Raw genomic sequence first — 86,980 nt, forward strand, 5'->3', positions numbered from 1 at the left:
ACCCAGCCTTCAAGGATGAAAAGGGCAAGGTGCGAAAGTTTTCTCTTGTCCTCGCCAATTTCCCATTCTCCGATGAGTTCTGGTGGCTGAAGCCCGAGCAACAAACGGACGATAAGAAAAAAAAGGACAAGTTGAAGAAAGAGGTGTTTGGCAAAGAAGGCTATAAGGACCCTTTTGCCCGTTTCGGTCGTGGAACCGCGTACAAGGCACCGCCTGCGGGTTATGGCGACTATGCATTCATCTTACACATCCTCGCATCGCTCACAGACGATGGTCGCACTGGCATAGTCTGCCCACAAGGAGTGCTATTCCGAGGCCAGGCAGAAGTTGAAGAAGAAACTGGTGAGTTCGACGATGACGGCAATCCAAAATTTAAACGCCGCAAAGCCGATGATGAGCACCTGATACGCAAAGCGTTGCTCGAGTCGCGAATGATAGATGCTGTAATTTCCCTGCCGCTCAACGTATTTTACGGCGCCAGCGTGCCCGCATGCCTAGTCATATTGAAAAAACAGCGACCACCGGAGCGACACGACAAGCTGTTGTTGGTTTATGCCACCCGTCATTACCGGGAACTCTCCAACCAAAACGAACTGCGGCCTCAGGACGTGATGAGGATCTTAGTGCATACACAGGCCTATGGCGACGCGACCAAGGTACCTAGCTTGGTCGCGCGTCATAGCCAACGAATCCGCGAACAGATAAACGCGCGCGAACATGACCAATGTGATCGCCTGGAGGTGGAATATGCCGATCACGCGCAACGCCTTGCCATGCTCAACGCCCAAGTCGCAGAAGCTCAGGCTGAAATATCTAAATTCACAACCAAAACGGCCAAAAGCAAGGCTGAAGCGGCGCTGAGCAAACTCGAAGGGCAGCGCGATAAGGTCGCAGCTAAGATCGGAGAGCGCGATGGAAAAATCGCTGAGGCTCGCCGACGTGCTGACGCTGACCGACTCGACGTACAGCAGGCTGGCGTCGAGCTTGGCGCACTTTACGGCGATGTAGACGAACTGCTCAAGCACGCTCGCGTAGTTGGCATGGACGAAGTTGAGGAGAACGAATTCAACCTTAACATCCCGCGCTATGTGGACACCTTCGAACCTGAGCCACGAGTCAAGGTGAATGATGCGTTGAAGTCGCTGCGTGATGCGGAAAGCGCACTTGCATCGTCAGAAATCAATCTGGTGAACATTTTGCGTGGAATCGGTTATGAAACCCACTGACGCCCTCCCACATCCGGCTGAATGGAAAACTACGACGGTAGGTGACGCTGTAGAGCTTAAGCGAGGAATTTCCTGGTCAAAAGAACAGGAGCATCTAGCTCCAACGGCTGGAGCAGTGCCGGTCATTCGAATAGGCAATGTGCAGGATCGCCTTGAACTAGATGACCTCGTATATATTTCAGGCCTTAAAACAAAGTCAATTGAGATGAAACGCGTGGCCGTTGACTGGTCGATTATGGTTGGGTCCAACGGTAACCGACAGCGGATAGGAAATGCGGCACGCGTCGTTGTCGATGCCGACTTCCTTTTTGCGTCTTTCCTGATGGCGGCGAAGCCAAAGCCCGACAGCGGCGTTACGCCAGAGTACTTTTACCGCTGGCTTCGCAGTGAGCAGGTTCAGGCTTACCTCAGCGCGTCTGCGGAAGGTTCGACAGGACTTAGCAATCTCAGTCAGAGCTTCTTCCGCGCTATGACAATTCCGTATCCTGGACCGGAAGAGCAAAGAGCAATTGCTCGAGTTCTCGACACGGTGGACACCGCGATTGAACGCGCGCGAGTCGCGCTGGTGAATGCCAAAGCTCTCGATCACTCCCTACTGCATGAGCTCCTTGAGCGTGGCGCCGGGAACGTACAAGGCGTGAAGCGGCCCGCACATTGGCAACTGAAGAGGGTTGATGAAGTCGCAGATGTCAGGGCTGGTGTTACCTTGGGCAAAGATGTTACGGGGTTCAATCATATCGAACTGCCGTATCTGCGAGTGGCAAACGTTCAGGACGGCTACCTAAATTTAAACACGATCAAAACGGTTAAGGTACGGTTAGAGGAGGTGGAACGCTACCGTCTTGAGCCCGGTGATGTGCTGATGACGGAAGGCGGCGACCTCGACAAACTTGGAAGAGGGACATTGTGGGATGGGCAAATCCCTAACTGCCTGCACCAGAACCATATTTTTAGCGTTCGAGCCAACAGAGCTTTGCTGGATCCTCGTTACTTTGCCTGCATCATTGAGTCCGATATCGCAAAGAGCTATTTCACTCGCGTAGCAAAGCGAACTACCAACTTAGCCTCTACTAACAAAACCCAGGTTAGAGCATTTCGTTTTCCGTTGCCGCCGACGCTGGAGGAGCAGGAGCAGATTGCCGAAATCATGAAAGCGTCAAAAGCGAAGCTCAGAACTATCGAACAGAAGGAGAAAATTCTAAGACAGCTTAAGGCCTCGCTGACACACGACCTTCTCACAGGCGCCATGCGCGTCGATCCAGATCTGATCAAGGAAGAATAATAATCATGAGCGAAGCTGGCTACGTCGAACTCCCCATCATTAAATGGCTATCTGGCTACGGCAGTACCTCACCCGGAGATAATGGGCTTGGGTGGACTTTTCGTGGCGACGCAGAGATGGCAGCCTTCGAGCGCCCGCTAGAAGACCCTTTGGTAGAGAAGCTTCTGATCGAAGCCGTGCTACGCATCAACGATAATGTAAATACTCCAACGCAGGCCTTGCTAGCAGTAAGTGCCCTGCGCAACTCAATGGCAAAGCCAGAGAGGCTGTTAGCTAACCGAGAAACATTGGATCGCTTACGCGACGGGGTGAAGGTAGTGCTCGCTCCAGGGGAGGACGCCAAAACCATCTACTTCATCGAATTCGACCCAACCAAGCAACATCTCAACGACTTTACAGCCACCAACCAGTACCGCGTTCAGGGTGTAAAACAGTGCCGGGACGACACGGTGTTGCTAGTCAACGGTATTCCGCTGGTCATTGCCGAGTACAAAAGCTACATCACCAGCAGCAAAGACTGGACTGAAGCGGTGCACCAGTTACACCGTTATCAACGACAAGCTCCGATGATGCTGACGTCCAACGTATTTTGCGTGGCCGCCGATGAAGATGCTTTCCGGTATGGCACGTTGCTATTCCACGATGCAAAAAAAGAGGAAGTCGAAAGACATCTCGACACTTGGGGGCCTTGGCTGTCGCAGTATCCTGAAAAAAAGGGTTGGTGGAACGAACCAGAAGCGGACAATCCCGATGACCCATTGGAAGTCCCAGTGAAAGGACTGCTGCGCCTGAAGCCTAGCCATGTACTCGATTTCCTAGAGCACTTCATAGTCTTCGAGACAAAAAAGGGCAAAACGATCAAGAAGGTAGCGCGCTATCAACAGTTCGAGGCGGTAAATGACATCGTGGACCGTACTTTGTCGCTGATTGGTAACCCGGCCAGCGCTCAAGATAGAACTGGACTGGTATGGCACACTCAAGGTTCAGGCAAGTCGCTGACAATGGTGTTCGCGGCTTACAAGCTGCGTCGGCAAGCCGAGTTGAAAAACCCGACGGTGATAATTGTTGTCGATCGGAGAGACCTTAAGACGCAGATCTCGGATGACTTCGACGCCTGCGACTATCCCAATGTCGATCGGGCAATGGGTGTTGCCGACCTCAAAGATAAATTAAAGGCCGTTTGGCGTGGCACGCTGGTCACAACGATTCAATCATTTCAGAAAATGGGTGATCTCAAACCACTACAAGAAGATAACATCATAACTTTAGTGGATGAATGCCACCGTTCTCAAAAAGGTAATAACGCCGAAAGTTATGCGATGACAATGCGTGTGAAGCTTCCAAATGCTTTTCGCTTTGGTCTTACCGGCACTCCCATTGACAGGACATTGAACAGCACTCACCGCGATTTTAGCCCCATGATCGACGGGGAGCAGGAACGATATCTAAGTTATTACGGTATTAAGCGAGCCATCAAGGATGGGGCGACGCTAGAAGTGCATTATATGCGCGACAAAGTGCCATTCATCGTTGACGAGAAAAAGCTAAATGTCGGCTTCGAGAAGATGTGTGAAGAGATGGAACTTGAGGACGAAGAGGCGAAGGACCTAATCCAGCGACAGCGCTCGCAGTGGAAGGAGTTGGCACGACACCCCGACCGCGTTGAAATTGTCGTCGACAAGATGCTGAAGCACTTCCTTGCTTATCCCGATCCTAGCGGTTTCAAAGCCCAATTAGTGGCCGTGGATCGCATGGCGTGTGTCCGATTCAAAGATGTGCTTGATAACAAACTCAAAGCGCTGGGTCTGCCGCCGGAATGGACAGACGTAATCGTATCTGAGGGGCAGAACGATGACGAGGAACTCGCGCGGTTTCATTATGGAAAGCAGAAGCAAGATGATCTCATCGACTATTTCAAGCTCACGCCAGAGCAGTGGAAGCAGTGGAACCATGAGGCGTTTGGTAGAGATCAAACCAAGTGGCGCCCTCCTCTAAAAATTCTGATTGTGTGTGATCGACTGCTCACAGGCTTCGATGCGCCCGTCGAACAAGTGATGTATCTCGACAAGCCGCTACGCGACCACAATCTGCTGCAAGCCATCGCACGCACTAACCGTCCTTTACCTACGATGAACAAACGTACCGGCGTAGTAGTCGATTACTTCGGTGTCTTTACTAATTTGTCCAAGGCACTCAACTTCGACGAGAATATCCGAGAGGAAGCCTTGATCGACTGGGATGCTCTGAAAGCTACCGTCACCAGCGAAGTAGCGCGCTGCATGGATAGCTTTAAAGGAATCAAGATCGCAGACACTCGGGAATGCTTACTGGCTGCACTTCGAGCACTCAAGGATCCAGACGCGGCAAAAATTTTCGAACATAACTTCAAGAGTCTCGAGCGGCTGTGGGAGGCGGTTTCGCCAGATCCTTGCCTTTACGAACATCGGTATAACTACAAATGGCTGTGCAGTATCTACATTGCTCATCGTCGCCGGCAAAGTAACGCGAGCAATCGAGGCACATTTGGCGAACTGTCCGCCAAAACCCGAGAGCTGATTGAGGAAAACACTAGTTTCATGGACACGGCGCTGTCATTACCCGTGTTCAAAATTGACAAAGACTACATCGCCAAACTCGATGAACTGCCTAGCGCTGCGGATAAAGCAGCGGCGCTGGAAGCGATTCTAACGGCGGAGCTTGCAGAAAATGAAGCTAGCTTCGTTTACCGGCAACTGGGCGACCGTCTCGCACACCTCAAAGCCAGGAAGGATGCTACTGACGAGGCTGCTGAGCAACGGCTGAAGGCCTTGCAGGAAATCGCCGATGAAAAAGCCAATACGGATGACGAGCCCATTCAACTTGGATTGATTCAGCCAGGGGAGTACGAGCTGTTCACCGTCTTACGGGAATTCACCACCAACATGGACGAGGCATATGTAGTTGAATGCGCACGGCAGATGGTAGCTCACTTGCGAGATAACCTATTACTGTTTCCCGGCTGGAGCTACTCAAGGGGCGGTCGGATGCGAGTTGAACAGTCTCTGCTCGCTGAGTCTTGGAATCCGGCTTATGCCGAGCTTGGCTTCAACGTGGATGATGCAAACCCTCCTTTCTTGCAGCCCGGGGTAGTCGAGCTAGTAAATGTTGATCTCACAACCTGAAGTAGTTCGCGTAAGCAGCCTGCAACGTCTCCTGCTGGATGGGCAAGAGGTGGAGTGTCGGCTTACTTATTCGAAATCAGCTAAGAAGTTGAGAATAAAGGTGAGACCCGATGAGGTGGAGGTCGTAATACCAAAAGTGAGAGAAAAACACGAAGCTCTTGCCTTTGTAACCGAGAACAAAACCTGGGTTCTCGAGCAAATAGGGCGTGCTCAGAAGCTTCGATCTTTAAGGCGCCCAGAAAAACGAATGCAAGGATGCATTCTATTTCGGGGCGATCTCCTTCAGCTCAAAGTGATTCGGGTCAAGTCGTGGCATGCGCCCAACAAAGTGGTGTTAGCAAAGGATGAGATTTGCATAACATGCGCGTACGAAACCATGACTCCGACGTCACGATCGCTGGAAAACTGGCTGCGTAAACAGGCCAGGGAAAGTATCGAGAAGCATGTGGAAGACGCACGTAAGCGATTGAATCGTTCACCGCATCGCATCTATGTTATGGAGCAGCGTACTAAGTGGGGTAATTGCTCTGCGCTAGGAAATCTTTCCTTCAACTGGCGCCTGATAATGGCACCCGACTATGTACTACATTACATAGTTATGCATGAGATGGTGCACCTGGCTATTCCGGACCATTCGCAGAAATTCTGGCTTGCAGTGCAGAGCCACTGTTCTAACATGGATCGGGCGCGGCAGTGGCTAGTTGCTAACGGGCACCGGCTTAAAGTTGACCTATCAGAACTTCTTACGACAAACGTTTTAGCATGAGCCGTTTTTTGGCTCATATCTATTAAGCTCACTCATAAATTCAGCAGTACTCATTTCGAAAGCGCAGACAAGCCCCCAAAATGTTGTAAATCGTACATTTTTTGGACGTTTCGAGCATTCCAGTATCGGTTCCGGGCACGCCATTACGCGCCGCTAGGTCTTCCTGGGAAAAATTGAGTTGAAGGTGCCTTCGCCTGATAATGGCGGCGAAATCAGCGACGGGGGATGGGCCGGCGCTTTGAATTGAACGTTTCCTGATTGTCCAACAAGGAGCGCCGGAGACAGTCATAGATAGATCTACCGCCAACTGTCACAGCTTCAGAGGCCCGGAGTGGATTGGCTCCATTAATATGGTTATTGGCCCGGCCTTGATCCTGAAGCGCGATGATCCTCTCCTTCGTGATTTTGTATTCTTTAACCACATACTTGGCAATGTCACCAGCCTTGCTCGGTGATTCGAGTCTCACCGCCTCGTTTGTACCGTGCTGTTTATAGTCCGGGGCCAAGGCTTTTGTTAGCGCGATTGAGGCGATCTTTGCCATTTCTGAAGGGATGCGCAGCGCCCCGTGAATATGGAGCTTGTGCAGCGTTCTAGCCTGTTTCGGAGCAAACTCGAGGGCAAAAGCGATGTGATTAAGCGGAATTGCTACAGATTCAAGAGCGCGCTTGATTTTATTAGCCAGCCAGTCCGCGGGACCGCGAGGCGCTGCTAACGCTTTCTCGCCGATGCGAGCGTCAAGCCGAATAGTGACGAACTGAGTTCCGGGTTGGCTGAGCAAGTACGAGAGCTTAAAGAAATGCTTCACATCGGCAGGCAGATCATCCCACTCAGGAAGATCAACGACTCGGGACGGATTTAGGATAATTGCCCTCCCCCAATATTTTGATCTCAGCCATGACCTAGCAAGCTGTCGTTGGTATTGACTTAAGGGATAGTAGCTAATAGCTCCAAACCCAATACTCAAAAACCCGGCGATAGCCGCTAGAGTCCAAGCATTCTGCGGGCTGTGGAGCTTCGCGATTCTTTTTCGAGCCGTGCCAAATTTGTAGGATTCCGTGGAACTCGACGAATAGGAGGCTGGGGTACCGCGCTTTTTTTCAAGTGGCGAATGCTCGGTATCGATTGATTTGACCGTGGCGAGCAGACCGATCTCTTCCGGTAGAATTCCTGAATCCAGAGAAAGCTCTGATTTGGCGTATCGTCCATCGCGATAACCTGCCATGGATTCTGGACAACGGTCTTCATTGCGCAAACTCGGAAGTACAGGCACCTCAGTACGTGAACATCGGCAACGTCGAATGATCGACAAGCGCCGTTCCCGTCAGGTGCCTATCGCACCCGAAGGCGTACTGGCCGACTACGTGCCCTTCTATTTCACGCCCTTCTCGGTGATGATGCAGAACATTCACTCGGGCTGGAGTGTTCAGCAACGCAGTAACGATGAGATCGTGATTCTGGTCTCAAGCCTCTATCGCGTTGAAGAGCTCGGCCTACCATTTGTGTTCACAAACGCACATGCCTACCCGAGTTGGACAAACTACTACAGCGATCTGGCGAATCTCGACCAGATCGATTGGTCTATCCTTCAACGGCGCGACTTCAAGCGCGATCCTGACGACCCTCGCAAGATGGAGCGTTATCAGGCTGAGGCGCTGATCCACCATCACTTACCGATTACGGGACTACTGGGCATCATGTGCCACACCGATGCAATGAAAGTACGCATAGAAGCAGACGTCGCCGCCAGAGGCCTGACGTTGCCGGTTCATGCGCGCCCCACATGGTATTTCCAATGATCAGATTTACCCAAGGCAACCTGCTGGAAGCCAAAACCGAAGCCCTCGTCAACACGGTGAATACCGTTGGCGTGATGGGTAAGGGCATCGCGCTGATGTTCAAAGAGCGCTTTGCGCAGAATTACCGCGTGTATGCAGCGGCATGTAAGGCCGGGGAAGTAGAAACCGGCAAGATGCATGTGACGGCCACCAACGAACTCGATGGCCCCCGCTGGATCGTGAATTTCCCGACCAAGCGCCATTGGCGTTCTCCGTCGCAAATGGCGTGGATAACCGAAGGTTTGCATGACCTGCGACGGTTCCTGCTTGAAAACGATGTGAAATCCGTTGCTGTTCCTCCGCTGGGCGCTGGTAACGGTGGTTTGAAGTGGCCTGAAGTGCGCGAGCAGATTGTAGAAGTGCTGGGTGACCTGGATGTCGATGTATTAGTGTTCGAACCCTCCAATCAGTATCTGAATGTCGCTAAGCGCGATGGCGTCGAGCAACTCACTCCGGCGCGAGCACTGATTGCTGAATTGGTCCGGCGTTATTGGGTTCTGGGCATGGAATGCAGCCTGCTCGAAATTCAGAAACTGGCTTGGTTTCTTGAACGTGCAATCGAGAAAATCCCAGGTACGGAGAATCCGCTAAACCTCAAATTTGTCGCTCATAAATTCGGCCCGTATGCCAATCGATTGGAGCATCTGCTCAACAATCTGGATGGCAGCTATCTACATTGCGACAAGCGCATCAGTGATGCAGGAATCACCGATGTCATTTGGTTTGATCAAGATCGCAAAGCCTTTTTGCAAACCTACCTCAAGACTGAAGCCAAGGAATACTCCCAAGCTTTAGAGCGAACGGCTGAATTGATCGACGGTTTTGAGTCACCTTTCGGCATGGAGTTGCTGGCGACCGTTGATTGGTTGCTGATTCGGGAAAGGATTGCTCCAACCGTTCCTGCGGTACGTAAAGCACTGATGAACTGGGACGGTGGGTCCGGAGCTGCGGTGCGTAAAAACAAATTATTCGATGATCAGGCACTAGGAATTGCGATCACGCGTCTGACATCCACCAGCTTCAGCCCGGAAATGGCGGCCTGACATCGTTATGAAATGGGGCAAGAAATACTTGCCCCATTACCATGCCCTGACTGAAACGGGCATCGCAATAAGCCATTAGCACATCCGCCCTAATTGCCCCGCGCCCAACCTCACCACTAAATTTCCATTCTGTTTTTGTGCATTACAAAAGCGCCAAGGAATGGAGCAACACCATGTCGTCGTTTTTCAAACTCAATCAATCCGTTGTTCTGCTGACCGCACTCATGACCGCTACCTCTTCAGCCTTGGCAGAGGAGCAGAAGCTCGTTGGTGACTGGTGGATCATTTACGGCAACGGCGTTCCCCACAAGAACATCATGTATGTGGCCGACAGCACTTCAGTCGTGCCGTCGAAACACACCAAGGGGGCCAAGTTGGTCGCCGTGACGCTGGTGTATGAGGAACCCGGCAAACCGATGATCGATGCCTACAACCTCGAAGTTCAGTGTTCGACGAACAAGGTCCGAATGCTCAATGGCCAGTCGGTTGATCGCATCGCCTACATGATGCGCAACCTGAAAGTTAATGACCAATGGCAGCAGCCGAAAGAGTTCTGGGTGCAGCGCACCAGCGAGTTCGTTTGCTCACCTGCCAAAAAGGACATGATCGCGCTGGGCAAGATGGAGTACTTGCAGATGATTCAGGGCCTGCAACAGATGTTTTTCAAACTGGCGCCGATTCAGGAGAAAGGCCAGATGATGGATAACCTCGACTCGATCCTGGGCAACAAGTAAGCGGCGGGAATAACGATGAACCTATGGACTAAAACGTTATTGGCGCTGCTGATAACGCCCGCCGTTTTGCTGATCAATGGCTGCCACTTGATTGCGCAGTCGCGCTGGGAAGGACGCGATGTTCAGGAAGCGCTCGATCTGTTTGGCAAACCCGACTCGATGAAAAAACAGACCGGGGCCAACGGCGAGAATCTGGCTGTGCTCACCTGGTACAAATCGTCCAGTTGGACCACCACGGAAGCGGCCGGTACTTCAATGAATCACACCGGTAACGGCATGGTTTACACCGAGTACTACGAGACGGTCGGTCACAGTTCCGATTGCAAACTCGAAGCCACCGTCAACAAGGCGAAAAAGATCGTGCTGTTCAGGATCGAGGACGGAAAGATCATTCACGGCAAGTGCATCAACGTGCCGTTCGTGCCTGGTTACATTCCGCCCGGTTTCTAGTGCAACCCTGAGCAGGCTGCTGCTCAGGGATAGCTGAACGATTTCACCAACGTCAGTTCACCCACCGCCCGCATCGGCACCACAAACGTCTCCATCTTCTCGCTCGGCGTGCCTTCCTCGGTAATCACCGTCACCTGCGCCGTGGTCAGCGGCTGCACCGCCTCCTCCCCGCCTTCATCATCCCCCCGATAACCTCCGCCGAAGTAGTTCACATACACCAGATACTGGCCCTTGATCGGTGCCGGCATGGCGAAGATTTCCGGGCCGTAGCCGGTGGTGACGTCGACGTCGAGTGCGGCGCCATTGGGTGCGACGCGGTCGCCGTACCAGATGTGCGCGCCGTCGGGGGTGATCAGGTGCAGATCGAGGTCGGTGCCGTCGCTGTCCCAGGAGAGCAGCACGCGCAGTTTGGCCGGGGTGGCGCCGCCGCTGGCGTTGAGGAATTGGGTGCGGTGGCGTTGCTGGCCGTCGGGGCTGCGCACTTCGACGCTGTTGCTGCCGTTGGGGAAGGAGAACGGGCGGTCGAAGCGGCCACTGTCGTCGATTTTCAGCGGCATGCTGACACCGTTGACGATCAGCCGGCCCGGTTCCTTGTTCTTGGGGGTGGCTTTGATTTCGCCGCTGATGCGCGCGGTGTTGGCCTGGCCGACCGGGGTGTTGACCGAGGAGGCCGGGTAGTTGACGGTCTGGCGGAAGTTCTCGCCTTCGCCCTCGGGCGCGCCGGTGCGCCAGCCGCCGACCGGGGTATCGAGTTTGACGCTGTCAGCGGCCATTGCCATCGGCCATGCATTGAACGCGCAGAGCAACAGCAAGACCTGTGGATAACGGAGTGTCATGGTCTATTCCAGCAAGAGGTGACGGGCGAGCCCTTCGATGTAGGTTTCATACTGACCATTGGGATGTGCTTCAAAGGCCAGGTGCAGGTATTCGTGAGTCAGGTCGAGGCGATCCTGCAGCGTGAGCACGCCGCGCACGTAAATGCGCTGGCGTTCGCGATCGACAAACGGGCGGCCGAACGCCAGTTTGCACACGGCGAACGTACTGACTTCGTTGTAGCCGGTTTCGCTTTCCAGTGTCGGACGCCAGCCGCGACGCTGCTTTTGCAGCCAGTCTTGGGCGGCGGGCAGTGCTTCACAGGAGGCCACCGGGTTGTCCCAACGGCTGAGGCTCGCGCGCGGATAGGCGTGCAGCAGAATCGCGTCGTAGCGCTGGCCGGCATTGGCCTGCTCGACGGCCTGTTGCCAGGCGAGTTTGTCCGGGCCGGGCTGGTCGGAGTGATAGGTGACGGTGCTGCCGGCCAGCACCAGATCCGCGGTCCATGCGGCGATGTTGCGCGACTCGGCGGAGGCCGGACGCGGAGCGACGCGCTGACGGTTGCTGCTGTCGTCGATGCTCAGGCAATCGCCGTTGCGCGTGGCGTTTTGCAACAGATAGGTGCGGATCGCCACGGCCAGCGCTTTGGCAGCTTCGGCGGGTTCAGGTTTGGCTTCGCGCTCAAGGACGCGGGCGACGTATTCTTCGCGATCAAGTCTGGCGACCAGTTTGTCGTCGAGCAGAAACAGCTCACCGGCGCTGTGGATATCCAGCGCGTTGCCGTTGGCGAATTCGACGCGGTAATCGCCCTGCAATGGGCCCGAAGTCACCACCCGATCACCGGCCAGAACCCGGGAAACGGGATAACGCGAAAACAGACCGACCTCAACGCAACGCCCTGCTTCCGCCGGCCACGAAGAAGGCAGCACCGTCGCCAACGCCTGCCCGTAATGACGCAAAACCATCTGACTGGTGCCACGCCCACCGGCCCAGATCGGCGAACCATCCGCCGTCCAACCGGCGAAACCGCCTTGGCGCGATTGCGGATCCTGATCGCCGAGCCAGCTCCAGGTTTTCACCCGCAGGCGACCACCGAGTTCGCCGACGACATTGCCGTCCGCCGCATTCAGCACGACGTCGAGCAACACGCGGCGCATCTGCTCCTGCGCTGGCAGCACCGACAACACCTTCAGCAAATCAGTCACGGAAACCCGGGTAGCCGGTTGCACGCCTGGCAAATCCAGCAACCACGACGGCGCCTGCCGCGCCTGCCAATAGGTGCGCCAATCGGCAGCAGCAATGCCCAATCTCGCCGGCTCAAAGTACAACCCGCAGGATTTGACCAACGCCTGATCACGCTCGATCTTGCCGCCCGCCGAGCAGCAATAAACCTCCTCCTGCGATTGCCCGTGACATTCATACGCAGGCTCACGCGCACCGGTATCGGCCAGCCACGCATAGACGAACAATTTCCACAGACTGCCCAGCGGCGTATCCAGCGTCGACGGCAACGGCTCGCGAGCGATCAGCTGTGTGTGATTCAACGACAGCAACTCGCCCTTGTACGCCAGCCGCAGCGGCTCATCCTGCGCCGTCGCCAGCGCAGGCATCACACACATCAGCAGCCACAGCAGCGGCCGGTTCATGTCAGTTGACCGTGACCTGACCGAGGGCGGCTTTCGCTTCCTGGGCCTGATGCTGCGGCGCATAGACCTGAGTGAAACGCACCGGCGGCAGGTTGAACTGACCCTTCTGCGAGAAGCGCACCAGATGGCGCAGACGCAATTCGCCACTCAGCGCATCCACCGGCACCGCATAAGCCAATTGCCCCGGTTCGAAGCGTGCCTTTTCCAGCGCGGTCGGCTCGGTGCCGTCCTTGCCCTGCAACTTGATGCCCCATGTGGTGCGCTCGACATCGGCGCCCGGTGGCAGCGGCACCTCGAGCATGCCGTAGCGCAGCGGTTTCGGCGCCTTGCTGGTGAGGATCACTTCGTCCAGATACAGGCTGTCGCTGGACAGCGGTTTGCTGCCGACCGGCTCCAGCTTGAAGGTGAACGCTTCGTCGCCCGGCACCAGTCGCGACAGGCGCCGGGTGATGGTCACGGCCATTGGATCGACCGCCGGTTGCTGGGTCTGGAAGCTCAGTGCCGCCCGCAGCGGTCGCTCCTGAGTACCGGACACCGACAACACGCTCGGCACCGGCGTCGCACCCTGCCAGGTCCAGAACATCTCACCGGTTGCGCCGTAGTTTTTCTTCCAGCCTTCGCCCGGCAGCAGCGCGATGGTCGGCGAGGCCTGAGCGATGCTGCGTTGCAACCAGCTCAGCGCCAGGGCGCGTTCGAGGGTCGATTGCTGTGGCAACAGACGTTGCAACAGCGCCGTCGCCCGCGCCTGATCAAACGGTTGCAAAGACAGGTTCAGCGCTTCGACAAACGGCTGCGAACTGACCGCCAGACGCTGTTGCGCGGCGCCGACCTGACGATTGAATGCGTCGGGCAACGCGACTTTCGACTGGGTCGCCAGCGACGCGGTCAACACCCGCGCCGCCGCCAGACCGAGCGCCGAATCCGGGTCGCTCATCACCAGGCTGTCTTCACCATCGTCCATCAGGTTTTCGGCATTACCCTCACCGGCCTTGGCCAGATCGTCCATCAAACCGCTGAGCAGGGTATTCACCGGCAGGTGCATCTGCTTGGCGAACGACAGAATCAGTGCCCGCTGCAGCAGCGGCGTGTTCGGCGCTTGCTTGGCGTAGACCTCCAGCACGCGCTGCCAGTGCTCCGGTGGCAAGGTCAGTTCCAGCACCTGACTGGCGTTCCAGTCGGCGTAGTAGGCGTAAGCGGTAAGGAACGCGTCCGGCTCACCGTCGAAGCCCCACCAGGTGAAGCTCGCCGACTGTCCGGCCATCTGCACCAGACGCAGGCGGCTGTTCTGCATGATCAGGCGCAGGCGATCGCGGATCTGCGGGTTCGACGCCAGCGACGGATAGGCGATGCTCAGCGGCAGCAAACGGCTGGCCGTCTGCTCGACGCCGCCGTACGGGTAGCTCAGCAGATCATCGAGGGCGGAACGGAACAGTGCTTGCGGGCTGTCATCCAGACGCAGACGAATGTCCGTGGCGTCCGCCGGAAGGCTCAACGGGGTGTCGCCGCTGGCCACGTCGAGGCTCTGGGTTTGTGTGACTTGCCAGCCGTCACCGGTCGCGCTCAGGCGCACGGCGAGGGCGTCCGCGGTTTTGCCATCCTGCACCAGCTCGGCGGTCCACTCACCCGAGGCCAGGGCGAACGCTGGCAGCGGCACGTAGTTGATGCCGTTGTTCAGGGTTACCGGCAGGTGTTGTTCGGCGCCAGCGTAATGGGTGACCAGCTCAGCCTTGACCGGTTTTTCGGCCTGGCTGAAGGCAAACACACCGAGTTGCGGCTGATCGCCCTTGCGGAATTTGCTCGGCCCGCTCCACTTCAGGTACAGCGGTTTTTCCGAACGGACGAACTGCTTCTTCTGCCCGACCTGGCCGTCGTCGGCGATAGCCCGGGCGGTGATGCGCCAGCGGGTCAGCGAGTCCGGCATCTTGAAGGTGAAACGGGTTTTGCCGTCGGCACCGGTGAGCAATTCTGGCTGCCACGCAGCGGTATCGACATCTTCACGACGCGGGCGCTCCAGCACTTTCACCCCACGCTCGCTGCGGTTGGCCTTGCCCGGCGCGCCGGGGCTGCCCGGCAACGCCACGTCGTAACTGATGAACGACAGGCTGGCGCTGGTGCGCACATTATTGCGACGCGGGTGGTAGAAGAACTGGTCAATGGTCGGCGCGACTTCCGGTTGCAGCGCGTAGACCATTTCATCGACAACACTCACCGTCAGATGCGCCGGAACTGCTTTACCGGCGAACTGCGTAGTCAGGTCGACGGTCACCGTGTCGCCCGGCAGATACACCTGTTTGTCGGTGCTGATCGCCACGTCGATTTGCGGGGCAATCACTTTGATCCCGGCGTTCTGGAAGCTGTACTGATCACCCTTGGTGTACAGCACGGAGAAGGTCAGGTTTGGCGCAAAATTGTCCTTCACCGGAATGCGCGCACGGTATTGGGTGTCGCTGAGTTTTTCCAGTTTCAGCCAGTCGCCGCCCTTGGCCAGAAGCGCGGTGGCTTCGACCTTGTCGCGCTCCAGCGACAGCAGTGCATCGCTGACCGGCTCAGGGAAGGTGATCAGTGCCAGCGCTTCATCGCCGGCCTTGTACTCGGGCTTGTCGAGGACGATCTCCACGGTGCCCGGCACCGCTTTGACACCGTCGCCGGTGACCGAATGGCCGGTGGCGCCGAGGACGCGACCGTGTTGATCTTTCAGCGTCAGGTTGTAAGTACCCGGACGTTCAAAGGCCAGACTAAAGCCTTTGTCAGTCGCCGCGAGTTTGCCTTCGCCAGTGCTCTGGTCTTCCAGACGCACCCAGCTGTAGCTGCTTGGGGTCACGGCTTTGCTCTGCTCGCTGCCGCCCTCGTTGGCGTAGCTGAACGCGACTTTGTCGTTGACTGCGCTGAAACGTTGCGGCGCGCTCAGGCGGAAGCTCGCCGCGCCACGGTCGATGAGGATTTCCTTGGTGGTCTTGACCCGATACGCCGCGCCGTCGCTGGCGAACACGGTGAGCATGTAACGGCTCGGTTTGTCGGCGGCCGGCAGGTCGAGGGTCGCGTTGCCCTTGCTGTCAGTGGTCAGTTCGGTGCTGGTCAACTCCACCGGGAATTGCCCGAGGTATTGCAGCTCGTTGTCGACCATCGACAGTTGCTGGGCACGCAGGCTCAGGCTCAGTTTGGCGTTGGCCACCGGTTTGCCGTCCGGGTACAGCAGCACCAGACTGCCCTTCACCGGCTCGCCGGTACGGTAATCCTGCTTGGCCAGATTCAGCGAAATCTCGAAGTGCGGCTTGATGTACTCGGCCACACGGAAGGCGCTGCTGTAGGCCTGATCCTTGTAGTTGAAACGGATCTCGTAACCACCGGCCACGGCGTTGTCCGGCAACTGGAAACGCCCCTGAGTGCCAGCCTTGGAATCGAGTTTCAGGTCGAGGCGTTGCAGCTCGGTGCCGGTGGCATCAAGCACACTGACGTTGACGTCAGCAGCGCCCGGCAGCACCGAATCCCGCGCATTCTTGAACTCGCGACCGACGATTTTCAGCGACACCCAATCCCCCGGGCGATACAGCGGTCGATCAGTAAACGCGTAGAGTTTGGTGTCGTAGATTTCACTGTCGTAATAGAAGTTTTCCGAGACGAACACCCCGCCCTCTTCGTCCTCGCCAATGACGAACGAGCGCTCGGGGCTGACGTGTTTCAGGCGCAGCAAACCATCGGCATCAGTCGCACCGCTGCTCATCACGCCGAGGCCGTCGGTCCACAGCAAATTGACCTTCGGCACCGAGCTGCCTTCGTGTTTGCGTGCGGCCCAGACCAGCAATTCATCGCCGGCAATCTTGCTCACTGCCACGGTGTTGGAAACGAAGACCATGGTGGTCGCGCGGTACTTGCCGATCAGCGCTTCGACCAGATACAGGCCCGGTTTCAGGTTGCCCAACGGGATGTACACGTTACCCGGCGCAACGCTGACGAACTCGCTGGAAGACCCGGCCAGGTTGACCCCGGCCGGCGGCTGGATCGGCTTGGCCTGCCACAGCGGATAACGGAACTGACTGACCACCGGCAGACCCGGAATCAGCGCGAATTGCGGCTGCGCGTCGTACGGCGTCGGCGCGGCGATGGCGTTGCCCATCTTCAGCTCCGGCACTTCCTCGGTGACCTGCTTGCGCGACTCGTAGGAGAACGCGCGCTGCATCACCCGCCGCGATTTGCGGTACCAGTTGTCCCACAGGTACGCGAGGGTGTTGGACAGGCCTTCGCCCTTGAACTGACCGTCGCTGACCACGCGGTGCAGGTTCTTCTGGCGCTTGAGGAAATCCAGCGGCTTGTCGATGCGGTACATGCGAATGTCGGCGCCGCCGTAAGGCTCCATGCGGAAACGACGATAGTCCCGGCCCGGCGCTTCGAGTCGGACCATTGCCTGCTCGTCGGCGGCGAAACTGCTGTCGGCCAGCAGGAAGAAGCTTTCACCAGAGACCGGCGTGTAGCCGCTCGGCTCCACCGAATCTTCAGCATTGACGGTCGCCAATGGCAGCAACAGCGCCAGCAGCAGAGGAATTCGAGCGCAGAGTCGCAGCATGCGGGCACCGGTCATTGGGAGAGAAAGTTCAGTCGATAGACGCCGATGAAGTTGGGGTTGGCTGCGTCGGGTATCCATCGGGTGTCCTTCCATGTCATGAGTTGCTGCAGGCTTGCCGAACGCATGCCGTTGTCAGTGGGGGTGGTGGTGCCGGTGTGATAGGCGATGTAGCGGCCCATCCAGATCATCAGGTGCTGGTCGTCGCCCTGATCAAAAAACATCAGGTCGCCGGGGCGTGCCTGGGACACGTCGCGGCTGACCAGATGGCTGTTGAACTGAATCAGTTTGATCGCGTTGACGTACGGCCCGACCTTGCCGCCGCCCTGCTGCCATTGCTGGGCGAGCTTGCGCTGCTCATCGCTGAGCGTCAGCTCCGGCGGCAGGTAGCGATTGGACAGGCCATTGCTGCGCAGCCACTTGTCGTCGTGGACTTTCAGCGCTTCGTTGGCGGCGAAACGCACAAGGCCTGCGCAGTCCTGCTGATACCAGCGCGGGCTCGGGCCCTGGCTCAGTTGTTCCTGAGCGATGCGCACGAACCAGGCGCGAAACACTTGGGACTGCGCCGGATCGAGTGCCGGTGCTTCGACGGCTCGGGCGCCCGCGCTGAGCAGCAGCGCGAGCAGGCCGAGGCTGCGGATCAGTGTCGTCACAGCGCTTTCCATTCCAGCGGCAGCCATTGCCAGTGGCCGTCAGGCTCGCTGCCTTCGGGCAAGGTCAGCGCGTATTTGCCGTAGCCGCCGAGGGTGCGCAGTTTCGGGATCAGGTAGGTTTGCGCGGCGTTGTAGAACACTGGCTCCATGTCCTGCGGCAGGCTGTCGAGGGTTTCCTGCTGCATCAGTTGCGCCATCGAATCCGGGCCGAAGTAGATCGGCATCAGCACATCTTTCGGCAGCACGTCGGCCATCGGCGGGAAGCGTTTGTCGAGGGTACCGAGGGCTTTGTCCACCAGTTTGTCGTCGAGGGAAAACAGCAGCGTCGAACCGTGACGCGCGAGGCTGACTTTCATGTAAGCGCGGCCGCTGATCGCGTCCGGATTCTCGGCAGTCTTGGCGGCGTACGGGCCGAAGTTCGAGCTGACCTGACGCTGCCAGACATGGCTCTGGCCTTCCTGTTTCTCGACCACCGGGAATGCGTGTTCATCGACATTCGTCTCGTAGGCGCCCACCATCGAACCGAACAACGTGCCCAGGTCGCCATCGAGCTTGCCGCTGTCTTCGTCCTTCAGGCTGGCGACCAGCAACGGCGTGTACAACCGCGAATCGGCGTACCAGCACAGGCCCGCCGCGCCGGCCACGTGTTCGGTGAGTTTCTGCGCCACCGCCTCGTCGGCGCCGAGTTTCACCAGCAGCGGTTTCTGCGGCTCGGCCGCCACCGGCAGAGTCACACAGGCACTGGCGCCCAGCGGCATGGCTTGCCACACCGGTTTGAAATCGAAGTCCGGCTGATTATCCAGTTCATCCATGGCCAGGTAGCTGTGCCAGCCCTTGTCGTCCATGTCGAAACGCAGCCCGGCGAAGTTCGGGATGAAGCGCTGATAGCCCATCGCAAGGACGCTGGAATTGACCGACAGGCGCTGTTTGATCTCCGGTGCCTTGGCCGGCAGACCGAAGGCCTCGGGGAACAGTTTGTCGCCGTTGAGCAGCGCTGCCAGCGCTTGCGGCGAGACGTGCCCCGACTCTTCCGATTCGCCACTGGCCGGGTCGTAATACTTGTTCGGGTTGGACAGCACCACCAGTTTGTCGCCGCGCGACGCGAACAACAGCGATTTGCTGGCGTTGTAGCTGAGTTGGTACAGCGGCACTTCGTCGCTGCCGACCTTGAGGCTGCCGAAGACACTAAACTGCGAATCGTCCAGCGCCACTTTCGCCAGCGGTTCGAGCAGTTTCGCCAGCCCGCCGCGGTCCATCACCAGCAGAAAATCCTTGAGCCGGCCATCCGCACCGCGCCACAACGCCACATCTGCCGGTTGATCGAAAAGCTGTTCGATCAGGCTGTCCTGCAGCTTCAGGTCGTGTTCGTAGATGATCCGCCGCAGGCTGCCGATCAGCCCCAGGCGATCGGCGTGGGTTTCGTAATAGAAGACGAAATCCTCGGTGAGCGTGGCCTTGAGGAACGGCACCGTTAGCAGGTCCTTGGGCAACTGGCTCAAGGAGCGGGTTTCCAGCAACGCATCCGGACGGCTCAGGCCGAGCTTGTCACTGGCCAGCGCCGCCGCCGGCACCTTGGGTTTGTGCAGCAGCCAGCCGAGACCACCGGCCACCCCGGCCACCAGGACCAGCCCGATCAGCAGCGCCGGCCAGCGCCGGGAAGGTTGGCCGGCAGGTGTCGGGACGGCCGGAGAAGCAGCGTTATCACTCATGTTCACAAAACCCGAAGTTCATCCGTGGTGCGGGATGCTTAATAGTTGAAAGTCTTGACCAGCAGCAGATCACCGATCGCCCGCAGGGGCACGATGAACGTTTCACGTCTTTCGTCGACCGTGTTTTCGTTGAGCACCAGCGTGATTTGCGAGGTGATGACCTCGTTCTGATTGCTGGCCTCCTCGAAGTTATAGCCGCCGTCGCCGAAGTTGCCCCAATAGTTGACGTAAACCAGATAGGTGCCATGCAGCGGCGCGGTCATGGTGAACATTTCCGGGCCGGGGCCATCGACACCATCCGGGTCGAGGCCGCCACCGTTGGTCAACGCCGTATGGGCGAAAAACGCGTGCTGGCCGTCCGGGGTGATGATGTGCAGGTCGAGCTCGGCCTTGGGATCGTCCCAGCCGAGCACCACACGGATCTTCGCCGGGGTGCGCAGGTTGTTCGCTTCATAGAACTGCACGCGCTTGAGCGACTGGCCCTCGGCACTGCGCACTTCGACACTGTTGGAACCCGCGCCGAACGCATACGGGCGGGCGAATCGCCCGTCATCGTCGGTGTACAGATTCAATGGATTGCCGTTGACCGCCAGCGTGTGCGGCCCGCGCTGATTGCCAATGGCCTTGAGCTGGCCCTGGATCATCGTGCGATTGCGCTGGATGCCGCGATCGATCGGCGGCGTGGGATAGGCGACTTGCGGGTTTTCACTGCGATCAAGCAGACCGTTGTAACGCCAGCCACCGGATGGCTCTGACAGCTCGGCAGTCGGCGCCGCCCACAGCGCAGGCGCGCAGGCCAAACCGATCAGCAGCCAAAGAAATGAACGCATGTAATGCCTCCTGCCATGCCTGAACGAAACCTTGCACCCGATCCTCGGTACTTCACAGCGGTGGAAACTGCGTTTCGTCTGAAAGACCCCGTGACTGTGGGGTCGTAGAAGGCGCGAAGATTAGCGATTCGGCAGTTTTTTAACAATCGGATACATGTGGATTTGCGGTGGGAATCACGCAGGTTTGTTGGGCGTGAGCCGAATAGCGCAGTTATTCGGCTCACAAAATGAGCCGAATAATGTCTTCACTTCAGAATTCAACGCAGATCTGTGGTGAGGGGATTTATCCCCGATCGGCTGCGCAGCAGTCGCAAACCGGTGAATGCGGTTTTCCTGAAAGACCCGGTTGCTTATTGGGGCTGCTTCGCAGCCCATCGGGGCGGTGCGACGTTTCGCTGAATCCCCTCGCCACAGTGAAGTGGGGTCATCCGGGGCACCTCATTTGCCCATAAACCCCCTATCTGCTAGTGTCGCGCCGGTTTAACGTCAACCGGAAATCGCCGCCATGGCCCGCAAAAAAGCTGTACTGGATTTCGAACAGTCCCTCGCCGACCTGCAAACACTGGTCGAGCGTCTGGAGAACGGTGAATTGTCGCTGGAAGACTCGCTGACCGCTTTCGAGCAGGGCATCGGTCTGACCCGTGACTGCCAGGCAGCGCTGGCCCAGGCCGAGCAGAAGGTACAAGTGCTGCTGGAGCGCGATGGCGAATTCACCGAGGAACCCTTCGACGCGGAACAGCCAGAATGATTGCAGCGTATTCGGCGACCAGCCAGGCGCGGGTCAATGCGGCACTGGAAATCCTCTTCAAGGCACCGCTGCCGGAGCTGTCGCGCCTGTATGAGGCAATGCACTACAGCGTGATGATCGGCGGTAAACGCGTGCGCCCGCTGCTGGCCTACGCCGCGTGCGAAGCGCTGGGTGGCAAGGCTGAACAAGCCAACGGCGCGGCCTGCGCGGTTGAGCTGATCCACGCTTATTCGCTGGTGCACGACGATTTGCCGGCGATGGACGACGACGATCTGCGTCGCGGCCAGCCCACCACCCACAAGAAATTCGACGAAGCCTGCGCGATTCTCGCCGGTGACGGCTTGCAGAGCCTGGCGTTCAGCGCCCTGCTCGACCCGCGCCTGAGCGATCTGGGCGCTGACATCCGTCTGCAACAGGTCACGGCGCTGGCGCACGCGGCCGGTCCGGCAGGCATGGTCGGCGGTCAGGCCATCGACCTCGGCTCGGTCGGCCTGAAGCTGGATCAGCAAGCGCTGGAGCGGATGCACCGACACAAGACCGGCGCGCTGATCGAAGTCAGCGTCAAGCTTGGCGCCCTGGCCAGCAGCCGTGCCGAAAAAGACCAACTCAAGGCTTTGCAGACTTATGCACAGGCCATCGGTCTGGCCTTTCAGGTGCAGGACGACATTCTTGACGTCGAAAGCGATACCGAAACCCTCGGTAAACGCCAGGGCGCCGACATCGCTCGCGACAAACCGACCTACCCGGCCCTGCTGGGGCTGGACGCGGCCAAGGTCTACGCCCTGGAACTGCGCGATCAGGCGCTGCACGCGCTGCGACCGTTTGACGCGGCAGCCGAGCCTTTGCGCGACCTGGCCCGGTATATCGTCGAGCGGCGCAACTGATCGCCAACCTGCCAAAAAAGACCAACGCGTGGGCAGGGGGCGATGCATCAGGTAAACTGCCGCATCTTTTATACCTATAACGATTCGCCTGATGCCCACGACGTTTCATGAGATTCCCCGCAAGCGCCCGACCACGCCCCTGCTCGACCGCGCGAACACGCCGGACGGCCTGCGCCGGTTAGGCGAAGCCGAGCTGGAAACCCTGGCCGATGAGTTGCGCCTGGAATTGCTCTACACGGTCGGCCAGACCGGTGGGCATTTCGGTGCCGGCCTGGGCGTCATCGAGCTGACCATCGCGTTGCATTACGTCTTCGACACCCCGGATGACCGGTTGGTGTGGGACGTCGGTCATCAGGCGTATCCGCACAAGATCCTCACCGGTCGTCGCCAGCGCATGGAAACCCTGCGCCAGAAGGACGGCATCGCCGCCTTCCCGCGTCGCGCCGAGAGCGAGTACGACACCTTTGGCGTCGGCCACTCCAGCACCTCGATCAGCGCAGCGCTGGGCATGGCGATTGCCGCCCGCCTGCAAAACAGCGATCGCAAGGCGATTGCGGTGATTGGAGACGGCGCGCTGACCGCCGGCATGGCTTTCGAGGCGCTGAACCACGCGCCGGAAGTCAACGCCAACATGCTGGTGATCCTCAACGACAACGACATGTCGATCTCGCGCAACGTCGGTGGCCTGTCCAATTATCTGGCGAAGATTCTTTCCAGCCGCACCTACGCGAGCATGCGCGAGGGCAGCAAGAAAGTCCTGTCGCGCCTGCCCGGCGCTTGGGAAATCGCCCGTCGCACCGAAGAATACGCCAAAGGCATGCTGGTTCCCGGCACCCTGTTCGAAGAGCTGGGCTGGAACTACATCGGCCCGATCGATGGCCACGACCTGCCGACCCTGATCGCCACCCTGCGCAACATGCGCGATCTGAAAGGCCCGCAGTTCCTGCACATCGTCACCAAGAAAGGCAAAGGCTTCGCCCCGGCGGAAGTCGACCCGATCGGTTACCACGCGATCACCAAGCTCGAGCCGGTCGACGCCCCGGCCGCTGCGCCGAAAAAGGCCGGCGGGCCGAAGTATTCGGCGGTGTTCGGCGAATGGCTGTGCGACATGGCCGCAGCTGACCCGCGCTTGGTGGGGATCACCCCGGCGATGAAGGAAGGCTCGGACCTGGTGGCGTTCAGCGAACGTTTCCCGCTGCGCTACTTCGACGTGGCGATTGCCGAACAGCACGCCGTGACGTTCGCCGCCGGCATGGCCTGCGAAGGCGCCAAACCGGTGGTGGCGATCTACTCGACGTTCCTGCAACGCGGTTACGACCAGTTGGTACATGACGTCGCGGTGCAGAACCTCGACGTGCTGTTCGCCATCGACCGCGCCGGCCTGGTGGGTGAAGACGGCCCGACTCACGCCGGCAGCTTCGATCTGTCTTACCTGCGCTGCATTCCGGGCATGGTCATCATGACCCCGAGCGATGAAAACGAACTGCGCAAGATGCTCACCACCGGCCACCTGTACAGCGGACCGGCGGCAGTGCGTTATCCGCGCGGCACCGGCCCGAATGCGACCATCGACAAGGATCTGGAGCCGATCGAAATCGGCAAAGGCATCATCCGTCGTCAGGGCAGCAAAGTCGCCCTGCTGGTGTTCGGCGTACAACTGACCGAAGCCCTGAAAGTCGCCGAGAAGCTGGACGCGACCGTAGTCGACATGCGTTTCGTCAAGCCGCTGGATGAAGCGTTGGTACGCGAGATTGCCGGCAGCCACGAGTTGCTGGTGACCATCGAGGAGAACGCGATCATGGGCGGCGCCGGTGGCGCGGTCAGCGAATTCCTGGCGCGGGAGAACATCCTCAAGTCGATGCTGCACCTGGGCTTGCCGGACATCTACGTCGAGCACGCCAAACCGGCGCAGATGCTGGCCGAGTGCGGGCTGGATGAAGCGGGAATCGAAGCGTCGATTCGCGAGCGTCTGGAACTGCTCAACCGCTAACACCGGCCCGTGCAGGAGCTGCCGAAGGCTGCGATCTTTTGATCCTCGCCTCGGCGGCTTCAGCCTTTCTCAAAAGCAAAATCAAAAGATCGCAGCCTTCGGCAGCTCCTACAGGGTTTTGCATAAACCATGGATTGCCATGAACCTCTCGCGCCTCGCCCTGCCCCTCCTCCTGCTGCCAGCCGCCAGCGCCCTCGCCGACACCTTCGAACGCGACGAAGCGTTAAAGCTGCCCGACACGCTGATCAGCGCCAACCGCCAGGTCGAAGCGCGCAACGACAGCAGCGCCGCCAACACCGTATTCACCCGCGAAGACATAGACCGCCTGCAACCGGGCAGCGTCACCGACCTGCTGCAACGGGTGCCGGGCGTGCAGGTGGCGCAGGCTGGCGGACGCGGCAGTCTGCCGGGGATCTACATTCGCGGCACGCAATCGGCGCAGAGTCTGGTGCTGGTCGACGGTCAGCGCATCGGCAGCTCGACCTCTGGCGACAGCAACCTGCAGCACCTGAACATCGACCAGATCGAGCGCGTGGAAGTGTTGCGCGGTTCGCGCTCGGTGATTTACGGCAGCGATGCGATTGGCGGGGTGATTCAGATTTTCACCCGGCGCGGCACCGAGCAAGGCCTGCAGCCGCGCTTGCACGTCGGCTTCGGCAGCAACCAGACCTGGGAACGCAGCCTCGGCCTGTCCGGTGGCGACGAGAAGACCCGCTTCAATCTTGGCGCCAGCCTCGATGACACCGCTGGCCTCGACCGCACTCACGCGTCGTACCCGAGCGACAGCGATCACGATGCCTACCGCAATAAATCCATCAGCCTGAGCCTCAGCCATGCGCTGACCGACGACATCGAAGTCGGCGCCAACCTGCTGGATAACCGTGGCAAGAGCGAGTTCGATAACCCGTTCGGCCGCTTTGATACGACCACTTTCGAATCGGTGCAACAGCAGCCTTACAGCGACTTCAACGTCAGCAATATCAGCAGCTACATCGATGCGCGGGTCAACGAAATCTGGAAGACCCGCGTCGAATTCGGCCACAGCGAGAATCGCGAGAAAACCTTCGACAAGCTCAGCGACGAGCGCACGGTGTTCAATACCTATCGCGACTCGGTGAACTGGCAGAACGACCTGACCCTGGATGCGCGCAACAGCCTGATCCTCGGCGGTGACTGGTACGAAGATCGGGTCAACAGCAGCACCGCATTCAACGAGGACAGCCGCTGGAACCGCGCCGCGTTCATCCAGCATCGTTATCAGGCCGACAGCTTCTCCACCGAACTGGGCCTGCGTCACGACGACAACCAGCAGTTCGGCAGCCAGAACACCTGGAGCGGCACCTTTACCCTGCCGCTGAACCCGGACAACGACCTGCTGCTGAGCTACAGCGAAGGCTTCCGCGCGCCGACCTTCAACGACCTGTACTACCCGGATTTCAGCAACCCGAATCTGAAACCGGAAACCTCGAAAAGCTACGAACTGCAATGGCGCAGTCAGTTGAGCGATAGCAGTCGGCTGGAAGCGTCGATTTACCGCACGGACCTGCAAGACGCGATCATCTTCGGTAGCAACTCACGCCCGGAGAACGTGGCTTCGGCACGGATCAATGGCTTTGAAGCGGCGCTGAAGCAGGAACTGTTCGGTTGGCAGAGCAATCTCGGCGTGGCGATTATCGACCCGCGTGATCGCGATACCGGGCACACCCTGGCGCGTCGCGCGCGGCGCACAGCCAGTTGGGATCTGGATCGCCAGTTCGACCGGTTGGGCGTGGGCGCGAGCTGGCAGTTGGTCAGCGGCAGTTACGACGATCTGGACAACACCCAGCCGTTGGGTGGCTACGGCACGCTTGGACTGCGCAGCAGCTGGGCACTGAATCGCGAGATCAAACTGGATCTGAAGGTCGATAACCTGCTGGACAAGGGTTACAGCCGCGCGTTGTACAGCTATGACGGCAGCCAGTTTGGCTATCGCGAGGAAGGTCGGGTTTGGGTAGTTGGCATCACCTGGACTCCGGGACTTAACTGAACTCCCTGTAGGAGCTGCCGAAGGCTGCGATCTTTTGATCTTGCTTGTGGCTGACTAGGAGTCGCCGAAGATCAAGATCAAAAGATCGCAGCCTTCGGCAGCTCCTGCAGGGGTCAGCGGTGTGGCTGGATGAGTTGGCAGAGTTTGGCGGTTGCTTCGATCATCTGGCCGCTCGGGCGCTCCAGGCCTTTGTCGCTGACCAGCAGCAACTGATCATGTGCCACCGCACTCACCTGCGGCCAGGCCTTCCACGCATCCAGCTGGGTCTGATCACTGGCCAGAATCACCTCGGGATTGCGCTGTAACACAGCCTCGATACTCACCTGCGGCGCCGGCAAACTCAGGTCGGCAAACACATTGCGCGCGCCACAGACTTCGAGCGCATCGCTGATGATTTGTCCGCCACCGACGGTGTACAGCGGCTTGTCCCAGACTTGATAGAACACTGTCAGCGGCGTGGCCCGGCGATAGCGCTGACGCAGTCCGTCGAGTTTCTGGCGCAGGTCCGCCGCCAGTTTCGTCCCACGCTCAGGCCGGCCGAGTTGTGCGGCAATAGCTTCAATCTGTGCAGAAAGTTGTTCGAGATTGTGCGGTTCGGCGACGTAGGTCGGAATGTTCAGGTGTTTGAGCTGATCGCGTTGTGCCGGGCCGACACTGCCGGGCCACAACAGCAGCAAATCGGGCTTCAAACTGAGCAGGCGCTCCATGTCCAGTTGACCATAGCGCCCCACTGACGGGACATCCTTGAGCGCAGCCGGACGCTCACCGGCATCCAGCACGCCAACCAGCAGATCGGCCGAGCCCAGCTCAACAATGATTTCAGACAGAGAAGGCGCGAGACTGACCACTCGCAGACTCGCCAGCACCGGGCCGGCGCAGGCCAGCAGCAGAACCGCCAGCCACAGGCGGCGCATCAGCCGAGTTGACGCGGGATGCGGTAGAGATAGAACAGCACGGCCGTGGACAGCGCCAGCAGCATCAGCGGTACGGCTTCGAGGCCGACGAACACCGCCAGCGCGCCGATCCATGCCGGCAATGATGCGGCGAGGAACGCAATCCGACGATGGGCCGCGAGCGCGATCCAGGCCGCCGGTTCGGCAGGCGTATCGAGGGCTTTCTGGGTGGCGATCAGGGCGTGTTTGTAGCCACCGAAAAACTTCAGGCTGACAAACATCGACGCAACACCGGCGATGAACAATGGCATCGTCAGGACCGGAAGAATTCCCTCGCCCTGACCGAACAGCAGGTTCAGAACGAACAACGGCAGCAGCGCCAACGCCAGGTATTTCCACCAGTCGACCGCCAGACGGCGGCGCACCTGACCGCGAGTCACGCGCGGTCGACCTCGCCCTGATGCTCATTACCCATCATGTGGTCGAGTTTGCTGGCCTTGGTCGCGAGGTACAGTTTGTTGTGTGGGTTGTGGCCGGTGTGCAGCGGCACGCGCTCGGCGACGACTATGCCCATGTCTGTCAGGGCTTTTACCTTGCGCGGGTTGTTGGTCATCAGACGCAGGGATTTCACGCCCAGATGCTCGAGCATCGGCAGGCACATGGCGTAGTCGCGCTGATCGGCGGCAAAGCCCAGACGCTCGTTGGCTTCAACGGTGTCGGCGCCGCCGTCCTGCAACTCGTAGGCGCGGATCTTGTTCAGCAGACCGATGCCGCGACCTTCCTGACGCAGGTACAGCAGCACGCCACGGCCTTCACGGGCGATGGCCTTGAGCGCCGCTTCGAGTTGCGAGCCGCAGTCGCAGCGCTGGCTGAACAGCGCATCACCGGTCAGGCACTCGGAGTGCAACCGGCCGAGAACCGGGGCACCGTCGGCGAAATCACCCAGGCTCAGCACCACGTGCTCGCGGCCGGTAGCCTCATCGAGAAAACCGTGCATGGTGAATTGCGCAAAAGGCGTTGGCAGCTTGGAAGCGGCGACAAAAACGACAGGCACCGGTGTGCTCCTGATCTAAAAATTCTGAAAATTCGCAGGCCGGCATTGTAACAGCAGGTTCCGGCAGACGCTTAGGCTGAATTATCGGGCATAACAATCAAAAAGTTTGATAGCTCCTCGGACATCAGGGATTTCTGTAGGAGCTGTCGAGTGAAACGAGGCTGCGATCTGTTGATCCGTTTTTTTCAAGATCAAGATCAAAAGATCGCAGCGTGCCGCAGCTCCTGCAGAAATCCGCATCAGTTCGTCTCGAACGGATACGGCTGCTTCCACTGCTCGAAAATCGGTTTCAGCTCGCCACTCTTTACCAACTGCTCCATGCGCCTGTCGAACAGCGCCATCAGCGTGCGCGCTTGTGGCGTATCGGCGAAGCACAGGTACAGCGGCAATTCGGCGATATGGGTCTTGCGAAACTGCGTCGGATCCTTGGCCCGGCCGAGCACGTAATCGATTTCGGTCTGCGCATCGATGTAATAGTCGGCGCGATTGTGGGTGAGCATCGACAGGATCCCGGTACGTCGCACAACCTCGTTGAAGTTGTGCACGCCGGGCAGATAATTCTGATAGTCGTAACCGCGCACCCAGGCCAGCCGATATTGGCCGAGGGTTTCCGGGGTCGGTGCCGGATTACTCGCCAGGCCCAAGGCGTAGATGTGGTCGGTGTCGAAATTCCAGCGCGGATAGAGCAGGTCGCTGAATTCTTCATGATAAGAACCCACACAAGCATCGACCTCGCCACGCTGGGTCAGTCCAACTGAACGAGTGTACGGTTCGCTGCGAATGTCGAGTTTCACCCCGGCCGGCTCGAACACCTTGCGCAGCACGTCCCAGCCCAGGCCGTGGCCGTCGGCGGCGGTGTAGTCTTCCCAGTCTTCGCTGGCCAGATGGATGACCGCAGGTGTCGGCGCAGCTTCCTGCGCACTGGCGACAGTGCCCAGCAAGGTAAAAAACACAAGCGCCAACCAGCGTCGAGCCATCCCTAGTTTCCTCACTTAACCCTGACGATCCGGATCAGGCGAAAATCCACACCAGTCCCTGCATTGCCAGCCAGGCGAATACGCCGGCCAGCACGTCGTCGAGCATGATGCCGACGCCGCCGTGGACATGCCGGTCGATCCAGCGGATCGGCCATGGCTTGAGAATGTCGAAAAAGCGGAACACCAGGAACCCCGCGAGCAACCAATACCAGCCCTCCGGCACCAGCCACAGGGTGATCCACATCCCGACCATTTCGTCCCAGACGATGCCTTCGTGGTCGTGTACCCGCAGATCGTCGGCAACCTTGCCGCACAGCCAGAAGCCGAACAGCATGGTGATCCCGAGCATCAGCCAGTAACCCCAGTCGGGCAGCATCTGCCACAACGGGATAAAGGGTAGCGCAACTAACGAACCCCACGTGCCCGGCGCTTTAGGCAAGGTGCCGGAGCCGAAGCCGAACGCGAGGAAATGCCAGGGATTGCGCCAGACCGACGGCGGAACGAATTCGGCCGGAACCTGTTTCGGGTGATCTGTCACGGTGTCTCCTGAAAATGTTGATAACCCCGGATTTGCGGGGTGATGTCGTGTCCTTCGCGATCCAGCAGCACCACACCCTGGCCCTGCGCCACACGCCCGATCACATGGATCGGCCAACCATCGGCCAGCAGCGCCGGCAACTCGACGGACGGTAGCGTGAAGGCCAGCACATAGTCATCGCCGCCGCTCAACGCCGCCCGTTCGGCGCCACGCTGGCCGAGAAACGCCACTAAAGCATCGGACAACGGTACGCGCTCGCGTTCAACCTCAAGCCGCACCTGCGAAGCCAGAGCGATATGGCCGCAATCGGCAAGCAGGCCATCGGAGATATCCAGGGCCGAGGTGGCCTTGCCGCGCAAGGCCTGACCAAGCCCGAGTTGCGGTTGCGGCGCCCAGTAATGACTGAGCAGCGGCTCGGCAATATCAGTGTCGGCTTCACGCTGGCCAAGCACCAGCGGCAAGGCACCGGCGGCATTGCCCAGTTCGCCGCCAACACAAAGCAGGTCGCCCGGTTGTGCGCCGCTGCGGGTCAAGGCCTGCCCGGCCGGAACGCGACCGAACACGGTGACGGTCAGGCTTAACGGCCCACGGGTGGTGTCGCCGCCAACCAGCGCGACGCCGCAGCTCTGCGCCATGCGGTTCAAACCGCGGGCATAGGCTTGCAGCCAATCGGCGGTCACCGTCGGCACAGTCAGGGCAAGGGTAAAGGCAACGGGCGTGGCGCCCATGGCGGCCAGATCGCTGACCGCGACGGCCAGCGAGCGCTGACCGAGCAGAAACGGATCGCAGGGATCGGCGAAATGCACGCCGGCCACCAGCGTATCGGTGGAGATCGCCAGTTGTTCCCCGGGGGGAACCGCCAGCAAGGCGCAGTCGTCGCCGATCCCCAGAGCAACGCCCTCGCCGCCCTGCGCACAGGGCGCGGCGGCGAAGAAATTGCGGATCAGCTCAAACTCGCCCATGAGGTCTCAAGCGCGTATCAGCGCTTGAACGCCTTCACTTCAGCTTCACGCAGGCGCGGAGCCAGCTTGTCGAGTACGCCGTTGACGAACTTGTGGCCGTCGGTCGAACCGAAGACTTTCGCCAGCTCGATACCTTCGTTGATCACCACGCGGTATGGCACGTCGACGCGCTTGAGCAGTTCCCAGGTGGACAGGCGCAGAACCGCCAGTTCAACCGGGTCCAGCTCTTCGATTTCGATGTCCAGGCACGGCTTGAGCGCGGTGTCGATTTCAGTCTTGAACTGCGGAACCCCGTGCAGGATCTCGCGGAAGTAAGCGCCATCGACATCGGTGAAATCGTTATCAACGCGGAACTGCGCTTCGATCTCGTTCAGCGAAGCCTTGGCCATGTGCCACTGATACAGGGCCTGGGTCGCGAGCTGACGGGCTTCACGACGCTTGACGCTTTTCGATGGCTTGCCGGCATCCGCAGGTTTCGGATCGCGCGGGTTGAAACGATCGCTATCGTCGCTAATCACTTGGCCTCCAACTGCGCCAGCAGGCTGACCATTTCCAGAGCGGACAGGGCAGCTTCAGCACCTTTGTTGCCGGCCTTGGTGCCGGAACGTTCGATGGCTTGCTCGATGGAATCAACGGTCAGGACGCCGAACGCGACCGGTACGCCGAATTCCATGGACACCTGGGCCAGACCCTTGGTGCACTCGCCTGCCACGTATTCGAAGTGCGGAGTGCCGCCACGAATGACCGCGCCGAGGGCGATGATGGCTGCGAACTCGCCTTTCTGGGCGACTTTCTGCGCAACCAGCGGGATTTCGAAGGCGCCAGGCGCGCGGATGATGGTGATGTCGCTTTCGCTCACGCCGTGGCGAACCAGGGCATCAACTGCACCGCTGACCAGGCTTTCAACCACGAAGCTGTTGAAACGGCCCACTACCAGAGCGTAGCGGCCTTTAGGGGCGATGAAGGTACCTTCGATGGTCTTCAGGGTCATTCGTCAGATCTCTTAAAGAGCCGGGACACGTTTCGTACGCATCCCTCAGTGATATTAGCCACAAATTCATGACCGGAAACACCACATTGCTGTTCGACTACACCCCTGTGGCGAGGGGATTCATCCCCTCACCACAAGGATCTACATCAACAATGCCGAATTCACCGGGTCATTATTCGGAGGGCACGTATTCTACAACTTCCAGATCGAAACCGGATATCGCATTAAATTTCATTGGCGCCGACATCAGGCGCATTTTGCGCACACCGAGGTCACGCAGGATCTGCGAGCCGGCACCGACGATGCTGTAAGTGGTCGGTTTTTTCACCGCCGCCTGATCAGCGGTTTCGCGGATATGGGCCAGCAGCACATCGCCGTCCAGCGGGTGGCCGAGCAACAGCACCACACCGCTGCCGGCCTCGGCCACCGCAGCCATCGCGGCGCGCAGGCTCCAGCGGCCCGGTTGCTTGACCATCAGCAGGTCGCGCAGCGGGTCCATGTTGTGCACGCGAACCAAGGTCGGCTCTTCGGCGCAAACGGTGCCCAGCGTCAGGGCCATGTGCACATCGCCTTCCACCGAATCACGATAGGTCACCAGGTTGAATTGGCCCAGTTCGCTGTCCAGCGGCTGCTCGGCAATCCGCTGAACGGTACGTTCGTGGATCATCCGGTAGTGAATCAGGTCGGCGATGGTGCCGATCTTGATGTTGTGTTCGGCGGCGAACGCTTCCAGCTCAGCGCGACGGGACATGGTGCCGTCGTCGTTCATCACTTCGCAGATCACGCCGCTTGGCTCGAAACCGGCCATGCGCGCCAGGTCGCAGGCGGCTTCGGTGTGACCGGCACGGGCCAGCGTACCGCCAGCCTGGGCCATCAGCGGGAAGATGTGGCCCGGGCTGACGATGTCTTCAGCCTTGGCGTCTTTGGCCGCCGCCGCTTGCACGGTGCGCGCACGGTCGGCGGCGGAGATACCGGTGGTCACGCCTTCGGCAGCTTCGATCGATACGGTGAACTTGGTGCCGAAACCGGAACCGTTGCGTGGCGCCATCAGTGGCAGCTTCAACAGCTCGCAACGCTCGCGGCTCATCGGCATGCAGATCAGGCCACGGGCGTGCTTGGCCATGAAGTTGATGTGCTCGGCCTTGCAGCATTCGGCGGCCATGATCAGGTCGCCTTCGTTCTCGCGGTCTTCGTCATCCATGAGGATGACCATCTTGCCTTGGCGGATGTCTTCAACCAGTTCTTCGATGCTATTGAGCGCCACAAGGCACCCCCTTCAGTCAGGATTTGAGATAGCCGTTGGCGGCCAGAAAGCTTTCAGTGATCGTACCGCCAGGCTTTTGTGAAGAGCCGGGCTCTGCGGCCTTGTCGCCGAGAAGCAAACGCTCCAGATAACGCGCCAGCAAATCGACTTCCAGGTTCACCCGGCGGCCCGGCTTGTAGGAGGCCATGATGGTTTCGCTCAGGGTGTGCGGAATGATCGTCAGCAGGAATTCGGCGCCATCGACCGCGTTCACGGTGAGGCTGGTGCCGTCGACGGTGATCGAGCCTTTATGGGCGATGTACTTGGCCAGTTCTTTCGGCGCGCGGATGCGAAATTCGACGGCGCGGGCATTGTCGCTGCGCGACACCACTTCGCCGATACCGTCGACGTGACCGCTGACCAGATGCCCACCGAGACGGGTGGTCGGGGTCAGGGCTTTTTCCAGATTGACCGGGCTGCCGCTTTTCAGGTCATTCATCGCGGTGCAGTCGAGAGTTTCGCGGCTGACGTCGGCGGCAAAGCCATTGCCCGGCAGTTCAACCGCCGTCAGGCACACGCCGTTGACCGCGATGCTGTCGCCGAGTTTGACGTCGCTCAGGTCGAGCTTGCCGGTTTCGACATGCACCCGCACATCACCGCCCTTGGGGGTCAGTGCGCGGATACTGCCGATGGATTCGATGATGCCGGTAAACATGGGGTTCTCCTTGAGAACGAAGCCAGCGCTAAGGCGATGGCCGGGAATTATACGCTCGCCGAAACGACTGGCGTCGCAGTGACTCGCCAGTCATCGCCAACCGCGCGGATTTCAGTGATTTTCAGCTCGGGAGCGTCCTTCATATAAGCCAGCGGCCAGTCCAGCAACGGCCGTGCCGTGGAGCCGAGAAACTTGCCGGCGATGAAGATCACGAACTCGTCGACCAGACCGAGCTGAGCGAATGCACCAGCCAGACGCGGGCCGGCCTCGACCAGCACTTCGTTGACGCCACGGTTGGCCAGTTCGATGAGCAACTGATGCAGATCGACCTGACCGTCGTCACCCGGCACGATCAGGCATTCCGGGCCATTGGCGTATTGCTCTTCGACCGCCATGCAGGTGGCGACCAGCGCCGGGCCGGCCTTGAAGAACGGCGCATCCAACGGCACCCGCAGGCGCCCATCGATCAGCACCCGCAGCGGCGGACGGCTCATGGCCAGTGCGGTTTGCTCGGCATCCAGCCCCAGTTCGTCGGCGCGCACGGTCAGGCGTGCGCCGTCGGCCAGTACGGTGTCAGCGCCGGTCAATACTACGGCGGCCTGCGCGCGCAAACGCTGCACGGCGGAACGCGCGGCCGGGCCGGTGATCCACTGGCTCTCGCCGCTTTCCATCGCCGTGCGCCCGTCGAGACTCATCGCCAACTTGACCCGCACGAACGGCAAGCCATGTTCCATGCGCTTCAGGAAACCTTGATTGAGCTGGCGCGCCTCGACTTCCAGCACGCCGCTTTCGGTGGCGATGCCGGCATCAGCCAGACGCTGCAAGCCACGCCCGGCGACCTGTGGGTTCGGATCGCGCATCGCGGCGACCACCCGAGCAACCCCGGCAGTCACCAACGCATCGGCGCACGGCGGTGTGCGGCCATGGTGGCTGCACGGTTCAAGGGTCACGTAAGCGGTGGCGCCGCGGGCCAGTTCACCGGCAGCGCGCAGGGCGTGGACCTCGGCGTGGGGTTCGCCGGCGCGCTCGTGAAAGCCTTCGCCGACAATCTGCCCGTCACGCACGATCACGCAGCCAACCCGTGGATTGGGATGGGTGGTGTAGTGGCCCTTGCGCGCCAGTTCCAGCGCGCGCGCCATGAAGTGGGCGTCGAGGATCGCCTGCTCGGCGGCGCGGGTCATTCTTTCACCGGTTCGCGGGCGAGGCGGTCGATCTCTTCACGGAACTCGTTGAGGTCCTGGAAGCGCCGGTACACCGAAGCGAAACGAATGTAGGCCACTTCATCGAGCTTTTGCAGCTCGGCCATCACCAGTTCGCCGACCACGAGGGATTTGACCTCGCGCTCGCCGGTGGCGCGCAACTTGTGCTTGATGTGAACCAGAGAGGATTCGAGGCGCTCGACGCTCACCGGACGTTTCTCCAGCGCGCGTTGCATGCCGGCGCGGAGTTTTTCTTCGTCGAACGGTTGGCGGCTGCCGTCGGTTTTGATCAGGCGCGGCAACACCAGTTCGGCCGTCTCGAATGTCGTGAAACGTTCGCCGCAGGCCAGGCATTCACGCCGGCGGCGCACCTGTTCGCCCTCGGCGACCAGACGCGAGTCGATGACCTTGGTGTCGTTGGCACCGCAGAAGGGACAGTGCATGGTGGCTGGCAACAAAAAAAGGGAGGGCCATGGTAGCGCATCCCGGTGGCAAGACAAGCCATAGGGTTTGCGGTATACAGACTGCCATGATCGTTTGATCCACGGATTTCATTTTCTGGAGCTGCCAATGCCGCTACGACCGCTCGTTTTGCTCAGTCTTTTCGCCCTGCTGGTGGCCTGCGGCAGCGACAAGCCCAAGTCGCAACCGCCAACACCGGGGCCTGCACCACAACAGGCGCAGAAAAAAGCCCGCGAGGCCGCTGACCTCGGCCCGCTGCCGGCCTATCAACGGGAACTGAGCGGCACCCTGCAAGGCGTGCCGGCCGGGGCTGAAGTCGAACTGGCGCTGCTGGTGATCGATGACAAGTCGCGCCCGCAACAACTGCTCGCCAGTTCCAGCCTGATCGGCAACAACCAGATCCTGCCGTTTCGCCTGCGCTTCAATCCGGAAGCCTTCCCGGCCGGCGCACGGGTTGAGCTGCGCGGGCGCGCCACGCAGTCGGGTCAGTTGATCCTGCACCTGCCGTCGCAAACCATCACCCAGCCGACCACTCAGGCGCTGGGCCAGCTGCAATTTGTCAAAGCACCATGACCGTACCGCTCGACCTGCAACAGGCGCTGGGTGAATTGCTCGGTGATGCGCGGCTCAAGGCCTGTGCATTGCCGGGCACCGATTTGCAACTGTGGCTGATCGACGGCGACAACATGGATCGTGAATTCAGCCCGGACGAAACCCGGCGCATCCTTCACGAGCCGCCCTATTGGAGTTTCTGCTGGGCCAGCGGTCTGGCGGTGGCGCGCTATCTGGCGGAGTTTCCCGAGTGGGTGCGCGGCAAACGGGTGCTGGATTTCGGCGCCGGCTCGGGGATTGCCGCGATTGCGGCGGTCAAGTCAGGTGCCCTGGAAGTGGTGGCCTGTGATCTGGATCCGCTGGCGATTACCGCGTGCCGGGCCAACGCTGAACTTAACGATGTGCAGATGAGTTATTCGACGGACTTTTTTTCCGAGGCTGATCGCTTCGATCTGATCCTGGTGGCGGACGTGCTCTACGACCGCGAGAACCTGCCGCTGCTCGACGCGTTTCTCAGCCGTGGCCGCGAGGCGCTGGTGGCGGATTCGCGGGTTCGGGATTTTCGCCATCCGTTGTATGAGCGCATTGAAATGCTTGAGGCGATGACCTTGCCGGATCTGGCGGAGCCGGAAGAGTTCAGACATGTCAGTCTTTACCATGCGCGGCGTGATTGAAATGGTTGAAAGATCGCAGCCTTCGGCAGCTCCTACAGTGGCCGAGTCGAACCGATATTTGTGTTCGACACAGAATCCTGTGGGAGCGAGCTTGCTCGCGAAGGCGTCCTATCAGGCAACACATCTCTAAACCTGCCCCCGCTTCCGGCCACACCCCGCCAAGCCGTATAGTTGCTCCATCCACGCTTTTACGAGATCCCCCATGAGTGAGCAAACGCCGTACATCTTCGACGCCACGACTGCCGATTTCGACCAGTCGGTGATCGAAGCTTCCTTCAACAAACCGGTGCTGGTGGATTTCTGGGCCGAATGGTGTGCGCCGTGCAAGGCGCTGATGCCGATGCTGCAAGGCATTGCCGAGAGCTATCAGGGCGAACTGCTGCTGGCCAAGGTCAACTGCGACATCGAGCAGGACATCGTGGCCCGCTTCGGCATCCGCAGCCTGCCGACGGTGGTGCTGTTCAAGGACGGTCAACCGGTGGACGGTTTTGCCGGTGCGCAACCGGAATCCGCAGTGCGCGCGTTGCTTGAGCCGCATGTACAAATGCCGCCGCCGGCCGCCGCCGATCCGTTCGAACAGGCGCAGGCGCTGTTCGATGAAGGGCGTTTCGCTGACGCGGAAGCGGCGCTGGTGGTCATGCTCACCGAAGACAACAGCAACGCCAAGGCGCTGATCCTCTACGCCCGCTGCCTGACCGAGCGCGGCGAACTGGACGAAGCGCAAACCGTGCTCGACGCGGTCAAGAGCGATGAGCACAAGGCTGCACTGGCCGGGGCCAAGGCGCAGATCAAGTTCCTGGGACTTGCCCGTGATCTGCCGGATGCTGCCGACCTCAAGGCGCGTCTGGCCAAAGATCCGCAGGACGACGAAGCGGTGTATCAACTGGCGATCCAGCAATTGGCGCGTCAGCAATACGAAGCGGCGCTGGAGGCGTTGCTCAAGCTGTTCATCCGTAACCGTAGCTACGGCGAAGGGTTGCCGCACAAGACGTTGCTGCAGGTGTTCGAACTGCTGGGCAACGATCATCCGCTGGTGACCGCTTACCGGCGTAAAGTATTCGCTGCGCTTTATTAAGATCAAAAGATCGCAGCCTTCGGCAGCTCCTACATTTGATCGTGTTCACCGGTATTGCGGACGAACGCTGAAACTGTAGGAGCTGCCGCAGGCTGCGATCTTTTGCGGCTCACTCGACCCAGCTGTAGAGCGGCGTATCGCCGCCGCTCGCCACTTTCACCTGTGAACTGTGGCGCAAGCGCACCAGCAGGCGTTTGCCTGCGGCCGCGCTGCCGGTCAATCCCTCAAGCTGCTCCAGAAGATCTGGCCCGCTGAGTTGCCTGGCCTTGCGCAACAGATCCTGCGCGACCTGCCACAACGCATCGTCCTGGTTCAGTGGTTTCGCTGCCGGCGTGCTCAATGCCGCTTCAGGCTGATCACCCTGCGGCTGCGCGCCAAGGGCTGCGCCGAGCTTCACCCAATCGCTGTCATCCAGCTCCACCGTCAAATCCACCGGCATCGCGCCGACGGTTCCGCGTATCCGCAACATCTGCTTCGCTCCTGCACATTTCTGACCTGCATGCTCCCACGGGACTTGTGCAACGCCAAGCGCACGGGCAAACTCTGCGGAATTTCGTTATAAGATCACATAACAAACTCTTCACTTTACTTTCCGGAGACCGCCATGCGTCGTCTGCTGCTCGCTTTGCCGTTTGCCCTGTTGCCGCTGGCCATCGCCCATGCCGCCGATGAGCACGATCATGACCACGAGCACGGCAGCCTCGGCGCCCACGAACATGGCGTCGGCCGCTTGAACGCCGCACTCGACGGCCAGACCCTGGAGCTGGAACTGGAAAGCCCGGCGATGAACCTGGTGGGCTTCGAACACGCCGCCGCCAGCGACGCCGACAAAGCCAAAGTCGTGGCCGCGCGCACCAAACTGGAAAACCCGCTGGCGCTGTTCAGCCTGCCAGCCGCCGCCGGTTGCAAGGTCACCAGCCAGGAACTGGAAAGCCCGCTGTTCGGCGACAAGCCGGCTGCCGCCGAGCATGACGATGATGACCACGACGAAGATGCCAAGGGCGGTGAAGCGCATCACCACGATCACAGCGAAATCCACGCGCACTATCAGTTCAGTTGTGCTGCACCGGGTGCCGTGAAGACCCTGGATCTGGCGAACCTCTTCAATACCTTCCCGGCGACCCAGAAAATTCAGGTACAACTGATCGGCCCGAGCGGCCAGCAGGGTACGGAAGTGACGGCCAAGGCGGCTGCCCTGAAATTCTGAATCCTGTATAGATCCCCTGTAGGAGCTGTCGAGTGAAACGAGGCTGCGATCTTTTGATCTTGCTTTTAAAGAACAGGATCAAAAGATCGCAGCCTTCGGCAGCTCCTACAGGGTTATGTGTTCAACCATGAAACTGGTGCCATGACCCAAGCACTCATCGAACTGTCCGACCTGGGCTTCAACTGGCCCGGTCACCCGCCGCTGCTGGACATCCCGGCGTTTCGCCTGGAGCCGGGCGAAACCCTGTTCCTCAAAGGCCCCAGCGGCAGTGGCAAGACCACCCTGCTCGGCCTGCTCGGTGGCGTGCAGAAACCCGGGCGCGGCAGCATTCGCCTGCTCGGCCAGGAACTGACCGAGCTGGGTGCCGGCGCCCGTGACCGCTTTCGTGTCGATCACACCGGCTACATCTTCCAGCAGTTCAACCTGCTGCCGTTTCTCTCGGTGCGTGAGAACGTCGAGTTGCCGTGTCACTTCTCCAAACTGCGTGCCGAACGGGCGAAACAGCGTCACGGCAGCGTCGATCAGGCCGCCGCCACCCTGCTCGCCCACTTGGGCCTGAAGGATGAAAGCATCCTCGGTCGTCGCGCCGATTCGCTGTCGATCGGTCAACAGCAACGGGTCGCTGCCGCTCGTGCCTTGATCGGCCAACCGGAACTGGTGATCGCCGACGAACCGACCTCGGCGCTGGATTACGACGCCCGGGAAAACTTCATTCGCTTGCTGTTCGCCGAATGCCGCGAGGCCGGTTCCAGCCTGTTGTTCGTCAGCCACGACCAGAGCCTGGCGCCGCTGTTCGACCGTCACCTGTCCCTGGCCGAGCTCAATCGCGCCGCCACGTCTGCCGAGGTCTGAGATGTATCTGTTTCGTCTGGCCATGGCCAGCCTGGCCAACCGCCGCTTTACCGCCCTGCTCACCGCGTTCGCGATAGCCCTGTCGGTGTGCCTGTTGCTCGCCGTCGAGCGCGTGCGCACCGAGGCCAAGGCCAGTTTCGCCAGCACCATCAGCGGCACCGACCTGATCGTCGGCGCCCGCTCCGGCTCGGTGAACTTGCTGCTGTACTCGGTGTTCCGCATCGGCAACGCGACCAACAACATCCGTTGGGACAGCTTCGAACATTTCGCCAGCAACCCGAAAGTGAAATGGGCGATCCCGATGTCCCTCGGCGACTCCCATCGCGGCTACCGGGTGATGGGCACCACCGAAGCCTATTTCGAGCATTACCAGTACGGTCGCCAGCAGCACCTGGAACTGGCCGACGGCCGCGCCTTCGCCACCGATCCGTTCGAAGTGGTGCTCGGCGCCGAAGTGGCCGAGGCGCTGCATTACAAGCTCGGCGACCAACTGGTGCTGGCCCATGGTGTGGCGGCTATCAGTCTGGTCAAACACGACGACAAACCGTTCACCGTGGTCGGCATTCTCAAGCGCACCGGCACGCCGGTAGATCGCACGTTGCACATCAGCCTCGGCGGCATGGAGGCGATTCACATCGACTGGCACAACGGCGTGCCGGCGCGCGGCAACGGTCGGATCACCGCAGATCAGGCGCGCAACATGGACCTGACGCCACAGGCGATCACCGCGTTCATGCTCGGCCTCAACAGCAAGATTTCCACCTTCGCCCTGCAACGCGAGATCAATGAGTTCCGTGGCGAGCCGATGCTGGCGATCCTGCCGGGCGTGGCCTTGCAGGAGTTGTGGAGCCTGATGAGCACCGCTGAAAAGGCGCTGTTCGTGGTCTCGCTGTTCGTGGTGCTGACCGGGTTGATCGGCATGCTCACGGCGATTCTCACCAGCCTCAACGAGCGTCGCCGCGAGATGGCGATTCTGCGTTCGGTCGGTGCGCGGCCGTGGCACATCGCGAGTCTGCTGGTGCTGGAGGCCTTCGCCCTGGCGCTGACCGGAGTGATCGCGGGGCTGGCGTTGCTGTACATCGGCATCGCCGCCGCGCAGGACTACGTGCAGGCCAATTACGGGCTGTATCTGCCGCTGGCGTGGCCGAGCGAGTATGAATGGACGCTGCTCGGTGGCATTCTGGCGGCCGCGCTGCTGATGGGCAGCGTGCCGGCCTGGCGCGCGTATCGCCAATCCCTGGCCGATGGCCTGTCGATCCGTTTATGAGGATGTTCACCATGCCCCGCGCCGTGCTTGCGCTGCTGTTGCTGGTCGCCCTGCCTGTGTCGGCAGCGGCGCCGAAAGACCTGACCTGGTCGGAGATGATCCCGCCAGACGCCGCGCCGGAAGTGCCGAACATGACGCCGTTGCACGACATGTCGAAGATGAGTGATGCGCTGTCCGCCGAGTCGGCGCCGGCGGCGAAACAGGACATGCCCAACGCGCCGGTGGTGCAGAGTCTCGACGGGCAGAACATCCGCCTGCCGGGTTACATCGTGCCGCTGGAAGTCAACGAAGAGGGCCGCACCACCGATTTCCTGCTGGTGCCGTATTTCGGCGCTTGCATCCATGTGCCGCCACCGCCATCGAACCAGATCGTGCATGTGAAAAGCGAGCTGGGCGTGAAGCTCGACGAGCTGTATCAGCCGTACTGGGTCGAGGGACCGTTGCAGGTCAAGGCGTCCAGCAGCGAACTGGCCGATGCCGGGTATCAGATGGCGGCGGACAAGATTTATGTGTATGAGCTGCCGGAGTGAAATCCGGCAGTTTTAAAGTCAAAAGATCGCAGCCTTCGGCAGTTCCTACAGGGGATCGCATTTCAACTGTAGGAGCTGCCGAAGGCTGCGATCTTTTGGGGCCATCACTGTTTCATTGAGCTGAGTCAAAAGACCGTATCAGTTGGCTTCATACCATAGGACATCAGACATTTTTAACGTCCTTTTGGAGCCCCCATGAACAAGTCCTTGCTCAGCGCCTCGCTGTTTGCCCTCGCGCTCGCAGCCCCGCTCGCCCACGCTCACGAAGCCGGCGACATCATCGTTCGCGCCGGCGCGATCACCGTCAACCCGAAGGCCGACAGCTCCAGCGTCAAGGTCGATCAGGGTCCGCTGAGCGGCACCAACCTGGGCGGCAAGGCGACCATGAGCAGCGACACCCAACTGGGTCTGAACTTCGCTTACATGCTGACCAACAACATCGGTATCGAGTTGCTGGCGGCCTCGCCGTTCGAGCATGACGTGAAAATCAAAGGCACCGCGCTGCCAGCCGCCAACGGCAAACTCGGCACTCTGAAACACCTGCCGCCCACCCTCAGCGTCGTGTACTACCCGCTGGATGCGAAATCGCCGTTCCAGCCGTACATCGGTGGCGGCATCAACTACACCTGGATCTACGATGAGCACGTCGGCAGCGAAGCCCAGTCCAATGGCTTCAGCAACTTCAAGGCGAAAAACTCCTGGGGCCTGGCCTGGCAGGTCGGCGCTGACTACATGCTGACCGACAACATCATGCTCAACGCCCAGGTGCGCTACATCGACATCGACACCCGCGCGACTGTCGAGAATAACGCGGTGGCACCGGGCACCCGTGCCAAGGTCAATGTTGATGTCGATCCGTTTGTGTACATGGTGGGTCTGGGCTACAAGTTCTAAGGCAGATTCAACCAGGAACGTTCACGTGGTGGTGAATGAGGCTTTGGGTGAGCAGGCTTAGAACTGACGACGATCACTTCTTGATCGATCGGGGATAAATCCCCTCGCCACAGGATTAGCGACAAATTCCGGCCGTGAAAAAGGCGCCTGTAACAAGGCGCCTTTTTCATGTCTGCGGTAAACCTATTTGCCGAGCAACCGCGCCAGCCCCACACGCATCGGCGTCGGCTCTGGCAGCTTGAAGCGTTGCAGCAAACGCGCGTTGTTCGCCCGCGAATGACGGATGTCACCGGAACGTGCCGGGCCGTAGCTGATCGGAGGTAACTCGCCGACCACGTCTTGCAGCGCCTGCAGCATCTGCTTGAGGTTCATCGCCTGATTCCAGCCGACGTTCATCGCGCCCACTTCCACTTCAGGCTTGTCAATTGCCTGCACCAGCACGTCGACCAGATCCTCGACATAGAGGAAATCGCGGGTCTGCTCGCCATCGCCGAACACCGTGATCGGCAGGCCTTTCTGTGCCCGCTCGCTGAAAATGCTGATGACCCCGGAGTACGGCGAGGACGGATCCTGGCGTGGGCCGAAGATGTTGAAGAAGCGGAAGATCACCGGCTCCAGGCCATGCTGGCGACGGTAGAAATCGAAGTAATGCTCGCCGGCCAGTTTGTCCGAGGCATACGGGGTCAACGGGGCTTTTGGCGTGTCTTCGTCGATCGACTCGCCTTCACCGTTGTTGCCGTACACCGCTGCGCTCGAGGCGTAGAGCACACGCTTGACCCCGGCCTGGCGCATGGCTTCGCAGACATTCAGGGTGCCGATGAAATTGCTCTGGTGCGTCTTCACCGGATCGTCCACCGACGCCTGCACCGAGGCCACTGCCGCCAGATGCGCGACGGCGCTGCAGCCTTGCATAGCCTGCGCGACCAGCGCGGCATCGGCGACGTCACCGACGATCAGTTCGACCTGTGGATTATCCAGCGGCAGGTTGCTGCGTTTGCCGGTCGACAGATCATCGAGAATCCGCACCGAGTGGCCGGTGGCGAGCAACGCGTCAGTCAGGTGCGAGCCGATGAAACCGGCGCCGCCGGTGATTAAAACAGGGCCTTCAGCCATGACGATAAAACCTATCCAGTAAAGCCGGGAGCGCGGCGCGCCAGGCGCGGGGCTTGATCCCGAAAGTGTGCAGAATTTTCTTGCAGGCGAGCACCGCGTGCTGCGGCTCCTCGGCGGCGTCCGGCCGCGCGGCGTGGGCCTGAGCGGTCGGTGCTTCGATTGCCAGCGGATGCAGGCTGCGCGCTTCGGTCAGAATCGCCTGCCCGAGTGCCAGCGGCGTGGTCGCTTCGTGGCCGGCGTAATGGTAAGTGCCCCACAGCGGCGCCGCGCAATCGAGTTGCTTGAGCACCGAAATGATCACCCGTGCCGCGTCATCCACCGGGGTCGGATTGCCCCGGCGGTCATCGGCCATGAGCAATTCGTCCGGTTGTTCGGCGCGGGCAAGGAAGCGCCCAAGGGTGCCTTCAGGGCTGTCATCGAGCAGCCAGCCGAAGCGCAACAACACGTGCTGCGGGCAGGTGGCGCGGACACTTTGTTCGATGCGCCACAGCGCCTGCCCGCGCAGGCCCAGCGGCACCGGCTCGTCTTTTTCGCTGTAGGCGGTCGCCCGCGAACCGTCGAACACCCGATAGCTGGAAGGCTGCACAAGGATGATGTTGTGGTGCTGGCACAGCTCGGCCAGTCGCTCGATGGCACGTTCCTGGCCGGCCAGACGGCTTTCGCTGACGGTCTCGGCCTGGAACCAGTCGAAATAGTAGGCGAGATTGATCAACGCATCCGGACGGGTATCGTCGAGCAGTTGCGTCAGGCTCGCGGCATCCCAGCCGTCTTCTGGCGGGCGGGGGGCGAGGAAACCGATGTCTTCTTCCGCACCGAGGCGAATCAGCGCCTGCCCAAGGGCATTTCCGCCGCCCAGTAACATAAGGCGCATTCGCATAGAGTCAGCAGGCCCAGTCTGATTGGAACGATGGCTTTAGCGACGGTGCTTGTGACACCCGTCGTCGATAATTGCCGGAATCGTTGCATTTTGCGGGTTTAGTGCGCAACCGTCACCCGTAAAGTGTAGATCGCCGGGAATGGTGCTGAATCAACTGGCCCCATCGCGAGCAGGCTCACTCCTACAGTTAACCTCATTCCCCTGTAGGAGTGAGCCTGCTCGCGATGAAGCCCTGTCAGCCACTGGATATCCCGAGTGGTACTTGCATCTTGCCGCCCCCACCCGCATAACTTGAGCCATGAATCTGCCCATCCCCAAGGACGCGGCCCTGGCAGGCTTTCAACCCGCCGTCAGCGCCTGGTTCAGCAGCACTTTCCCGACGGTCACCGCCGCCCAGGCCCGCGCATGGCCGTTGATTCGCCAGCGCCGTTCGACGCTGATTGCCGCGCCCACCGGCTCCGGTAAAACCCTTACCGCGTTTCTCGCGGTGCTTGACGACCTCGTTCGCCGGGGCCTGGAAAACCCTGACGGCTTGCCCGACGAAACCTTGGTGGTCTACGTTTCGCCGCTCAAGGCGTTATCCAACGACATCCGCATCAACCTGCAAACTCCGCTGGCCGAAATCACTGAACAGTTGCGCCAGATGGGCCTGCCCGAATTGCAGATCACCACGGCGGTGCGCACCGGCGACACCCCGCAAAAAGACCGCGCCGCCATGCGCAAAAGTGCGCCGCACATTCTGGTAACCACGCCGGAATCGCTGTACGTGCTGCTCGGCTCCGAATCCGGACGCAAAATGCTCGGCAGCACACGCACGGTGATCATCGACGAGATTCACGCAATCGCGGCCGGCAAACGCGGCAGTCATCTGGCGCTGAGCCTCGAACGCCTGCAGGCGCTGTGTGCCGAACCCTTGACCCGCATCGGCTTGTCCGCCACGCAAAAGCCGATCGATGCCGTGGCACGGTTTCTGGTCGGCACCGATCGCCCCTGCGAAATCATCGACATCGGCCACGCCCGGCCACGGGATCTGGGCATCGAGGTGCCGCCGGTGCCGTTGTCGGCGGTGATGGCCAACGATGTCTGGGAACTGGTTTATGACCGGCTCGCCGAACTGGCCCGCGAGCACTGCACCACGCTGATTTTCGTCAACACCCGGCGCCTCGCCGAACGCCTGAGCCGACACCTCAGCGAACGCCTCGGCAAACACGCGGTGGCCGCGCACCACGGCAGCCTGGCCAAGGAATTCCGCCTCGACGCCGAACAGCGGCTCAAGCGCGGCGAGCTGCAAGTGCTGATCGCCACTGCGTCGCTGGAGTTGGGCATCGATATCGGCGAAGTCGATCTGGTCTGCCAAATATCCTCGCCGCGTTCGATTGCCGGGTTTCTGCAAAGGGCCGGGCGCTCCGGGCACCAAGTCGGCGGCACACCCAAGGGCCGCTTGTTCGCCACCACCCGCGACGACCTGATCGAATGCGCCGCCCTGCTCGACTGCGTGCGCCGTGGCGAGCTCGACACCCTGCACATCCCCGAGGCGCCGCTGGATGTGCTGGCGCAGCAGATCATCGCCGAAGTCAGTTGCCGGGAATGGGCGGAAGACGCGCTGCTGGCGCTGTTCCGCAAAGCCTCGCCCTACCGCGATCTCGACGAAAAACACTATCAGGCGCTGCTGACGATGCTCGCCGAAGGCTACAACGGTCGTCAGGGCATCCGCAGCGCCTACCTGCATCGCGATGCGGTCAGCCGCACCCTGCGTGGCCGCCGTGGCGCGCAACTGACCGCCGTGACCAGCGGCGGCACCATCCCCGACAACGCCGATTACAGCGTGATGCTTGAGCCACAAGGCCTGAACATCGGCAGCGTCAACGAAGACTTTGCCGTGGAAAGTATCGCGGGTGATGTGTTCCAGCTCGGCAACACCTCCTACCGAATCTTGCGGGTTGAAACCGGCAAGGTGCGGGTCGAGGATGCTCAGGGCCAGCCGCCGACCATTCCGTTCTGGCTCGGCGAAGCCCCGGGGCGCAGCGATGAATTGTCGGCGGCGGTGGCGCGCCTGCAAGCGACCCTCGACGAGCTGCTTGGCGTCCGCCCCGGCGATCTGCAACCGGCGCTCGACTGGCTGACCGCAACCCTCGGCCTGAACCGCGCCAGCGCCGAACAGCTGGTGGACTATCTCGCCCGCGCTCGCCTGACCCTCGGCGCCCTGCCCTCGCAGGACACGTTACTGATGGAGCGGTTTTTCGATGAGTCCGGCGGCACCCAATTGATCATCCATTCACCGTTCGGCAGCCGCATCAACCGCGCTTGGGGCCTGGCGCTGCGCAAGCGTTTCTGCCGCACCTTCAACTTCGAATTGCAGGCTGCCGCCAGCGAAGACGCGATCGTCCTGTCGCTGTCCACCAGCCACAGTTTCGAGCTGGACGACGTCTGGCGTTACCTGCACAGCAACAGCGCCGAGCACATCCTGATTCAGGCGATTCTCGACGCGCCATTGTTCGGTGTGCGCTGGCGCTGGAATGCCGGGGTGGCGTTGGCGCTGCCGCGTTTTACCGGCGGGCGCAAAGTTGCGCCGCAATTGCAGCGGATGAAAAGCGAGGACCTGATTGCCAGCGTGTTCCCCGACCAGATCGCCTGCCTGGAAAACCTCGCCGGCGAACGAGAAGTTCCCGAGCATCCGTTGGTTGAGCAGACTCTCGACGATTGCCTGCACGAGGCCATGGACAGCGACGGCTGGCTCAATCTGCTGCGACGCATGGAGTGCGGCGAGGTGCGGTTGATCAGCCGCGACCTGCCGGCACCTTCACCGCTGGCCGCAGAAATTCTCAGCGCGCGGCCGTACAGCTTTCTCGACGATGCGCCGCTGGAAGAACGCCGCACCCAAGCGGTGATCAACCGGCGCTGGAGCGACCCGCAATCCACCGATGATCTCGGTGCGCTGGACGCAGACGCCATCGGCGCGGTGCGTGAAGAAGCGTGGCCGACGCCGGCCAACATCGATGAAATGCATGAGGCGTTGATGAGCCTTGCCTGCATCAGCGACCTTGAAGTTCAGGCTGGCGAACACTGGCGCGAATGGCTTGACGCGCTGACTGCGAGCGGTCGCGCCTGCCGCTTGGCCGTTCCGCCAGTAACGGCAAAAGAAAAGCTTCGCGAGCAGGCTCGCTCCCACATTCAACCGCATTCCGCCAGTTGGAACACAGTCAACTGTGGGAGCGAGCCTGCTCGCGAAGACGGCCTCACAGTCACTACACATCCACAGCCGGGCTCGTTGTGGCTGGCGCGAGAACGCCTGACCTGCCTGTTGGCGCTTTATCCACAGGCCACGCTGCAACCGCAGCAAGAGGCCTTGCCCGGTTTCAACGAACCTTGGACGTTAGAGGAAGCGCTGGTCGAAGTGCTCCGCGCGCGACTGGGCGCATTTGGCCCGCTGCCGTTAGCCGCCATTGCCGAACCACTCGCGTTGCCGATACCGCAGGTCAATCAGGCCCTCGCGCAACTGGAGCGCGAAGGCTACGTGCTGCGCGGTAAATTCACCCCGGGCGCGACGGTTGAGGAATGGTGCGAACGGCATCTGCTGGCGCGCATTCATCGCTATACGGTCAAGCGTCTGCGCCGGGAAATCGAGCCAGTAGCACTGCAGGATTTCATGCGTTTTCTGTTCGACTGGCAGCACCTTTCCCCCGCTACGCGCGGTCAGGGCAGCGCGGTGTTGCCGGCGATTGTCGGTCAGTTCGAAGGTTACCCGGCAGCGGCTTCGGCGTGGGACAGCGACCTTCTCCCGGCGCGCCTGAAAGACTATTCAGCGAGCTGGCTGGATGAGCTGTGTCGCAACGGCAAACTGGTGTGGACGCGCCTCAGCGCCCGGCAAAAAGTCAGCGGCACGGCGTTGCGCAGTACGCCGATTGTGCTGCTGCCGCGCAGTCAGGTCGGATTGTGGAGTGCGCTGGCCGAGCAAACGCCGGTCAGCGAACTGTCAGCGAAAACGCAAAAGGTCTACGAGGCGCTGAGTCAGCACGGCGCGTTGTTTTTCGATGAGTTGATCCATGAGGCGCACCTGCTGCGCACTGAGCTGGAAATCGCCTTGCAGGAACTGGTTGGCGCCGGCCTGGTGAATGCTGACAGCTTCGCCGGTTTGCGCGCCCTGATCACCCCGGCGAGCAAGCGCCAGCAACGCAGCAGTCGTCGCGGACGTGGAGCGTTTATCGGCGGCATGGACGATGCCGGACGCTGGGCGTTGTTGCGACGCGGGCCACCGTTGGAAAGCGGCCAGATGGCGTCACCCGAAACCCTCGAACATGTCGCCATGACGTTGCTGCGCCGCTATGGCGTGGTGTTCTGGCGTCTGCTGGAGCGCGAGGCGGACTGGCTGCCGAGCTGGCGCGAATTGCTGCGCACGTTTCATCGGCTGGAAGCCCGTGGCGAGATTCGCGGCGGGCGGTTTGTCAGTGGTCTGGCGGGGGAACATTTTGCCTTGCCGGAGGCGATTCCGTTGCTGCGCGAAGTTCGGCGGCGGGCACATGACGGCAGTTTGATCGCGGTGTGCGGGGTGGATCCATTGAACCTGGCGGGGACATTGTTGCCGGGGGCAAAAGTGCCGGCGTTGGCGAGTAATCGGTTGGTGTATCGGGATGGGGTGCCGGTGGCAGCCGAGATTGCCGGCAAGCAGGTTTTCTGGAGTGAGCTGGATCAGGTGGTCATGGAGCAGGTGCGTAGCAAGCTGATCCGGCATTGATGCCCACAGGTCTGGCCTCATCGCGGGCAAGCCCGCTCCCACAGGGTTCTGGGCGATGCTGAAATAGAAGGCACACCAAAAATCACTGTGGGAGCGGGCTTGCCCGCGAAGAGGCCGGCAATCCCAGCACAAAATCCGGCGGTCAAGTACTCGACTTCTGCGGCACCTCGCTCGCCACCAGCGCCCCCTCACCCTGCCGCTTGGGCAACAAAACCTGCTGTGGATAAGTCTGCGCGAAATGCACGTCGGGACTGTTATCCACAAGCTTTTTCAAACGCTGGTTGAACGCCCGGCTCACTGCATATTGCCCACCCGATACGGTACGGAACTGCGCCGTCAGCACCACGCCGTTCAGGTCCATTCGGTCCACCCCGAACACATCCAGCGGCCCTTGCAGGTTGTACTTGAGGAACGGGTCTTCACGGATCGAGTCGCCAGTTTCGCGGATCAGTTCGATGGCCTTGTCGACATCGGTGTCGTAAGTGAACTGCACCGAGAAAAAGGCATAGGCGAACTGCCGTGATTGATTGGTCACAGCCTTGATCTGGCCGAACGGCACCGAGTGCACAAACCCCTTGCCGTCACGCAGGCGCAGGGTGCGAATGGTCAGGCCTTCGACGGTGCCGGCGTGCCCGGAATCGAGCACCACCCAGTCGCCGATCGACAGCGTGTCTTCGATGATGATGAACAGCCCGGTGATCACGTCCTGCACCAGTTGCTGCGAACCGAAACCGATCGCCAGACCGACCACCCCGGCACCGGCCAGCAGCGGCGCGACGTTGATGCCGAGGTTGGCCATGGTGGTGATCGCGCAGATCACCACCAGGATGATTTTGATCGCATTGCGCAGCAGCGGCAGGATGGTTTTCACCCGGGTGCTGGGCTGGCGCGACGAGCGTTTGCTGACCGGTGGTTTCAGCGCTTCCTGAATTGCCGTGTCGAGCACCACCCACAACAGCCATGTGACGAGGAAGATCAGGCCGATGCTGCTCAGCGCATTGCTGATCGCGCGTCCGATCGTGCTGCTCTGGGCGAAGTCGAGCAGTGAAACGCCCCAGATCCGCCCGAGAATGTCGATAAAGGCAATCGCGATGACGATCCGCAGCAGCGCGTGCAACAGACTGAGAAAGCGTTCCTTGTAGGCACTGCTGCGCTGGAGCGCTTCGGCCTTTCGCGACTTGAACAGGTGCTGGAGGATGGTGCTGAGGAACACCGTGCCGATCAGCAGCACGGTGGTGAACAGCGCACAACGCAGGGCCTTTTGATTGTCTTCGCCGATGCCGATCAGATTCACCGCCGAAACCAGCACCATCAGCACAATCGGCCAGTACCAGAGCCCGGAAAAAATCCGCAGCGACTCCTGCAACGACGGCTGTTTCAGACGTTGCGCCAGCGGTCGGTTGCGAATCAGATGCGCCACCGGCCGGCGCAGGCGAATCACCAGCAGACCGAAGATGATCGAGGCGATCAACCCGGTGAACACCGCGACACTGCTGGTGATGTTGCCGCCTAATTGACGGGCAATCTGTGGGCTGGTCAACGCGTCACTGAGGGCAGCAAGAAAGCCGATCAGGAACAGCGGTTTCGGACAGTAGTCGCGAATGATCCGCGCGGCCGGCCGTTTGTGCCCGACGTTGAACATCACCACAACGCACAACAACATCGAGGTGGAGAAAATCCCGCTGCTGGTGGCGTAGGCAAAACACAGCGCCAGCGCCCGACCGACCGAGGCCTGCAGAAAGTGACTGACGTACAGCGTCAGCGGCAGGCAGATCAGCGCTGGCAGCGTGTACGGCAGCAGGTAGCCAACCAGGTCCTGACTGCGCTGGCGGGTGCGCAGCCAACGACCCTGACTCAGCCGCTTGGCCAGCAGGCTGCCGAGCACCGTGAGCAACGCGAAGGCGCCAAGCCACACGCCGGACAGAGTCAGGAAATCCCCGGCGACGCTCCAGCCGGATCGGTTCGACGGCTGGTTGACCAGTTTGTCGACCTCATCCGCCGCCCGGTCGGCACGCAAGCGCCAGGCGTCGACCAGATGCTCATTGAGATCGAGTTTGTCCTGCACGTCGTCGATGCTCGAACTGATTGCGCCGAGCAGACCACCCTGAACGATGGGCTCGGGTTTGGCCGGCTCTTCAGCAGCGGCCGGAACCCCCGGTAGCGTGGCGGCTTCGAGTTCGCTGGCGCCGAGAAACAGCAGCGCTCCCAGCAGAATGGCGATCCTGAACTTGGTCAAAACTCCGATCCCTCTTGGCTGAACCTGTAAGGAACTGATCGGTAATTGTCTGGCAAGTTCAAGAGCACCCTCACCCCAGCCCTCTCCCCGAGGGAGAGGGAGCCGACCGAGTTGTGCTCTCGAGCTACATCGACCTGAAATATCCAGCCGAACTCAATATTGAGTGCAACCGAGATCAGCTCCCTTCCCCCTCGCCCCTTTGGGGGAGAGGTTTGGGGTGAGGGGGAGCGCTTTTGACCTTTGCGTCCAAGGCAAATATCAAATGCCCAACCCTGTATTTTTCCGCACAACCCAAACCCCGACACTGCGCTCCATTCAAACCTCTACCGGAGTGCTGTCATGCCCATTGCCTTGCTCGCGCTGACCCTCAGCGCATTCGCCATCGGGACGACCGAGTTCGTCATCGTCGGCCTGTTACCCACCATTGGCGCCGATCTCGGCGTCAGCCTGCCGTCCGCCGGGCTGCTGGTCAGTCTGTATGCGTTGGGCGTTGCCATTGGCGCGCCGGTGCTGACCGCCCTCACCGGCAAAGTCCCGCGCAAACTGTTGCTGCTGTCGCTGATGGTGCTGTTCACCCTCGGCAACCTGTTGGCCTGGATGGCGCCGGGTTATGAATCGCTGGTGCTGGCGCGGATCGTCACCGGTCTGGCGCACGGGGTGTTCTTCTCTATCGGCTCGACCATTGCCACCAGTCTGGTGCCCAAGGAAAAGGCTGCCAGCGCGATTGCCATAATGTTCACCGGCCTCACTGTGGCGTTGGTCACCGGCGTGCCGCTGGGCACGTTCATCGGTCAGCATTTCGGCTGGCGCGAAACCTTCCTCGCCGTCTCGGCGCTCGGTGTGATCGCGTTTATCGGCAGCCTGCTGTATGTGCCGAACGACATTGCCCACAGCAAACCGGCGTCCCTGTTGCAACAGCTGCAAGTGCTGAAGCAACCGCGTCTGTTGCTGGTATACGCGATGACCGCGATCGGTTACGGCGGCTCGTTCATCGCCTTCACTTTCCTCGCGCCGATCCTGCAGGACATCTCCGGCTTCAGCGCCGGCACTGTCAGCCTGGTATTGCTGGTGTACGGCGTGTCGGTGGCGGTCGGCAATATCTGGGGCGGCAAACTGGCGGACAAGCGCGGGCCGATCAGCGCCCTGAAAATCATCTTCGCCCTGCTCGCCGCTGTGCTGTTCGTGCTGACCTTCACCGCCGCCAATCCATGGCTGGCGCTAGCCACGGTGCTGGTGTGGGGCGCAGTGGCATTCGGCAACGTGCCAGGGTTGCAGGTGTATGTGGTGCGTCAGGCTGAACATCACACGCCGCAGGCGGTGGATGTGGCATCGGGGCTGAACATTGCCGCGTTCAACCTCGGGATTGCCGGCGGTGCGTGGGGCGGCGGACTGATTGTCGAGCATCTGGGCCTGATTCACACGGCGTGGATCGGCGGGCTGGTGGTGTTGGTGGCGTTGGCGCTGACCGCATGGAGCGGGCGACTGGATCGCCTTGGTCCGACCTATGCCGAAAGCACTTCACGAGTCGTCACCGGCCACTGATCAAATATCTGTCTCAATGATATCCCTCTGTAGGAGCTGCCGGAGGCTGCGATCTTTTGATCTTGAAAGGCAACATCAAAAGATCGCAGCCTCCGGCAGCTCCTACAGACTACCGTCCGTAACGCCACCGAAACTTTCCCGAACCGCCCACAGTCATCAACAGACACAGGCTGTACGAGGACTGACAACGGGAGGGCGGCATGGCAACGATTCACATCGGTATTTCCGGCTGGCGCTACGCTCCGTGGCGCGGGGATTTCTACCCGAAAGGACTGACGCAGAAGCGCGAATTGCAGTTCGCTTCGCGGGCGGTCAACAGCATCGAAATCAATGGATCGTTCTACGCCCTGCAACGGCCCGAACGTTACGCCCAGTGGTACAACGAAACGCCGGACGACTTCGTGTTCAGCGTCAAGGCGCCGCGCTTCATCACCCACGTCCGGCGCTTGCGCGAGATCGAAAAACCGCTGGCGAATTTCTTCGCCTCCGGGGTGCTGGAACTCAAGGAAAAGCTCGGGCCGATCCTCTGGCAGTTTCCACCGAACTTCAAATTCGATCCTGAGCGCTTCGAACACTTCCTCTCATTGTTGCCCCACGATACCGAAGCCGCTGCCGCACTCGCCCGCCAGCACGACTCGCATCTGCACGGCCACGCCAGCCTCAAAGCCTGGCGCAAAAAACCGCTGCGCCATGCCGTGGAAGTGCGTAACGACACGTTCATCGACCCCGATTTCGTGCGCTTGTTGAAACGCTACAACACCGCCCTGGTGATCGCCGACACCGCCGGCAAATGGCCGTACCGCGAAGATCTCACCAGCGACTTCGTTTACCTGCGCCTGCACGGTGCCGAAGAACTTTACGCCAGCGGCTACACCGAATCGGCGCTGCAGAACTGGGCCGAACGGATCGACGCCTGGCACCACGGCCAGCAACCCGGCGATGCGCATCTGATCGCGCCGCGCCTCAAGCCGCGGGCGCGCAAATCCCGCGAAGTATTCTGCTATTTCGACAACGACATCAAAGTCCGCGCGCCCTACGACGCCCGCAGTTTGCTGCACCGTTTTGAGCTGGATAAAACCCTCGCCACCACCCCCGGCGAACCGGCAGCCGAAGGGGTGTTGGCATGAGTATTCCAGAGCCGGTCGGGGTCACCGACGAACAGACCAGCGTCGAAGTGTCGGTGCGCCGTTTCACCGTGCTGACGGTCAACACACACAAGGGTTTCACTGCGCTCAACCGACGTTTCATCCTCCCGGAGTTGCGCGAAGCGGTGCGCAGCGTGGCCGCCGACGTGGTGTTTTTGCAGGAAGTCCACGGCACCCATGAACATCATCCCAAGCGCTACAGCAACTGGCCGACGATGCCGCAATACGAGTTCCTCGCCGACAGTCTGTGGCCGCAGTTCGCCTACGGGCGCAACGCGGTGTATCCGGAGGGCGATCACGGCAATGCGTTGCTGTCGAAATTCCAGATCATCCGCCACGACAACCTCGACGTCTCGATCAGCGGCCACGAGAACCGCGGGCTGCTGCATTGCGTGCTGCGCCTGCCCGGCGATGGCGTCGAAGTGCATGCGATCTGCGTGCATCTGGGTCTGCGCGAAAGCCATCGCAATGCGCAATTGAAACTGCTCGGCGAGCGTCTGGCGGAGCTGCCGGTTGACGCACCGGTGATCGTCGCCGGTGACTTCAATGACTGGCGCCAGCGCGCCGATGCGCTGCTCCAACCCTGCGGTCTGCGCGAGGTGTTCGCCGAACATCACGGCAAACCGGCGCGCAGCTTTCCGGCGCGGCTGCCGACGCTGCGGCTCGATCGTATTTATGTACGCAACCTCAAGGCCAGCCAACCGAAAGTCCTGGCCAACCGGCCCTGGTCACACCTTTCCGACCACGTCCCGTTATCGGTGGAGATCGAACTATGAGCAGCGCACCGCTGGAGAAATCCGCCGTGGAACCGATCAGCATCAACCCGCCAGTGCGCGAGCCCGGGCATGTCGATGTCGAGTACGGCTGGCAGGGCAATAACCGCGTCGAGTTGCTGGAAAACGGCGAGGAATATTTCCCCCGGGTGTTCGACGCCATGCGTGCGGCGAAGAGTGAAATCCTGCTGGAGACCTTCATCGTTTTCGAAGACAAGGTCGGTGCAGAGTTGCAGCAGATCCTGATCGACGCCGCACGACGTGGCGTGCGCACCACTGTCAGTCTCGACGGTTTTGGTTGTGGCGAATTGACCACCGGTTATCTCGCGGCATTGAGCGATGCCGGCGTGCACCTGCAGATATTCGATCCGGCGCCCAAACATCTGGGTTTTCGCACCAACTGGTTCCGCCGCCTGCACCGCAAGATCGTGGTGGTCGACGGACTGATCGCGTTCATTGGCGGGATCAACTTTTCCGGCGATCACCTGGCCGATTTCGGCCCCGAGGCGAAACAGGATTACGCGGTGCAGATTCAGGGGCCGGCGGTCGCTGATATTCACCATTTCGCCCTGCTGCAAAGTGGTAGGCCGGGGCGTGCGCGGTTCTGGTGGCAACGTCGGCGTCAGCGCCGGGCGGACATGGCTTTCAACGATCACGACGGTCAGGTACGGCTGGTGTTTCGCGACAACGATCAGCATCACACCGACATCGAAGACGTGTACTTGCACGCTTTGCGCCGGGCCAAACGCCGGGTGGTGATCGCTAACGCCTACTTCTTCCCCGGCTACCGCCTGCTGCGCGAGATCCGCAACGCGGCGCGCCGTGGCGTCGAGGTGCGGCTGATCCTGCAAGGTCAGCCGGACATGCTGGTGGCCAAACTGGCCGCGCGCATGACCTACGACTATCTGCTCAAGGCCGGGGTGCAGATCCACGAATATTGCCAGCGCCCGCTGCACGGCAAAGTCGCATTGGTGGACGAGGAATGGAGCACCGTCGGCTCGAGCAATCTCGACCCGCTAAGCCTGTCGCTGAACCTGGAAGCCAACGTGCTGATCCGCGATCGCGCGTTCAATCAGCATTTGTTTCAGCGCCTCGAAGACCTGAGCCAAAACCACTGCAAGGCCATGGACGCCAGCATGTCCCCGCGCGGTCGAATCTGGCACATGACAGTAGGGTTTCTGGTGTTTCACTTCCTGCGGCATTTCCCGTCAATGGCCGGTTGGTTGCCGGCGCACAAACCGCGGCTCAAGCCGTTTCGGGGGCGCACGTCATGAGCCATTCCCATGCGCAATCGGCGCCCGCCGTGCATTCTCGATGGAGTCGCTGGAAGCGCCCGCTGACCCTGCTGTTCTTCCTCGCGCTGATCGTGTTGCTGACGATGTTCGCCACCCGTATCGAATGGGCCGAAGTTCTGCAAACCCTCGCCGACTTCAAGGTGCGCACGCTGATCATCGCCGCCAGCCTGACCCTGCTGAGCTTTCTCACCTACGCCAGTTTCGACCTGATCGGCTGCACCTACATTCGCCAGGACCTGACCTGGAAACAGATCCTCCCGGTGGGGATCATCAGTTATGCGTTCAACCTCAATCTCAGCGCCTGGGTCGGCGGGATCGCCATGCGCTATCGGCTGTATTCGCGTTTGGGGGTCAGCAAAAGCAACATTGCCAAGATTCTCGGTCTGAGTCTGGCCACCAACTGGTTCGGTTACATGACGATTGCCGGCGTGGTGTTCAGCAGCGGCCTGGTGAGCATGCCGCCGGGCTGGAAAATCAGCAGTGGCGCATTGCAAGGCATCGGCGTGCTGTTGCTGCTGTTGAGTGTCGGTTACCTCGCCGCGTGCCAGTTCTCGAAGCGCCGCGAGTGGTCGATTCGCGGGGTTGAAATCAACCTGCCATCACTGCGCATGGCCGTCCTGCAATTGCTGCTCGGTGCATTGAACTGGTCGCTGATGGCGGCAGTGATTTTCACTCTGTTGCCGAGCAAACTGGATTATCCGTTGGTGCTCGGCGTGCTGTTGATCAGCGCGATTGCCGGAGTCATCACGCACATTCCGGCGGGGCTCGGGGTGCTGGAAGCGGTGTTCGTCGCGCTGCTGCAGCACGAGGCTTCACGGGGCAGTCTGGTGGCGGGGTTGCTGGCGTATCGGGCGATTTACTTTCTGCTGCCGTTGCTGATTACGGTGGTGATGTATTTGCTGGTGGAGGCCAAGGCCAAGGCTTTGCGGATCGAGAAGAAACCGTCCTGATTTTGTGGCTATGGCTGATGGCCCCTTCGCGAGCAAGCCCGCTCCCACAGGTAGAACGCATTCCAAATGTGGGAGCGGGCTTGCTCGCGAAGGCGTCCGAAGAGCCACAACAAATCATGTGGACTGGATGATGCTCAACCGCTCACCCACCACCATCTCGGTAATCCAGTCCACCAGAATCGAGGTATAGGCCTGCTGCGAAACCGGCTCGCTCAAGGCATGGTCGGCGCCATCGATTATCCGGTGCGTCAGCGAATGCGTCTGCTGACAGGCGGCACGGTAGCTCATGATCGTCGCGTGGGGCACGTAGTCGTCGGTTTCCGATTCCACCAGCAACACACCCCCGGTGAATTGCGAACAGGCGTGCAATGCACGGTTGCTGTCTGCACGGACCAACGTCGCCCGGTAGTCGCGCAGGTCGGCCTTGTCCAGATCACGCTTGGGCGTGTGCCATTGCTCGTCGCGATACAGCGCCGGCACTCGCAGCGCCAGCCAGCGCACCGGGCGCAACGAGGTGAGGATCGAAGCCAGGTAACCGCCATAACTGGTGCCAACCACCGCAATCGCCGAGGTGTCGAGCGCCGGATGCGCCAGCAGGCGGTCGTAAGCTGCGAGCAGGTCACGCAGGTTGTCTTCGCGCGTGACCCGGGTCAGCGGAATGCCGGTGCCACCGGTGTGGCCGCGCAGGTCGAAGGTCAGGCATACACAACCGAGACCGGCGATGCCCTTGGCGCGCTCCAGGTCACGCTCCTGGCTACCGCCCCAACCGTGCACAAACAATACGCCGGGGACTTTCGATTTGGGGCTGAGAAACGTCCCGCTCATCTGTTCATCATCAATGTCGATCTGAATACTTTCGCTTCTAGCCGTCATAAGATTTGACCGTTACGTATTTGAGAAGGAAGTCGCTGTTCTCCGCTGGCCCGCGATAGATTTCGATGGCATCGGCCGGCAGGGTCTGATCGTTGTAGGTCTCCACCGTCGACACGCGAATCGCGGGCATCTGCGGGTCATTGACGAAGCTCTGCAACGCGGCCAATTCAGCGCTGCTGGCACCGCCCATGCGCCAGGATTGTTCGAGCACCCCGCTGCGGGGTTTGCCATTGCTGTCCAGACCTTGGGCAATGTCATAGTTGCGGCGTGAGGCGTAGAAATCTGGATAAGCCTCATCCGCCGCTCGGTCGAAAATCTGCGCCTGCTTGATGGCCAGTCGCACGTCATCCGGCAAGTCCAGCGCCAGCAGATCTGCGTAGCCGCCCTGCACTACCAGCAGATTCGAACCACCATAGACGTCTTCGCCATGGGCATCCTTGGTCAAGTATTGATCACCGCAGTAGCTCAGCACTTTGTCGCCGATGAATGACTGGCCAACGCTGTGGGTGAAGACCTTGCTCAAGTCCTGTTCGAGCACCACGCCATCGCGAAACAACTCGGCAGCCTCCGCACGGGCGAGCACTTCATCGAACGCGTCGAGGCTGTTGATAACTTCCTGGCCGCGACCGGCACAGGCGTGAATCGGCTTCAGGCGGATCGGCCCGCTGTACAGCAAATGCTCGGCAGCGGGTCGCGCATCTTCCACGGCAAACACGGTCAAGCCATCGAGCACCACGTCGCGCACACGCTCGGAGAACAGCGGCGCCCAGCCTTGTGGCGCGTGAGCCAGATGACTGCGCAAGCCGTGGCTGATGGCTTTGGTGCAAATGAAATCGTGTTCGACGTACCCGCCCCACAAGTCCTGTGCGCCTTTGATGCCCAGTGCCTGCGCCTGTCTGGCGCCGACAATGGTTTGCGTGGGCAGCCAGTACAGATCACGACCGCGGTGTTTTTCCGGGTCGTAGCTGCCAGCAAATTTGAGCCCGAGAATTTGCGCCAGCCAACGGGTCAGCGCCTTGTTGGTCTGCACTTCGTGTTGTGGCGCGCCAGCGCGCACCGAGTGTGCGACGACGATTTTTCTGCCTGGCGTCGGGGTCATGCGTCCCCCTTGCAGCGGTTCGGTGAATGTAGCGGTGAAGGGTGCAGAGATCAGGCCAACGACCGTCCTGTGGAAAACTTTGGCCGATCAAAGGCTTGCTAAAACGGTGATGGCACCACGCCCGTTTCAATCTGCACGAAACAGCGCAAATTCGCGGCAATTTGCACGACTGCTGCTCACTCCTACATTAGATATTCGCAGTTTTCACTGGCGGGGTGACGCCAAACCGCGCCCGATAATCACTTGGCGCCAGCCCGGTGATTTTCTTGAAGAGCGCGCGAAACGCTCCCGGATCCTGATAGCCCACGGTCCACGCAATGTGGTCGATGGTACCGTTGGTGAACTCGAGCAACTCGCGCGCTTTGCCTACCCGCAGATGCTGGCAATACTCGGTTGGTTTCAATCCGGTCGCGGCGCGGAATCGGCGCAGAAACGTACGCTCCTCCAGCCCCGCGCGTTCGGCCATCGCGCTGAGCGACACATCGGTGGCGCCGGTGCTTTGCAACCAATGTTGCACCTTGAGAATCGACGCATCGCCATGACTGAGGATCGGCGCAAAATTGCTGCCGCAGGCACTGGCGCTGTCGCTGTGTTCCATCACCAGGAACCGCGCGGTGGCGCTGGCGATGCTCGGCCCGAGCAGACGATCGACAAGACGCAAACCCAGCTCCGACCAGGCCATCAGCCCGGCGGTGGTGATCAGGTCGCCGTCATCGACAATCGGCGTGTCCGCCTTGAGCCGGATGTTCGGATAACGTTCGGCAAACGTCTTGGCCGAAGTCCAGTGCGTGGTGGCGCTGCGAGCGTCGAGCAGGCCGCTTTCTGCCAGCAGCAACGACCCGACGCAGACACCGCCGAGGGTCGCGCCGCCGGCATGCTGATCGCGCAACCACTGCAGCAGCGCGGCAGGCACACGGGACGCCGAAAACCCACCGATGGACGGCGGAATCACCACCGCCAGCAAACCACTGTCGCCGTCCGGGTGACTGTCGTAGATCCGCTGCGGCATCTGCTCGGCATCGCACTGCCAATGACTAACCCGCAGCATCGGCAACTGCGCGCTTTGATGCTCGGCAGCGATTCGGCTGGCGACCGCGAACAGGTCGGTCAAACCGTGCACCGCCGCCAGTTGCGCCCCCGGGTAAATCAGTACGCCCAACTCCACGGCGGCTGTTTCTGCGCCCATGTCAGTTTTCCCCTGCTTATTGTCGGTCCGGCCAATCCTCCAAACGCCGGCCAGCGCCAATACTGAAGCCACTTCCAGCCCAGCTATCGAGGACACACTCATGACCAGACAAGCGCTCATCGTAGTCGATATCCAGAACGACTACTTCCCCCAAGGCAAGTGGCCGCTGGTGGGCGCCGACGCCGCCGCCGACAACGCCGCCCGGATGATCGCCGCGTTCCGCGAAGCCGGTGATGCGGTGGTGCATATCCGCCATGAATTCACCTCGGCGGATGCCCCTTTCTTCGTCCCGGGTTCGGACGGCGCCAAGCTGCATCCGAAAGTGCTCAACAGCGGCGACGAACCCGTGGTGCTCAAGCATTTCGTCAATTCGTTCCGCGAAACCGAGTTGCAATCTATCCTCGATCAACAGGACATCAAGGATCTGGTGATCGTCGGCAGCATGAGCCACATGTGCATCGACGGCATCACCCGTGCGGCGGCGGATCTGGGCTACGGCGTCACGGTGATTCATGACGCCTGCGCCAGCCGCGATCTGGAGTTCAACGGCGTCACGGTGCCTGCCGCCCATGTCCACGCGGCCTTCATGTCGGCGCTGGATTTTGCTTACGCCAGCGTGGTGTCAGCCGACGAGTTCCTCAGCCACTGAGTGATCAGACACACCCGGTAAAAACTTGCGCCCGCCACGCTGCGGGCGTTCTTTCGTCTGTCATGAAAATCTCACGCGTGAGCCATTGATGGCATTTTGAATTGGTTGTAGTGTGGCTCACGCGTGAGATATTCATAACGGAGTCATTGCCATGAAAAGCCGCTCCCCCAATGTTGCGTCAGAGAGCCCACAGGGAGAGCGCTCGAAACCGTCCGCGAAAAAGCCGTCGAGCTTCTACATGAAGCAGATGCGCGCGGGCCTGGCTGCCGCCGGTTATGTGAAACACGAAACTTGGGTACTTCCGGAAAACCGAAGCTTGCTCAAGCAGATGGAGCAACAGCTACGCCAACCGATTCTGGCTGGCTCATTCATGTCGGAGAATTACATGAGCGCAGGCAACAACTGGAACATCGATAGCCTCTTCAACGCCCTCAAGGCACTGGACGAGGTGGCTTCGCACGAGATCACGCTGTCTCTGATCCAGAGCTCCGAACCCAGCATCAAGCTGGAAATGAACGAATTCGGCGGTCTGCCGATTCACATCGCCGTGGCCGGTCAGCAGATCATCGTCGACACCGTGCTGGTGGACATCGATTCGATCACTGACGTGCGCGCCTTCAACGACGCCGTGCTGCGCAGCCGGGAAATGTTCCCGCTGTCGTCGATCGGCATCGAGTCGATGCCCAACGGTCAGACCGTTTACAACATGTTTGGCGCCCTCAGCGCCGACTCGAGCCTGACCAACGTCGTCACCGAGGTGAAAACCCTGGTCGACAACGTGCAGCGCGCGAGCGAAGCCTTCGAACACTTCTTCAAGTAATCAACAGGGAATATCCAATGACTCAGTCCATCTGGAGCAAGTTGTTCACCGCTCTGCGCGGCGGCGCCAATGAAGTCGGCGAAGCGATCGTCGACCAACAGGCCCTGCGTATCCTCGACCAGGAAATCCGCGACGCCGACACCGCGCTGTCGAATGCCCGCCGTGAGCTGGTCACTATCATGGCCAAGCACAAACTGGCCGCTGACCGCGTGAGCGAGTACGACGCCAAGATCAAGGATCTGGAAGCCAAGGCGGTTTCCGCGCTGAACGCCGGCCGTGAAGACCTGGCGATGGAAGTGGCCGAAGCGATTTCGACCCTGACCAACGACCTGACCGCCGAGAAAGCCCAGAGCGACGAGTTCGGCACCTACGCCGAAAACATGCGCAAAGACATCAGCAAGGCCGAGTCGCGGATCAAAAGCCTGCGCCAGCAGGTGGACATGGCCAAGGCCCGTGAAAGTGTGCAGAAAGCACAGGTCAGCGCATCCATCGCCAGCGGCGGCGCCAACGGCAAACTGGAAACCGCCGTCGGCACCCTGAACCGTCTGCAGGCCAAGCAGCAGCAACGCGCTGCTGAGCTGAGCGCGGCGGACGAGCTGGCTGACGCGTCGGCCGGCAACGATCTGGAACGCAAACTGCGCGACGCCGGCATCACGCCGAACGAAGGCAGCGCCAATGCGATCCTTGAGCGTCTGAAGCAAAAATCGGCTCAGTAAAACCGCTCTCCTGTAGGAGCTGCCGCAGGCTGCGATCTTTTGATCTGGATTCAAGATCAAAAGATCGCAGCCTGCGGCAGCTCCTACAGGTTTTTTGCAGCCACAACATTTGCATTTTGCCTGCTCGTTCATCGCCCGGCCCGGTACACTAGCGGCGCTTTTTACGACGAACACCTCCACCCGCCTCAAGGAATGTACCCATGGGATGGTTCAAAGACTTGCTGGGCACCAGCAATTGGCAGTCTGCCGCACCCGTTCCAGTGGCCGGCGGCCCACTCGGAATGGCACAAGGTAAAGGCGTGCGGTTCGATTCAACCCTGGCCTTGCTGCTCGATGGCAGCACCTCGGTGCAGGTTCCAGCGGCAGAGGCAATCTGGAGCGCCGGCTGGATCGATCTCGGCCAATCCAACAAGCTGCACCGCTACTACCTCAATAATGAGGACTTCTGGCTGCAGATCCACGTCACCGGTGACGATCAGATCGAGTCGGTCACCTTGTTCAACTACCTCAGTTACGTGACCGTCAACAGTGACGCCGAACTGCAGCGCCTGGCCGGCCCGGCAAGCCCGATCGGCCTGCCGACCTACACCCATGACGGCATCCAGTACAGCCGTGAATGGGGTACCGAGCAAGGCCAGACCGAACTGGTGCCGCTGACCGAACACGTGGTCAACCCGGACGAGTCCTACACCATCGAACACCACTCGATGCTCTACGCTCGCGAGACCGGCCTGACCGATCGCCGCGAACTGCTGCTGTTCTCCGTCGAACAGGACGAGGAAGGCACCGTCAGCCTGAGCACCTCGCTGGGCATTTCGCTGTACACGACTGATTTGAGCACCATTTAAAAAAGGAAGTTTTCCATGCTGGAAGTACTGGCCGTTTCCCTGAACAAGACCGCGCTGGTCGGTTTCATCGTCTACCTGATCGGCGCCGTGCTGCTGTTCATGCTGTTTCAGTTCGTCTACACCCGCATCACGCCGCACAAAGAATTCGAGCTGATCCGCTCCGGCAACATCGCCGCCGCCGTCGCCTTGGCGGGCGCGATCATCGGCTTCGCGATTCCGGCCAGCAACGTGATCGCGTTTTCGGTCAACGTTCTCGACTTCGTGTTGTGGGCCGTGATTGCAGCCGTGGTGCAGCTGCTGGCCTTCCTCGCCACGGGGCTGGTGCTCAAGGGCACGTCGCAGCGTATCGCCAACGGTGAAATCGCTTCGGGTATCTATGTGGCCGCAGTGGCCATCAGCGTCGGCATGCTTAACGCCGCGTGCATGACCCCGTCCAACTGATCGGCAGGAAGCCTTCGATGAAACGCAGCAAGTACGTTCAACTGTCTCTCGCGGCCTCGGTGGCCATGGCCATTTCCGGCGAAGCGGCAGCGCTGGACTCCCAACGCTTTCAAACGGTCGAACAGTGCGTCGATGCCTCGGTCGCGGCCGACGTCTGCTCGAACGCCTACGTCGCGGCACTCACTGAACACCGACGCATTGCACCGGCCTATGACGACAAGGCCAAGTGCGACGCAGACTTTGCTGCCGACTGGTGTCAGAAAAATTCCGACGGCCGCTTCGTGCCGAAGCTCGGCGGTTTCAAGGTGCCGCAAAACGCTGAGACGCCTCAGGACCTGAATGCGATTGCCAATGCGCAGATGCCTGCCGGAGACGCGGCCGCTGCGCAGAACGTGCAAAGCACTTCGCACTCCTCCAGTGGCGGCAATGGCTGGCTCTCTGGCTGGCTGATCGGCAATGCGATGAGCAACAACGCCAATCGCACGGTCTATCGCGACCGCGATACGCGCCAGACCTACAACACCTCGGCGCAGTACCGCAAAATCGAATCGGCACCGGCTACCCGCACCGACAGCCGCTACGACAGCTCCCGAAGCAAACCGGTCAATGTCGCTTCGTCGACGTCCCGCGGCGGCTTCGGCAGCCAGTCTTCCGCGCGCAGCGGTTGGGGCGGCTGGGGCAGTTCGAGCAGCTGACCATGAAGAAGATCCACTGCGCCGAGCGCCCCGACTGGAAACAGACTGCCGAAAGCCTCGGTTTTCTGTTTCACACCATCGACGACGAGCCGTACTGGGACGAAAGCGCCTACTACCAGTTCACGCTCGCGCAGATTGAAAACGATCTGGAGGATCCGACCACCGAACTGCACGAGATGTGCATGGATCTGGTCGACCGCGTGGTGCACAGCGAAGAGCTGCTGGATCGCCTGAGCATCCCGGCGTCGTACTACGACATGATCCGCACTTCCTGGCTGGAAGGTCATCCCCATCTCTACGGGCGCATGGACTTTTCCTACAGCGGCAACGGCCCGGCAAAGCTGCTGGAACTCAACTACGACACGCCGACCAGCCTTTATGAGGCAGCGGCGTTTCAGTGGGGCTGGCTGGAGCAGTGCATCGAGCGCGGAATGCTGCCGCGCCACGCCGACCAGTTCAACAGCATCGACACCAAGCTGCATCAGGCATTTGCCGAGTTGCAACTCAAGCGCCCGTTCTACTTCGCTTCGATGAAAGACTCGGTCGAAGACAAGGGCACCACCGATTACCTGCGGCTGATTGCGGAAAAGGTCGGCATCGAATCCCGGCACATCGACATCGAAGACATCGGTCTGAACGCCGAGGGTCGCTTCGTCGATCTGCAGGATCGCTGGATCCCGCATCTGTTCAAGCTGCATGCCTGGGAATTCATCTTCCACGAGCCATTCGGTGCGGCGATTGCCCAGTGCGATACGCAGTTTTTCGAACCGGCGTGGAAGTCGATCCTGTCGAACAAAGGTGCACTGCCGCTGCTATGGGAGTTGCACAAGGGCCATCCGAATCTGCTCGCGGCGCATCTTGATCCGAATCCGGCCAGTGCAGTGCCCAAGGGTTGGGTGCGCAAACCGTACTTTTCCCGCGAAGGCGCGAACATCGAGCTGCAAACGGCAGAGGGTTTGATCGTCAAGGAGGACGGGCCGTATACCGATGCCCCGTTCATCCTGCAGGAATTTGCGCCATTAGCGAAGTTCGACGACAGCTACACGCTGGTCGGCTCTTGGGTAATTGGTGATCAGGCGGCGGGGATCGGCGTGCGGGAAGACAACAGCCTGATCACCAAGGATTCCAGCCGGTTTCTACCGCACCTGATCCTCGACTGAGGCACAGATTCCTCCTTGCAGGAGCTGCGGCACGCTGCGATCTTTTGACCTTGATTTAAAAGATCAAAAGATCGCAGCCTTCGGCAGCTCCTACAGGGGATTGAGGAACCATAAATTTTGCGCCACAAAAAAGGCCCGTCGTGTTGAACGACGGGCCTTTTTTATTCAGCGTGGATGCAGCAGCGAATCAGAACGGGATGTCGTCATCGAAGCTGTCGAAATCCGGGGCCGGTTGCGGTGCAGCCTGCTGTGGAGCCGGGGCTGGACGCTGTTGTGGAGCCGACTGCTGCGGACGCGGAGCCTGTTGGCGTGGCGCCTGCTGCTGGTAGTTGTTGCCACCGCCTTGTTGGTCGCCCTGTTGTGGACGGCCGCCGAGCAGTTGCATGGTGCCTTGCATGTCGACCACGATTTCTGTGGTGTAACGCTTGATACCGTCTTTTTCCCACTCGCGGGTCTGCAGCTTGCCTTCGATGTACACCTGCGAACCTTTACGCAGGTACTCGCCGGCGATTTCCGCAACCTTGCCGAACATCGAAACACGGTGCCATTCGGTCTTCTCGACCTTTTGACCGGTTTGCTTGTCGGTCCACTGTTCGCTGGTTGCCAGACTCAGGTTGGTCACGGCGTTACCGTTAGGCAGGTAGCGAACTTCGGGATCCTGGCCGCAAGTGCCGACCAATATGACTTTGTTAACCCCACGGGCCATAACGTTCTCCTAGGCTTCGCAAGCAGCCCCGGCCGGGTTGTTCACCAGGCGTTCGAGGGTGTCGCGATCCACTAATTCTTTGTCCAGTTTGATGTAAACAGCCGCTTCATCAGCAACTATCACTGCATCTGTTACCCCTACGAGGGCCTTGAGGCGCTCGACCAGACCCGCTTCGCGGATCGCCTCGGGCGACAACGGCAAGCGCAGGCTCGTCACGTAGGGTGGTTCGCGCATGGTAACAGCAAAGGCTAGCCAGATGGCAGCCAGCCCGGCACATCCGAGGAAGACAACCGACAGACCGCCATGCTGAAACAGCCAGCCGCCGAGTATCCCGCCGAGTGCCGAACCGAGGAACTGGCTGGTGGAATACACGCCCATGGCCGTGCCCTTGCCGCCTGCCGGTGAAACCTTGCTGATCAGCGACGGCAACGAAGCTTCCAGCAGATTGAACGCGGTGAAGAACACCACCGTGCCGATCACCAGAGCCCGCAAGCTGTCACCGAACTGCCAGAAGAATAGCTCAGTGAGCATCAACGTCAGGACGGCGCCGAGCAAAATTCGTTTCATTTTGCGTTTCTTCTCGCCGTAGATGATGAACGGGATCATGGCGAAGAAAGAAATCAGCAGTGCGGTCAGGTAAACCCACCAGTGCTGCTCCTTGGGCAGCCCGGCCTTTTCCACCAGCGCCAGCGGCAGGGCGACGAAGCTCGACATCAGCATCGCGTGCAACACAAAAATGCCCAAGTCCAGGCGCAGCAGATCCGGATGTTTGAGCGTCGGCATCAAGGCCTGACGCGCCACACCAGACTCTCGATGGCTCAATGGCCCGGTGGATTTCGGCACCATGAACATCACGATGACGATCCCGAACAGAGCCATGCCGCCAGTAGCGAGGAACAGCCCGGACAGGCCGAACGCGCGGGTCAGCAACGGCCCGACCACCATGGCCACGGCGAACGACAGACCGATAGTCATGCCGATCATGGCCATGGCTTTGGTGCGGTGTTGTTCACGGGTCAGGTCGGAAAGCAACGCCATGACCGCAGCGGAAATCGCCCCGGCGCCCTGCAGGATGCGTCCGGCAATCACGCCCCAGATCGAATCGGCCTGAGCCGCCAGCACACTGCCAAGGGCGAAGACCACCAGCCCGAGGAAAATCACCGGCCGCCGGCCGATACGGTCGGAAATGATCCCGAACGGAATCTGGAAAATCGCCTGGGTCAGGCCGTAAGCGCCAATCGCCAGCCCGATCAGGGCCGGGGTCGCTCCCGCCAGGTCCATGCCGTAGGTCGCCAGTACCGGCAACACCATGAACATGCCAAGCATACGGAAGGCGAACACCAGGGCCAGACCGCTCGCTGCGCGGGTCTCGCTGCCACTCATGCGTTCGCTGTGGGGATCGTGCATGGAAAAACCTCGTGTGAACCGGCGGCGATTCTACCAGTCCCATCGAAAGACGGGGTATATCGCGACGCTATGACGCGTATAGATGAAACTCTCTTCATGCAAGGTAAAAAACCCTTCGTTTGATAGTGTGCATCCATCCAGTATTTGCCCGTATACTCCTACGTTTTCGACGCCCGCCGAGCGAGGCCACTTTGGACAAGATCCTGATACGTGGGGCCCGTACCCACAACCTGAAGAACATCGACCTGACCCTGCCACGGGACAAACTGATCGTCATCACCGGCCTGTCCGGATCCGGCAAGTCGTCCCTGGCCTTCGACACGCTGTACGCCGAAGGTCAGCGCCGCTATGTCGAATCCCTGTCGGCCTACGCCCGACAGTTCCTGTCGATGATGGAAAAACCCGACGTCGACACCATTGAAGGTTTGTCGCCGGCGATCTCCATCGAACAGAAGTCGACCTCGCACAATCCGCGTTCCACGGTCGGCACCATCACCGAAATCTACGACTACCTGCGTCTGCTGTATGCACGTGTCGGTACGCCGCGCTGCCCGGATCACGACATTCCGCTGGAAGCGCAGACCGTCAGCCAGATGGTCGACCTGGTGCTGGCACAACCGGAAGGCAGCAAACTGATGTTGCTGGCGCCGGTGATCCGCGAGCGCAAGGGCGAACATCTGTCGGTATTCGAAGAACTGCGCGCCCAGGGTTTCGTCCGCGCGCGGGTCAACGGCCGCATCTGCGAGCTCGATGAGCTGCCGAAACTGGACAAGCAGAAGAAGCACTCGATCGATGTGATCGTCGACCGTTTCAAGGTCCGCGCCGACCTGCAGCAGCGTCTAGCCGAATCGTTCGAAACCGCACTGAAGCTGGCGGACGGCATTGCCTTGGTCGCGCCGATGGACGATGAGCCAGGTGAAGAGATGATCTTCTCCGCGCGCTTTGCCTGCCCGATCTGCGGCCATGCCATCAGCGAGCTTGAGCCGAAGCTGTTCTCCTTCAACAACCCGGCCGGCGCCTGCCCGACCTGCGATGGCCTGGGCGTGAAGCAGTTCTTCGACATCAAGCGCCTGGTCAATGGTGAACTGACTCTGGCCGAGGGCGCGATTCGCGGCTGGGACAGGCGTAACGTCTATTATTTCCAGATGCTCGGCTCACTGGCCTCGCACTACAAGTTCAGCCTGGAGAAGCCGTTCAACGAGCTGACCGCCGAACAGCAGAAACAGATCCTGCACGGCAGCGGCTCGCAGAATGTCGACTTCAAGTACCTCAATGACCGCGGCGACATCGTCAAACGTTCGCACCCGTTCGAAGGCATCGTGCCTAACCTTGAGCGCCGCTACCGCGAAACCGAATCGGCCAGCGTGCGCGAAGAGCTGGCCAAGTTTCTCAGCACCCAGGCTTGCCCGGATTGCCGCGGCACTCGTCTGCGCCGTGAAGCGCGGCACGTGTGGGTTGGCGAGAAAACCCTGCCGGCAGTGACCAACCTGCCGATTGGCGATGCCTGCGAATACTTCGGCGAGTTGAAGATGACCGGCCGTCGCGGCGAAATCGCCGACAAGATCCTTAAGGAAATCCGCGAGCGCCTGCAATTCCTGGTCAACGTCGGCCTCGACTATCTGTCGCTGGATCGCAGCGCCGACACCCTGTCCGGTGGCGAAGCGCAGCGCATTCGTCTGGCCAGCCAGATCGGCGCCGGGTTGGTTGGGGTGCTGTACATCCTCGACGAACCGTCCATTGGCCTGCATCAACGCGATAACGACCGGTTGCTCGGCACCCTCAAGCACCTGCGCGACATCGGCAACACGGTGATCGTGGTCGAGCACGACGAAGACGCGATTCGTCTGGCCGACTATGTGGTGGATATCGGGCCTGGCGCCGGGGTGCACGGCGGGCAGATCGTGGCTGAAGGCACGCCGGCCGAAGTCATGGCGCACCCGGATTCCCTGACCGGTAAATACCTGTCGGGGCGGGTGAAGATCGAAGTGCCGGCCAAACGCACTCCGCGTAACAAGAAGCTGACGCTGTCTCTCAAGGGCGCGCGCGGCAACAACCTGCGCAACGTCGATCTGGAAATCCCGATCGGTCTGCTGACCTGCGTGACCGGCGTTTCCGGCTCGGGCAAATCGACGTTAATCAACAACACGCTGTTCCCGTTGAGCGCTACTGCACTCAATGGTGCGACCACGCTGGAAGCGGCAGCGCACGACAGCATCAAAGGCCTGGAACATCTCGACAAAGTCGTCGATATCGACCAAAGCCCGATCGGCCGTACGCCGCGTTCCAACCCGGCGACCTACACCGGGCTGTTCACGCCGATCCGCGAACTGTTCGCCGGCGTGCCCGAGTCGCGCTCCCGTGGTTACGGCCCGGGGCGCTTCTCGTTCAACGTCAAGGGCGGGCGCTGCGAGGCGTGCCAGGGCGACGGCCTGATCAAGGTCGAAATGCACTTCCTGCCGGACATCTACGTTCCGTGCGATGTGTGCAAGAGCAAGCGCTACAACCGCGAAACCCTTGAGATCAAATACAAGGGCAAGAGCATCCACGAAACCCTCGAGATGACCATCGAGGAGGCGCGGGAGTTCTTCGACGCGGTACCGGCGCTTGCACGCAAGCTACAGACGTTGATGGATGTGGGCCTGTCGTACATCAAGCTCGGGCAGTCGGCAACCACGCTGTCCGGTGGTGAAGCGCAGCGGGTCAAGCTGTCACGCGAGCTGTCCAAGCGCGACACCGGCAAAACTCTGTATATCCTCGATGAGCCGACCACCGGTCTGCACTTCGCGGATATCCAGCAACTGCTCGACGTGCTGCATCGCCTGCGCGACCACGGCAATACCGTGGTGGTGATCGAGCACAATCTGGACGTGATCAAGACTGCCGACTGGCTGGTGGATCTGGGGCCGGAGGGCGGCTCCAAGGGTGGTCAGATCATCGCCACCGGTACGCCGGAGGAAGTGGCCGAGATGAAGCAATCTCACACTGGTCATTACCTCAAGCCATTGCTGATTCGCGATCGGGCTTGATCTCCGGGCATGAAAAAGCCCCTGTCACTTCAACCGTGACAGGGGCTTTTTTGTGTCTGTGCAATCAGGTGTGAGATTGCAGGTAATTCTCGAGACCGATGAGCTTGATCAGGCCCAACTGCTTTTCCAGCCAGTAGGTGTGATCTTCTTCAGTGTCGTTGAGCTGAACACGCAGGATTTCGCGACTGACATAATCCTTGTGCTGCTCGCACAACTCAATGCCTTTGCACAGAGCGGCGCGGACTTTGTATTCGAGACGCAGGTCAGCTTCGAGCATCTCCGGCACGGTGGTGCCGACGTCGAGATCGTCAGGGCGCATGCGCGGCGTGCCTTCGAGCATCAGGATCCGGCGCATCAGTGCGTCGGCGTGACCGGCCTCTTCTTCCATCTCGTGGTTGATTCGTTCGTAGAGCTTGGTGAAACCCCAGTCCTCATACATCCGCGAGTGAACAAAATATTGGTCACGCGCGGCCAGTTCGCCGGTGAGCAACGTGTTGAGGTAATCGATTACGTCTGGGTGGCCTTGCATCGCCCTACATCTCCCTGCTTGAAAGTCTGTAGTTTGAACCAAGCTGACCGGAAGGTCACCCCGTCTCGCGCAATAAAAGCGAAGATATTCTGAGAAAACCAGCCTAAATAACGCAAAAACCGCCCCAATGAGGGCGGTTCTGCTTCTCGTTTAGACTTCGTTAAGCTGTACGTCGAGCAGCTTTGCGATTGCTTCTCCATACGCCGGATCGGCCTTATAGAAATGCTGCAACTGACGATCAACCACATCAGGTGAAACACCGCTCATGGCGCCGGCGATATTGCTGACCAGCAACGCTTTCTGCTCGTCACTCATCAGACGAAACAGCGCACCGGCGTGGCTGTAGTAATCGGTGTCTTCGCGATGGTCGTAACGGTCAGCAGCACCGCTCAATGCCAATGCAGGCTCGGCGTAGTGCGGCGCTTGCTTCGGCGATTCGATGTAGCTGTTCGGCTCGTAGTTTGGCGCTGCGCCACCGTTGTTGCCGAAGGCCATCGAGCCGTCGCGCTGGTACGTATTCACCGGGCTGCGCGGCGCATTCACCGGTAATTGCTGGTGGTTTGTGCCCACGCGATAGCGGTGTGCATCGGCGTAGGCGAACACGCGGCCTTGCAGCATGCGATCCGGCGACAGACCGACACCTGGCACCATGTTGCTCGGACCGAATGCGGCTTGCTCGACCTCAGCAAAGTAGTTCAGCGGGTTGCGGTTCAGCTCCAGTTCGCCGACTTCGATCAGCGGAAACTCCTTTTGCGACCAGGTCTTGGTCACGTCAAACGGGTTCTCGTAGTGCGCTGCAGCCTGAGCCTCGGTCATGATCTGAATGCATACGCGCCATTTCGGGAAGTCACCACGCTCAATCGCCTCGAACAAGTCACGCTGGGCGTAATCCGGATCGGTGCCCGCCAGACGTGCAGCGTCGGCCGGTGCCAGATTCTTGATGCCCTGCTTGGTTTTGTAGTGCCACTTCACCCAGTGACGCTCACCTTTGGCATTGATCAGGCTGTAGGTGTGGCTGCCGAAGCCGTGCATGTGACGATAGCCGTCAGGGATGCCGCGATCCGAAAACAAGATGGTCACCTGGTGCAGCGCTTCAGGCGAATGCGACCAGAAGTCCCACATCATTTGCGCGCTTTTCAGGTTGCTCTGCGGCAGACGTTTCTGGGTGTGGATAAAGTCGGGAAACTTCAGCGGATCACGAATGAAGAACACAGGGGTGTTGTTGCCAACGACGTCCCAGTTACCTTCTTCGGTGTAGAACTTGAGGGCGAAACCACGTGGATCACGTTCGGTGTCAGCCGAGCCACGTTCGCCGCCTACAGTGGAGAAGCGTAGGAACGTCGGGGTTTGTTTGCCGACGGCCTCAAACAGTTTGGCGCTGGTGTACTCGGTGATATCGCGGGTCACGGTGAACGTACCGTAAGCACCCGAGCCTTTGGCGTGCACACGGCGCTCAGGAATGTTTTCACGGTTGAAATGGGCAAGCTTCTCGATCAGATGAAAATCGTCGAGCAGCAGCGGGCCACGAGGGCCGGCGGAGCGAGAATTCTGGTTATCAGCGACAGGTGCGCCACTGGCGGTCGTAAGCGTTTTGATCTGGCTCATACGGTCTTCTTCCTCTGTCAGTCTTGAAACTGCCGGCTAATCGGCTTGCTGAGAAGTATTGACCATCGATGTGACACCTACAAATTCATTAACTTGCAGTCATCGATAGATAATTACTAATTATGCTTCCCGGCACATAGTGACAACAGAACGATGTCAGAAGCTTGTACGAACAGCGCATTTCTTGCGGACACAAAAAACCGGGCACTAGGCCCGGTTTTTCGTTTCAGACTGACGTCTTACTCGGCGGATACAGCTTCGCCAGCAGTAGCACGATCAACCAACTCGACGTACGCCATAGGCGCGTTGTCGCCAGCGCGGAAACCGCACTTGAGGATGCGCAGGTAGCCACCCTCACGGGTAGCGTAACGCTTGCCCAGGTCGTTGAAGAGCTTACCAACGATAGCTTTCGAACGAGTACGGTCGAAAGCCAGACGGCGGTTAGCCAGGCTGTCTGTCTTGGCCAGAGTGATCAGCGGCTCGGCAACGCGGCGCAGTTCTTTGGCTTTTGGCAGAGTAGTCTTGATCAGCTCGTGCTCGAACAACGACACCGCCATGTTCTGGAACATGGCCTTGCGGTGCGAGCTGGTGCGGCTCAGGTGACGCCCACTTTTACGATGACGCATGGTTCATTCCTTACCAAACACTACGTTCGGTGATTACGACGATCAGGCAGTCGCCTTGTCGTCCTTCTTAAGACTTGCAGGCGGCCAGTTGTCGAGGCGCATGCCGAGGGACAGACCGCGGGAGGCCAGAACGTCCTTGATTTCAGTCAAGGATTTCTTGCCCAGGTTCGGAGTCTTCAACAGCTCTACTTCGGTACGCTGAATCAGGTCGCCGATGTAGTAGATGTTTTCCGCCTTAAGGCAGTTAGCCGAACGTACAGTCAGTTCCAGATCGTCAACCGGGCGAAGCAGGATCGGATCGATCTCGTCTTCCTGCTCGACAACCACTGGCTCACTGTCACCTTTGAGGTCGACGAACGCAGCCAACTGCTGTTGCAGGATGGTTGCAGCGCGGCGGATAGCCTCTTCAGGATCCAGAGTACCGTTGGTTTCCAGATCAATAACCAGCTTGTCCAGGTTGGTACGCTGCTCGACACGGGCGTTTTCCACCACGTATGCGATACGGCGAACCGGGCTGAACGAAGAGTCGAGCTGCAAGCGACCAATGCTGCGGCTTTCGTCTTCATCGCTCTGACGCGAGTCGGCTGGTTCATAACCACGACCACGAGCTACGGTGAGCTTCATGTTCAGGGCGCCGTTAGACGCCAGGTTAGCGATTACGTGATCGGGGTTAACGATCTCGACATCATGATCCAGCTGAATATCGGCAGCGGTAACCACCCCCGAACCCTTCTTCGACAAGGTCAGCGTAACTTCGTCACGACCGTGCAGCTTGATGGCCAGACCTTTAAGGTTCAACAGGATTTCAATTACGTCTTCCTGTACACCTTCGATGGCGCTGTACTCGTGGAGCACACCGTCAATCTCGGCCTCGACTACTGCGCAGCCGGGCATTGAGGACAACAGGATGCGGCGCAGCGCGTTGCCCAGGGTGTGGCCAAAACCACGCTCGAGAGGCTCGAGAGTGATCTTGGCGCGGGTTGGACTGACAACCTGCACATCAATGTGGCGGGGTGTCAGGAACTCATTTACCGAAATCTGCATGGATGCACCTATTTTCTAGCCCTTACTTGGAGTAGAGCTCGACAATCAGGCTTTCGTTGATGTCGGCGGACAGATCACTGCGAGCAGGAACGTTCTTGAAAACGCCCGACTTCTTCTCAGTGTCTACTTCTACCCATTCTACGCGGCCACGTTGGGCACACAGATCGAGAGCTTGGACAATGCGAAGTTGGTTTTTTGCTTTCTCGCGAACTGCGACCACGTCACCAGCACGAACCTGATACGACGGAACGTTTACGGTCTGACCGTTAACGCTGATCGACTTGTGCGATACCAGCTGACGGGATTCGGCACGAGTCGAACCAAAGCCCATACGGTATACAACGTTGTCCAGACGGCATTCGAGCAGTTGCAGCAGGTTTTCACCGGTTGCACCTTTCTTGCCAGCAGCTTCTTTGTAGTAGCCGCTGAACTGACGCTCGAGAACGCCGTAGATACGACGAACCTTCTGCTTTTCACGCAGTTGGGTGCCGTAGTCGGACTGGCGACCGCGGCGTTGGCCGTGGATACCAGGTGCTGCTTCAATGTTGCACTTCGATTCGATCGCGCGCACGCCGCTCTTCAGGAAGAGATCGGTGCCTTCGCGACGAGCGAGTTTGCATTTTGGACCAATGTAACGAGCCATTCTTTACAATCTCCTGGATTACACGCGGCGCTTCTTCGGCGGACGGCACCCGTTGTGCGGGATTGGCGTCACGTCGGTGATGCTGGCGATCTTGTAGCCACAGCCGTTCAAAGCGCGGACTGCGGATTCACGACCTGGACCTGGACCCTTGACGTTAACGTCGAGGTTTTTCAGGCCGTATTCCAGCGCAGCTTGACCAGCACGCTCAGCAGCTACTTGAGCAGCGAACGGGGTGGACTTGCGGGAACCGCGGAAACCCGAACCACCGGAGGTAGCCCAGGAAAGAGCGTTACCTTGACGGTCGGTAATGGTCACGATGGTGTTGTTAAAAGAAGCATGGATGTGGGCGATGCCATCAACCACTGTCTTTTTAACTTTTTTACGAGGACGAGCAGCAGGTTTTGCCATGATTAAATTCCTGTCGATTCGCTGGGGCGATTACTTGCGGATCGGCTTACGCGGACCTTTACGGGTACGCGCGTTGGTCTTGGTACGCTGACCGCGTACTGGAAGACCGCGACGATGACGCAGACCGCGATAGCAACCGAGGTCCATCAAGCGCTTGATTTTCATGTTGATTTCGCGACGCAGGTCACCTTCAGTGGTGAACTTCGCCACTTCGCCACGCAGCTGTTCAATTTGCTCGTCGCTCAGATCTTTGATCTTTGCTGCTGGGTTTACCCCAGTGTCTGCACAGATTTTCTGTGCAGTAGTGCGACCGACACCATAGATGTAGGTCAGCGAGATAACAGTATGCTTGTTATCTGGAATGTTAACGCCTGCAATACGGGCCATTCAGTGGGACTCCAATTGACAGCTACCTACGCCCCGGAAGCCAAGAAATAGGGCGCGAGATAATATCGCTGTAATAACAAATAATCAACCCGGCAGCGCACTAGCTGCCGGGCTTGAAGCACAATCACACTCAGCCTTGGCGCTGTTTGTGACGCGGTTCCGCGCTGCAAATTACTCGAACAACACCTTCGCGGCGAATAATCTTGCAGTTACGGCACAGCTTTTTCACCGATGCACGAACTTTCATCACCAACTCCTCGAACCTTATGGGTACTCAGCGCAACATGCCGCTGCCGTAACCCTTCAGGTTGGCTTTCTTCATCAGGGATTCGTACTGGTGCGAAACGAGGTGCGATTGTACTTGGGACATGAAGTCCATCACAACCACGACCACGATCAGCAACGAGGTCCCGCCAAGGTAGAACGGAACGTTTGCTGCAACCACCAGGAACTGGGGCAACAGGCACACGGCCGTCATGTAAAGAGCACCGAACATGGTCAAGCGAGTCAGAACGCCATCAATATAGCGCGCAGACTGCTCACCTGGACGGATACCCGGAATAAAGGCACCGGACTTCTTCAGGTTTTCCGCTACGTCTTTCGGATTGAACATCAACGCCGTATAGAAGAAGCAGAAGAAAATAATCCCTGCACTAAACAGCAGAATATTCAACGGCTGACCAGGAGCGATCGACTGCGAGATGTCCTGCAACCAGCCCATACCTTCAGACTGACCAAACCAGGCACCCAACGAAGCCGGGAACAGCAAAATGCTGCTCGCGAAAATAGCCGGAATAACACCGGCCATGTTCACTTTCAGCGGCAAGTGGCTTGTCTGCGCAGCAAAAACCTTGCGGCCCTGCTGACGCTTGGCGTAGTGAACAGCGATACGACGCTGGCCACGCTCAATGAACACCACGAAACCGATAATCGCTACTGCCAGCAAACCGATGGCAACCAAGGCGAAGATATTGATATCACCCTGACGCGCAGACTCGAAAGACTGCCCGATTGCTCTCGGAAGACCGGCGACGATACCCGAAAAAATCAACATCGAGATACCGTTGCCTACACCACGCTCAGTAATCTGCTCACCCAGCCACATCATGAACATCGCACCAGCCACAAAAGTGGATACCGCGACGAAATGGAAGCCAAAGTCACCAGTGAACGCAACGCCCTGCCCCGCCAGACCAATGGACATACCAATAGCCTGAACGAGAGCGAGGACGACGGTGCCGTAGCGGGTGTACTGGCTGATCTTGCGACGGCCAGCTTCACCTTCCTTCTTCAACTGCTCCAGCTGCGGGCTGACGGCGGTCATCAGTTGCATGATGATCGATGCCGAAATGTACGGCATGATCCCCAGTGCAAAGATGCTCATCCGTTCCAGCGCGCCGCCGGAGAACATGTTGAACAAGCTAAGAATGGTCCCCTCATTCTGTCGAAACAGGTCTGCGAGTCGGTCCGGGTTGATACCTGGAACCGGGATGTGTGCGCCTATTCGGTAGACGATAATCGCCAGGAACAGAAAACGCAGACGAGCCCAAAGTTCAGACATACCGCCTTTGCCGAGCGCAGAGAGAGCACCTTGCTTAGCCATTTATTCCTCGAACTTGCCGCCAGCTGCTTCGATAGCCGCACGCGCACCTTTGGTGGCGCCGATTCCCTTGCCGATAGTGACAGCGCGAGTCACTTCACCGGACAGCATGATTTTCACACGCTGTACGTTGACGTTGATCACGTTGGCATCTTTCAGGGACTGCACGGTGACGATATCGCCTTCCACTTTAGCCAGCTCGGACAGACGCACTTCTGCGCGATCCATGGCTTTCAGGGAAACGAAACCGAACTTCGGCAGGCGACGATGCAGCGGCTGTTGACCGCCTTCAAAGCCTGGAGCAATAGTGCCACCGGAGCGGGAGGTTTGACCTTTGTGACCACGGCCACCAGTCTTACCCAAACCGCTACCGATACCACGGCCCGGACGATGCTTTTCGCGACGGGAACCCGGCGCTGGACTCAGATCATTGAGTTTCATCGATTAACCCTCGACACGCAGCATGTAGTAAGCCTTGTTGATCATCCCGCGATTCTCGGGAGTATCCTGGACTTCTACAGTGTGACCGATGCGACGCAGACCCAGACCCTTAACGCACAGTTTGTGGTTAGGGATGCGGCCGGTCATGCTTTTGATCAGCGTAACTTTAACGGTAGCCATGATCAGAAGATCTCCTTGACAGTCAGGCCACGCTTTGCAGCGATGGACTCAGGAGATTGCATGGCTTTCAGACCCTTGAAAGTGGCGTGAACCACGTTTACTGGGTTAGTCGAGCCGTAGCACTTGGCCAGAACGTTCTGAACGCCAGCAACTTCGAGGACAGCACGCATAGCGCCGCCAGCGATGATACCGGTACCTTCAGAAGCAGGCTGCATGTACACCTTCGAAGCACCGTGAGCGGACTTCATTGCGTACTGCAGGGTAGTGCCGTTCAGGTCAACTTGAATCATGTTGCGGCGAGCAGCTTCCATTGCCTTCTGGATCGCAGCAGGCACTTCACGCGACTTGCCACGGCCGAAGCCAACACGCCCTTTACCATCACCAACCACGGTCAACGCGGTGAAAGTGAAGATACGGCCGCCTTTAACGGTTTTGGCTACGCGGTTAACTTGAACCAGCTTCTCAATGTAGCCTTCGTCGCGCTTTTGGTCGTTATTTGACATAACTTAGAACTCCAGCCCAGCTTCACGAGCAGCATCAGCCAGCGCTTTAACGCGGCCATGGTACTTGAAGCCAGAGCGGTCGAAAGCCACTTGCGAGACGCCAGCGGCCTTAGCACGCGTAGCGACCAGCTGGCCAACCTTTGTGGCCGCGTCGATGTTGCCAGTGGCGCCATCACGCAGTTCTTTATCCAAAGTCGAGGCGCTTGCCAGGACTTTGTTGCCGTCGGCCGAGATGACCTGGGCGTAGATGTGCTGCGACGAGCGGAACACGCAGAGACGCACGACTTCTAGTTCGTGCATTTTCAGGCGTGCTTTGCGAGCGCGACGCAGTCGAGTAACTTTTTTGTCGGTCATTTGCTATGCCCTACTTCTTCTTGGCTTCTTTACGACGGACGACTTCGTCCGCGTAGCGCACACCTTTGCCTTTGTACGGCTCTGGTGGACGGAAGTCGCGGATCTCAGCGGCCACTTGACCTACCAGCTGTTTATCGATGCCCTTGATCAGGATATCGGTCTGGCTAGGAGTCTCAGCGGTGATGCCTTGCGGCAGTTCGTAATCCACTGGGTGCGAGAAGCCAAGAGCCAGGTTCAGCACCTGACCTTTTGCTTGCGCCTTGTAACCAACACCGACCAGCTGGAGCTTGCGCTCGAAGCCTTGGCTTACGCCTTGGACCATGTTGTTTACCAACGCACGCGTGGTACCGGCCATTGCGCGAGTCTGTTGATCGCCATTGCGAGCAGCGAAACGCAGCTCACCAGCTTCTTCAACGATCTCAACGGACGAATGGATGTTCAGTTCAAGAGTACCCTTGGCACCCTTCACCGAAAGCTGTTGGCCTGCGAATTTTACTTCGACACCGGCTGGCAGCTTAACGGGGTTCTTAGCGACGCGAGACATGCTTATCCCCCCTTAGAACACAGTGCAAAGAACTTCGCCGCCGACACCGGCAGCGCGCGCAGCACGATCCGTCATCACACCTTTGTTGGTGGAGACGATAGACACGCCAAGACCGCCACGAACTTTCGGCAGATCTTCAACGGACTTGTACTGACGCAGGCCTGGACGACTAACGCGCTTCACTTCCTCGATGACCGGACGGCCTTCGAAGTATTTCAGCGAGATGGACAACGACGGCTTAGCGTCGGTGGTGATCTGAAAATCCGCGATGTAACCTTCGTCCTTCAGGACTTTTGCTACAGCCACCTTCAACGTGGAAGACGGCATGCTTACGACAGACTTTTCAGCCATCTGGGCATTACGGATTCGAGTTAGCATGTCCGCTAACGGGTCCTGCATACTCATGGGCTAGACGCTCCTAATACAGAAAAATTAGCCTTGCGGCTACTACATGTCGCCGAGAAACTCCGGGCAGAAAAACACGGGCTCAGGCGAGCCGGTCATTCTAGACACACCCCAGAAATGAATCAAGCCCCAAAAGGGGCTTGATTCAGATTCAAGGCCACCGATGGTCAGGTTCTTGCGATCCCGACCATCAAGGCTTTGACAGCGATTACCAGCTGGCTTTAACCAGACCTGGAACGTCACCACGCATTGCCGCTTCACGCAGTTTGTTACGGCCCAGGCCGAACTTGCGGTAAACGCCGTGCGGACGACCAGTCAGGCGGCAACGGTTACGCATGCGCGAAGCGCTTGCGTCACGTGGTTGCTTCTGCAGAGCTACGGTAGCTTCCCAACGCGCTTCTGGACTTGCGTTCAGATCAACGATGATAGCTTTCAGCGCTGCACGCTTGGTGGCGTACTTGGCAACAGTGAGTTGACGCTTCAGCTCACGGTTTTTCATGCTCTTCTTGGCCATTTTCCTACTCCAATCAGTTGCGGAACGGGAATTTGAAAGCACGCAGCAGAGCGCGACCTTCATCATCGTTCTTGGCAGTGGTGGTCAGGGTAATGTCCAGACCGCGGAGAGCATCGATCTTGTCGTAGTCGATTTCCGGGAAAATGATCTGCTCTTTTACGCCCATGCTGTAGTTGCCACGACCATCGAAGGACTTGGCATTCAGACCGCGGAAGTCGCGAACCCGAGGCAGGGAGATCGACAGCAGACGATCCAGGAACTCGTACATACGCTCACGGCGCAAAGTCACTTTGACGCCGATCGGCCATCCTTCACGGACTTTAAAGCCAGCGATGGATTTACGAGCGTAGGTCACAACGACTTTTTGGCCGGTGATCTTTTCCAGGTCAGCAACAGCGTGCTCGATGACTTTTTTGTCGCCGATCGCTTCGCCCAGACCCATGTTCAGGGTGATTTTGGTAACGCGCGGAACTTCCATCACGTTCGAAAGCTTAAGTTCTTCCTTAAGTTTCGGAGCGATTTCCTTCCGGTAAATCTCTTTTAGTCGTGCCATGGTCTTCTACCTAGCAGTGTTCAAGCATCAACCGCTTTTTGGGTCGACTTGAAGACACGAATTTTCTTACCGTCTTCTACTTTGAAACCAACGCGGTCAGCCTTGTTGGTTTCGCCGTTGAAGATGGCGACGTTGGAAGCGTGCAGTGGCGCTTCTTTCTCGACGATACCGCCCTGTACGCCCGACATCGGGTTAGGCTTGGTATGACGCTTGACCAGGTTCAGACCACCAACAACCAGACGGTTGTCAGCAAGAACCTTCAGCACCTTACCGCGCTTACCTTTGTCTTTGCCGGCGATCACGATGATCTCGTCGTCACGACGAATCTTTTGCATGTCGGATCTCCTTACAGCACTTCTGGGGCGAGCGAGACGATCTTCATGAACTTCTCAGTACGAAGTTCACGGGTCACTGGCCCAAAGATACGGGTGCCGATCGGCTCTTGCTTGTTGTTCAGAAGAACAGCAGCGTTGCCATCAAAGCGGATAATGGAGCCATCAGCACGACGTACGCCGTGACGAGTGCGGACTACAACAGCAGTCATCACTTGGCCTTTTTTCACTTTACCGCGAGGAATTGCTTCCTTCACGGTAACTTTGATGATGTCACCGATACCAGCGTAACGACGATGGGAGCCACCCAGCACCTTGATGCACATAACACGGCGAGCGCCGCTGTTATCGGCCACATCGAGCATGGATTGAGTCTGAATCATATAATTTCTCCGACCCCTAGCCCTTAGACTTCCACAGCGCGTTCGAGAACATCAACCAGCGCCCAAGACTTGGTCTTGGCCATCGGACGAGTTTCACGAATAGTGACTTTGTCGCCGATGTGGCACTGATTGGTTTCGTCGTGCGCGTGCAGCTTAGTCGAACGCTTAACGTATTTACCGTAGATCGGGTGCTTAACGCGACGCTCGATCAGAACGGTGATGGTTTTGTCCATCTTGTCGCTGACAACACGGCCAGTCAGCGTACGGACAGTTTTTTCGGCTTCAGCCATGATCACTTACCTGCCTGCTGGTTGAGCACAGTCTTCACGCGAGCGATGTCACGCTTAACTTGCGAGAGCAGATGAGACTGCCCCAACTGGCCAGTTGCTTTCTGCATACGCAGATTGAACTGGTCGCGCAGCAAGCCGAGCAGTTGCTCGTTCAGCTGCTGTGCGGATTTTTCACGAAGTTCATTCGCTTTCATCACATCACCGTCCGTTTAACAAAGGAGGTGGCGAGCGGCAGCTTTGCAGCAGCCAGGGCGAAAGCCTCACGCGCCAGCTCTTCAGAAACACCCTCGATTTCATACAGGACTTTGCCTGGCTGAATCTGGGCAACCCAGTACTCCACGTTACCCTTACCTTTACCCATACGAACCTCGAGAGGTTTTTTGGAGATCGGCTTGTCCGGGAATACACGGATCCAGATCTTGCCGCCACGTTTTACGTGACGGGTCAGAGCACGACGCGCTGACTCGATCTGACGAGCGGTGAGACGACCACGAGCAACAGACTTCAGCGCGAACTCGCCGAAGCTGACTTTGCTACCGCGCAGTGCCAGACCACGGTTGTGGCCGGTCATCTGCTTGCGGAACTTCGTACGCTTTGGTTGCAACATTTGGCGTACCCCTTACTTAGCAGCTTTTTTACGAGGCGCTGGTGCTTGTGGTTTCAGCTCTTCTTGGCGACCACCAATTACTTCGCCTTTGAAGATCCAAACCTTTACACCGATCACACCGTAGGTGGTGTGAGCTTCGTAGTTGGCATAGTCGATGTCGGCACGCAGGGTGTGCAGTGGCACACGACCTTCGCGATACCATTCAGTACGTGCGATTTCAGCACCGCCGAGACGACCGCTCACTTGGATTTTGATGCCTTTGGCACCAATGCGCATGGCGTTCTGTACTGCGCGCTTCATAGCGCGACGGAACATTACACGACGCTCCAGCTGCTGAGCTACGCTCTGCGCAACCAGCATACCGTCGAGCTCCGGCTTGCGGATCTCTTCGATATTGATGTGCACAGGCACACCCATTTGCTTGGTCAGGTCCTGACGCAGTTTCTCAACATCTTCACCTTTCTTCCCGATAACGATACCTGGACGAGCGGTGTGGATGGTGATGCGTGCAGTTTGGGCCGGACGATGGATATCGATACGGCTTACGGACGCGCTTTTTAGTTTGTCTTGGAGATACTCACGCACTTTCAGATCTGCGAACAAGTAGTCCGCATAAGTCCGACCGTCTGCGTACCAGACGGAGGTGTGCTCCTTGACGATTCCCAGGCGAATGCCAATGGGATGTACTTTCTGACCCATCTCTTCGACTCCGTTACTTGTCAGCAACCTTGACAGTGATATGGCAAGACCGCTTGACGATGCGATCAGCACGGCCTTTGGCACGTGGCATGATGCGCTTCAGCGAACGCCCTTCGTTGACGAAAACGGTGCTGACCTTCAGGTCATCAACGTCTGCGCCTTCGTTATGCTCGGCGTTGGCTACGGCCGACTCCAGCACTTTCTTCATGATCTCGGCGGCTTTCTTACTGCTGAAAGCCAACAGGTTGAGCGCTTCGCCCACCTTCTTCCCGCGGATCTGGTCGGCGACCAAGCGGGCTTTCTGGGCGGAGATTCGAGCGCCCGACAACTTAGCGGCTACTTCCATTTCCTTACCCCTTAACGCTTGGCTTTCTTGTCAGCCACGTGCCCACGATAAGTGCGGGTACCGGCGAACTCGCCCAGTTTATGGCCAACCATGTCTTCGTTCACGAGAACTGGGACGTGCTGACGGCCGTTGTGTACTGCGATGGTCAGACCGACCATTTGTGGCAGGATCATGGAGCGACGCGACCAAGTCTTAATTGGTTTGCGATCGTTCTTTTCCGCCGCCACTTCGATCTTCTTCAGTAGGTGAAGATCAATAAAAGGACCTTTTTTCAGAGAACGTGGCACTGTCGTATCCCTCTATTTACTTGCGACGACGGACGATCATTTTGTCGGTACGCTTATTACCACGAGTCTTCGCGCCCTTAGTCGGGAAGCCCCATGGCGATACCGGATGACGACCACCAGAGGTACGACCTTCACCACCACCATGTGGGTGGTCAACCGGGTTCATGGCAACACCACGAACGGTTGGGCGAACGCCACGCCAGCGTTTGGCACCAGCTTTACCCAGCGAACGCAGGCTGTGCTCGGAGTTCGAGACTTCGCCCAGGGTCGCACGGCATTCAGCCAGGACTTTACGCATTTCACCGGAACGCAGACGCAGGGTAACGTACACGCCTTCACGAGCGATCAGCTGAGCCGAAGCACCAGCGGAACGAGCGATCTGCGCGCCTTTACCTGGCTTCAGTTCGATGCCGTGTACGGTAGAACCGACTGGAATGTTGCGCAGTTGCAGAGCGTTGCCTGGCTTGATTGGAGCCAGAGCGCCTGCGATCAGCTGGTCGCCAGCACTCACGCCTTTAGGGGCGATGATGTAGCGACGCTCGCCGTCTGCGTAGCAGAGCAGTGCGATGTGAGCAGTACGGTTCGGATCGTATTCGATACGCTCGACAGTGGCGACGATGCCATCTTTGTCGTTGCGACGGAAATCGACCATACGGTAATGCTGCTTATGACCACCACCGATGTGACGAGTGGTAATACGGCCATTGTTGTTACGACCACCAGTCTTCGATTTTTTCTCGAGCAGCGGTGCGTGAGGAGCGCCTTTATGCAGCTCCTGGTTGACCACCTTGACCACAAAACGGCGGCCAGGGGAAGTCGGTTTGCATTTAACGATTGCCATGATGCACCCCTTCCTTACTCAGCACTGCTGCTGAAATCGAGATCTTGGCCTGGCTGAAGGGAGATAACTGCCTTCTTCCAGTCATTACGCTTGCCCAGACCGCGAGCAGTGCGCTTGCTCTTACCCAGAACGTTCAGGGTAGTGACGCGCTCTACTTTCACGCTGAACAGGCTTTCGACGGCCTTCTTGATTTCCAGCTTGGTTGCATCAGTAGCAACCTTGAAAACGAACTGGCCTTTCTTGTCTGCCAGAACCGTAGCCTTCTCGGAAACGTGCGGGCCAAGCAGAACTTTAAATACGCGTTCCTGGTTCATCCCAGCAGCTCCTCGAATTTCTTCACGGCCGACACGGTGATCAACACCTTGTCGTATGCGATCAGACTAACTGGATCGGAACCTTGCACGTCACGTACATCTACGTGTGGCAGGTTACGAGCAGCCAGGTACAGGTTCTGATCAACAGCGTCCGACACGATGAGAACATCGGTCAGGCTCATGTTGTTCAGCTTGCCCAGCAGATCTTTGGTTTTCGGAGTTTCAACAGCGAAATCCTGAACCACGACCAGACGATCAGTACGCACCAGCTCAGCAAGGATGGAACGCATTGCTGCGCGATACATCTTCTTGTTCAGCTTCTGGGAGTGATCCTGTGGACGAGCTGCGAAAGTGGTACCGCCGCCACGCCAGATTGGGCTACGGATAGTACCGGCACGAGCACGGCCAGTACCTTTCTGACGCCATGGGCGCTTGCCGCCACCACGAACGTCGGAACGGGTCTTTTGCTGCTTGCTACCTTGACGGCCGCCGGCCATGTAGGCCACGACTGCTTGGTGAACCAGCGTCTCGTTGAACTCGCCGCCAAATGTCAGTTCGGAAACTTCGATCGCTTGAGCGTCATTTACATTTAATTGCATGTCAGCTTCCCCTTAACCGCGAGCCTTGGCTGCTGGACGTACAACCAGGTTGCCGCCAGTAGCGCCAGGAACAGCGCCCTTGACCAACAACAGATTGCGTTCAGCGTCCACGCGCACTACTTCCAGGGACTGCACGGTCACGCGCTCAGCGCCCATATGACCGGACATTTTTTTGCCCTTGAATACACGACCAGGAGTCTGGCACTGGCCGATAGAGCCTGGGACGCGGTGGGATACGGAGTTACCGTGGGTGTTATCTTGCCCGCGGAAATTCCAACGCTTGATCGTACCCTGGAAGCCTTTACCCTTGGACTGACCGGTTACATCAACCAGTTGACCAGCGGCGAAGATTTCAGCGTTGATCAGATCGCCAGCCTGGTACTCGCCTTCTTCAAGACGGAATTCCATGGTGGTGCGACCAGCGGCAACGTTCGCCTTAGCGAAGTGGCCAGCTTGAGCTGCTGTTACACGCGAAGCACGACGCTCGCCGACAGTGACTTGCACTGCACGATAGCCATCGGTCTCTTCAGTTTTGAACTGGGTGACGCGATTCGGCTCGATCTCAATGACCGTGACCGGAATGGAGACACCTTCTTCGGTGAAAATACGGGTCATACCGCATTTACGACCGACTACACCAATAGTCATGTTGTAAACCTCATGAGTGTACGGGGCTTTCACCCGCTATGGCCGCCCATTTCAGAGCGTTACACGACCAAGACCGAGTCTTAGCCGAGGCTGATCTGCACTTCCACACCGGCCGCAAGATCAAGCTTCATAAGAGCATCAACGGTTTTATCCGTTGGCTGGACGATGTCCAGAACGCGCTTATGAGTGCGGATTTCGTACTGGTCACGCGCGTCTTTGTTGACGTGCGGGGAAACCAGAACGGTGAACCGCTCTTTACGGGTAGGCAGTGGAATTGGACCACGCACTTGAGCACCAGTACGTTTCGCGGTTTCCACGATTTCCTGGGTTGATTGGTCGATCAGGCGATGGTCGAAAGCCTTCAACCTGATACGGATTTGCTGATTTTGCATTGGATTTCAGACTCCGGCTGCTATTCCCACCGGGCGCAATACGCCCGTTAAAAGGAGGCGCAATTCTATAGACGCCCCAGATAGGTGTCAACCCAATAAAAAAGCCCCCGCTGAGCGGGGGCTTTTTCAATTCATCAAGCAGACTCTATAAAAGAGAATTACTCGATGATTTTGGCT

At 59.4% G+C, this 86,980-nt stretch carries 91 protein-coding genes, 1 tRNA gene and 1 pseudogene (1 of these 93 cut by a window edge); 35 read left to right on the plus strand and 58 right to left on the minus strand.

The genetic code is table 11. The features are described from left to right. The 4 genes in view from JN524_RS21355 to JN524_RS21370 are tightly spaced (at most 5 nt apart) and all read left to right on the plus strand, a layout consistent with a single transcriptional unit that may run on beyond the window. On the plus strand, nucleotides 1-1,226 hold the 3' portion of the coding sequence (locus JN524_RS21355; RefSeq protein ID WP_202370607.1) for an HsdM family class I SAM-dependent methyltransferase. 817 nt of this gene lie to the left of the window's left edge; the window shows 1,226 of its 2,043 coding nt (coding positions 818-2,043); the start codon falls outside the window, past its left edge; it ends in the stop codon at nucleotides 1,224-1,226. Further along, nucleotides 1,213-2,508, plus strand: a complete 1,296-nt coding sequence (locus JN524_RS21360) for a restriction endonuclease subunit S (protein ID WP_202370608.1) — start codon at nucleotides 1,213-1,215, stop codon at nucleotides 2,506-2,508. The genes JN524_RS21355 and JN524_RS21360 overlap by 14 nt, the downstream gene beginning before the upstream one ends. Before the next feature lie 5 nt (nucleotides 2,509-2,513). Continuing rightward, nucleotides 2,514-5,669, plus strand: coding sequence for a type I restriction endonuclease subunit R (locus JN524_RS21365; RefSeq protein WP_202370609.1), 3,156 nt, complete (start codon nucleotides 2,514-2,516; stop codon nucleotides 5,667-5,669). Continuing rightward, nucleotides 5,650-6,435 carry a M48 family metallopeptidase gene (locus JN524_RS21370; RefSeq protein WP_202370610.1) on the plus strand — a complete coding sequence of 262 codons (786 nt, stop codon included), beginning with the start codon at nucleotides 5,650-5,652 and terminating at the stop codon, nucleotides 6,433-6,435. Before JN524_RS21365 ends, JN524_RS21370 begins: the two co-directional genes overlap by 20 nt. Before the next feature lie 212 nt (nucleotides 6,436-6,647). Here JN524_RS21370 and JN524_RS21375 read toward each other — a convergent pair whose 3' ends face one another. After that, nucleotides 6,648-7,658, minus strand: coding sequence for a hypothetical protein (locus JN524_RS21375; RefSeq protein ID WP_202370611.1), 1,011 nt, complete (start codon nucleotides 7,656-7,658; stop codon nucleotides 6,648-6,650). A gap of 5 nt (nucleotides 7,659-7,663) precedes the next feature. Between JN524_RS21375 and darT the strand changes: the two are divergent. From darT to JN524_RS21395, 4 genes and pseudogenes are all read left to right on the plus strand, one after another. Continuing rightward, a pseudogene (gene darT / locus JN524_RS21380) lies at nucleotides 7,664-8,232 on the plus strand (type II toxin-antitoxin system toxin DNA ADP-ribosyl transferase DarT). Further along, nucleotides 8,229-9,314, plus strand: coding sequence for a type II toxin-antitoxin system antitoxin DNA ADP-ribosyl glycohydrolase DarG (gene darG / locus JN524_RS21385; RefSeq protein WP_202370612.1), 1,086 nt, complete (start codon nucleotides 8,229-8,231; stop codon nucleotides 9,312-9,314). Before darT ends, darG begins: the two are co-directional and overlap by 4 nt. A gap of 173 nt (nucleotides 9,315-9,487) precedes the next feature. Beyond that, nucleotides 9,488-10,048, plus strand: a complete 561-nt coding sequence (locus JN524_RS21390) for a hypothetical protein (RefSeq protein ID WP_202370613.1) — start codon at nucleotides 9,488-9,490, stop codon at nucleotides 10,046-10,048. Nucleotides 10,049-10,063: 15 nt separating this feature from the next. Beyond that, entirely contained in the window at nucleotides 10,064-10,498 is a 435-nt protein-coding gene (locus JN524_RS21395) for a hypothetical protein (protein WP_202370614.1), read from the plus strand. A 23-nt stretch (nucleotides 10,499-10,521) separates the two neighbouring features. Here JN524_RS21395 and JN524_RS21400 read toward each other — a convergent pair whose 3' ends face one another. Genes JN524_RS21400 through JN524_RS21420 form a run of 5 tightly spaced genes read right to left on the minus strand, consistent with a single transcriptional unit; the run spans nucleotide 10,522 to nucleotide 19,319 of the window. Then, entirely contained in the window at nucleotides 10,522-11,334 is an 813-nt protein-coding gene (locus JN524_RS21400) for a YfaP family protein (protein ID WP_041064922.1), read from the minus strand. A 3-nt stretch (nucleotides 11,335-11,337) separates the two neighbouring features. After that, nucleotides 11,338-12,957 carry a DUF2300 domain-containing protein gene (locus JN524_RS21405; RefSeq protein WP_202370615.1) on the minus strand — a complete coding sequence of 540 codons (1,620 nt, stop codon included), beginning with the start codon at nucleotides 12,955-12,957 and terminating at the stop codon, nucleotides 11,338-11,340. Between the two features lies 1 nt (nucleotide 12,958). After that, entirely contained in the window at nucleotides 12,959-17,533 is a 4,575-nt protein-coding gene (locus tag JN524_RS21410) for an alpha-2-macroglobulin family protein (protein WP_202370616.1), read from the minus strand. Beyond that, nucleotides 17,530-18,180: a DUF1175 domain-containing protein gene (locus JN524_RS21415; protein ID WP_003228618.1), complete on the minus strand. Its 651-nt coding sequence runs from the start codon at nucleotides 18,178-18,180 to the stop codon at nucleotides 17,530-17,532. The genes JN524_RS21410 and JN524_RS21415 overlap by 4 nt, the downstream gene beginning before the upstream one ends. Beyond that, on the minus strand, nucleotides 18,165-19,319 hold the full coding sequence (locus JN524_RS21420) for a DUF2138 family protein (RefSeq protein WP_202370617.1): 1,155 nt from the start codon (nucleotides 19,317-19,319) through the stop codon (nucleotides 18,165-18,167). Before JN524_RS21420 ends, JN524_RS21415 begins: the two co-directional genes overlap by 16 nt. On the opposite strand from JN524_RS21420, the gene JN524_RS21425 reads away from it, so the two are divergent. Next, nucleotides 19,290-19,378, plus strand: a tRNA-OTHER gene (locus tag JN524_RS21425). The two genes, JN524_RS21420 and JN524_RS21425, sit on opposite strands and share 30 nt — an antisense overlap. 537 nt (nucleotides 19,379-19,915) lie before the next feature. On the opposite strand, the gene JN524_RS21430 is transcribed toward JN524_RS21425, so the two are convergent. Further along, nucleotides 19,916-20,707, minus strand: coding sequence for a YfaP family protein (locus JN524_RS21430; RefSeq protein ID WP_202370618.1), 792 nt, complete (start codon nucleotides 20,705-20,707; stop codon nucleotides 19,916-19,918). Nucleotides 20,708-21,212: 505 nt separating this feature from the next. Here JN524_RS21430 and JN524_RS21435 point away from each other — a divergent pair. The 4 genes from JN524_RS21435 (at nucleotide 21,213) to JN524_RS21450 (ending at nucleotide 26,355) form a co-directional block, all read left to right on the plus strand. Next, entirely contained in the window at nucleotides 21,213-21,455 is a 243-nt protein-coding gene (locus JN524_RS21435) for an exodeoxyribonuclease VII small subunit (protein ID WP_202370619.1), read from the plus strand. Beyond that, nucleotides 21,452-22,339 carry a (2E,6E)-farnesyl diphosphate synthase gene (gene ispA, locus JN524_RS21440; protein ID WP_202370620.1) on the plus strand — a complete coding sequence of 296 codons (888 nt, stop codon included), beginning with the start codon at nucleotides 21,452-21,454 and terminating at the stop codon, nucleotides 22,337-22,339. The genes JN524_RS21435 and ispA overlap by 4 nt, the downstream gene beginning before the upstream one ends. Before the next feature lie 91 nt (nucleotides 22,340-22,430). Then, nucleotides 22,431-24,329 (plus strand): 1-deoxy-D-xylulose-5-phosphate synthase, encoded by a 1,899-nt coding sequence (dxs, locus tag JN524_RS21445; RefSeq protein WP_202370621.1) that lies wholly within the window; start codon nucleotides 22,431-22,433, stop codon nucleotides 24,327-24,329. Nucleotides 24,330-24,468: 139 nt separating this feature from the next. Beyond that, nucleotides 24,469-26,355 (plus strand): TonB-dependent receptor domain-containing protein, encoded by a 1,887-nt coding sequence (locus tag JN524_RS21450; protein ID WP_202370622.1) that lies wholly within the window; start codon nucleotides 24,469-24,471, stop codon nucleotides 26,353-26,355. 113 nt (nucleotides 26,356-26,468) lie between these two features. On the opposite strand, the gene JN524_RS21455 is transcribed toward JN524_RS21450, so the two are convergent. From JN524_RS21455 to nrdR, 12 genes are all read right to left on the minus strand, one after another. Continuing rightward, entirely contained in the window at nucleotides 26,469-27,269 is an 801-nt protein-coding gene (locus JN524_RS21455) for a cobalamin-binding protein (protein WP_086793076.1), read from the minus strand. After that, nucleotides 27,269-27,688, minus strand: a complete 420-nt coding sequence (locus JN524_RS21460) for an MFS transporter (protein WP_086793077.1) — start codon at nucleotides 27,686-27,688, stop codon at nucleotides 27,269-27,271. The genes JN524_RS21455 and JN524_RS21460 overlap by 1 nt, the downstream gene beginning before the upstream one ends. Further along, nucleotides 27,685-28,302: a GTP cyclohydrolase II gene (gene ribA, locus JN524_RS21465; protein ID WP_027612931.1), complete on the minus strand. Its 618-nt coding sequence runs from the start codon at nucleotides 28,300-28,302 to the stop codon at nucleotides 27,685-27,687. The genes JN524_RS21460 and ribA overlap by 4 nt, the downstream gene beginning before the upstream one ends. 239 nt (nucleotides 28,303-28,541) lie before the next feature. Then, nucleotides 28,542-29,279, minus strand: a complete 738-nt coding sequence (locus JN524_RS21470) for a substrate-binding periplasmic protein (RefSeq protein ID WP_202370623.1) — start codon at nucleotides 29,277-29,279, stop codon at nucleotides 28,542-28,544. A 34-nt stretch (nucleotides 29,280-29,313) separates the two neighbouring features. Next, entirely contained in the window at nucleotides 29,314-29,817 is a 504-nt protein-coding gene (locus tag JN524_RS21475) for a phosphatidylglycerophosphatase A family protein (RefSeq protein ID WP_007910933.1), read from the minus strand. Then, nucleotides 29,814-30,779 (minus strand): thiamine-phosphate kinase, encoded by a 966-nt coding sequence (thiL, locus tag JN524_RS21480; protein ID WP_202370624.1) that lies wholly within the window; start codon nucleotides 30,777-30,779, stop codon nucleotides 29,814-29,816. The genes JN524_RS21475 and thiL overlap by 4 nt, the downstream gene beginning before the upstream one ends. Nucleotides 30,780-30,796: 17 nt before the next feature. Continuing rightward, complete coding sequence (nusB, locus tag JN524_RS21485; RefSeq protein ID WP_123588845.1) at nucleotides 30,797-31,297, minus strand: transcription antitermination factor NusB; 501 nt, start codon at nucleotides 31,295-31,297, stop codon at nucleotides 30,797-30,799. Next, entirely contained in the window at nucleotides 31,294-31,770 is a 477-nt protein-coding gene (ribH, locus tag JN524_RS21490; protein WP_003228649.1) for a 6,7-dimethyl-8-ribityllumazine synthase, read from the minus strand. Before ribH ends, nusB begins: the two co-directional genes overlap by 4 nt. 172 nt (nucleotides 31,771-31,942) lie before the next feature. Then, nucleotides 31,943-33,034 carry a bifunctional 3,4-dihydroxy-2-butanone-4-phosphate synthase/GTP cyclohydrolase II gene (gene ribBA, locus JN524_RS21495; RefSeq protein ID WP_007966103.1) on the minus strand — a complete coding sequence of 364 codons (1,092 nt, stop codon included), beginning with the start codon at nucleotides 33,032-33,034 and terminating at the stop codon, nucleotides 31,943-31,945. A gap of 16 nt (nucleotides 33,035-33,050) precedes the next feature. Continuing rightward, nucleotides 33,051-33,728, minus strand: a complete 678-nt coding sequence (locus JN524_RS21500) for a riboflavin synthase (protein ID WP_202370625.1) — start codon at nucleotides 33,726-33,728, stop codon at nucleotides 33,051-33,053. 47 nt (nucleotides 33,729-33,775) lie between these two features. Continuing rightward, a complete protein-coding gene (ribD, locus tag JN524_RS21505) occupies nucleotides 33,776-34,909 on the minus strand; it encodes a bifunctional diaminohydroxyphosphoribosylaminopyrimidine deaminase/5-amino-6-(5-phosphoribosylamino)uracil reductase RibD (protein WP_202370626.1) in 1,134 nt (377 codons plus the stop codon). Further along, nucleotides 34,906-35,370: a transcriptional regulator NrdR gene (gene nrdR / locus JN524_RS21510; RefSeq protein WP_003228656.1), complete on the minus strand. Its 465-nt coding sequence runs from the start codon at nucleotides 35,368-35,370 to the stop codon at nucleotides 34,906-34,908. Before nrdR ends, ribD begins: the two co-directional genes overlap by 4 nt. A gap of 127 nt (nucleotides 35,371-35,497) precedes the next feature. Between nrdR and JN524_RS21515 the strand changes: the two genes are divergently transcribed. The 3 genes from JN524_RS21515 (at nucleotide 35,498) to trxA (ending at nucleotide 37,690) form a co-directional block, all read left to right on the plus strand. Next, nucleotides 35,498-35,962 (plus strand): YbaY family lipoprotein, encoded by a 465-nt coding sequence (locus tag JN524_RS21515; RefSeq protein WP_202370627.1) that lies wholly within the window; start codon nucleotides 35,498-35,500, stop codon nucleotides 35,960-35,962. Then, nucleotides 35,959-36,615, plus strand: a complete 657-nt coding sequence (locus tag JN524_RS21520; RefSeq protein WP_202370628.1) for a class I SAM-dependent methyltransferase — start codon at nucleotides 35,959-35,961, stop codon at nucleotides 36,613-36,615. The genes JN524_RS21515 and JN524_RS21520 overlap by 4 nt, the downstream gene beginning before the upstream one ends. 202 nt (nucleotides 36,616-36,817) lie before the next feature. Further along, nucleotides 36,818-37,690 (plus strand): thioredoxin, encoded by an 873-nt coding sequence (gene trxA, locus JN524_RS21525; RefSeq protein ID WP_202370629.1) that lies wholly within the window; start codon nucleotides 36,818-36,820, stop codon nucleotides 37,688-37,690. 109 nt (nucleotides 37,691-37,799) lie between these two features. On the opposite strand, the gene JN524_RS21530 is transcribed toward trxA, so the two are convergent. Beyond that, nucleotides 37,800-38,159 carry a hypothetical protein gene (locus JN524_RS21530; protein ID WP_202370630.1) on the minus strand — a complete coding sequence of 120 codons (360 nt, stop codon included), beginning with the start codon at nucleotides 38,157-38,159 and terminating at the stop codon, nucleotides 37,800-37,802. 135 nt (nucleotides 38,160-38,294) lie between these two features. On the opposite strand from JN524_RS21530, the gene JN524_RS21535 reads away from it, so the two are divergent. The 5 genes from JN524_RS21535 (at nucleotide 38,295) to JN524_RS21555 (ending at nucleotide 42,440) form a co-directional block, all read left to right on the plus strand. Next, nucleotides 38,295-38,897 (plus strand): DUF2796 domain-containing protein, encoded by a 603-nt coding sequence (locus JN524_RS21535; protein WP_202370631.1) that lies wholly within the window; start codon nucleotides 38,295-38,297, stop codon nucleotides 38,895-38,897. A 141-nt stretch (nucleotides 38,898-39,038) separates the two neighbouring features. Then, complete coding sequence (locus JN524_RS21540) at nucleotides 39,039-39,749, plus strand: ABC transporter ATP-binding protein (protein ID WP_007966120.1); 711 nt, start codon at nucleotides 39,039-39,041, stop codon at nucleotides 39,747-39,749. Between the two features lies 1 nt (nucleotide 39,750). Next, nucleotides 39,751-41,016: an ABC transporter permease gene (locus JN524_RS21545; protein ID WP_202370632.1), complete on the plus strand. Its 1,266-nt coding sequence runs from the start codon at nucleotides 39,751-39,753 to the stop codon at nucleotides 41,014-41,016. Between the two features lie 11 nt (nucleotides 41,017-41,027). Beyond that, nucleotides 41,028-41,546 (plus strand): DUF3299 domain-containing protein, encoded by a 519-nt coding sequence (locus JN524_RS21550; RefSeq protein ID WP_202370633.1) that lies wholly within the window; start codon nucleotides 41,028-41,030, stop codon nucleotides 41,544-41,546. A gap of 195 nt (nucleotides 41,547-41,741) precedes the next feature. Beyond that, nucleotides 41,742-42,440, plus strand: a complete 699-nt coding sequence (locus JN524_RS21555; protein ID WP_096796335.1) for an OmpW/AlkL family protein — start codon at nucleotides 41,742-41,744, stop codon at nucleotides 42,438-42,440. Between the two features lie 183 nt (nucleotides 42,441-42,623). On the opposite strand, the gene JN524_RS21560 is transcribed toward JN524_RS21555, so the two are convergent. After that, entirely contained in the window at nucleotides 42,624-43,553 is a 930-nt protein-coding gene (locus tag JN524_RS21560) for an NAD-dependent epimerase/dehydratase family protein (RefSeq protein WP_202370634.1), read from the minus strand. Beyond that, entirely contained in the window at nucleotides 43,546-44,430 is an 885-nt protein-coding gene (locus JN524_RS21565; RefSeq protein ID WP_041074483.1) for a sugar nucleotide-binding protein, read from the minus strand. Before JN524_RS21565 ends, JN524_RS21560 begins: the two co-directional genes overlap by 8 nt. A 298-nt stretch (nucleotides 44,431-44,728) precedes the next feature. Between JN524_RS21565 and JN524_RS21570 the strand changes: the two genes are divergently transcribed. Continuing rightward, nucleotides 44,729-49,162 carry a DEAD/DEAH box helicase gene (locus JN524_RS21570; RefSeq protein ID WP_202370635.1) on the plus strand — a complete coding sequence of 1,478 codons (4,434 nt, stop codon included), beginning with the start codon at nucleotides 44,729-44,731 and terminating at the stop codon, nucleotides 49,160-49,162. A 142-nt stretch (nucleotides 49,163-49,304) separates the two neighbouring features. Here JN524_RS21570 and JN524_RS21575 read toward each other — a convergent pair whose 3' ends face one another. Beyond that, entirely contained in the window at nucleotides 49,305-51,398 is a 2,094-nt protein-coding gene (locus JN524_RS21575; protein WP_202370636.1) for a mechanosensitive ion channel family protein, read from the minus strand. A 339-nt stretch (nucleotides 51,399-51,737) separates the two neighbouring features. On the opposite strand from JN524_RS21575, the gene JN524_RS21580 reads away from it, so the two are divergent. From JN524_RS21580 to JN524_RS21600, 5 genes are all read left to right on the plus strand, one after another. Then, nucleotides 51,738-52,940 (plus strand): MFS transporter, encoded by a 1,203-nt coding sequence (locus JN524_RS21580; protein ID WP_202370637.1) that lies wholly within the window; start codon nucleotides 51,738-51,740, stop codon nucleotides 52,938-52,940. A gap of 200 nt (nucleotides 52,941-53,140) precedes the next feature. Beyond that, nucleotides 53,141-54,067, plus strand: a complete 927-nt coding sequence (locus JN524_RS21585) for a DUF72 domain-containing protein (RefSeq protein ID WP_202370638.1) — start codon at nucleotides 53,141-53,143, stop codon at nucleotides 54,065-54,067. Continuing rightward, nucleotides 54,064-54,861, plus strand: a complete 798-nt coding sequence (locus tag JN524_RS21590; protein ID WP_202370639.1) for an endonuclease/exonuclease/phosphatase family protein — start codon at nucleotides 54,064-54,066, stop codon at nucleotides 54,859-54,861. Before JN524_RS21585 ends, JN524_RS21590 begins: the two co-directional genes overlap by 4 nt. Further along, nucleotides 54,858-56,132, plus strand: a complete 1,275-nt coding sequence (clsB, locus tag JN524_RS21595; protein WP_202370640.1) for a cardiolipin synthase ClsB — start codon at nucleotides 54,858-54,860, stop codon at nucleotides 56,130-56,132. The genes JN524_RS21590 and clsB overlap by 4 nt, the downstream gene beginning before the upstream one ends. After that, on the plus strand, nucleotides 56,129-57,103 hold the full coding sequence (locus JN524_RS21600; protein WP_202370641.1) for a lysylphosphatidylglycerol synthase domain-containing protein: 975 nt from the start codon (nucleotides 56,129-56,131) through the stop codon (nucleotides 57,101-57,103). Before clsB ends, JN524_RS21600 begins: the two co-directional genes overlap by 4 nt. A gap of 114 nt (nucleotides 57,104-57,217) precedes the next feature. Here the strand turns inward: JN524_RS21600 and JN524_RS21605 are convergent, their stop codons facing one another. The 3 genes from JN524_RS21605 to JN524_RS21615 all read right to left on the minus strand — a co-directional run bounded on the left by JN524_RS21605 (nucleotide 57,218) and on the right by JN524_RS21615 (nucleotide 60,261). Further along, complete coding sequence (locus JN524_RS21605) at nucleotides 57,218-57,976, minus strand: alpha/beta hydrolase family protein (protein WP_202370642.1); 759 nt, start codon at nucleotides 57,974-57,976, stop codon at nucleotides 57,218-57,220. Beyond that, on the minus strand, nucleotides 57,966-59,075 hold the full coding sequence (locus JN524_RS21610) for a DUF3182 family protein (RefSeq protein WP_202370643.1): 1,110 nt from the start codon (nucleotides 59,073-59,075) through the stop codon (nucleotides 57,966-57,968). Before JN524_RS21610 ends, JN524_RS21605 begins: the two co-directional genes overlap by 11 nt. A gap of 187 nt (nucleotides 59,076-59,262) precedes the next feature. After that, the gene (locus JN524_RS21615; protein ID WP_202370644.1) at nucleotides 59,263-60,261 is read right to left on the minus strand and encodes a GlxA family transcriptional regulator; all 999 of its coding nucleotides are present in this window, start codon (nucleotides 60,259-60,261) and stop codon (nucleotides 59,263-59,265) included. Between the two features lie 100 nt (nucleotides 60,262-60,361). On the opposite strand from JN524_RS21615, the gene JN524_RS21620 reads away from it, so the two are divergent. From JN524_RS21620 to JN524_RS21650, 7 genes are all read left to right on the plus strand, one after another. Beyond that, on the plus strand, nucleotides 60,362-60,910 hold the full coding sequence (locus JN524_RS21620) for a cysteine hydrolase family protein (protein ID WP_202370645.1): 549 nt from the start codon (nucleotides 60,362-60,364) through the stop codon (nucleotides 60,908-60,910). A gap of 238 nt (nucleotides 60,911-61,148) precedes the next feature. Continuing rightward, a complete protein-coding gene (locus JN524_RS21625; protein WP_230679397.1) occupies nucleotides 61,149-61,730 on the plus strand; it encodes a YjfI family protein in 582 nt (193 codons plus the stop codon). A 17-nt stretch (nucleotides 61,731-61,747) separates the two neighbouring features. Then, complete coding sequence (locus JN524_RS21630) at nucleotides 61,748-62,446, plus strand: PspA/IM30 family protein (protein WP_202370647.1); 699 nt, start codon at nucleotides 61,748-61,750, stop codon at nucleotides 62,444-62,446. Nucleotides 62,447-62,646: 200 nt separating this feature from the next. Next, nucleotides 62,647-63,294 carry a DUF2491 family protein gene (locus tag JN524_RS21635; RefSeq protein ID WP_202370648.1) on the plus strand — a complete coding sequence of 216 codons (648 nt, stop codon included), beginning with the start codon at nucleotides 62,647-62,649 and terminating at the stop codon, nucleotides 63,292-63,294. 15 nt (nucleotides 63,295-63,309) lie between these two features. After that, on the plus strand, nucleotides 63,310-63,735 hold the full coding sequence (locus JN524_RS21640) for a DUF350 domain-containing protein (RefSeq protein ID WP_202370649.1): 426 nt from the start codon (nucleotides 63,310-63,312) through the stop codon (nucleotides 63,733-63,735). A gap of 17 nt (nucleotides 63,736-63,752) precedes the next feature. Continuing rightward, nucleotides 63,753-64,430, plus strand: coding sequence for a DUF1190 domain-containing protein (locus JN524_RS21645; protein ID WP_202370650.1), 678 nt, complete (start codon nucleotides 63,753-63,755; stop codon nucleotides 64,428-64,430). Nucleotides 64,431-64,432: 2 nt separating this feature from the next. Then, nucleotides 64,433-65,590, plus strand: a complete 1,158-nt coding sequence (locus JN524_RS21650) for a glutathionylspermidine synthase family protein (protein WP_202370651.1) — start codon at nucleotides 64,433-64,435, stop codon at nucleotides 65,588-65,590. 187 nt (nucleotides 65,591-65,777) lie between these two features. Here JN524_RS21650 and JN524_RS21655 read toward each other — a convergent pair whose 3' ends face one another. Continuing rightward, on the minus strand, nucleotides 65,778-66,296 hold the full coding sequence (locus JN524_RS21655) for a single-stranded DNA-binding protein (RefSeq protein ID WP_007966163.1): 519 nt from the start codon (nucleotides 66,294-66,296) through the stop codon (nucleotides 65,778-65,780). A 9-nt stretch (nucleotides 66,297-66,305) separates the two neighbouring features. Continuing rightward, a complete protein-coding gene (locus JN524_RS21660) occupies nucleotides 66,306-67,703 on the minus strand; it encodes an MFS transporter (protein WP_027614250.1) in 1,398 nt (465 codons plus the stop codon). 191 nt (nucleotides 67,704-67,894) lie between these two features. Here JN524_RS21660 and uvrA point away from each other — a divergent pair, with 191 nt between their 5' ends. Then, nucleotides 67,895-70,729 carry an excinuclease ABC subunit UvrA gene (gene uvrA, locus JN524_RS21665; RefSeq protein WP_027614251.1) on the plus strand — a complete coding sequence of 945 codons (2,835 nt, stop codon included), beginning with the start codon at nucleotides 67,895-67,897 and terminating at the stop codon, nucleotides 70,727-70,729. Nucleotides 70,730-70,793: 64 nt separating this feature from the next. On the opposite strand, the gene bfr is transcribed toward uvrA, so the two are convergent. The 30 genes from bfr to rpsJ form a co-directional block, all read right to left on the minus strand. After that, complete coding sequence (gene bfr / locus JN524_RS21670; protein ID WP_003228714.1) at nucleotides 70,794-71,258, minus strand: bacterioferritin; 465 nt, start codon at nucleotides 71,256-71,258, stop codon at nucleotides 70,794-70,796. Nucleotides 71,259-71,408: 150 nt separating this feature from the next. Beyond that, complete coding sequence (locus JN524_RS21675; RefSeq protein ID WP_202370652.1) at nucleotides 71,409-72,863, minus strand: catalase; 1,455 nt, start codon at nucleotides 72,861-72,863, stop codon at nucleotides 71,409-71,411. 239 nt (nucleotides 72,864-73,102) lie between these two features. Next, nucleotides 73,103-73,489 carry a 50S ribosomal protein L17 gene (gene rplQ, locus JN524_RS21680; RefSeq protein ID WP_003176402.1) on the minus strand — a complete coding sequence of 129 codons (387 nt, stop codon included), beginning with the start codon at nucleotides 73,487-73,489 and terminating at the stop codon, nucleotides 73,103-73,105. A 42-nt stretch (nucleotides 73,490-73,531) separates the two neighbouring features. Further along, nucleotides 73,532-74,533 carry a DNA-directed RNA polymerase subunit alpha gene (locus tag JN524_RS21685; protein WP_003186012.1) on the minus strand — a complete coding sequence of 334 codons (1,002 nt, stop codon included), beginning with the start codon at nucleotides 74,531-74,533 and terminating at the stop codon, nucleotides 73,532-73,534. Between the two features lie 22 nt (nucleotides 74,534-74,555). Then, the gene (rpsD, locus tag JN524_RS21690; RefSeq protein ID WP_003176404.1) at nucleotides 74,556-75,176 is read right to left on the minus strand and encodes a 30S ribosomal protein S4; all 621 of its coding nucleotides are present in this window, start codon (nucleotides 75,174-75,176) and stop codon (nucleotides 74,556-74,558) included. Nucleotides 75,177-75,194: 18 nt separating this feature from the next. Continuing rightward, nucleotides 75,195-75,584 (minus strand): 30S ribosomal protein S11, encoded by a 390-nt coding sequence (rpsK, locus tag JN524_RS21695; RefSeq protein WP_002555466.1) that lies wholly within the window; start codon nucleotides 75,582-75,584, stop codon nucleotides 75,195-75,197. 30 nt (nucleotides 75,585-75,614) lie between these two features. Then, nucleotides 75,615-75,971 carry a 30S ribosomal protein S13 gene (gene rpsM / locus JN524_RS21700; RefSeq protein WP_008374135.1) on the minus strand — a complete coding sequence of 119 codons (357 nt, stop codon included), beginning with the start codon at nucleotides 75,969-75,971 and terminating at the stop codon, nucleotides 75,615-75,617. A gap of 130 nt (nucleotides 75,972-76,101) precedes the next feature. Next, on the minus strand, nucleotides 76,102-76,218 hold the full coding sequence (rpmJ, locus tag JN524_RS21705) for a 50S ribosomal protein L36 (RefSeq protein ID WP_002555468.1): 117 nt from the start codon (nucleotides 76,216-76,218) through the stop codon (nucleotides 76,102-76,104). Nucleotides 76,219-76,245: 27 nt separating this feature from the next. Further along, complete coding sequence (secY, locus tag JN524_RS21710; RefSeq protein WP_003228718.1) at nucleotides 76,246-77,574, minus strand: preprotein translocase subunit SecY; 1,329 nt, start codon at nucleotides 77,572-77,574, stop codon at nucleotides 76,246-76,248. Then, nucleotides 77,575-78,012 carry a 50S ribosomal protein L15 gene (rplO, locus tag JN524_RS21715; protein WP_003228720.1) on the minus strand — a complete coding sequence of 146 codons (438 nt, stop codon included), beginning with the start codon at nucleotides 78,010-78,012 and terminating at the stop codon, nucleotides 77,575-77,577. A gap of 3 nt (nucleotides 78,013-78,015) precedes the next feature. Further along, nucleotides 78,016-78,192 (minus strand): 50S ribosomal protein L30, encoded by a 177-nt coding sequence (rpmD, locus tag JN524_RS21720; RefSeq protein WP_003176408.1) that lies wholly within the window; start codon nucleotides 78,190-78,192, stop codon nucleotides 78,016-78,018. Nucleotides 78,193-78,194: 2 nt separating this feature from the next. Continuing rightward, nucleotides 78,195-78,695 carry a 30S ribosomal protein S5 gene (rpsE, locus tag JN524_RS21725; RefSeq protein WP_003176409.1) on the minus strand — a complete coding sequence of 167 codons (501 nt, stop codon included), beginning with the start codon at nucleotides 78,693-78,695 and terminating at the stop codon, nucleotides 78,195-78,197. 3 nt (nucleotides 78,696-78,698) lie between these two features. Further along, nucleotides 78,699-79,049, minus strand: a complete 351-nt coding sequence (gene rplR, locus JN524_RS21730; protein WP_003186037.1) for a 50S ribosomal protein L18 — start codon at nucleotides 79,047-79,049, stop codon at nucleotides 78,699-78,701. A gap of 10 nt (nucleotides 79,050-79,059) precedes the next feature. Beyond that, complete coding sequence (gene rplF, locus JN524_RS21735) at nucleotides 79,060-79,593, minus strand: 50S ribosomal protein L6 (RefSeq protein WP_007966176.1); 534 nt, start codon at nucleotides 79,591-79,593, stop codon at nucleotides 79,060-79,062. A 12-nt stretch (nucleotides 79,594-79,605) separates the two neighbouring features. Beyond that, the gene (gene rpsH, locus JN524_RS21740) at nucleotides 79,606-79,998 is read right to left on the minus strand and encodes a 30S ribosomal protein S8 (protein WP_007966178.1); all 393 of its coding nucleotides are present in this window, start codon (nucleotides 79,996-79,998) and stop codon (nucleotides 79,606-79,608) included. Between the two features lie 208 nt (nucleotides 79,999-80,206). Further along, entirely contained in the window at nucleotides 80,207-80,512 is a 306-nt protein-coding gene (gene rpsN, locus JN524_RS21745) for a 30S ribosomal protein S14 (protein WP_003228726.1), read from the minus strand. Nucleotides 80,513-80,525: 13 nt separating this feature from the next. Then, on the minus strand, nucleotides 80,526-81,065 hold the full coding sequence (rplE, locus tag JN524_RS21750; RefSeq protein WP_003210069.1) for a 50S ribosomal protein L5: 540 nt from the start codon (nucleotides 81,063-81,065) through the stop codon (nucleotides 80,526-80,528). A gap of 20 nt (nucleotides 81,066-81,085) precedes the next feature. Beyond that, nucleotides 81,086-81,400 (minus strand): 50S ribosomal protein L24, encoded by a 315-nt coding sequence (gene rplX / locus JN524_RS21755; protein WP_003186046.1) that lies wholly within the window; start codon nucleotides 81,398-81,400, stop codon nucleotides 81,086-81,088. A gap of 11 nt (nucleotides 81,401-81,411) precedes the next feature. Further along, a complete protein-coding gene (rplN, locus tag JN524_RS21760; RefSeq protein WP_002555479.1) occupies nucleotides 81,412-81,780 on the minus strand; it encodes a 50S ribosomal protein L14 in 369 nt (122 codons plus the stop codon). A gap of 23 nt (nucleotides 81,781-81,803) precedes the next feature. Next, entirely contained in the window at nucleotides 81,804-82,070 is a 267-nt protein-coding gene (rpsQ, locus tag JN524_RS21765; RefSeq protein ID WP_003194644.1) for a 30S ribosomal protein S17, read from the minus strand. A gap of 2 nt (nucleotides 82,071-82,072) precedes the next feature. After that, on the minus strand, nucleotides 82,073-82,264 hold the full coding sequence (rpmC, locus tag JN524_RS21770) for a 50S ribosomal protein L29 (protein ID WP_002555481.1): 192 nt from the start codon (nucleotides 82,262-82,264) through the stop codon (nucleotides 82,073-82,075). Beyond that, nucleotides 82,264-82,677: a 50S ribosomal protein L16 gene (gene rplP / locus JN524_RS21775; RefSeq protein ID WP_003228729.1), complete on the minus strand. Its 414-nt coding sequence runs from the start codon at nucleotides 82,675-82,677 to the stop codon at nucleotides 82,264-82,266. The genes rpmC and rplP overlap by 1 nt, the downstream gene beginning before the upstream one ends. Before the next feature lie 12 nt (nucleotides 82,678-82,689). Further along, nucleotides 82,690-83,376, minus strand: a complete 687-nt coding sequence (gene rpsC / locus JN524_RS21780) for a 30S ribosomal protein S3 (protein WP_003176422.1) — start codon at nucleotides 83,374-83,376, stop codon at nucleotides 82,690-82,692. Nucleotides 83,377-83,389: 13 nt separating this feature from the next. After that, complete coding sequence (gene rplV, locus JN524_RS21785; RefSeq protein WP_003103908.1) at nucleotides 83,390-83,722, minus strand: 50S ribosomal protein L22; 333 nt, start codon at nucleotides 83,720-83,722, stop codon at nucleotides 83,390-83,392. An 11-nt stretch (nucleotides 83,723-83,733) separates the two neighbouring features. Continuing rightward, nucleotides 83,734-84,009, minus strand: a complete 276-nt coding sequence (gene rpsS, locus JN524_RS21790; RefSeq protein ID WP_003228731.1) for a 30S ribosomal protein S19 — start codon at nucleotides 84,007-84,009, stop codon at nucleotides 83,734-83,736. 16 nt (nucleotides 84,010-84,025) lie between these two features. Continuing rightward, a complete protein-coding gene (gene rplB, locus JN524_RS21795; protein WP_003228734.1) occupies nucleotides 84,026-84,850 on the minus strand; it encodes a 50S ribosomal protein L2 in 825 nt (274 codons plus the stop codon). A gap of 14 nt (nucleotides 84,851-84,864) precedes the next feature. Continuing rightward, the gene (rplW, locus tag JN524_RS21800) at nucleotides 84,865-85,164 is read right to left on the minus strand and encodes a 50S ribosomal protein L23 (RefSeq protein ID WP_002555488.1); all 300 of its coding nucleotides are present in this window, start codon (nucleotides 85,162-85,164) and stop codon (nucleotides 84,865-84,867) included. After that, on the minus strand, nucleotides 85,161-85,763 hold the full coding sequence (gene rplD, locus JN524_RS21805) for a 50S ribosomal protein L4 (protein ID WP_003228735.1): 603 nt from the start codon (nucleotides 85,761-85,763) through the stop codon (nucleotides 85,161-85,163). Before rplD ends, rplW begins: the two co-directional genes overlap by 4 nt. Nucleotides 85,764-85,775: 12 nt before the next feature. Beyond that, a complete protein-coding gene (gene rplC, locus JN524_RS21810; protein WP_003228738.1) occupies nucleotides 85,776-86,411 on the minus strand; it encodes a 50S ribosomal protein L3 in 636 nt (211 codons plus the stop codon). Nucleotides 86,412-86,491: 80 nt separating this feature from the next. Then, on the minus strand, nucleotides 86,492-86,803 hold the full coding sequence (gene rpsJ, locus JN524_RS21815; RefSeq protein WP_003186070.1) for a 30S ribosomal protein S10: 312 nt from the start codon (nucleotides 86,801-86,803) through the stop codon (nucleotides 86,492-86,494). Nucleotides 86,804-86,980 lie beyond the last annotated feature (177 nt).

This window comes from Pseudomonas sp. MWU318, from assembly GCF_016756945.1.
In the GTDB taxonomy this organism is placed as follows: Bacteria; Pseudomonadota; Gammaproteobacteria; order Pseudomonadales; family Pseudomonadaceae; genus Aquipseudomonas; species Aquipseudomonas putida_A.

Excerpts from the sequence above, each read along its gene's own strand:
- JN524_RS21360 (WP_202370608.1), top strand. The coding sequence starts at position 1,213 with ATGAAACCCACTGACGCCCTCCCACATCCGGCTGAATGGAAAACTACG.
- JN524_RS21365 (WP_202370609.1), top strand. The coding sequence starts at position 2,514 with ATGAGCGAAGCTGGCTACGTCGAACTCCCCATCATTAAATGGCTATCT.
- JN524_RS21370 (WP_202370610.1), top strand. The coding sequence starts at position 5,650 with ATGTTGATCTCACAACCTGAAGTAGTTCGCGTAAGCAGCCTGCAACGT.
- JN524_RS21375 (WP_202370611.1), bottom strand. The coding sequence starts at position 7,658 with ATGGCAGGTTATCGCGATGGACGATACGCCAAATCAGAGCTTTCTCTG.
- darG (WP_202370612.1), top strand. The coding sequence starts at position 8,229 with ATGATCAGATTTACCCAAGGCAACCTGCTGGAAGCCAAAACCGAAGCC.
- JN524_RS21390 (WP_202370613.1), top strand. The coding sequence starts at position 9,488 with ATGTCGTCGTTTTTCAAACTCAATCAATCCGTTGTTCTGCTGACCGCA.
- JN524_RS21395 (WP_202370614.1), top strand. The coding sequence starts at position 10,064 with ATGAACCTATGGACTAAAACGTTATTGGCGCTGCTGATAACGCCCGCC.
- JN524_RS21400 (WP_041064922.1), bottom strand. The coding sequence starts at position 11,334 with ATGACACTCCGTTATCCACAGGTCTTGCTGTTGCTCTGCGCGTTCAAT.
- JN524_RS21405 (WP_202370615.1), bottom strand. The coding sequence starts at position 12,957 with ATGAACCGGCCGCTGCTGTGGCTGCTGATGTGTGTGATGCCTGCGCTG.
- JN524_RS21410 (WP_202370616.1), bottom strand. The coding sequence starts at position 17,533 with ATGACCGGTGCCCGCATGCTGCGACTCTGCGCTCGAATTCCTCTGCTG.
- JN524_RS21415 (WP_003228618.1), bottom strand. The coding sequence starts at position 18,180 with ATGGAAAGCGCTGTGACGACACTGATCCGCAGCCTCGGCCTGCTCGCG.
- JN524_RS21430 (WP_202370618.1), bottom strand. The coding sequence starts at position 20,707 with ATGCGTTCATTTCTTTGGCTGCTGATCGGTTTGGCCTGCGCGCCTGCG.
- JN524_RS21435 (WP_202370619.1), top strand. The coding sequence starts at position 21,213 with ATGGCCCGCAAAAAAGCTGTACTGGATTTCGAACAGTCCCTCGCCGAC.
- ispA (WP_202370620.1), top strand. The coding sequence starts at position 21,452 with ATGATTGCAGCGTATTCGGCGACCAGCCAGGCGCGGGTCAATGCGGCA.
- dxs (WP_202370621.1), top strand. The coding sequence starts at position 22,431 with ATGCCCACGACGTTTCATGAGATTCCCCGCAAGCGCCCGACCACGCCC.
- JN524_RS21450 (WP_202370622.1), top strand. The coding sequence starts at position 24,469 with ATGAACCTCTCGCGCCTCGCCCTGCCCCTCCTCCTGCTGCCAGCCGCC.
- JN524_RS21455 (WP_086793076.1), bottom strand. The coding sequence starts at position 27,269 with ATGCGCCGCCTGTGGCTGGCGGTTCTGCTGCTGGCCTGCGCCGGCCCG.
- JN524_RS21470 (WP_202370623.1), bottom strand. The coding sequence starts at position 29,279 with ATGGCTCGACGCTGGTTGGCGCTTGTGTTTTTTACCTTGCTGGGCACT.
- thiL (WP_202370624.1), bottom strand. The coding sequence starts at position 30,779 with ATGGGCGAGTTTGAGCTGATCCGCAATTTCTTCGCCGCCGCGCCCTGT.
- ribH (WP_003228649.1), bottom strand. The coding sequence starts at position 31,770 with ATGACCCTGAAGACCATCGAAGGTACCTTCATCGCCCCTAAAGGCCGC.
- JN524_RS21500 (WP_202370625.1), bottom strand. The coding sequence starts at position 33,728 with ATGTTTACCGGCATCATCGAATCCATCGGCAGTATCCGCGCACTGACC.
- ribD (WP_202370626.1), bottom strand. The coding sequence starts at position 34,909 with ATGACCCGCGCCGCCGAGCAGGCGATCCTCGACGCCCACTTCATGGCG.
- nrdR (WP_003228656.1), bottom strand. The coding sequence starts at position 35,370 with ATGCACTGTCCCTTCTGCGGTGCCAACGACACCAAGGTCATCGACTCG.
- JN524_RS21515 (WP_202370627.1), top strand. The coding sequence starts at position 35,498 with ATGCCGCTACGACCGCTCGTTTTGCTCAGTCTTTTCGCCCTGCTGGTG.
- JN524_RS21520 (WP_202370628.1), top strand. The coding sequence starts at position 35,959 with ATGACCGTACCGCTCGACCTGCAACAGGCGCTGGGTGAATTGCTCGGT.
- trxA (WP_202370629.1), top strand. The coding sequence starts at position 36,818 with ATGAGTGAGCAAACGCCGTACATCTTCGACGCCACGACTGCCGATTTC.
- JN524_RS21530 (WP_202370630.1), bottom strand. The coding sequence starts at position 38,159 with ATGTTGCGGATACGCGGAACCGTCGGCGCGATGCCGGTGGATTTGACG.
- JN524_RS21535 (WP_202370631.1), top strand. The coding sequence starts at position 38,295 with ATGCGTCGTCTGCTGCTCGCTTTGCCGTTTGCCCTGTTGCCGCTGGCC.
- JN524_RS21540 (WP_007966120.1), top strand. The coding sequence starts at position 39,039 with ATGACCCAAGCACTCATCGAACTGTCCGACCTGGGCTTCAACTGGCCC.
- JN524_RS21545 (WP_202370632.1), top strand. The coding sequence starts at position 39,751 with ATGTATCTGTTTCGTCTGGCCATGGCCAGCCTGGCCAACCGCCGCTTT.
- JN524_RS21550 (WP_202370633.1), top strand. The coding sequence starts at position 41,028 with ATGCCCCGCGCCGTGCTTGCGCTGCTGTTGCTGGTCGCCCTGCCTGTG.
- JN524_RS21555 (WP_096796335.1), top strand. The coding sequence starts at position 41,742 with ATGAACAAGTCCTTGCTCAGCGCCTCGCTGTTTGCCCTCGCGCTCGCA.
- JN524_RS21560 (WP_202370634.1), bottom strand. The coding sequence starts at position 43,553 with ATGGCTGAAGGCCCTGTTTTAATCACCGGCGGCGCCGGTTTCATCGGC.
- JN524_RS21565 (WP_041074483.1), bottom strand. The coding sequence starts at position 44,430 with ATGCGAATGCGCCTTATGTTACTGGGCGGCGGAAATGCCCTTGGGCAG.
- JN524_RS21570 (WP_202370635.1), top strand. The coding sequence starts at position 44,729 with ATGAATCTGCCCATCCCCAAGGACGCGGCCCTGGCAGGCTTTCAACCC.
- JN524_RS21580 (WP_202370637.1), top strand. The coding sequence starts at position 51,738 with ATGCCCATTGCCTTGCTCGCGCTGACCCTCAGCGCATTCGCCATCGGG.
- JN524_RS21585 (WP_202370638.1), top strand. The coding sequence starts at position 53,141 with ATGGCAACGATTCACATCGGTATTTCCGGCTGGCGCTACGCTCCGTGG.
- JN524_RS21590 (WP_202370639.1), top strand. The coding sequence starts at position 54,064 with ATGAGTATTCCAGAGCCGGTCGGGGTCACCGACGAACAGACCAGCGTC.
- clsB (WP_202370640.1), top strand. The coding sequence starts at position 54,858 with ATGAGCAGCGCACCGCTGGAGAAATCCGCCGTGGAACCGATCAGCATC.
- JN524_RS21600 (WP_202370641.1), top strand. The coding sequence starts at position 56,129 with ATGAGCCATTCCCATGCGCAATCGGCGCCCGCCGTGCATTCTCGATGG.
- JN524_RS21605 (WP_202370642.1), bottom strand. The coding sequence starts at position 57,976 with ATGACGGCTAGAAGCGAAAGTATTCAGATCGACATTGATGATGAACAG.
- JN524_RS21610 (WP_202370643.1), bottom strand. The coding sequence starts at position 59,075 with ATGACCCCGACGCCAGGCAGAAAAATCGTCGTCGCACACTCGGTGCGC.
- JN524_RS21615 (WP_202370644.1), bottom strand. The coding sequence starts at position 60,261 with ATGGGCGCAGAAACAGCCGCCGTGGAGTTGGGCGTACTGATTTACCCG.
- JN524_RS21620 (WP_202370645.1), top strand. The coding sequence starts at position 60,362 with ATGACCAGACAAGCGCTCATCGTAGTCGATATCCAGAACGACTACTTC.
- JN524_RS21625 (WP_230679397.1), top strand. The coding sequence starts at position 61,149 with ATGAAGCAGATGCGCGCGGGCCTGGCTGCCGCCGGTTATGTGAAACAC.
- JN524_RS21630 (WP_202370647.1), top strand. The coding sequence starts at position 61,748 with ATGACTCAGTCCATCTGGAGCAAGTTGTTCACCGCTCTGCGCGGCGGC.
- JN524_RS21635 (WP_202370648.1), top strand. The coding sequence starts at position 62,647 with ATGGGATGGTTCAAAGACTTGCTGGGCACCAGCAATTGGCAGTCTGCC.
- JN524_RS21640 (WP_202370649.1), top strand. The coding sequence starts at position 63,310 with ATGCTGGAAGTACTGGCCGTTTCCCTGAACAAGACCGCGCTGGTCGGT.
- JN524_RS21645 (WP_202370650.1), top strand. The coding sequence starts at position 63,753 with ATGAAACGCAGCAAGTACGTTCAACTGTCTCTCGCGGCCTCGGTGGCC.
- JN524_RS21650 (WP_202370651.1), top strand. The coding sequence starts at position 64,433 with ATGAAGAAGATCCACTGCGCCGAGCGCCCCGACTGGAAACAGACTGCC.
- JN524_RS21655 (WP_007966163.1), bottom strand. The coding sequence starts at position 66,296 with ATGGCCCGTGGGGTTAACAAAGTCATATTGGTCGGCACTTGCGGCCAG.
- JN524_RS21660 (WP_027614250.1), bottom strand. The coding sequence starts at position 67,703 with ATGCACGATCCCCACAGCGAACGCATGAGTGGCAGCGAGACCCGCGCA.
- bfr (WP_003228714.1), bottom strand. The coding sequence starts at position 71,258 with ATGCAAGGCCACCCAGACGTAATCGATTACCTCAACACGTTGCTCACC.
- JN524_RS21675 (WP_202370652.1), bottom strand. The coding sequence starts at position 72,863 with ATGAGCCAGATCAAAACGCTTACGACCGCCAGTGGCGCACCTGTCGCT.
- rplQ (WP_003176402.1), bottom strand. The coding sequence starts at position 73,489 with ATGCGTCATCGTAAAAGTGGGCGTCACCTGAGCCGCACCAGCTCGCAC.
- JN524_RS21685 (WP_003186012.1), bottom strand. The coding sequence starts at position 74,533 with ATGCAGATTTCGGTAAATGAGTTCCTGACACCCCGCCACATTGATGTG.
- rpsD (WP_003176404.1), bottom strand. The coding sequence starts at position 75,176 with ATGGCTCGTTACATTGGTCCAAAATGCAAACTCGCTCGTCGCGAAGGC.
- rpsK (WP_002555466.1), bottom strand. The coding sequence starts at position 75,584 with ATGGCAAAACCTGCTGCTCGTCCTCGTAAAAAAGTTAAAAAGACAGTG.
- rpsM (WP_008374135.1), bottom strand. The coding sequence starts at position 75,971 with ATGGCCCGTATTGCAGGCGTTAACATTCCAGATAACAAGCATACTGTT.
- rpmJ (WP_002555468.1), bottom strand. The coding sequence starts at position 76,218 with ATGAAAGTTCGTGCATCGGTGAAAAAGCTGTGCCGTAACTGCAAGATT.
- secY (WP_003228718.1), bottom strand. The coding sequence starts at position 77,574 with ATGGCTAAGCAAGGTGCTCTCTCTGCGCTCGGCAAAGGCGGTATGTCT.
- rplO (WP_003228720.1), bottom strand. The coding sequence starts at position 78,012 with ATGAAACTCAATGATCTGAGTCCAGCGCCGGGTTCCCGTCGCGAAAAG.
- rpmD (WP_003176408.1), bottom strand. The coding sequence starts at position 78,192 with ATGGCTACCGTTAAAGTTACGCTGATCAAAAGCATGACCGGCCGCATC.
- rpsE (WP_003176409.1), bottom strand. The coding sequence starts at position 78,695 with ATGTCAAATAACGACCAAAAGCGCGACGAAGGCTACATTGAGAAGCTG.
- rplR (WP_003186037.1), bottom strand. The coding sequence starts at position 79,049 with ATGACCGACAAAAAAGTTACTCGACTGCGTCGCGCTCGCAAAGCACGC.
- rplF (WP_007966176.1), bottom strand. The coding sequence starts at position 79,593 with ATGTCTCGCGTCGCTAAGAACCCCGTTAAGCTGCCAGCCGGTGTCGAA.
- rpsH (WP_007966178.1), bottom strand. The coding sequence starts at position 79,998 with ATGAGTATGCAGGACCCGTTAGCGGACATGCTAACTCGAATCCGTAAT.
- rpsN (WP_003228726.1), bottom strand. The coding sequence starts at position 80,512 with ATGGCCAAGAAGAGCATGAAAAACCGTGAGCTGAAGCGTCAACTCACT.
- rplE (WP_003210069.1), bottom strand. The coding sequence starts at position 81,065 with ATGGCACGACTAAAAGAGATTTACCGGAAGGAAATCGCTCCGAAACTT.
- rplX (WP_003186046.1), bottom strand. The coding sequence starts at position 81,400 with ATGCAAAAGATTCGTCGTGACGACGAGATCATCGTGATCGCCGGCAAA.
- rplN (WP_002555479.1), bottom strand. The coding sequence starts at position 81,780 with ATGATTCAGACTCAATCCATGCTCGATGTGGCCGATAACAGCGGCGCT.
- rpsQ (WP_003194644.1), bottom strand. The coding sequence starts at position 82,070 with ATGGCTGAAGCCGAAAAAACTGTCCGTACGCTGACTGGCCGTGTTGTC.
- rpmC (WP_002555481.1), bottom strand. The coding sequence starts at position 82,264 with ATGAAAGCGAATGAACTTCGTGAAAAATCCGCACAGCAGCTGAACGAG.
- rplP (WP_003228729.1), bottom strand. The coding sequence starts at position 82,677 with ATGTTGCAACCAAAGCGTACGAAGTTCCGCAAGCAGATGACCGGCCAC.
- rpsC (WP_003176422.1), bottom strand. The coding sequence starts at position 83,376 with ATGGGTCAGAAAGTACATCCCATTGGCATTCGCCTGGGAATCGTCAAG.
- rplV (WP_003103908.1), bottom strand. The coding sequence starts at position 83,722 with ATGGAAGTAGCCGCTAAGTTGTCGGGCGCTCGAATCTCCGCCCAGAAA.
- rplB (WP_003228734.1), bottom strand. The coding sequence starts at position 84,850 with ATGGCAATCGTTAAATGCAAACCGACTTCCCCTGGCCGCCGTTTTGTG.
- rplW (WP_002555488.1), bottom strand. The coding sequence starts at position 85,164 with ATGAACCAGGAACGCGTATTTAAAGTTCTGCTTGGCCCGCACGTTTCC.
- rplD (WP_003228735.1), bottom strand. The coding sequence starts at position 85,763 with ATGCAATTAAATGTAAATGACGCTCAAGCGATCGAAGTTTCCGAACTG.
- rplC (WP_003228738.1), bottom strand. The coding sequence starts at position 86,411 with ATGACTATTGGTGTAGTCGGTCGTAAATGCGGTATGACCCGTATTTTC.
- rpsJ (WP_003186070.1), bottom strand. The coding sequence starts at position 86,803 with ATGCAAAATCAGCAAATCCGTATCAGGTTGAAGGCTTTCGACCATCGC.